This window comes from Pseudomonas marginalis (assembly GCF_008692035.1).
Classification (GTDB): Bacteria; Pseudomonadota; Gammaproteobacteria; order Pseudomonadales; family Pseudomonadaceae; genus Aquipseudomonas; species Aquipseudomonas marginalis.
In genome coordinates, this window is sequence record NZ_VTFG01000001.1 from 2620298 (window position 1) to 2731473 (window position 111176).

General features: G+C 60.6%; 111 protein-coding genes, 4 tRNA genes, 3 pseudogenes and 1 riboswitch (1 of these 119 cut by a window edge). Of the genes and pseudogenes, 52 read left to right on the forward strand and 66 right to left on the reverse strand.

Annotation, left to right across the window (positions count from 1 at the left end; translation table 11 throughout):
- The 5 genes from flgD to FX984_RS12235 all read right to left on the reverse strand — a co-directional run.
- A protein-coding gene (gene flgD, locus FX984_RS12215; protein ID WP_065939080.1) for a flagellar hook assembly protein FlgD crosses the window boundary here: on the reverse strand, positions 1-694 show its 5' portion. The gene continues 32 nt to the left of window position 1, outside the view; the window shows 694 of its 726 coding nt (coding positions 1-694); the start codon lies at positions 692-694; its stop codon lies off the left edge, out of view.
- A gap of 16 nt (positions 695-710) precedes the next feature.
- Complete coding sequence (gene flgC, locus FX984_RS12220; RefSeq protein ID WP_024076985.1) at positions 711-1154, reverse strand: flagellar basal body rod protein FlgC; 444 nt, start codon at positions 1152-1154, stop codon at positions 711-713.
- Positions 1155-1157: 3 nt separating this feature from the next.
- Positions 1158-1565, reverse strand: coding sequence for a flagellar basal body rod protein FlgB (gene flgB / locus FX984_RS12225; RefSeq protein ID WP_017529461.1), 408 nt, complete (start codon positions 1563-1565; stop codon positions 1158-1160).
- A 306-nt stretch (positions 1566-1871) separates the two neighbouring features.
- Positions 1872-2699 carry a protein-glutamate O-methyltransferase CheR gene (gene cheR / locus FX984_RS12230; RefSeq protein WP_027607785.1) on the reverse strand — a complete coding sequence of 276 codons (828 nt, stop codon included), beginning with the start codon at positions 2697-2699 and terminating at the stop codon, positions 1872-1874.
- 41 nt (positions 2700-2740) lie between these two features.
- Positions 2741-3673, reverse strand: a complete 933-nt coding sequence (locus FX984_RS12235) for a chemotaxis protein CheV (RefSeq protein ID WP_027607784.1) — start codon at positions 3671-3673, stop codon at positions 2741-2743.
- A gap of 92 nt (positions 3674-3765) precedes the next feature.
- Here FX984_RS12235 and flgA point away from each other — a divergent pair, with 92 nt between their 5' ends.
- The 4 genes from flgA (at position 3766) to FX984_RS12255 (ending at position 6360) form a co-directional block, all read left to right on the forward strand.
- Positions 3766-4530 (forward strand): flagellar basal body P-ring formation chaperone FlgA, encoded by a 765-nt coding sequence (flgA, locus tag FX984_RS12240; protein ID WP_092359504.1) that lies wholly within the window; start codon positions 3766-3768, stop codon positions 4528-4530.
- Positions 4531-4671: 141 nt separating this feature from the next.
- The gene (gene flgM, locus FX984_RS12245) at positions 4672-4995 is read left to right on the forward strand and encodes a flagellar biosynthesis anti-sigma factor FlgM (protein WP_065939081.1); all 324 of its coding nucleotides are present in this window, start codon (positions 4672-4674) and stop codon (positions 4993-4995) included.
- Between the two features lie 48 nt (positions 4996-5043).
- Complete coding sequence (locus tag FX984_RS12250) at positions 5044-5514, forward strand: flagella synthesis protein FlgN (protein ID WP_027607781.1); 471 nt, start codon at positions 5044-5046, stop codon at positions 5512-5514.
- Positions 5515-5610: 96 nt separating this feature from the next.
- Positions 5611-6360 carry a flagellar brake protein gene (locus FX984_RS12255; protein WP_027607780.1) on the forward strand — a complete coding sequence of 250 codons (750 nt, stop codon included), beginning with the start codon at positions 5611-5613 and terminating at the stop codon, positions 6358-6360.
- Between the two features lie 59 nt (positions 6361-6419).
- Here FX984_RS12255 and FX984_RS12260 read toward each other — a convergent pair whose 3' ends face one another.
- Together FX984_RS12260 and FX984_RS12265 are read right to left on the reverse strand one after the other, a co-directional pair.
- A complete protein-coding gene (locus FX984_RS12260) occupies positions 6420-7802 on the reverse strand; it encodes an MFS transporter (RefSeq protein ID WP_092359506.1) in 1383 nt (460 codons plus the stop codon).
- Between the two features lie 288 nt (positions 7803-8090).
- Positions 8091-8167 (reverse strand) — tRNA-Arg (locus FX984_RS12265).
- A gap of 326 nt (positions 8168-8493) precedes the next feature.
- On the opposite strand from FX984_RS12265, the gene FX984_RS12270 reads away from it, so the two are divergent.
- The 3 genes from FX984_RS12270 (at position 8494) to FX984_RS12285 (ending at position 9640) form a co-directional block, all read left to right on the forward strand.
- Positions 8494-8724 (forward strand): hypothetical protein, encoded by a 231-nt coding sequence (locus FX984_RS12270; RefSeq protein ID WP_027607778.1) that lies wholly within the window; start codon positions 8494-8496, stop codon positions 8722-8724.
- An 11-nt stretch (positions 8725-8735) separates the two neighbouring features.
- Positions 8736-8915 carry a PA3371 family protein gene (locus FX984_RS12275; protein WP_027607777.1) on the forward strand — a complete coding sequence of 60 codons (180 nt, stop codon included), beginning with the start codon at positions 8736-8738 and terminating at the stop codon, positions 8913-8915.
- Between the two features lie 398 nt (positions 8916-9313).
- A complete protein-coding gene (locus FX984_RS12285) occupies positions 9314-9640 on the forward strand; it encodes an Arc family DNA-binding protein (protein WP_003175643.1) in 327 nt (108 codons plus the stop codon).
- A 106-nt stretch (positions 9641-9746) separates the two neighbouring features.
- Here the strand turns inward: FX984_RS12285 and mgtE are convergent, their stop codons facing one another.
- From mgtE to ltaE, 8 genes are all read right to left on the reverse strand, one after another.
- Positions 9747-11189, reverse strand: a complete 1443-nt coding sequence (gene mgtE, locus FX984_RS12290) for a magnesium transporter (RefSeq protein WP_065926188.1) — start codon at positions 11187-11189, stop codon at positions 9747-9749.
- Positions 11190-11529: 340 nt separating this feature from the next.
- Positions 11530-11606, reverse strand: a tRNA-Arg gene (locus tag FX984_RS12295).
- Positions 11607-11678: 72 nt separating this feature from the next.
- Positions 11679-11755, reverse strand: a tRNA-Arg gene (locus tag FX984_RS12300).
- A gap of 108 nt (positions 11756-11863) precedes the next feature.
- Positions 11864-11954, reverse strand: a tRNA-Ser gene (locus FX984_RS12305).
- Positions 11955-12031: 77 nt separating this feature from the next.
- On the reverse strand, positions 12032-12265 hold the full coding sequence (gene csrA, locus FX984_RS12310) for a carbon storage regulator CsrA (RefSeq protein ID WP_051429402.1): 234 nt from the start codon (positions 12263-12265) through the stop codon (positions 12032-12034).
- Positions 12266-12440: 175 nt separating this feature from the next.
- Positions 12441-13682: an aspartate kinase gene (locus FX984_RS12315; protein WP_027607775.1), complete on the reverse strand. Its 1242-nt coding sequence runs from the start codon at positions 13680-13682 to the stop codon at positions 12441-12443.
- 94 nt (positions 13683-13776) lie between these two features.
- Complete coding sequence (gene alaS, locus FX984_RS12320) at positions 13777-16395, reverse strand: alanine--tRNA ligase (RefSeq protein ID WP_146477376.1); 2619 nt, start codon at positions 16393-16395, stop codon at positions 13777-13779.
- Between the two features lie 145 nt (positions 16396-16540).
- Positions 16541-17545 (reverse strand): low-specificity L-threonine aldolase, encoded by a 1005-nt coding sequence (gene ltaE, locus FX984_RS12325; RefSeq protein WP_146477374.1) that lies wholly within the window; start codon positions 17543-17545, stop codon positions 16541-16543.
- A 191-nt stretch (positions 17546-17736) separates the two neighbouring features.
- Positions 17737-17906, forward strand: a riboswitch (FMN riboswitch).
- A 113-nt stretch (positions 17907-18019) separates the two neighbouring features.
- Here ltaE and FX984_RS12330 point away from each other — a divergent pair.
- Positions 18020-18529, forward strand: coding sequence for a 6,7-dimethyl-8-ribityllumazine synthase (locus FX984_RS12330; protein WP_027607772.1), 510 nt, complete (start codon positions 18020-18022; stop codon positions 18527-18529).
- Between the two features lie 133 nt (positions 18530-18662).
- Here FX984_RS12330 and astE read toward each other — a convergent pair whose 3' ends face one another.
- The 14 genes from astE to acs all read right to left on the reverse strand — a co-directional run bounded on the left by astE (position 18663) and on the right by acs (position 34645).
- Positions 18663-19667: a succinylglutamate desuccinylase gene (gene astE, locus FX984_RS12335; RefSeq protein ID WP_092359547.1), complete on the reverse strand. Its 1005-nt coding sequence runs from the start codon at positions 19665-19667 to the stop codon at positions 18663-18665.
- 11 nt (positions 19668-19678) lie between these two features.
- Positions 19679-19969, reverse strand: coding sequence for a hypothetical protein (locus tag FX984_RS12340; protein ID WP_027607770.1), 291 nt, complete (start codon positions 19967-19969; stop codon positions 19679-19681).
- A gap of 38 nt (positions 19970-20007) precedes the next feature.
- Entirely contained in the window at positions 20008-21354 is a 1347-nt protein-coding gene (gene astB / locus FX984_RS12345; protein WP_092359549.1) for an N-succinylarginine dihydrolase, read from the reverse strand.
- A gap of 94 nt (positions 21355-21448) precedes the next feature.
- On the reverse strand, positions 21449-22918 hold the full coding sequence (gene astD / locus FX984_RS12350) for a succinylglutamate-semialdehyde dehydrogenase (protein ID WP_166655335.1): 1470 nt from the start codon (positions 22916-22918) through the stop codon (positions 21449-21451).
- Complete coding sequence (astA, locus tag FX984_RS12355) at positions 22915-23940, reverse strand: arginine N-succinyltransferase (RefSeq protein WP_027607767.1); 1026 nt, start codon at positions 23938-23940, stop codon at positions 22915-22917. The genes astD and astA overlap by 4 nt, the downstream gene beginning before the upstream one ends.
- 49 nt (positions 23941-23989) lie before the next feature.
- Positions 23990-25009, reverse strand: coding sequence for an arginine/ornithine succinyltransferase subunit alpha (gene aruF, locus FX984_RS12360; protein ID WP_027607766.1), 1020 nt, complete (start codon positions 25007-25009; stop codon positions 23990-23992).
- A gap of 207 nt (positions 25010-25216) precedes the next feature.
- Complete coding sequence (locus FX984_RS12365) at positions 25217-26437, reverse strand: aspartate aminotransferase family protein (RefSeq protein ID WP_146477372.1); 1221 nt, start codon at positions 26435-26437, stop codon at positions 25217-25219.
- A gap of 252 nt (positions 26438-26689) precedes the next feature.
- Positions 26690-27670, reverse strand: coding sequence for a transcriptional regulator ArgR (gene argR, locus FX984_RS12370; protein WP_027607764.1), 981 nt, complete (start codon positions 27668-27670; stop codon positions 26690-26692).
- 217 nt (positions 27671-27887) lie between these two features.
- A complete protein-coding gene (locus tag FX984_RS12380) occupies positions 27888-28652 on the reverse strand; it encodes an ABC transporter ATP-binding protein (protein WP_003214336.1) in 765 nt (254 codons plus the stop codon).
- Positions 28653-28679: 27 nt separating this feature from the next.
- The gene (locus tag FX984_RS12385; RefSeq protein ID WP_146477369.1) at positions 28680-29792 is read right to left on the reverse strand and encodes a succinylglutamate desuccinylase/aspartoacylase family protein; all 1113 of its coding nucleotides are present in this window, start codon (positions 29790-29792) and stop codon (positions 28680-28682) included.
- A gap of 1 nt (position 29793) precedes the next feature.
- On the reverse strand, positions 29794-30492 hold the full coding sequence (locus tag FX984_RS12390; protein WP_053140043.1) for an ABC transporter permease: 699 nt from the start codon (positions 30490-30492) through the stop codon (positions 29794-29796).
- The gene (locus tag FX984_RS12395; protein WP_010208305.1) at positions 30489-31178 is read right to left on the reverse strand and encodes an ABC transporter permease; all 690 of its coding nucleotides are present in this window, start codon (positions 31176-31178) and stop codon (positions 30489-30491) included. The genes FX984_RS12390 and FX984_RS12395 overlap by 4 nt, the downstream gene beginning before the upstream one ends.
- Before the next feature lie 91 nt (positions 31179-31269).
- Positions 31270-32055, reverse strand: coding sequence for an ABC transporter substrate-binding protein (locus FX984_RS12400; protein ID WP_027607761.1), 786 nt, complete (start codon positions 32053-32055; stop codon positions 31270-31272).
- A 634-nt stretch (positions 32056-32689) separates the two neighbouring features.
- On the reverse strand, positions 32690-34645 hold the full coding sequence (gene acs / locus FX984_RS12405) for an acetate--CoA ligase (protein WP_027607760.1): 1956 nt from the start codon (positions 34643-34645) through the stop codon (positions 32690-32692).
- Between the two features lie 411 nt (positions 34646-35056).
- On the opposite strand from acs, the gene FX984_RS12410 reads away from it, so the two are divergent.
- From FX984_RS12410 to FX984_RS12440, 7 genes and pseudogenes are all read left to right on the forward strand, one after another.
- Positions 35057-35326: a DUF2790 domain-containing protein gene (locus tag FX984_RS12410; RefSeq protein WP_027607759.1), complete on the forward strand. Its 270-nt coding sequence runs from the start codon at positions 35057-35059 to the stop codon at positions 35324-35326.
- A 579-nt stretch (positions 35327-35905) separates the two neighbouring features.
- Positions 35906-37156 (forward strand): ribonucleotide-diphosphate reductase subunit beta, encoded by a 1251-nt coding sequence (locus FX984_RS12415; protein WP_024077017.1) that lies wholly within the window; start codon positions 35906-35908, stop codon positions 37154-37156.
- 196 nt (positions 37157-37352) lie between these two features.
- Complete coding sequence (locus tag FX984_RS12420) at positions 37353-38066, forward strand: HNH endonuclease (RefSeq protein WP_146477367.1); 714 nt, start codon at positions 37353-37355, stop codon at positions 38064-38066.
- A gap of 73 nt (positions 38067-38139) precedes the next feature.
- Complete coding sequence (locus FX984_RS12425; RefSeq protein ID WP_043293519.1) at positions 38140-38787, forward strand: HAD-IB family hydrolase; 648 nt, start codon at positions 38140-38142, stop codon at positions 38785-38787.
- A gap of 5 nt (positions 38788-38792) precedes the next feature.
- Positions 38793-38960: pseudogene (locus FX984_RS32720) on the forward strand (MFS transporter); the annotation flags it as partial.
- A 54-nt stretch (positions 38961-39014) separates the two neighbouring features.
- Entirely contained in the window at positions 39015-39962 is a 948-nt protein-coding gene (locus tag FX984_RS12435; RefSeq protein ID WP_146477365.1) for a hypothetical protein, read from the forward strand.
- Positions 39963-40056: 94 nt separating this feature from the next.
- Positions 40057-40437: a helix-turn-helix domain-containing protein gene (locus FX984_RS12440; protein WP_081744427.1), complete on the forward strand. Its 381-nt coding sequence runs from the start codon at positions 40057-40059 to the stop codon at positions 40435-40437.
- Here the strand turns inward: FX984_RS12440 and FX984_RS12445 are convergent.
- From FX984_RS12445 to FX984_RS12455, 3 genes are all read right to left on the reverse strand, one after another.
- Positions 40367-40924, reverse strand: a complete 558-nt coding sequence (locus tag FX984_RS12445; RefSeq protein ID WP_146477363.1) for an AAA family ATPase — start codon at positions 40922-40924, stop codon at positions 40367-40369. The genes FX984_RS12440 and FX984_RS12445 overlap by 71 nt on opposite strands.
- A complete protein-coding gene (locus FX984_RS12450; RefSeq protein ID WP_043293518.1) occupies positions 40914-41432 on the reverse strand; it encodes a hypothetical protein in 519 nt (172 codons plus the stop codon). Before FX984_RS12450 ends, FX984_RS12445 begins: the two co-directional genes overlap by 11 nt.
- A gap of 339 nt (positions 41433-41771) precedes the next feature.
- The gene (locus FX984_RS12455) at positions 41772-42830 is read right to left on the reverse strand and encodes an MBL fold metallo-hydrolase (protein WP_027605642.1); all 1059 of its coding nucleotides are present in this window, start codon (positions 42828-42830) and stop codon (positions 41772-41774) included.
- A gap of 123 nt (positions 42831-42953) precedes the next feature.
- Between FX984_RS12455 and FX984_RS12460 the strand changes: the two genes are divergently transcribed.
- The 5 genes and pseudogenes from FX984_RS12460 to FX984_RS12475 all read left to right on the forward strand — a co-directional run bounded on the left by FX984_RS12460 (position 42954) and on the right by FX984_RS12475 (position 47020).
- On the forward strand, positions 42954-43580 hold the full coding sequence (locus FX984_RS12460; RefSeq protein WP_027605641.1) for a TetR/AcrR family transcriptional regulator: 627 nt from the start codon (positions 42954-42956) through the stop codon (positions 43578-43580).
- 191 nt (positions 43581-43771) lie between these two features.
- On the forward strand, positions 43772-44830 hold the full coding sequence (locus FX984_RS12465) for a diguanylate cyclase (protein WP_065939111.1): 1059 nt from the start codon (positions 43772-43774) through the stop codon (positions 44828-44830).
- A 264-nt stretch (positions 44831-45094) separates the two neighbouring features.
- Positions 45095-45865, forward strand: a pseudogene (locus tag FX984_RS33170) (PAS domain-containing protein); the annotation flags it as partial.
- Between the two features lie 111 nt (positions 45866-45976).
- Positions 45977-46414, forward strand: a pseudogene (locus FX984_RS33175) (methyl-accepting chemotaxis protein); the annotation flags it as partial.
- Between the two features lie 84 nt (positions 46415-46498).
- Entirely contained in the window at positions 46499-47020 is a 522-nt protein-coding gene (locus tag FX984_RS12475) for a DUF1003 domain-containing protein (protein ID WP_065925253.1), read from the forward strand.
- 31 nt (positions 47021-47051) lie between these two features.
- Here the strand turns inward: FX984_RS12475 and FX984_RS12480 are convergent, their stop codons facing one another.
- A complete protein-coding gene (locus FX984_RS12480) occupies positions 47052-47933 on the reverse strand; it encodes a LysR family transcriptional regulator (RefSeq protein WP_146477357.1) in 882 nt (293 codons plus the stop codon).
- A gap of 80 nt (positions 47934-48013) precedes the next feature.
- Here FX984_RS12480 and FX984_RS12485 point away from each other — a divergent pair, with 80 nt between their 5' ends.
- A complete protein-coding gene (locus FX984_RS12485) occupies positions 48014-48721 on the forward strand; it encodes a CTP synthase C-terminal region-related (seleno)protein (protein ID WP_146477355.1) in 708 nt (235 codons plus the stop codon).
- On the forward strand, positions 48718-49041 hold the full coding sequence (locus FX984_RS12490; protein WP_027605635.1) for an antibiotic biosynthesis monooxygenase family protein: 324 nt from the start codon (positions 48718-48720) through the stop codon (positions 49039-49041). The genes FX984_RS12485 and FX984_RS12490 overlap by 4 nt, the downstream gene beginning before the upstream one ends.
- 253 nt (positions 49042-49294) lie before the next feature.
- On the opposite strand, the gene FX984_RS12495 is transcribed toward FX984_RS12490, so the two are convergent.
- Entirely contained in the window at positions 49295-49618 is a 324-nt protein-coding gene (locus tag FX984_RS12495; RefSeq protein ID WP_027605634.1) for a DUF2025 family protein, read from the reverse strand.
- Positions 49619-49850: 232 nt separating this feature from the next.
- Between FX984_RS12495 and FX984_RS12500 the strand changes: the two genes are divergently transcribed.
- The 4 genes from FX984_RS12500 to FX984_RS12515 all read left to right on the forward strand — a co-directional run bounded on the left by FX984_RS12500 (position 49851) and on the right by FX984_RS12515 (position 54558).
- On the forward strand, positions 49851-50978 hold the full coding sequence (locus FX984_RS12500) for a glycerophosphodiester phosphodiesterase family protein (RefSeq protein WP_092358444.1): 1128 nt from the start codon (positions 49851-49853) through the stop codon (positions 50976-50978).
- A gap of 100 nt (positions 50979-51078) precedes the next feature.
- Complete coding sequence (locus FX984_RS12505; RefSeq protein ID WP_146477353.1) at positions 51079-51384, forward strand: PepSY domain-containing protein; 306 nt, start codon at positions 51079-51081, stop codon at positions 51382-51384.
- A gap of 148 nt (positions 51385-51532) precedes the next feature.
- A complete protein-coding gene (locus tag FX984_RS12510) occupies positions 51533-52552 on the forward strand; it encodes a transporter (RefSeq protein ID WP_027605631.1) in 1020 nt (339 codons plus the stop codon).
- A 389-nt stretch (positions 52553-52941) separates the two neighbouring features.
- Entirely contained in the window at positions 52942-54558 is a 1617-nt protein-coding gene (locus FX984_RS12515) for an inorganic phosphate transporter (protein ID WP_027605630.1), read from the forward strand.
- A gap of 62 nt (positions 54559-54620) precedes the next feature.
- Here FX984_RS12515 and FX984_RS12520 read toward each other — a convergent pair whose 3' ends face one another.
- From FX984_RS12520 to FX984_RS12530, 3 genes are read right to left on the reverse strand one after another with little or no spacing between them, the layout of a single operon-like run.
- On the reverse strand, positions 54621-55595 hold the full coding sequence (locus FX984_RS12520) for a 5-oxoprolinase subunit C family protein (protein ID WP_146477351.1): 975 nt from the start codon (positions 55593-55595) through the stop codon (positions 54621-54623).
- Positions 55592-56470 (reverse strand): 5-oxoprolinase subunit B family protein, encoded by an 879-nt coding sequence (locus tag FX984_RS12525; RefSeq protein WP_074847505.1) that lies wholly within the window; start codon positions 56468-56470, stop codon positions 55592-55594. The genes FX984_RS12520 and FX984_RS12525 overlap by 4 nt, the downstream gene beginning before the upstream one ends.
- Before the next feature lie 59 nt (positions 56471-56529).
- Positions 56530-57285 carry a 5-oxoprolinase subunit PxpA gene (locus FX984_RS12530; protein ID WP_027605627.1) on the reverse strand — a complete coding sequence of 252 codons (756 nt, stop codon included), beginning with the start codon at positions 57283-57285 and terminating at the stop codon, positions 56530-56532.
- Positions 57286-57389: 104 nt separating this feature from the next.
- Here FX984_RS12530 and FX984_RS12535 point away from each other — a divergent pair, with 104 nt between their 5' ends.
- Positions 57390-58307: a LysR family transcriptional regulator gene (locus FX984_RS12535; protein ID WP_146477349.1), complete on the forward strand. Its 918-nt coding sequence runs from the start codon at positions 57390-57392 to the stop codon at positions 58305-58307.
- Here the strand turns inward: FX984_RS12535 and FX984_RS12540 are convergent.
- Positions 58304-59200: a LysR family transcriptional regulator gene (locus FX984_RS12540; protein WP_027605625.1), complete on the reverse strand. Its 897-nt coding sequence runs from the start codon at positions 59198-59200 to the stop codon at positions 58304-58306. The genes FX984_RS12535 and FX984_RS12540 overlap by 4 nt on opposite strands.
- 105 nt (positions 59201-59305) lie before the next feature.
- Here FX984_RS12540 and FX984_RS12545 point away from each other — a divergent pair, with 105 nt between their 5' ends.
- Positions 59306-60064 (forward strand): SDR family NAD(P)-dependent oxidoreductase, encoded by a 759-nt coding sequence (locus tag FX984_RS12545; RefSeq protein WP_027605624.1) that lies wholly within the window; start codon positions 59306-59308, stop codon positions 60062-60064.
- Here FX984_RS12545 and FX984_RS12550 read toward each other — a convergent pair.
- Complete coding sequence (locus tag FX984_RS12550; RefSeq protein WP_043293516.1) at positions 59963-60475, reverse strand: multidrug/biocide efflux PACE transporter; 513 nt, start codon at positions 60473-60475, stop codon at positions 59963-59965. The two genes, FX984_RS12545 and FX984_RS12550, sit on opposite strands and share 102 nt — an antisense overlap.
- A gap of 88 nt (positions 60476-60563) precedes the next feature.
- Between FX984_RS12550 and FX984_RS12555 the strand changes: the two genes are divergently transcribed.
- Positions 60564-61418, forward strand: coding sequence for a LysR family transcriptional regulator (locus FX984_RS12555; RefSeq protein ID WP_027605623.1), 855 nt, complete (start codon positions 60564-60566; stop codon positions 61416-61418).
- Positions 61419-61480: 62 nt separating this feature from the next.
- On the opposite strand, the gene FX984_RS12560 is transcribed toward FX984_RS12555, so the two are convergent.
- Genes FX984_RS12560 through FX984_RS12575 form a run of 4 tightly spaced genes read right to left on the reverse strand, consistent with a single transcriptional unit; the run spans position 61481 to position 64021 of the window.
- Positions 61481-62704: an RNA polymerase sigma factor gene (locus tag FX984_RS12560; RefSeq protein ID WP_146477347.1), complete on the reverse strand. Its 1224-nt coding sequence runs from the start codon at positions 62702-62704 to the stop codon at positions 61481-61483.
- Entirely contained in the window at positions 62701-63180 is a 480-nt protein-coding gene (locus FX984_RS12565) for an SRPBCC family protein (RefSeq protein ID WP_065925267.1), read from the reverse strand. The genes FX984_RS12560 and FX984_RS12565 overlap by 4 nt, the downstream gene beginning before the upstream one ends.
- Positions 63181-63214: 34 nt before the next feature.
- Positions 63215-63559, reverse strand: coding sequence for a YciI family protein (locus FX984_RS12570; RefSeq protein WP_027605620.1), 345 nt, complete (start codon positions 63557-63559; stop codon positions 63215-63217).
- A 42-nt stretch (positions 63560-63601) separates the two neighbouring features.
- A complete protein-coding gene (locus FX984_RS12575) occupies positions 63602-64021 on the reverse strand; it encodes a YybH family protein (RefSeq protein ID WP_098478866.1) in 420 nt (139 codons plus the stop codon).
- 145 nt (positions 64022-64166) lie between these two features.
- Between FX984_RS12575 and FX984_RS12580 the strand changes: the two genes are divergently transcribed.
- Together FX984_RS12580 and FX984_RS12585 are read left to right on the forward strand one after the other, a co-directional pair.
- On the forward strand, positions 64167-64658 hold the full coding sequence (locus tag FX984_RS12580) for a GNAT family N-acetyltransferase (RefSeq protein WP_146477345.1): 492 nt from the start codon (positions 64167-64169) through the stop codon (positions 64656-64658).
- Between the two features lie 160 nt (positions 64659-64818).
- Complete coding sequence (locus FX984_RS12585) at positions 64819-66003, forward strand: NHL repeat-containing protein (RefSeq protein ID WP_146477343.1); 1185 nt, start codon at positions 64819-64821, stop codon at positions 66001-66003.
- Between the two features lie 41 nt (positions 66004-66044).
- Here FX984_RS12585 and FX984_RS12590 read toward each other — a convergent pair whose 3' ends face one another.
- Positions 66045-66527 (reverse strand): GyrI-like domain-containing protein, encoded by a 483-nt coding sequence (locus FX984_RS12590; protein WP_027605616.1) that lies wholly within the window; start codon positions 66525-66527, stop codon positions 66045-66047.
- 196 nt (positions 66528-66723) lie between these two features.
- Here FX984_RS12590 and alaC point away from each other — a divergent pair, with 196 nt between their 5' ends.
- Positions 66724-67935, forward strand: coding sequence for an alanine transaminase (gene alaC, locus FX984_RS12595; RefSeq protein ID WP_027605615.1), 1212 nt, complete (start codon positions 66724-66726; stop codon positions 67933-67935).
- 95 nt (positions 67936-68030) lie between these two features.
- On the opposite strand, the gene FX984_RS12600 is transcribed toward alaC, so the two are convergent.
- Together FX984_RS12600 and FX984_RS12605 are read right to left on the reverse strand one after the other, a co-directional pair.
- Entirely contained in the window at positions 68031-69383 is a 1353-nt protein-coding gene (locus tag FX984_RS12600) for a GntP family permease (RefSeq protein ID WP_027605614.1), read from the reverse strand.
- Positions 69384-69467: 84 nt separating this feature from the next.
- Positions 69468-70001 carry a gluconokinase gene (locus tag FX984_RS12605; RefSeq protein WP_146477341.1) on the reverse strand — a complete coding sequence of 178 codons (534 nt, stop codon included), beginning with the start codon at positions 69999-70001 and terminating at the stop codon, positions 69468-69470.
- Positions 70002-70213: 212 nt separating this feature from the next.
- On the opposite strand from FX984_RS12605, the gene gntR reads away from it, so the two are divergent.
- The 7 genes from gntR to FX984_RS12640 all read left to right on the forward strand — a co-directional run bounded on the left by gntR (position 70214) and on the right by FX984_RS12640 (position 76391).
- Positions 70214-71245 carry an HTH-type transcriptional regulator GntR gene (gntR, locus tag FX984_RS12610; protein WP_027605612.1) on the forward strand — a complete coding sequence of 344 codons (1032 nt, stop codon included), beginning with the start codon at positions 70214-70216 and terminating at the stop codon, positions 71243-71245.
- A gap of 93 nt (positions 71246-71338) precedes the next feature.
- Positions 71339-71971, forward strand: coding sequence for a glutathione S-transferase family protein (locus tag FX984_RS12615; RefSeq protein ID WP_065925277.1), 633 nt, complete (start codon positions 71339-71341; stop codon positions 71969-71971).
- 10 nt (positions 71972-71981) lie between these two features.
- Positions 71982-72719: an NAD-dependent epimerase/dehydratase family protein gene (locus tag FX984_RS12620; protein WP_027605610.1), complete on the forward strand. Its 738-nt coding sequence runs from the start codon at positions 71982-71984 to the stop codon at positions 72717-72719.
- 12 nt (positions 72720-72731) lie between these two features.
- Positions 72732-74141 carry an MFS transporter gene (locus FX984_RS12625; protein WP_027605609.1) on the forward strand — a complete coding sequence of 470 codons (1410 nt, stop codon included), beginning with the start codon at positions 72732-72734 and terminating at the stop codon, positions 74139-74141.
- 133 nt (positions 74142-74274) lie between these two features.
- Entirely contained in the window at positions 74275-74787 is a 513-nt protein-coding gene (locus FX984_RS12630) for a hypothetical protein (RefSeq protein ID WP_146477339.1), read from the forward strand.
- 287 nt (positions 74788-75074) lie between these two features.
- A complete protein-coding gene (locus FX984_RS12635; RefSeq protein ID WP_027605607.1) occupies positions 75075-75512 on the forward strand; it encodes a GNAT family N-acetyltransferase in 438 nt (145 codons plus the stop codon).
- 60 nt (positions 75513-75572) lie between these two features.
- Positions 75573-76391 (forward strand): class I SAM-dependent methyltransferase, encoded by an 819-nt coding sequence (locus FX984_RS12640; RefSeq protein WP_146477336.1) that lies wholly within the window; start codon positions 75573-75575, stop codon positions 76389-76391.
- Positions 76392-76430: 39 nt separating this feature from the next.
- Here the strand turns inward: FX984_RS12640 and def are convergent, their stop codons facing one another.
- The 3 genes from def to FX984_RS12655 form a co-directional block, all read right to left on the reverse strand.
- A complete protein-coding gene (def, locus tag FX984_RS12645) occupies positions 76431-76970 on the reverse strand; it encodes a peptide deformylase (protein WP_027605605.1) in 540 nt (179 codons plus the stop codon).
- Between the two features lie 3 nt (positions 76971-76973).
- The gene (locus FX984_RS12650) at positions 76974-77924 is read right to left on the reverse strand and encodes a YihY/virulence factor BrkB family protein (RefSeq protein WP_027605604.1); all 951 of its coding nucleotides are present in this window, start codon (positions 77922-77924) and stop codon (positions 76974-76976) included.
- A gap of 167 nt (positions 77925-78091) precedes the next feature.
- A complete protein-coding gene (locus tag FX984_RS12655; RefSeq protein ID WP_016973106.1) occupies positions 78092-78277 on the reverse strand; it encodes a CsbD family protein in 186 nt (61 codons plus the stop codon).
- Positions 78278-78478: 201 nt separating this feature from the next.
- Here FX984_RS12655 and FX984_RS12660 point away from each other — a divergent pair, with 201 nt between their 5' ends.
- On the forward strand, positions 78479-78856 hold the full coding sequence (locus FX984_RS12660; RefSeq protein ID WP_027605603.1) for a hypothetical protein: 378 nt from the start codon (positions 78479-78481) through the stop codon (positions 78854-78856).
- 55 nt (positions 78857-78911) lie between these two features.
- Here FX984_RS12660 and fadD1 read toward each other — a convergent pair whose 3' ends face one another.
- Positions 78912-80603, reverse strand: a complete 1692-nt coding sequence (gene fadD1, locus FX984_RS12665) for a long-chain-fatty-acid--CoA ligase FadD1 (RefSeq protein WP_027605602.1) — start codon at positions 80601-80603, stop codon at positions 78912-78914.
- A gap of 336 nt (positions 80604-80939) precedes the next feature.
- A complete protein-coding gene (gene fadD2 / locus FX984_RS12670) occupies positions 80940-82628 on the reverse strand; it encodes a long-chain-fatty-acid--CoA ligase FadD2 (protein WP_027605601.1) in 1689 nt (562 codons plus the stop codon).
- A 223-nt stretch (positions 82629-82851) separates the two neighbouring features.
- Between fadD2 and FX984_RS12675 the strand changes: the two genes are divergently transcribed.
- Both FX984_RS12675 and FX984_RS12680 read left to right on the forward strand, forming a co-directional pair.
- Positions 82852-83796 carry an alpha/beta hydrolase gene (locus FX984_RS12675; protein WP_146477334.1) on the forward strand — a complete coding sequence of 315 codons (945 nt, stop codon included), beginning with the start codon at positions 82852-82854 and terminating at the stop codon, positions 83794-83796.
- 57 nt (positions 83797-83853) lie between these two features.
- The gene (locus tag FX984_RS12680) at positions 83854-84324 is read left to right on the forward strand and encodes a MaoC family dehydratase (protein WP_024077080.1); all 471 of its coding nucleotides are present in this window, start codon (positions 83854-83856) and stop codon (positions 84322-84324) included.
- Positions 84325-84461: 137 nt separating this feature from the next.
- Here the strand turns inward: FX984_RS12680 and FX984_RS12685 are convergent, their stop codons facing one another.
- Entirely contained in the window at positions 84462-84929 is a 468-nt protein-coding gene (locus FX984_RS12685; protein ID WP_010208206.1) for a ferritin-like domain-containing protein, read from the reverse strand.
- 207 nt (positions 84930-85136) lie between these two features.
- Here FX984_RS12685 and FX984_RS12690 point away from each other — a divergent pair, with 207 nt between their 5' ends.
- Positions 85137-85373 carry a DUF3820 family protein gene (locus FX984_RS12690; protein WP_017139191.1) on the forward strand — a complete coding sequence of 79 codons (237 nt, stop codon included), beginning with the start codon at positions 85137-85139 and terminating at the stop codon, positions 85371-85373.
- Positions 85374-85383: 10 nt separating this feature from the next.
- Positions 85384-86559, forward strand: coding sequence for an aminotransferase class V-fold PLP-dependent enzyme (locus tag FX984_RS12695; protein ID WP_146477332.1), 1176 nt, complete (start codon positions 85384-85386; stop codon positions 86557-86559).
- Between the two features lie 101 nt (positions 86560-86660).
- On the opposite strand, the gene FX984_RS12700 is transcribed toward FX984_RS12695, so the two are convergent.
- Genes FX984_RS12700 through zwf form a run of 3 tightly spaced genes read right to left on the reverse strand, consistent with a single transcriptional unit; the run spans position 86661 to position 89510 of the window.
- Positions 86661-87326, reverse strand: coding sequence for a bifunctional 4-hydroxy-2-oxoglutarate aldolase/2-dehydro-3-deoxy-phosphogluconate aldolase (locus tag FX984_RS12700; protein ID WP_026067364.1), 666 nt, complete (start codon positions 87324-87326; stop codon positions 86661-86663).
- A gap of 17 nt (positions 87327-87343) precedes the next feature.
- The gene (gene pgl / locus FX984_RS12705; protein ID WP_146477330.1) at positions 87344-88057 is read right to left on the reverse strand and encodes a 6-phosphogluconolactonase; all 714 of its coding nucleotides are present in this window, start codon (positions 88055-88057) and stop codon (positions 87344-87346) included.
- Complete coding sequence (gene zwf, locus FX984_RS12710) at positions 88044-89510, reverse strand: glucose-6-phosphate dehydrogenase (protein ID WP_027605596.1); 1467 nt, start codon at positions 89508-89510, stop codon at positions 88044-88046. The genes pgl and zwf overlap by 14 nt, the downstream gene beginning before the upstream one ends.
- A gap of 220 nt (positions 89511-89730) precedes the next feature.
- Between zwf and FX984_RS12715 the strand changes: the two genes are divergently transcribed.
- The gene (locus FX984_RS12715; RefSeq protein WP_169898656.1) at positions 89731-90591 is read left to right on the forward strand and encodes a MurR/RpiR family transcriptional regulator; all 861 of its coding nucleotides are present in this window, start codon (positions 89731-89733) and stop codon (positions 90589-90591) included.
- A gap of 77 nt (positions 90592-90668) precedes the next feature.
- Here FX984_RS12715 and FX984_RS12720 read toward each other — a convergent pair whose 3' ends face one another.
- The 10 genes from FX984_RS12720 to FX984_RS12765 form a co-directional block, all read right to left on the reverse strand.
- Positions 90669-91514, reverse strand: a complete 846-nt coding sequence (locus FX984_RS12720; protein WP_065939135.1) for a D-hexose-6-phosphate mutarotase — start codon at positions 91512-91514, stop codon at positions 90669-90671.
- A gap of 100 nt (positions 91515-91614) precedes the next feature.
- Positions 91615-92961: a carbohydrate porin gene (locus tag FX984_RS12725; protein WP_027605594.1), complete on the reverse strand. Its 1347-nt coding sequence runs from the start codon at positions 92959-92961 to the stop codon at positions 91615-91617.
- A gap of 85 nt (positions 92962-93046) precedes the next feature.
- Positions 93047-94207: an ABC transporter ATP-binding protein gene (locus FX984_RS12730; RefSeq protein WP_027605593.1), complete on the reverse strand. Its 1161-nt coding sequence runs from the start codon at positions 94205-94207 to the stop codon at positions 93047-93049.
- Between the two features lie 2 nt (positions 94208-94209).
- Entirely contained in the window at positions 94210-95055 is an 846-nt protein-coding gene (locus tag FX984_RS12735; protein WP_027605592.1) for a carbohydrate ABC transporter permease, read from the reverse strand.
- On the reverse strand, positions 95048-95956 hold the full coding sequence (locus tag FX984_RS12740) for a carbohydrate ABC transporter permease (protein WP_003175732.1): 909 nt from the start codon (positions 95954-95956) through the stop codon (positions 95048-95050). The genes FX984_RS12735 and FX984_RS12740 overlap by 8 nt, the downstream gene beginning before the upstream one ends.
- Positions 95957-96036: 80 nt before the next feature.
- The gene (locus FX984_RS12745; protein WP_146477328.1) at positions 96037-97323 is read right to left on the reverse strand and encodes an ABC transporter substrate-binding protein; all 1287 of its coding nucleotides are present in this window, start codon (positions 97321-97323) and stop codon (positions 96037-96039) included.
- Positions 97324-97427: 104 nt separating this feature from the next.
- On the reverse strand, positions 97428-98687 hold the full coding sequence (locus tag FX984_RS12750) for a D-mannose isomerase (RefSeq protein ID WP_146477326.1): 1260 nt from the start codon (positions 98685-98687) through the stop codon (positions 97428-97430).
- Positions 98688-98838: 151 nt separating this feature from the next.
- The gene (locus FX984_RS12755) at positions 98839-99684 is read right to left on the reverse strand and encodes an ATPase (protein WP_146477324.1); all 846 of its coding nucleotides are present in this window, start codon (positions 99682-99684) and stop codon (positions 98839-98841) included.
- Positions 99685-99811: 127 nt separating this feature from the next.
- Entirely contained in the window at positions 99812-100810 is a 999-nt protein-coding gene (locus FX984_RS12760) for an NAD-dependent epimerase/dehydratase family protein (protein WP_027605588.1), read from the reverse strand.
- Positions 100811-100862: 52 nt separating this feature from the next.
- The gene (locus tag FX984_RS12765; RefSeq protein ID WP_027605587.1) at positions 100863-101756 is read right to left on the reverse strand and encodes a LysR family transcriptional regulator ArgP; all 894 of its coding nucleotides are present in this window, start codon (positions 101754-101756) and stop codon (positions 100863-100865) included.
- A gap of 99 nt (positions 101757-101855) precedes the next feature.
- On the opposite strand from FX984_RS12765, the gene FX984_RS12770 reads away from it, so the two are divergent.
- The 6 genes from FX984_RS12770 to FX984_RS12795 all read left to right on the forward strand — a co-directional run bounded on the left by FX984_RS12770 (position 101856) and on the right by FX984_RS12795 (position 109320).
- The gene (locus FX984_RS12770; protein WP_027605586.1) at positions 101856-102257 is read left to right on the forward strand and encodes an ACT domain-containing protein; all 402 of its coding nucleotides are present in this window, start codon (positions 101856-101858) and stop codon (positions 102255-102257) included.
- A gap of 5 nt (positions 102258-102262) precedes the next feature.
- On the forward strand, positions 102263-102862 hold the full coding sequence (locus FX984_RS12775; RefSeq protein ID WP_027605585.1) for a LysE/ArgO family amino acid transporter: 600 nt from the start codon (positions 102263-102265) through the stop codon (positions 102860-102862).
- A 178-nt stretch (positions 102863-103040) separates the two neighbouring features.
- The gene (locus FX984_RS12780) at positions 103041-103637 is read left to right on the forward strand and encodes a superoxide dismutase (protein WP_003212997.1); all 597 of its coding nucleotides are present in this window, start codon (positions 103041-103043) and stop codon (positions 103635-103637) included.
- Between the two features lie 537 nt (positions 103638-104174).
- Positions 104175-106226: a putative bifunctional diguanylate cyclase/phosphodiesterase gene (locus tag FX984_RS12785; RefSeq protein ID WP_027605584.1), complete on the forward strand. Its 2052-nt coding sequence runs from the start codon at positions 104175-104177 to the stop codon at positions 106224-106226.
- 126 nt (positions 106227-106352) lie between these two features.
- Positions 106353-107696: an imelysin family protein gene (locus FX984_RS12790; RefSeq protein ID WP_146477322.1), complete on the forward strand. Its 1344-nt coding sequence runs from the start codon at positions 106353-106355 to the stop codon at positions 107694-107696.
- A 169-nt stretch (positions 107697-107865) separates the two neighbouring features.
- Positions 107866-109320, forward strand: a complete 1455-nt coding sequence (locus tag FX984_RS12795) for a TrkH family potassium uptake protein (RefSeq protein ID WP_027605582.1) — start codon at positions 107866-107868, stop codon at positions 109318-109320.
- Here the strand turns inward: FX984_RS12795 and FX984_RS12800 are convergent.
- Entirely contained in the window at positions 109277-110335 is a 1059-nt protein-coding gene (locus tag FX984_RS12800; protein WP_146477319.1) for an AraC family transcriptional regulator, read from the reverse strand. The genes FX984_RS12795 and FX984_RS12800 overlap by 44 nt on opposite strands.
- A 162-nt stretch (positions 110336-110497) precedes the next feature.
- Here FX984_RS12800 and FX984_RS12805 point away from each other — a divergent pair, with 162 nt between their 5' ends.
- Positions 110498-110809 carry an Mpo1-like protein gene (locus tag FX984_RS12805; protein ID WP_146477317.1) on the forward strand — a complete coding sequence of 104 codons (312 nt, stop codon included), beginning with the start codon at positions 110498-110500 and terminating at the stop codon, positions 110807-110809.
- The last annotated feature ends 367 nt before the right edge of the window (positions 110810-111176 follow it).

Consider the following 111176-nt stretch of genomic DNA (forward strand, 5'->3'; position numbering starts at 1 on the left):
TGACGCTGCCCATGCCACCTGCAAGGTTCAGCAGCATTTCGCCGCCGGTCTTGCTCAACGTCACACTGGTCACCGTTGCCGGCAACGAAGTCGCCATGGCCACCGATTCACCCTTGTCGTTCTTGGTCGTCGCCGCAAAGGTGTAGGTGCCGGCTGGGGCGACCTCGCCCTTGTCGTTCTTGCCATCCCAGATGAAGTCGGACGAACCCGCGCTTTGGGCACCCATATCGATAGTGCGCACCACGTTGCCGTCTTTATCGGAGATCTTGATCGAGACGTTGCCTGTCGCCGCAGTCACCGCCACCGAACCGGTCATGCTCTTGCTCGTGTCCACCAAGGCCTTGTTGGTCTGGGTGATAATCGAGCGCCCCACCAGCGATGAAGCCTGCAGCGCCTGCGACGAGCTGAAGTTGCTGGAGATCGCATTGACCGAGTCGTTCAGGGTGTTGATGCCTTCCAGGCTGCTGAATTGCGCCAGCTGGGCCACAAACGCACCGTTGTCCTGAGGCGACAGCGGGTTCTGGTTTTTCAGTTGGGTCACCAGCAGTTGCAGGAACGCATCCTTGCCCAGGGACTGGCTGCCGGTCGCCGTCTTGGTAGCATCGGCGACGGTGGTGTTGTCGGTGGCGGTCTTGACCTTGGAGTTGAAAAGGTCCTGGACTGCCGTGTTGGTCGTGGTATCAACGATGGCCATTATTTGGCGCCCCTTATCACTGACCCAGGGTCAGGACCTTCTGCATCATGGTTTTGGCGGTGTTCATCATTTCCGCGTTGGTCTGGAACGAGCGGCTGGCGGAGATCATGTCTGCCATTTCCTCGACCACGTTGACGTTGGGGTAATAGACATAACCCTTTTCGTTCGCGGCAGGATGGTTCGGCTCGTAACGGGCCTCGAGGTTGCTCTGGTCTTCGACCACACCGAGGACCTGCACGCCCTGGCCGGCAGCATCCTGGTTCTGGAACAGCGAATCGCTGCCACCGCTCTGGCCACCCTGGAACATGGTGGCGAACACCGGGTGACGGGCGCGGTAGGTCTGGTCGATGCTCGAAGACACGGTCTCGGCGTTGGCGATGTTACTGGCGACGGTGTTCAAGCGCGTGGTCTGCGCGCTCATGCCACTGCCGGCAATATTGAAAACACTGGACAGGGACATGGCTTACTCTCCACGCAGGGCTGACATCAGCCCTTTGAATTTACTGTTGAGCAGGGTAAAGCTGGCCTGAAAGTTCACCGAGTTCTCGGCATAGGCCGATTGCTCCAGCTGGGCGTCGACGGTGTTCTGGTCGATCGACGGCTGCATCGGCGTGCGATACAGCAGCGACTCGTCACCACTGCTCAGGCCTTGTGCTTCGATATGACGGTTGTTGGTCATGTTCAAGGCGAAGGTGCCGTTCTTGGTCTTGTCCTGCTGTGCGGCGAGCACGGCGGAGAAATCCAGGTCCCGAGCCTTGTAGTTCGGGGTGTCGGCGTTGGCAATGTTGTTGGCCAGGACTTCGGCACGCTGGGCGCGAAAGCCCAGGGCTTGTTCGTGGATACCGAGCGCTTTATCGAAGCTGATGCTCATGGCGGAAACCTTTAGGCTGACCTGCTGTTAACAGGGTTATAGCAAGGCGCATGCCAATATCTGATACCCCCGTAAATCAAGGGGTTGCGAGGAGCTTGCCGGCGGCAATGCCAGAAAAGCGGCAACGGGTTTCCGCGTGGCGCCAGTAAAGCGGCAATGGGGAGTTGCCGCTTTCTTCAACTTTTTTGCCGCAGAAACAAATGTGGGAGGAGGCTTGCCCCCGATAGCGGCTGATCAGTTGATGTCTCTATCACTGATACACCGCTATCGGGAGCCAGCCCGCTCCCACATTATTATCTGGCCTGATTATTTGGCCTGGTAGATGATCCCAGGGCTGCATTGCACCATCTGGAAGTGATCCGGCAAACCATTGAGCGCCTCGGATGCACCGAGAAACAGGTAGCCGCCACGCTTGAGGGTGCCGTGGATGCGCAACAGGATGTCTTTCTTCACCTCGGCCGAGAAGTAGATCAGCACGTTGCGGCAGAACACCATGTCGAACTTGCCCAGGCTGGCGTAGCTGTCGAGCAGGTTGAACGAGCGAAACTCCACACGGTTCTTGATCGGCGCCTTGACCGCCCAACGCCCTGCCCCTTTCGGGTCGAAGTAACGTTGCAGGCGTTCCTGGGACAAGCCACGGCCCAGGGCCAGGCTGTCATACTCGCCGGTCTTGCAATTGGTGAGCATGGTGCCGGACAGGTCGGTGGCGACGATCTGCGCCCCGGCTTTAAGCTGGCCCATGTTGGTCCGCTCGAACTCATCGATGGACATCGAAATCGAGTACGGCTCCTGACCCGAAGAGCAGGCGGCCGACCAGATACGCAGGCGCTGGCCCGGGCTGGCCTTGATGGCCTCCGGCAGCACTTTGCTCTTGAGCACTTCAAAGGGGTAGGTATCGCGAAACCACAGGGTTTCGTTGGTGGTCATGGCATCGACCACCATCTCCTTGAGGCCACTGCGCGGCTGGCCCTGGATCCGCTGAACCAACTCGCCCAGGGACTTGATGCCCTGCTGCTCCATCAGTTTGTTAAGACGGCTGGATACCAGGTATTGCTTGTTTTCACCGAGCAATATGCCACAGGCTTTTTCCAGGAAGACCCGGAACTGTTCAAAATCCAAATTACCCGTAGACACTGATACCGCCTCTAAAATCGTATGACCGCCAGGGGAAAACCCTAGCCGTGATCTGCTGCCTTGATCCGGTCGACTACCCGGGATGCCAGGTCATCAGGGCGGAATTTGGCAAGGAAGTCATCGGCACCGACTTTCTTGACCATCGCCTGATTGAATACGCCCGACAACGAAGTATGCAGGATGATATGCAGTTTTTGCATGCGTGGATCGCTGCGTATCTCAGCAGTGAGGGTATAGCCGTCCATTTCCGGCATCTCGATGTCAGAGATCATCATCAAGAATTCTTCTTCCGGCTTCTTGCCTTCATCCACCAGCTTGCGCAGGTAATCCAACGCCTGGCGCCCGTCATTGAGGGCGACAACGTCCACGCCGACGGTTTGCAGGCAACGAGTCACCTGTTTACGCGCCACCGAGGAGTCATCCACCGTCAGCACACGCAGCGAGACCGCCTTGTGGGCCGTTTCGGCGTCGACCACTCCCACGGAAATCGATTCCGAGGTGGGCGCCACTTCGGCGAGGATCTTCTCCACGTCGATGATCTCCACCAACTGGTTATCGACCCGCGTCACCGCCGTGAGGTAGTGATCGCGACCGGTGCCCTTGGGCGGCGGATGGATCTCTTCCCAGTTCATGTTGACGATGCGCTCCACCGAGCGCACCAGGAAACCCTGGGTCTTGGTGTTGTACTCGGTAATGATCACGAACGGGTTCTCGCGATCCTGCAGGCCGGCCGAACCGGTGGCCAGGGCCAGGTCAAGAATCGGGATAGTCGCACCACGAATATTCGCCACACCGCACACCACCGGACTGGACTTGGGCATGATCGTCAGCTTGGGACATTGCAGCACTTCCCGCACCTTGAATACGTTGATGCCATACAACTGCTTGCCATCCAGGCGAAACAGCAGCAACTCCAGGCGATTCTGCCCTACCAGCTGTGTGCGCTGGTTTACTGAATCCATTACTCCTGCCATGCCATGACTCCTACGCTAAAACCTTTGGCTATACCTACAAGGGCGGCGCGCCCCAACACTAAAACGGCACGAGCTTTGCTATTTGTTCAATTATGGACATTACAACGACAGTTTCCCGACGCCTTCACCTGACACGGTTTTGCAGATTGCTCTGCGCACCGCTCGCGCTGCTTGCCTTCAGCCTGGGCACCACGGCCCGTGCAGAGAACGTCACCTTGCCTGATCTACTTATCGGCGTCACCCAAGGCTTTCTTGAGTTCACTGTAGAAGATTATCTGGCAACCACACAGACGCCGGGGCGTTATGAAATCCAGGTCAACCAGTTGGACCCGCGTCTGCGCATGCCGATGTGCGACAAGGAATTGACAGCGACCCTGGAAAGTCCCGCCCAACCCATCGGGCGCGTAACGGTCAAGGTACGCTGCGAAGGCGCCTCGCCCTGGACCGTGTTCGTACCGGCCCAGGTCAAATTGTTCCGTGATGTCGTGGTGGTTGCCCGCCCACTGAAGCGCACGGGCATCATCGATTTCGAGGACGTCGTACTGCGTGAGCGCGACATCAGCCAGATTAGCCAGGGCTACCTGACATCCCTGGACCAGGCCATCGGGCAGAGATTGACCCGACCAGTGGTCACCGATCAGGTGATTACCCTGGTGCACCTGGAACAGGCCGAGGTCATCCGCAAGGGCGACCAGGTGGTGATTTCCGCGAGCAGCGGCGGCTTGAATGTGAAAATGCCGGGCGAAGCGCTGTCCAACGGCGGCATGAGCGAACAGATTCGCGTCAAGAACCTCAACTCCAACCGCGTGATCAAGGCGCGGGTAACAGCCCCAGGGCAAGTCGAGGTCGCTTTATAGATTACTGGTACAGGACGCTGGGTTTTCCTACACTGTGCACGAGAAGCCCCGTGCGGAGATTTATTGTCATTCGCGCCTAAAGTTTGTCCGGGTATGGCCGAAAACATGGCAAGCGTCCAAATACCCAGAGGTTTTTTTATCATGGTCATCGATTTCAGCCGTTTGAATAACACCCCGACGACGTCAGGCACTACGCGCACCACCAGTCCCAAGGACAACGTAGAAGCCAAGGCCCCGGCGCTGCCCGCCAAGGCAGAACAGGCCAGCGCCAGCCAGAGCGGGGAATCCGTACACCTGAGCAATGAGGCTCAACAGTTGCAGAAGGTCACTGACTCGCTGCGCGACCAACCGGTAGTCAATAAAGCCCGCGTGGCCGAATTGAAACAGGCGATCGCCGATGGCAGCTATAAAGTCGACAGCAACCGTGTAGCCAGCAAGCTGCTTAACTTCGAAGCCGAGCGCTAGGCAAAGGCCTGCGCAGGGCTTTTGGACGCTTAAAACCCAAGGCCAGCCATGCATCACGACGAACATTTGCTTCAACTGATCATTGATGATCTAGCGCCGACGCAACAATTGCTCGAGCTGCTCAAAGAAGAATCACTGGCCCTCTATGGCCGGGACATGCCGCTGCTGGAAGAAATTCTGGCACGCAAGCAGTCGTTGATCGTCCTGCTGGAACAGCACGGCAAAAAACGCAGCCAGATCCTCATCAGCCTCGGCCTGCCGGCAGACCACGACGGCCTGGCGCAGTTGGCCAGCCACTCCTCGGTCGGCGATCAATTGCTGGCCCAGAGCAAAGAACTCAACCAATTGCTCGCCCAGTGCCAGGAAGCCAACCTGCTTAACGGTCAGTCGATCCAGCTTCAGCAAGCCACGACCGCCAACCAGTTGCGTATACTCCACGGCGGAGAGCCTCCGGCACTCTATAACGCCCAGGGCTCCACCTCGCGCCTGGTCAAGCCAAGCACCCGCAGCCAAGCCTGACACCGGTTTACAGCGCGCCCTATCCAAGGCGCGCCACATGCTGGCAAAATGCCGGTTCTTGCGTGTAGTCGTATTTTGTCTGGAGATGGAAGAACCGTGTTCAACGCCCTTAATGCGGAAGATGCCCCGCAGCCACCCAAGGTCCTCACCACGCCTCTGGAAATCGCCGGCACCTTGCGGATGCTGCAAGACAGCCATGATCCGCTGATCATCACTTTCCATGAACGCAGCCAGCGCTTCCAGAGCTACCTGGTGGACGTCAACCGCGACAGCAACACGCTGGCGCTGGACGAAATGATCCCCCGTGACGGCGAGCGCCACCTCGAAAACGGCGAACCCTTTCGCATCGAAGGTTTCCATGATGGCGTACGCGTCGCCTGGGAAAGCAAAGGCACCCTGACCATCAGCGAAAAAGGCGGCCACCGTATCTATACCGGCAGCCTGCCGGACGAGGTGGTCTATCATCAGCGCCGCAATGCCTTCCGCGCCGCGTTGAAGCTGGCGCAACTGGTGAATATCGAGCTGGGCGGCGAGAAGCTTCAGCTGCCGGTCAACGGCAAACTGCTGGATATTTCCGCCACCGGCTGCAAATTGCGTTTTGAAGGCGATATTTCCGAGCGCCTGCAACTGGGCCAGGTCTACGACCGTTTTATCGCAGCCCTGCCGTTTGGCAGCATGACCACCGCCGTCGAACTGCGATACCTGCACTTCGAAGAAAGGATCAACACGACCTTTGCCGGCGTGCGCTTCCACAACATGAGTGGTTTGGTGCAACGCCAGGTCGAGCGCTTTGTGTACCAACTGCAGCGTGAAGCACGACGGTTCGACAAAGACGACGATTTTTGATCCTTAACCATCGCAGCAAAAAAACGGGCAGACCCTTTGGGATCTGCCCGTTTTTGCTTTCAGGGGCGTGCCCTGCTCAATTCGTGAGGATGCTCGTCCGGCCCCAGGGGCTCAGGTGGGCCTTCGAAGGCGGGCTCATCCACCGGCGGCTCCGGATCGGCCTGCGGCTCGGGGTCGGGTACAGTCTGCATCTGCTCCTGCACCACCTGCTCGTCGACCCGCGGGTCCAGCGCCGCCACCAGCGGTGAACTCGACATACTGTCGGGCATTGCCACGTGATGCAGGGGGGCATCTTCCACCTGGTGCAGATTGGTCACCGCCTTAGGCCGGATCCGCCACACCAGGATCAGCGCGCACAGACTGAAAAACGCATACAGCATCTGGCTGCCGAACAGCTTCATCACCACACCCGCCAGCAACGGCCCGACGCTGGCGCCGATACCGTAGGTCACCAGCAGCATGGCCGTCAGCGATACCCGGCGATCCCCCTCCACATGGTCGTTGGAAAACGCCACCGCCAATGGATACAGGCAAAACTGCACGAGAGAACACAGGAAGCCCGCCACGAACAGCACCTCCAGCGGCACCTGGGTCATGATTGCCAACGGCAGTGCCGCCACCGCCAGGCACAAGGCGAAGCAGCGGATCAGCAGCGCGCGATCATAACGATCCGACAACCAGCCCAGGGGCCATTGCACCAGCAACCCGGCAAAAATGCAGCTACCCATGAACAGGCCCACCTGTTCGGTGCTCAACCCTTGCTGGGAGGCATACAGCGGCGCCAGGCCGTAGAACGAACCGACGATCAACCCCGCCCCCAACACCGTACTCAGCGACTGCGGCACACGCTTGATAAAGAAGCGCGGCTCCATCGGCGCAGGATGCAAGGCCGCCGGGTGAATGCGCCGGGTCATGGCCACCGGCACCAGGCACAGGGCGAAACACAGCGCCACCAGCATCAGCAGCTCAAGGCCAAGCTGGGGATGCATCACCAGTATCAACTGGCCCAATACCAGACCCAGGTAGGAGGCGATCATATAACCGCTGAACACTACGCCACGCTGCTTGGCATCGGCCTGCTCATTGAGCCAGCTCTCGATGACCATGTACTGGCACATCATCCCCAGGCCCACGATTATCCGCAGCACAATCCAGGCCGGCAGCCAATCGACCAGGCCATGGCCCAGCACCGCCGCACCGACAATCCCGGCACAGGTGGCATAGGCACGGATATGCCCGACCCGGGCAATCAGGCGATGCCCGATCTTGCCGCCCAGCACCAGGCCAAAGTAGTTGGCCGCCATCAGCGCGCCCACCCATAGGCTGTCGACGTGGTCGGCCGCCAGGCGCAAGGCCAGGTAGGTACTGAGCAGGCCGGAGCCAATCAGCATCATCAAGGAGGCGAAATAAAGGGCTCGAAAAGATTTCCAGATCTGGCGCATCGGCGTTCCGAGCGGCTCCTTGCGGTGAGAGACAGGGCTATCGGCATGATAGTCCGGGGTGACCGGGTCCGGACAGGCAACATGCGCTGTTTCCGGGGATTATTTTGCTTAACAGCTCAGACGCTGTCGGATGGCGCGCAAGGTACATGGTTGCGACAAATACATCACGGCACCTGCTGTGAACCTTGATCGGCGGCAAGGTTCGACCTGCGTGCAAAAAGATCGAGCACGCACAAAAAAGCCCCGCCAGGAAGTTCTGTACGGGGCTTTCTCTATGGGCTACGAATCTGGTGTCCCAGGGCCGGTTCGAACGGCCAACCTTCCCCTTAGGAGGGGGATGCTCTATCCAATTGAGCTACTGGGACAAATGACAGCCATCAGGCCAAGGGCACTGCGACGGACGGCGTGCATGTTAACGGCCGAGGTGGGTTTTGTCATGTCGTCCGTGGGCTTTTTAAGTGTAGGCCGAGCCTTGCCCGAGCAATTGCGGTTTCGCCCCGCGAATACGGGCACCTGGCCTGATCGTGCAAAATGCAATTACCCAAAATGCCAGCATTGCAAATTGCAATCCTTCACCTCCTCAAAGTAAACTCAAGCCATTGATTTTATTGAATTAATACATTGGCACGACACCTGCAACAGTTCTCCTGCAAACCCCATCCAGCCAAGGCATTAAACGGAGAACATGACCATGAACAGTGCCATTCTGTTAGCTCTCAACACCGTCGCCCTGGCTGCACTGGTGATGTTCCACTTTCAATCGACTGGCAGCAACGACCCCGCCCAGATCAGCCAGCAGGCAGTCCCCCACCACTTGCAACAACGTCCGCAACTGGCCGTGATGACACCGAATGCACAAGCGCCAGTACGCCTGACTCAAGGCACCCACGCCGCGCCGGCATCTGAACACTGGGTTTTTTAAGGACGCTGATCATGAGCAAATTTGCCTGGCTGTTCCTGAGCCTGACCATCGCCACTGGCCTTATGGGCCTGAGTGCAAGCTCCCAGGATGGGCAAACCAGCGCATTCGTCGCCGCCGGCGTTTTCGCAGGTCTGCTTCTGTTGACCCTCGTCGTGGGTCGCCGAATCAAATTTGACCCGGTTTTACGCTGACCCCTCCCTTCCCTGCGCTGCCCTCCCCCTACCTTATGTCGCCTCGTCCTAGTAAATCGGCAAATTGCCACTAGTCTTAAAACTAAGGGCAAAAGGCCACTTTGCTATAGGATGTGCGACCTCAAACCCTGTGGTGGCCTGGACTTACGGGAAGTTCCCTCGTGGAATCACTCATGGAAAAGTTTTCCAACCAGTCCGCAAAAATGCAAATGAGTGCTGGCATAAAGCCTCTAGGCAGTTCAATATTTGTCACAGAATTGACGCCAAGGAACTGGCAAATCTGAGGCATGATGCGGCCTCTTTGCAATTCGGGTTGAACTTTGGTCGTGAGTCTTGTCTTAACACTCATCTTGCGGCCAATTCCAATAACCGCTCCCCTGAACTAACCGGTTAAATATATGCGCCCATTGAAACAGGCAATTTATTCCAGCCGTACGGCTGACAAGTTCGTCGTACGTCTGCCAGACGGAATGCGGGAACGCATTGCCGAGGTGGCTCGCAATCATCACCGCAGCATGAACTCCGAAATCATCGCGCGCCTGGAGCAGAGCCTTATTCAGGAAGGTGCGCTGGGTGACGAACTGAGCATGCGCCTGGACAGCCCCGAGCTGTCGCTGCACGAACGCGAACTGCTGCAGCGTTTTCGTCAGCTCTCCCACCGCCAGCAAAATGCCCTCGTCTCGCTTATCGCGCACGACGTAGAGGCGGCCGCAGAAGCCAATTGATCCGCCACTGAAAGCCGAAGCCAGCCCTGTGCTGGCTTTTTTTTGCCTGGGATTCACAGGGCTCGGCATTCTTATCACGTAGCAGAGGGCGCCCGCCCGAGACAGATCAGAGCAGGAAGATCGTCGCCAAACCGAGGAAGATGAAGAAGCCACCACTGTCGGTCATGGCCGTGATCATCACGCTGGCGCCCATGGCCGGGTCGCGCCCAAGGCGTGCCAAGGTCATGGGGATCAGCACCCCCATCAGGGCCGCCAGCAGCAGGTTGAGGGTCATGGCAGCGGTCATCACCACCCCCAGGGACCAACTGCCGTACAGCAAGTAGGCCACCACGCCAATCACCCCACCCCACACCAGGCCATTGATCAGGCCCACGGCCAACTCCTTGCGCAGCAGGCGCGAAGAGTTGGCGGTACTGACCTGGTCCAGCGCCATGGCGCGTACGATCATGGTGATGGTCTGGTTGCCCGAGTTACCACCAATGCCTGCCACAATCGGCATCAACGCTGCCAAGGCCACCAGCTTCTCGATGGAACCTTCGAACAGCCCGATCACACGGGAGGCGATAAACGCGGTAATCAGGTTAACGGCCAGCCAGGCCCAGCGGTTATGCAGGGAACGCCAGACTGACGCAAAAATATCTTCCTCTTCACGCAAACCCGCCATGTTGAGGACTTCGGTTTCACTCTCTTCACGAATCAAGTCGACGATTTCGTCGATGGTCAGACGGCCGATCAGCTTGCCGTTCTTGTCGACCACCGGGGCAGAGATCAAGTCGTAACGCTCAAAGGCCTGCGCTGCGTCGTAGGCATCCTCATCGGGGTGAAAGCTCACGGTATCGCTGGCCATCAGGTCAGCAACCTTTTTCTCCGGATCGTTGACCAACAGGCGCTTGATCGGCAGCACGCCCTTGAGAATGCCTTCATAGTCGACCACGAACAGTTTGTCGGTATGACTCGGCAGTTCTTTCAGCCGGCGCAGGTAACGCAAGACCACTTCCAGGCTGACGTCTTCGCGGATGGTGACCATCTCGAAGTCCATCAGTGCGCCGACCTGATCCTCGTCATAGGATAACGCGGAGCGCACGCGCTCACGCTGCTGGCCGTCAAGGGCCTCCATCAACTCATGGACAACATCACGCGGCAACTCTGGAGCCAGGTCGGCCAGTTCGTCAGCGTCCATCTCCCTGGCGGCCGCCAGGAGCTCGTGATCGTCCATGTCGGCGATCAGGGTTTCACGGACCGAGTCGGATACTTCGAGCAGGATATCGCCGTCGCGGTCGGCCTTGACCAACTGCCAGAGGGTCAGTCGATCATCCAGGGGCAAGGCTTCGAGAATGTAGGCAACGTCGGCGGAGTGCAGGTCATCGAGCTTGCGTTGCAACTCGACGAGGTTCTGGCGGTGGACCAGGTTTTCGACGAGGTCGTTATTCGGACCATCCTGGCGGTGCGTGAAATCTTCGACCACGCGCTGGCGCTGCAGCAGCTCGATGACTTGAGCCAGGCGATCCTGCAGGCTTTCCTGTGTTTTCTTTACTTCTACTTCGGTCATAGGCGAACTCCACTCCCAGCAGCGGGGCACGCCGGAAGGATCAATCAGTCAATTCATGATTGGTAAAACGGGGTACTGAGTAACTACTGGGTAAGTCCATGGAGGTATTCCATAAGCCCCGGCGGGGCTGACGGGCGCAATGATACACCGTGCGTCCGGTTTTAACGTCAAAAAACTGGAAAGAACAAGCGCTTGCGAGCCAAAGTTGAGTATTGGCCACACCTATTCAACTGCGACGCCATCACCGGAATGGAAAACACATAAGGAAGGAGAAAAAGATAAGGATCCACACAAACCCCAGACGGCAAAAAGCCCGCACTAGGCGGGCTTTTTGTTTGTATGGTGCACTCGACAGGATTCGAACCTGTGACCGCTCGGTTCGTAGCCGAGTACTCTATCCAGCTGAGCTACGAGTGCATATTGTGTTTTTAGACCAGATCACAACTGGTTGAAGCCGAGCTACCTGCATTGCTGCAACTAACTCTTAAATGGTGCACTCGACAGGATTCGAACCTGTGACCGCTCGGTTCGTAGCCGAGTACTCTATCCAGCTGAGCTACGAGTGCATTTGTTGCCGCGCATTATAGGCCGTTCAATCTCTATGTAAAGCTATTTTTTCGTTTAATTTCAACAACTTAACGAAAAAACCAGATTGCAACGTACTAAGCAAATAATGGCGGAGAACGGGGGATTCGAACCCCCGACACCCTTTTGAGGTGTACTCCCTTAGCAGGGGAGCGCCTTCGGCCACTCGGCCAGCTCTCCGCAACACGGGGCGTATATTAACCACGTTCATCCCCGTTTGCAAACATAAAAAACGATAAAAATTAAAGGCTTGGTTCTCAGTCCTTTTCCTCGTCCTTCTGTTCGTCGTTTTGCGCGTCCTGATCTTTACCCTTCTCTCTGTCCTTCTCTTTACTGATCCGCAAGAAGATTTCCTCGCGATGGACCGCCACCTCTTTCGGAGCGTTAACCCCGATACGCACTTGATTGCCTTTGACGCCGAGCACGGTCACGGTGATTTCGCCATCACCGATAATCAGGCTTTCTGCGCACCGACGAGTCAGAATCAGCATACCTTTCTCCTCACGCATTTCATTTCAGGAACAACAGTCTGCAAAAAAAAGGCGTTCGACCTACGACTCGAGAGCCATAGCCCTAACGGCCTAAGTATTGTCGAGCGCACGCAAAAGACCATGCGCCCTACAAAAAAATGAAAGGCGCGGTAAACCGCGCCTTCCTGGCATTGCATCACTCGCCCTGTCGGGCCGGAGCATCCAGCTCAAAAGCGGTATGCAGCGCGCGTACAGCCAGTTCCAGGTACTTCTCTTCAATCACCACCGAGACTTTGATTTCCGAGGTAGAGATCATCTGGATATTGATGCTTTCCTTGGCCAAAGCCCCGAACATGCGGCTGGCAACGCCGGCATGGGAACGCATGCCCACACCTACGATCGACACCTTGGCAATCTTGGTATCGCCGACCACTTCACGGGCGCCAATTTCGCTCGCGGTGTTCTCCAGGATTTTCAACGCCGCATCGTACTCGTTGCGGTGCACGGTGAAGGTGAAATCGGTGGTGTTATCGTGCGAGACGTTCTGCACGATCATGTCGACTTCAACATTCGCATCGCTGATAGGGCCCAGAATCTTGAAGGCCACGCCCGGGGTGTCTGGCACGCCACGGATCGTCAGCTTGGCTTCATCGCGGTTGAAAGCGATGCCGGAAATGATCGGCTGTTCCATGGATTCCTCTTCATCAATAGTAATGAGGGTGCCCGGACCCTCCTTGAAGCTGTGCAATACGCGCAGCGGAACGTTGTACTTGCCGGCGAACTCCACCGCGCGGATCTGCAACACCTTGGAACCGAGGCTGGCCATTTCCAGCATCTCTTCAAAGGTGATCTTGTCCAGGCGCTGGGCCACGGACACCACACGCGGGTCAGTGGTGTAGACGCCATCCACATCGGTGTAGATCTGGCACTCGTCAGCCTTGAGGGCCGCCGCCAGGGCCACACCGGTGGTGTCAGAACCGCCACGCCCGAGGGTGGTGATGTTGCCGTGCTCGTCCACACCCTGGAAGCCCGCTACAACTACCACGCGGCCTGCTTTCAGATCAGTGCGAATTTTCTGGTCGTCAATCTGCAGGATCCGCGCCTTGGTGTGCGCGCTGTCGGTGAGGATGCGCACCTGGCTGCCAGTGTAGGACACGGCAGGCACGCCACGCTTGTTCAGGGCCATGGCCAGCAAGGCGATGGTCACCTGCTCGCCGGTGGACACGATCACATCCAGCTCACGCGGCAGCGGCTGTTGCTCGCCACTGATGGCCTTGGCCAGTTCGATCAGGCGATTGGTCTCGCCGCTCATGGCCGACAGCACCACGACCAGGTCATCCCCGGCATCGCGGAATTTCTTAACCTTGTCGGCCACCTGCTCGATTCTTTCGACAGAGCCGACCGAGGTGCCTCCAAATTTCTGTACGATCAAAGCCATTTCCAAGCCGCCTCAGCCCGTAAAGGGGCGCCTAATATCCAATCAACCAGCACAGAACAGCCCGTGACTAGACCACGGGCGGGTTAACAGTGCCTTAAATACCTGCTTCGACAAAAGGCACGGTCAGGGCCAGGGCCGCGTCCAGGGCACTGACGTCTACACCACCGCCTTGCGCCATGTCCGGACGACCGCCGCCCTTCCCGCCCACTGCCGCAGCGGCTTGCTTCATCAAATCACCGGCCTTGAGTTGGCCAGTCAGGTCCTTGGTTACACCGGCAACCAGCACGACCTTCTCCTCATGGACACTGCCGAGCAGGATCACTGCGCGGCCGAGCTTGTTCTTCAACTGATCGACCAGGGCCAACAGCGCCTTGCCGTCCTGGCCGTCCAGGCGTGCAGCCAGGACTTTCACGTCCTTGACGTCAACGGCCGAAGCCGACAGATCGTCGCCCGCAGCGCTGGCCGCCTTGGCTTGCAACTGCTCCAGCTGTTTCTCCAGCGCACGGTTGCGCTCCAGAACGGCGGACAACTTGTCGATCAGGTTGTCGCGGCTGCCCTTGACCAGGCTGGCCGCTTCCTTGAGTTGTTCTTCAGCCGCATTCAGGTAGGCCAGGGCCGCAGCGCCGGTCACCGCCTCAATACGACGCACACCCGACGCCACGCCGCCTTCGCTGATGATCTTCAGCAGGGCGATGTCGCCGGTACGGTTGGCGTGGATACCGCCACACAGTTCCACCGAGAAGTCGCCGCCCATGCTCAGCACGCGCACGCTGTCGCCGTATTTCTCGCCGAACAGCGCCATGGCACCCTTGGCCTTGGCCGTCTCGATGTCGGTTTCTTCAGTTTCTACCGGGGAGTTCTTGCGAATCTCAGCGTTGACGATGTCTTCCAGGGCCTTGATCTGCTCAGGCTTGATCGCTTCGAAGTGACTGAAGTCGAAACGCAGGCGCTGGCTGTCGACCAACGACCCCTTCTGCTGGACGTGCTCGCCCAGCACCTGGCGCAGCGCGGCGTGCAGCAAGTGCGTGGCCGAGTGGTTCAGCGCGGTGGCATGGCGTACGTCGGCATCGACCTGGGTGTCCACTGGCGCACCGACCGTCAGGTTGCCCAGCACCAGCACGCCGTGATGCAGGAACGCACCGCCGGTCTTGGTGGTGTCGCGCACCTCGAAACGACCGGAGGTCGAACTCAGGAAACCACAGTCACCGACCTGGCCACCGGACTCGGCGTAGAACGGCGTCTGGTCCAGGACCACAACCGCTTCTTCGCCTTCGCTCAACACGTCGACCGACTTGCCGTCTTTATAAATGGCAACGATCCTGGCCGCGCCGACGGTCGCCTTGTAACCGGTGAACTCGGTAGGCACGTCAACCTTGACCAGGGTGTTGTAGTCCAGGCCAAAGGAACTGGCGGAACGGGCGCGCACGCGCTGGGCTTCCATCTCACGCTCAAAGCCGGCTTCGTCGATGGTCAGCTCGCGCTCACGGGCAATGTCGGCGGTCAGGTCCATCGGGAAGCCATAGGTGTCGTACAGCTTGAACACGACATCGCCCGGCACCACGGTGCCTTTGAGCTCGGCCAAGTCCTGTTCCAGAATCTTCAGGCCGTGCTCCAGGGTCTTGGAGAACTGCTCCTCCTCCGCCTTGAGCACGCGCTCGATGTTGCTTTGCTGTTGCTTGAGTTCCGGGAAGGCATCGCCCATCTCGGCAACCAGCGCGGCCACGATCTTGTAGAAGAAGCTGCCAGTGGCGCCCAGCTTGTTACCGTGGCGGCAGGCGCGACGGATGATGCGACGCAGCACGTAGCCACGGCCTTCGTTGGACGGCAGTACACCGTCGGCGATCAGGAAACCGCAGGAACGGATGTGGTCCGACACCACCTTGAGGGACGACTGGCTTTCATTGGCACAACCAATGGCCGCGGCCGACGCGCTCAGCAGGTTGGTGAACAGGTCGATCTCATAGTTGGAGTGAACGTGCTGCATCACCGCACTGATCCGCTCCAGGCCCATGCCGGTGTCCACCGACGGCGCTGGCAGCGGATGCAGCACGCCATCGGCGGTGCGGTTGAACTGCATGAACACGTTGTTCCAGATCTCGATGTAACGGTCGCCGTCTTCTTCCGGCGAGCCCGGTGGGCCACCCCAGATGTCGGCGCCGTGATCGTAGAAAATCTCGGTGCAGGGGCCGCATGGGCCGGTATCGCCCATGGTCCAGAAGTTGTCGGAAGCGTAAGGCGCGCCCTTGTTGTCGCCGATGCGAATCATGCGCTCGACGGGCACCCCGATTTCCTTGGTCCAGATGTCATACGCTTCGTCGTCCGTCGCGTAGACAGTCACCCAGAGTTTTTCCTTGGGCAGCTTCAACACGCCGGTCAGGAAGGTCCAGGCGAAGGTAATCGCGTCTTTCTTGAAATAGTCACCAAAGCTGAAGTTACCCAGCATTTCGAAGAACGTGTGGTGGCGGGCGGTGTAGCCGACGTTTTCCAGGTCACTGTTCTTGCCGCCGGCACGCACGCACTTCTGGCTGCTGGTGGCGCGGGTGTAGGCGCGTTTTTCCTGGCCCAGGAAGCAGTCCTTGAACTGGTTCATCCCCGCGTTAGTGAACAGCAGGGTGGGGTCATTGCCTGGGATCAAGGAGCTGGAGGAGACACGGGTGTGACCTTGCTCTTCGAAGAAGCGAAGGAAGGCTTCACGGATTTCTGCGCTTTTCATAGGTTCTTCCACGGAGGCTGCGGCCAAAGGCCAGTGCGCAACATCATCAGACGGAGCGACGGCAAAAGGCCGCATTATATCGGCCCTTTGCCGGTGGTACAGCGTGTTTATGCGATAGAGAGGTTCAATTAGACGGTCTGCACACTCATTTGCGCGAAAATTCGACGAATGCCTCGAGCACTTGCTCGATCTGCGCCCGGCTCACATCCAGGTGCGTCACCATGCGCAGGCGCGGCGCAGCACTCAACTTGATCCCACGCTCGGCGGCAAACGTCTTCAAGGCCTGGGCCTGGTCGCCGATCTGCACGTAGACCATGTTGGTCTGCACCGGCTCCACCGCGTAACCGGCGTTGCGCAGCTCATCGCCCAGCCATTGCGCATTGGCGTGGTCGTCGGCCAGGCGCTGCACCTGGTGATCCAGGGCGTACAGCCCCGCCGCCGCCAGGGAACCGGCCTGGCGCATGCCACCGCCGACCATCTTGCGCAAACGGCGTGCCTTGGCGATCAACGCCGTGGAGCCGCACAGCACCGAGCCGATCGGCGCACCGAGGCCCTTGGACAGGCACACCGACACCGAGTCGAAATGCTGGGCGATCTCCCGTGCATCGACCCCCAGCTTGACCGCCGCGTTGTAGAGTCGCGCGCCATCCAGGTGCAGGGCCAGGCCATGTTCGCGGGTCAACGCCCGCGCCTTCGCCAGGTAGTCCAGCGGCAGCACCTTGCCCTGCATGGTGTTTTCCAGGGCCAGCAGGCGGGTGCGGGCGAAGTGGAAGTCGTCGGGTTTGATAGCCTCGAGCACCTGATTCAGGTCGAGGGAGCCATCCGCCTGCACGTCCAGCGGCTGCGGCTGGATCGAACCCAGCACGGCCGCACCGCCGCCCTCGTATTTGTAGGTGTGGGCCTGCTGGCCGACGATGTACTCCTCGCCACGCTCACAGTGGGCCATCAGCGCCAGCAGGTTGCTCATGGTGCCGGTGGGCACGAACAGCGCGGCTGCAAAGCCCAGGCGTTTGGCCAGCTCGGCTTCCAGATGGTTGACGCTGGGGTCTTCGCCGTAGACGTCATCGCCGCTGGCGGCATTGGCCATGGCGTCGAGCATGCCGGCGGTGGGTTGGGTCACGGTGTCGCTGCGCAGGTCGATCACAGACATGAAACAAGCCTCGAAGGGGTTCATTAAGCTTCTTATGAGGATGATTACTGCGGGCAAAGCCGCGGAATATCAAGCCCCACGCGTTCTCAATCGAATACCAACCAAACAAACCGATATAGCTTATCGATACGACGCTCGTGCAGTTTATGAAAAACCATGTTAAAAACTCTCCGCCAACAGGGTTCTGGTGGCAACGTTCTCAGGGCGGGGTGCAATTCCCCACCGGCGGTAATTGCACGCAATGTGCATAGCCCGCGAGCGCTTGGCGCCTCGAACTGCTCACGCAGGACGGCGACAAGGTCAGCAGACCCGGTGTGATCCCGGGGCCGACGGTCATAGTCCGGATGAAGAGAGAACGGGATTGGCACCTAAGGGCCGCACGCTGAGCGCATGCCTGCATGACTCGGCGGTTCGTACCCTTAAATCCCATTCGATTCATAACGCCCTGTTTTTTTCTTAAACAGGAGTCAGAACATGCAACCCACCGCAATCGACAGCAAAAGCAAAAACCATCACGGCGAGCGCGTCGCGTTTATCCAGGCTTGCTGGCACAAGGATATTGTCGACCAATCGCGCAAAGGCTTCCTCGCCGAAATGATCGCCCAGGGCTACCAGGAATCGGACATCGATTTCTTCGAAGTCGGCGGCGCCTTTGAAATGCCCCTGCACGCCAAGCTGCTGGCCAAGACCGGCCGTTACGCCGGTATCGTGGCCGCCGCGCTGGTGGTGGACGGCGGGATCTACCGTCACGAATTCGTCGCCCAATCGGTGGTCAGCGGCCTGATGCAGGTTCAGCTGGAAACCGAAGTGCCGGTGTTCTCGGTGTCCCTGACGCCGCATCACTTCCACGCCGGCAGCGAACATACCGCGTTCTTCCATGAGCACTTCGTGCACAAGGGCCAGGAAGCTGCACGTACATGCGCCGACACCCTGCACAAGGTGCGGGCGATCCGTCGCAGCGAGCCACGGGCGCTAGCGGTCTAAGCAACACTGCAAAACAAAATGTGGGAGGGGGCTTGCCCCCGATAGCAGTGTGTCAGTCAGCTGATCTGGAGCTGAGACACCGCCATCGGGGGCAAGCCCCCTCCCACATTTGGATCCGGATACGCCTTGAGACCTATGCCAGGCCCACGTCCGTGGTCGGCACAATCAATATCCCCGCCCGCAAGCCATTCTTTACCTTCGGGTTGGGGAAGATGATGCGCGCACCCTCCTCCTCGATCACCCAACGGGTCTTGGCCACGTCTTCGGCCAGCAGATAACCCTTTTCCAATTCCGAAAAGTTTTCCACGTCCGCCGGCAAGTGCAGCAGGAATGCATCGCTGTGCTTGATGACTTCCCGCGACACGGCGAACAGTTTCAACCCGTCCAGACTGTCAGTCTCAGGCTCGGTGCCTTCGATGATCTGCTTGAGGCGCAGCTCCAGGCGGGAGACATTCACGCCCTGGTTGTGCCCGAACGGTCGCGCCTTGCCCAGTTCGAGGGTGAAGGCCTCGGCCTCCAGCTGCTCGTAGGTAAACGCGGTGAAGGTGATCGAGCTCTTGTTCTGCAGCAGCACCGCTTCCATGCCAGCGGCGTTCAGGCGCGCCAGTTCGTGGCGTGAATGCTGGCGCCCCTCCTTCCAGGGGTACAGCGCAAACTGCTCGATCTTCGAGCCGCGGATGGCGGTGTGCAGGTCGTAATGCAGGCGCGAACGGCCAGGCTGGCTGAAGAAGCTGCGGGCCAGCTGTTCAAGTTCGGCGGCGCGCATGGCTTCGGGGCCGATGTTTTTTTCATGCCGGCCGTTGAACAGCCGGTTGACGTCCAGTTCAAGGTAACGCTCGCCGCGGCGCATGGCCTCGGGGTTGCCGAACAGGAACAGAATACGGGTGCGGGGCTTGATCTCCCCACGGGCGATGCCATGCAACAGGCGGTCGAGCAATTCGATCGGCGCGGTTTCGTTGCCATGGATGCCGGATGACAGCAACAGGTCGCGGCCATTGTCCGTTGCCTGCGGCGGGCGCACTTCGAGTGCGCCCTCGCTGAGCCAGCGCATCTGCACGCCGTCGACAGTCAGTTGAATTTTTTGCGCCGGTTCGCGACCGGCGAGGGTCAGTTCAAGCAGTTTGCCAAGGGCGAGCATACGCAGCTTCCTTAGTGGTTGCAGCCTGGGCCGTGGACGTGATCGTCATCATCACCTTCAACGTCGGCCGGTTCCATTTCCAGTTGCAGGCTCATCAGGTTGGTGGCCAGTGGGCGCATCAACAGGTTGGCGTATTCGGCGTCGCCTTCTTCCACGTCCACGCCGATCAGCAGTTGGCCACGGCCGTCGTGCTGGATCCAGATTTCCTTGCCCTGCCAGACCACGGCGACGCGGGTGCAGGAGGTTTCCAGCTGGGTGCCGTCGGTGTCTTCAAGGATCAGTTGCAGGGTGTCGGTGCTCATAAATAATTCTCAGCCATAGGGTGTAAAAAGAGGTGGCGTTAATTGATCTGGAAAGGATAAACCGAGCCCAGTTTAAGGATTTGCGTCAGTTCATCCAGTGCCGTCCGGCACTCAAGCAGTAATTGCGGGTCAGCCAGGTCGGTTTCGCGCAGGCTGTCGCGGTAGTGCTTGTCGACCCATTGGGTCAGTGTGTCGTACAACGGCGCGGTCATGATAACCCCTGGGTTCACCGCTGCCAGCTCGGTTTCATTGAGGGCCACGCGCAGGCGCAGGCACGCCGGGCCGCCGCCGTTCTGCATGCTTTGCTTGAGGTCGAAGACTTTGACTTCGCGGATCAGCCCCGCGGACGCCGTCAGGCCTTGCAGGTACTGCCAGACGCGCTCGTTGGCGCGGCATTCTTCCGGCACGATCAGCAGCATCGAACCGTCGGCGCAGGTCAGCAACTGGCTGTTGAACAGGTAGGAGCGCACCGCGTCCTCGACGCTGACCTGGGCACGCGGCACACACACCGCCTGGAAGTTGCCGCCCAGCTTGCCCAACTTGCCCTGCAACTCGGCCAGCATCTGTTCGGTATGGAGGAACGCGTCCTCGTGATAGAACAGCACCTCGCCGTTGCCCACCGCGATCACGTCGTTGTGGAACACGCCGGCATCGATCACCGCCGGGTTCTGCTGGGCGTAGACCACGCCTTCATCCTTCAGGCCATGCAGGCGGGCGACGGCCTGGGAGGCTTCGAGGGTCTGGCGCGCCGGGTACTTCTGCGGGGCCGGGTAACGGGGGTCGAACGCGCTGCGCCCGAACACGAAAAATTCCACCCCCGCGTCGCCATACTCACGGCAGAAACGCGTGTGGTTGGCCGCACCTTCGTCGCCGAACTGCGCCACCGCCGGTAACGCGGCGTGGTGGGCAAAGTGTTTCTGGTCGGCAAACATCGCCCCCAGCACGCGGCTGGTGGTGGGGTGTTCGATGCTGCGGTGGTATTTGCAGTTGAGGTTGGCGGCGGTGAAATGCACGCGGCCATCTGCCGTGTCGGCGCTCGGGCTGACGGTGGCGGCGTTGGCCACCCACATGCTCGATGCCGAGCAGCTGGCGACCAACAACGGCATGGCCTGCTTGGCCGCCTGCTGGATGACCTGGGCGTCGGTGCCGCTGAAACCGAGGTTGCGCAACGCCGCTACATCCGGACGCTCCTGGGGCGCAAGCACACCTTGCACAAAGCCCATGTCCATCAGCGCTTTCATTTTCTGCAGGCCCTGCAACGCCGCTTCCCTGGGGTTGGAATGCTGCTGGCTGTTGCTCTGGGAGGCGACGTTGCCGAAGGACAAACCGCCGTAGTTATGGGTCGGCCCCACTAGACCGTCAAAATTGACTTCATAGGATTTCATCGGCGAGGCTCCACGAACATCTGTTTTTATAGGCTTCAAATTACTTGAATACACCACTGACCCCCTGTGGGAGGGGGCAAGCCCCCTCCCACATTTAGATCAGCGTAATGCCGGGGGTTAGCGTGGCCGGTACCACCAGGCTTGGCGTTTCAAGCGACGCCACCGGGTACGCACAATAATCCGCCGCGTAATACGCACTGGCGCGATGGTTGCCCGAGGCCCCTACCCCACCAAATGGCGCGGTGCTGGCGGCGCCGGTCAGCTGTTTGTTCCAGTTGACGATGCCGGCACGGCTTTCCAGCCAGAATTGCTGGTAACGCGCTTCGGAATCGGACAACAGGCCAGCGGCCAGGCCGTACCGGGTGTTGTTGGCTTCGGCAATCGCCGCCGCGAAATCGGCGTAGCGGATCACCTGCAACAGCGGCCCGAACAGTTCTTCGTCTTCGCGCTCGGTCACGCCGGTCACGTCGATGATGCCTGGGGTCAGCAAGGCAGCTTGATCCTGGGGCTGGGTCATCTCCAACAGCGCCACGGCGCCATTGGCCAACATCAGCTCCTGGGCGTCCATCAGGGCTTTTGCCGCCGCCAGGGAAATCACCGAGCCCATGAACGGCGGTGGTTGCTGGTCGAACGCGCCGACTTCAATCGTCGCGCTCACCGCCACCAGCCGCGCCAGCAGCGCATCGCCCCAGGCGCCTTCCGGCACCAGCAGGCGACGGGCACAGGTGCAACGCTGGCCGGCGGAGATAAACGCCGACTGGATGATGGTGTAGACCGCCGCATCCACGTCGGCTACTTCATCTACCACCAGCGGGTTGTTGCCGCCCATTTCCAGGGCCAGGATCTTGTCCGGGCGCCCGGAGAACTGCTGGTGCAGATGATTGCCGGTACGGCTGGAACCGGTGAAGAACAACCCATCGATACCGGGGTTGGCGGCCAACGCAATGCCGGTCTCGCGCGCGCCTTGCAGCAGGTTCAACACGCCCGCCGGCAAACCGGCGTCGATCCAGCACTGCACGGTCAGCTCGGCAACTTTCGGGGTCAGCTCGCTGGGCTTGAACAGCACGGTATTACCCGCCAGCAACGCCGGGACGATATGCCCGTTGGGCAGGTGACCGGGGAAGTTGTAAGGACCGAACACCGCCACCACGCCGTGGGGCTTGTGGCGCAATACGGCGGTGGCGTCGCCCAGGGGGCCGCTCTTCTCGCCGGTACGCTCGCGGTAGCTTTGCACCGAGATTGCGATCTTGTTGGCCATGCTGGTGACTTCGGTGGCCGACTCCCACAGCGGCTTGCCGGTCTCCTCGCCGATGCAGCGCGCTATTTCATCGGCGCGACTTTTCAGGCTCGCGGCGAAGGCTTCCAGCACGCTGATGCGCTCTTCCAGCGGGCGCCGGGCCCAGGCCGGGAACGCCTGGCGCGCGGCCTGCACGGCCGACTCGACCTGCTCGACAGTGGCGCCATTACCGGCCCACAGCACCTGCTGGGTCACCGGATTGCGGGATTCAAACAGTTCACCCTGGCCAGCCAGCCAGCTACCTGCGATATACAGCGAATTCATTATTTCGACTCCCGGGCAGCAGACAACGGTACGGCACGCACTTGATCACCCACCACCAGTTGCAGGCGCTTGGCGGTTTGCGGATCGACCACCAGCGTGCCGGCCGCCAGGCGTGCCGGTGCGGCGGTGATGCGGCAATCTTCGCGTTTGCGGTTATGGATCAGGAACGGCGTGGCGTCGTCCCCCGGTGTGCCGATGGCCAACACCAATGATTGGCTGTCGCGCACCGCACGGATCTTGGCGGTCTCGCACTCCACCGCCGGGCCGGCGTCGAAAATATCGACGTAGCCCTGGTAGCTGAAGCCTTCGCTCTTGAGCATGCTCAGCGCCGGCTCGGTGTCCGGATGGACCTTGCCGATCACGTTGCGCGCGTCTTCGGAAAGGAAGCAGCTGTACAACGGAAACTTGGGCATCAGCTCAGCAATAAACGCCTTGTTGCCCACGCCGGTGAGGTAATCGGCCTGGCTGAATTCCATCTTGAAGAAGTGCCGGCCCAGGCTTTCCCAGAACGGCGAACGCCCGGCGTCGTTGGACACGCCGCGCATCTCGGCGATGATCTTGTTGCCGAACAGCTGTGGGAACTCGGCGATAAACAGCAGGCGCGCCTTGGCCAGCATGCGGCCGTTGAGGCCGTTGCGGTAATCGGCATGCAGGAACAACGAGCACAGCTCGGAATTGCCGGTGAGGTCGTTGGCCAGGAACAGCGTCGGAATCTCACGGTAGATATTCAGTTCCTGGGAGGCGCTGACCGTCAGGCCGACCCGGAAGTTGTACCACGGCTCGCGCAGGCCGACGGCACCGGCGATGGCGGAAATCCCCACCACGCGGCCTTCGTCGTTTTCCAGCACGAACAGGTAGTCGGCATCACCGCGCCCGGCGTCGCCGCGAAAGGTTTTTTCCGCCCAGCCTACCCGGTGGGTCAGGCGCTCTTCGTTGGCCGGCAAGGTGGTGAGGCCGGTGCCGGTGCTGCGCGCCAGATCAATCAGGGCCGGTAAATCGCTGCTGCGTACGGGACGAACGATCATGCTATCTCCTCAGACGGGCCGCTGCTGCCAGCCACCCGCGACACTCTGTTTATACCGCTACCAGGCGCACACTCGCGCCTTCACCAACGCCCAGGGCTTCGGCGGCTGCCAGGTCCAGGGTCACCGGTTTGCCCGGCGCGTAGTCCAGCTCCAGCATCACCGCGCGGTAATCCTGCAACTGCGCGTTGCTCACCAGGTACTGGCGGCCGACACCCTTGGCCATCTCGCCGATCTTCACCGGCACCACGCGGCTCTGGGCAATCGAGCGAATGCCCGAGACCCGTGCGTGCAGCGTCGGGCCGCCGTCGAAGATGTCGATGTAGTGGTCAGTCTCGAAGCCTTCGCGCATCAGGATGTCGAAGGTGATCTGGGCACGCGGGTGCACCTGGCCCATGGCTTCCTGGGCTTCGTCCGGCAGCAGCGGCACGTAGATCGGGTAATGCGGCATCAGCTCGGCGAGGAACGTACGGCTTTTCAGCCCGCACAGGCGCTCGGCGGCGGCGTAGTTGAGGTCGAAGAAGTTGCGGCCGATGGCATCCCAGAACGGCGAATCACCGTTCTCGTCGCTGTAGCCGACAATCTCGGTCACCACCGAGTCGGCAAAGCGCTCGGGGTGGCTGGCGACGAACAACAGGCGGCCGCGGGAATTGAGTTCCGACCACGGCGAACCGACCAGCTCCGGCACCACGTAGAAACTGGTGAGCAGGCTGTTGCCGGTGAGGTCGTGGCACTGGGAAAGCACGTGGATCTTGTTGTGGATCTTCAGCTCGCGGGAGGCGTGCACGAAGGTCTCGTTACGAAAACTGTAGAACGGCTCCGAGTAACCGGCCGAGGCGACGATGGCCGAGCAGCCGGCGAGCTTGCCGGTCTCGGTGTCTTCGAGCACGAAGAAATAGCTTTCTTCACCGTTGAAACTCACCTCGGCCGCGAAGGACGCTTCGCTGGCGGCGATCTTGTCGCTCAGGCGTTCCACATCATCCGGCAAGGAGGTGACACCAATCGGGCTATCCGCAGCCAGACGCTGTACCTCGCCCAGATCAGCCATTTGCGCGGGGCGCATCACCAGCATGGTGTCACTCCTTAACTCTAGAACTCACAGGAAAAAAATACCGAACAGGTCGGGAACACCCCATATCTTCATGTGGGGCATATTCCAGTGTGGGAGGGGGCTTGCCCCCGATAGCGGTGTATCAGTCACCAGATGCATCAACTGACAGATTGCTATCGGGGGCAAGCCCCCTCCCACATTTGATCCGGTCCGACAGACAGATATGTATCAGGCTTGGGTCAGCTTTTTTACCGCACGCTCGAAGCGATCCAGGCCTTCGTTGATGTCCGCGTCTTCCACCACCAGGCTCGGCGCAAAACGCACCACGTCAGGGCCGGCTTGCAGGATCATCAGGTTTTCTTTCTCGGCCGCGTTGAACACGTCCTTGGCCTTGCCTTTGAACGCATCGCTCAGTACGCAACCGATCAGCAGGCCCATGCCACGTACTTCGGTGAAGATGCCGTACTGCTTGCCGATCTGCTCCAGGCGCGCCTTGAACAGGTCGTGCTTGGCGTTGACGCCGGCCAGCACCTCAGGGGTGTTGATCACGTCGATGACCGCTTCGGCCACTGCGCACGCCAGCGGGTTGCCGCCGTAGGTGGTGCCGTGGGTACCGACCACCAGGTGCTTGGCCAGGTCTTCACGGGTGAGCATCGCCGCAATCGGGAAACCGCCGCCCAGGCTCTTGGCGCTGGTGAGGATGTCGGGCACCACGCCGTAGTGCTGGTAGGCAAACAGATGGCCGCTGCGGCCCATGCCGGTCTGCACTTCGTCGAACACCAGCAGCGCATTGTTGGCGTCGCACAGTTCGCGGGCACCTTGCAGGTAAGCCAGCTCGGCCGGCAGTACGCCGCCTTCGCCCTGGATCGGCTCCAGCACCACGGCGCAGGTCTTGTCCGACACGGCGGCTTTCAGCGCTTCCAGGTCGTTATAAGGGACGTGGGTGATGCCGGTAATTTTAGGCCCGAAACCGTCGGAGTACTTCGACTGGCCACCGACATTGACGGTGAACAGGGTACGGCCGTGGAAGCTGTTCAGCGCGGCAATGATCTCGTACTTCTCGCTGCCGAAACGGTCGAACGCCACGCGACGGGCCAGCTTGAATGCGGCCTCGTTGGCTTCGGCACCGGAGTTGCAGAAGAACACGCGCTCGGCAAACGTGGCGTCGATCAGCTTATGGGCCAGGCGCAGGGCCGGCTCGTTGGTGAAGACGTTGGAGACGTGCCACAGCTTGTTGGCCTGTTCGGTCAGTGCACCGACCAGCGCCGGGTGGGCGTGGCCCAACACGTTGACCGCGATGCCGCCGGCAAAGTCGATCAGCTCGCGACCCGCCTGGTCCCACACACGGGAACCTGCGCCACGCACGGGGATGAATGCGGCAGGTGCGTAGTTGGGAACCATGACCTGGTCGAAATCGGCACGTTGCACCGGGGCTTGCTCAACGGACATCGGAGTCTCCTGAAGAGGAACGCCTGCCTGGAACTGGCGGGCGATGCAGGGATTGTAAGGACAGTTTTCAGCGCGGCCTTGCCGCCAAGCGACAACTTCTTATAGCGCCAACCCCCGTTTTACGCGGGTTTACGCCAATGCGACAAATAGCGTCGCAATGGCGCAGTTTAAACGGATGCAGGGGTTTTCGGCAGTATGCAGGGAAGTTGCGCGATGGACGCGACACACCGCGCCAATCGTATTCACCCCACGTCAACCACGCTCGGACGGCACCGACGAGAGTTCGAACGGGCTGCTGCTGCGGCGCTGGTTGCGGTCTTCGCGAGGGGTGGCGCCAAAGAAGTTGCGGTAGGCGCTAGAGAAGTGCGGCCCCGAGGAGAAGCCGCAGGACAGGCCGATCTGGATGATCGACTTGCTGGTTTGCATGAGCATCTGGCGGGCCTTGTTCAGGCGCAGTTCCAGGTAGTACTGGCTGGGGACGCGATTGAGGTATTGCTTGAAGATCCGCTCCAGTTGTCGTCGCGACACGCACACATGCTGGGCGATTTCGTCGGTGGTCAGCGGCTCTTCGATATTGGCTTCCATCAGCAACACTGCCTGGGTCAGCTTCGGATGGCTGGAGCCCAGGCGGTTCTGCAGCGGGATGCGCTGGCGCTCGCCGCCTTCGCGGATGCGCTCCACCACCAGCTCTTCCGACACCGCACCGGCCAGTTCGGCACCGTGGTCACGGGCCAGCACCGCCAGCAACAGGTCGAGTACCGACATGCCGCCGCAGGCGGTCAAGCGATCACGGTCCCAGTCGAACAGATGGCTGGTGGCGATGACCTTGGGGAAACGCTCGGCAAAATCATCCTGCCAACGCCAGTGCACGGCGGCGCGGTAGCCGTCGAGCAGGCCGAGCTGGGCCAGCGGGTACACACCGGCCGACAAGCCGCCGATCACACAACCGGCGCGCACCAGCTGCTTGAGGGCGGTGCTCAGTTGCGAGGCGATCACGGCAGGCGGCTCGTCCGCCAGCAGGAACAGTTTCTGGAAGCCTTCCAGCTTGCCCGCCCACGGCTCGCCCGGCAGTTGCCAGGCGCCTTCGGTGGCCGGCTCTGCGAGCAAAAACGACAGCTCGTAGACCACCTCCGGATGCACCCGCTGAGCAACGCGCAAGGCCTCCTCAGCCAGCGCAAGCGTGAGTGCTTTTGTGCTGGGCCAAATCAGGAAACCAATTTTGTGGGCGGTCATGGAGTGCTATCCGAAGCGAGTAACAGTAATGAAGACAGAGGCCAATGCTAGCCCGTAAACCAACACAAAGCTTAAAAACGATAAAGACCTGCTTTCCTGTAGGAGCGAGCTTGCTCGCGAAAAACCTGAGAACACCACGGGGCATCAGGCTTCCCGCGTTATCGTTGACGATCTTCGCGAGCGAGCTCGCTCCTACAGGGGGGAGCAGCGGCCTTGATTATTTCAAGCTGCCGGACAGGAACTGCTGCAACCGCTCGGACTGCGGGTTGACCAGCACTTCCCGAGGGTTGCCACGCTCTTCGACGATGCCTTTGTGCAAGAACACCAGCTGGTTCGACACTTCACGGGCAAAGCCCATTTCGTGGGTCACCACCACCATGGTGCGGCCTTCCTGGGCCAGGTCCTGCATGACCTTGAGCACTTCGCCCACCAACTCGGGGTCGAGGGCCGAGGTGGGTTCGTCGAACAGCATCACCTCCGGCTCCATCGCCAGGGCTCGGGCAATCGCCACGCGCTGCTGCTCGCCACCGGACATATGGCCGGGGAACGCATCCTTGCGATGGCCCACACCGACCTTGGCCAGGTAGTGCTCGGCCTTTTCACGGGCGTCTTTTTTCGACATGCCCAGCACGTGCACCGGCGCTTCCATCACGTTTTCCAGCGCGGTCATGTGCGACCACAGGTTGAAATGCTGGAACACCATCGACAGGCGCGAGCGCATGCGTTGCAGTTGCTTAGGGTCGGCGGCCTTCATGGCGCCGTCCTTGTTGGCCACCAGTTTCAGCTCTTCGTTATTGAGCAGGATCTTGCCCGCGTGGGGTTGCTCCAGCAGGTTGATGCAACGCAAAAAGGTACTTTTGCCCGAGCCACTGGAACCGATGATGCTGATCACATCACCGGCCGCGGCGGCCAGGGACACGCCTTTGAGCACTTCATGACTGCCATAGCGTTTATGCAGGTCTTGGACTTCAAGTTTGTACATGCGGTCGGTTCTCACAAAAACAGGTGGTCAGTCGTTGAGCAAGCGCCCGTGACGCAGCGCTTCGCGCCCCGCCACCTTGGCCAGCCAGAAACCCGCTTGGGCATAACGTAGCCGTTCAACGGCAAACAACACCCCCGAGGTGCCCGCGCAGATAACGCTCACGCGGTCTTCCAGGGGATCAATCACTTCAAAAATCGGCTCGCCCTTCTCGATCCAGTCCCCGGCTTTACGCAGGTAACTGATCACCCCGGCGTGGGGCGCGAACAGCAATTCGGTGCCTTCGAAGGGCACGCCTTCGCACGGTTCGTGTTGCGGTGCCGGCCATTCGCCCTTGATCAGGCCTTGTTCGGCGAGAAACGCGAGGATGCCTTCGGCGTGGAAGATCGCTTCGTCACGGCCGGTGTCCGCCTGACCGCCCAATTCCAGGGTTGTCGCCAGGCAGGCCAGCGGGATCTGTGCGTCGGGGAAGGCGCGGGACAACCGCAGCCACGGCAACGAACAGGCCTCATCGAACGAGCTGCCACCGGAATCTTCCGCGAGCAGACCGACTTTCACATTCAAGTGCGCCGACAGCGAACGCCACTGCGGCCAGTGCTGGGGCAGCGCGTACATGTGCAATGCGGCTTCGGCGTCACAGTGCAGGTCGAGGACGATATCGGCGCTGCACGCATGGCTCAGCAGGATGCGCTGCATGCCTTGCAACTGGCTGCTCGGCTCGGGCAATGCGTTGAGCGCATCGGCCATCGCCTGGCGAATCATGCGCACGTTGGCGTGAGCATCATCCCCCAGCTTGCCTGTGAGCAACTCGGCCACCGGCTCGCTCAACTCAACGAAATCGCGGTTGAAATTCTTGCCGCTGCCCACTTCGAAACGGCCCTGGTGGCTGCCTTGCAGCAACTGGCCCAGGCCCATCGGGTTGGCCACCGGCACCAGCTCGATCACGCCGTTGAGGGCACCTTGCGCTTCAAGTTCGGCGAGGCGTTTTTTCAGCTCCCACGCGGCGCGCATGCCGGGCAGTTCATCGGCGTGCAGGCTGGCCTGGATATAGGCCTTGCGCTCGCCGCTGCCGAAACGGAACACGCTCAGTTGGCGCTCGCAGCCCAGGTGGCCCCAGGGCAACAGGTGATCGATACGTTCCATATCAGTGCTTCCGTGGAGCCAGGTAGCTCAGCCAGCGGCGCTCGGCCAACTTGAACAGGCGCACCAGGATAAAGGTCAGGCACAGGTAGAACACGCCGGCGGTGATGTAGGCTTCGAACGGCAGGTAGAACTGCGCGTTCACCGTGCGCGCGGCACCGGTGATGTCGATCAGGGTGACGATGGACGCGAGACTGGTGGTCTGCAGCATCATGATCACTTCGTTGCTGTACTGCGGCAGCGCGCGACGCAGGGCCGACGGCAGCAGGATGCGACGGTACAGCTTGTAGCGCGACATGCCCATGGCCTTGGCCGCTTCGATCTCGCCATTGGGGGTGGCCTTGAGGCTACCGGCAATGATCTCCGCGGTGTAGGCGCTGGTGTTGATCGCAAAGGCCAGGCACGCGCAGAAGGTCGCACTGGACAGCAGTGGCCACAGGAAGCTCTCGCGCACCGCTTCGAACTGCGCCAGGCCGTAGTAGATCAAAAACAGCTGCACCAGCATCGGCGTGCCGCGGATCACGTAGGTGTAGAGCCAGGCCACGCCGTTGACGACCGGTTGCTTGGACACACGCATCAAGCCCAGGGGCAAGGCGGCGAGCAGGCCGAAGAACAGCGAGATGGCGAGCAGTTTCAGGGTGGTCAGCAGGCCGCCAAGGTACAGCGGCATGGCCTCCCAGATGACGTTGTAGTCGAAGATCATAGATCAGCCGCCCTTACGCCTACCGAGTAGCGCTTCTCAAGATGACGCAGGGCCAGCAACGACACACTGGTGATCACCAGGTACATCGCCGCCACTGCGAGGAAGAAGGTAAAAGGCTCGCGGGTGGCATCAGCCGCCTGCTTGGCCTTGAACATCATGTCTTGCAGGCCCACCACCGAGATCAGCGCGGTGGCCTTGGTGAGTACCAGCCAGTTGTTGGTAAACCCAGGGATCGCCAGCCGGATCATCTGCGGCACCATCACCCGGAAAAACACCTGGAAGCTGCTCATGCCATACGCCAGGCCGGCTTCAGCCTGGCCCTTGGGGATGGCCATGAAGGCGCCACGGAAGGTTTCCGACAGGTAGGCGCCAAAGATGAAACCCAGGGTGCCGATACCGGCGGCCAAGGGGTTCAAGTCGATATAGTCGTCATAGCCGAGCATCGGCGCGACGCGGTTAAGCAGGTCCTGACCACCGTAGAAAATCAGCAGGATCAGCACCAGGTCGGGGATCCCGCGGATCACCGTGGAGTACAAGTCACCCAGCCAGGCCAACCAGCGCACCGGCGACAGGCGTAACGCGACCCCGATCAGACCCAGAACAATGGCCAAGGCCATGGACGACAAGGCGAGCTGAAGCGTCAACCATGCGCCATCGAGGATGACGGCCCCGTAGCCTTTCAACATGATTCAGGTCCTCGAAAAGGGGGATGAAAAAATGGCGCAAACCGCAGGAATTCTGTTGCTTGCGCCATTTCGGACAGACAGCTGCGAATACTTACTTGGCTTCAGGGCCGTAAATATCGAAGTTGAAGTACTTTTTCTCGATTTCTTTGTATTTACCGTTGGCACGGATCGCGGCGATGGCAGCGTTGATGCGGTCCAGGTTTTCCTTGTCGCCCTTGCGTACGGCGATGCCTACGCCGTCGCCGAAGTACTTGACGTCGGTGAAGGCCGGGCCGGTGAACGCATAGCCTTTACCGGCTGGCGTATCGAGGAAACCTTCCTGCAACAGGGTGGCGTCGGCCACGGTGCCGTCGAGGCGACCGGCTTCCACGTCGAGGTAGATTTCGTTCTGCGAGCTGTAAGGCACAACGGTGGCGCCTTTAGGTGCCAGGACTTCCTTGGCGAAACGGTCGTGGATCGAACCGCGCTGTACGCCGATCTTCTTGCCTTTGAGTTCATCCAGGCTGTCGCTGACGGCGGTGCCTTCCTTCAATACCAGGCGCGCAGGGGTCAGGTAGTAGCGATTGGTGAAGTCCACGGACTTCTTGCGGTCTTCGGTGATGGACATGGACGACAGGATCGCGTCGATCTTGCGCACCTTGAGCGCCGGGATCAGGCCGTCGAACTCTTGCTCGACCCAGGTGCACTTGACCTTCATCTCTTCGCACAGGGCGTTGCCGATGTCGTAGTCAAAACCGACGATGCTGCCATCCGGCGCCTTCGAGGCAAACGGAGGGTAAGCCGCTTCGATACCAATTTTCAGAGGCTTGCCTTCAGCGAAAGCCTGCATGGACAGCACGGACAGCGCCAGGGCGCCCAACAGCACGAGTTTCTTCATCTTGGGACTCCATCGGTATAGGGCAAAACAGCAGTATGAGCCATGGCCCACGATGCGACTGAGTGAAACCGAATAGCGGTGCTGCGTCCTACACCAATTCAACAGTGGAGACGACGAGCGAGTGATCGGCATTCTAACGACAGGCCGGAAGCCGATATTTCCTCAATGCGACAACAATTTACAGAAGCACTGAGAAAGCGGTTCCAGCACATTGACAGCCTCTGAATTTTATGCAGAGACAAAAGATATTAAACCTGTTGATGCTGCAAATTGCGGGCCTATTATTCGCAAACCCTTCTAGCACGGCAAGTGTGGCGTTTAATCTTATGGCTCGGGGTGTCTAAAGCGCGGTTTTTCGGGGCATAAGCGTAGCCCTTTGCCTCAGGTTTGGGCGGGCGGTTACACATTTGCGCGACTCGGTAACATTCAGAAACCTCCTACGCGAAAAACCGATATTTATTTGACTGGTGGTCATGGGGGTCTGTCAGTTCCTCCTCCATACCCACCTTGGAATGCAATCCAAATGTGGGAGGGGGCTTGCCCCCTCCCACATTGGATCTCCTCCGATTTCAAGCACTCACAAAAAAGCCCCACCCGGCTCACACCGAATGGGGCTTTGTCTGACCAGCCCGCCTTACGCGACGTTCATGGTCTTGTGGGTCTCAATCAAATGCGCCACTACACCCGGGTCCGCCAGGGTGGAAATATCGCCCAGCCCGTCGTACTCGGCCGTGGCAATCTTGCGCAGGATGCGGCGCATGATTTTCCCCGAGCGCGTCTTCGGCAAGCCCGGTGCCCACTGGATCACGTCCGGCGAGGCAATCGGCCCGATTTCCTTGCGCACCCAGTTCTTCAGCTCCAGGCGCAGGGCTTCGCTGGGTTCTTCGCCATTCTTCAGGGTCACATACACATAGATGCCCTGGCCCTTGATGTCGTGCGGCACACCCACCACCGCCGCTTCGGCGACTTTAGGGTGGGCAACCATGGCGCTTTCGATCTCGGCGGTGCCCATGCGGTGGCCGGATACGTTCAACACGTCATCCACACGGCCGGTGATCCACCAGTAGCCATCTTCATCGCGACGGGCGCCGTCACCGGTGAAGTACATGCCACGGAAGGTCTTGAAGTACGTGTCGACAAAACGGTCATGGTCGCCGTACAGGGTACGGGCCTGGCCTGGCCACGAGTCGAGAATCACCAGGTTGCCTTCGGCGGCGCCTTCGATGATGTTGCCCAGGTTGTCCACCAGCGCCGGCACCACACCGAAGAACGGCCGTGCGGCAGAACCCGGCTTGAGTGCATGGGCGCCCGGCAGCGGGCTCATCAGGGTGGCGCCGGTTTCGGTCTGCCACCAGGTGTCGACGATCGGGCAACGGGATTGGCCGACGTTCTTGTAGTACCAGTCCCACGCTTCCGGGTTGATCGGCTCACCCACCGAACCCAACAGGCGCAGACTGCTGCCATCGACGCCTTCGCAGGCAGCGGTGCCGGACGCCATCATTGCGCGGATCGCGGTCGGGGCGGTGTAGAGGATATTGACCTTGTGCTTGTCGACGATCTTGCCCACCCGGGTAATGTCCGGGTAGTTCGGCACGCCTTCGAACAGCAAGGTGGTCGCGCCATTGGCCAGCGGGCCGTAGACAATATAGGTGTGGCCAGTGACCCAACCGACGTCGGCGGTGCACCAGTAGATTTCGCCCGGGCGGTAGTCGAATACGCGCTCGTGGGTCAGGGCCGCATACAACAGGTAGCCGCCGGTGGTGTGCTGCACGCCTTTAGGCTTGCCGGTGGAACCGGAGGTGTAGAGGATGAACAGCGCTTCTTCGGCGCCCATCTCTTTTGGCGCACACACGGTGCCCGCCACTTTCATCAGGTCTTCGTACCAGATGTCGCGATGCTGGTTCCACTTGATCTGGCCATTGGTGCGCTTGCACACGATGACCTTCTGGATGCTGCTGGTTTCCGGGTTGGTCAGCGCGTCGTCGACGTTGGCCTTCAGCGGAATCTTCTTACCGGCGCGAATGCCTTCATCGGCCGTGATCACCACCTTCGACTTACAGTCGATGATGCGACCGGCCAGGGCCTCCGGCGAGAAACCGCCGAACACCACCGAATGGATCGCACCGATGCGGGTACACGCCAGCATGGCGACCACGGCTTCGGGGATCATCGGCATATAGATGGTCACCACGTCGCCGCGGTGCACATCCTGGCCACGCAGGGCGTTAGCGAACTTGCAGACTTCTTCGTGCAACTCGCGGTAGGTGATGGTGCGGCTCTCGGCCGGGTCATCGCCCTCCCAGATGATCGCCGCCTGGTCGCCGCGCTCGGCGAGGTGACGGTCCAGGCAGTTGTAGGACACGTTCAGGGTGCCATCGGCGAACCACTTGATGTCGACATGGTGATCGTCGAAAGAGGTCTGCTTCACCGCGGTGAAAGGCTTGACCCAGTCAAGGCGCTTGGCTTGCTCGCGCCAGAAGCCATCGGGGTTGACCACCGACTGCTGGTACATGGCCTTGTAGGTTGCCTCGTCGGTCAGCGTGTTGGCTGCTACTTCGGGGCGAACGGGGTACAGGGAAGCCGCACTCATCTTTCTTACCTCGGTGACATAGTTGTTGTTGTATGACCCAGTTGTATCCGGGGTGGGCCTATAGAACCATTCGACGATGGTAGTAACAAGACCCTACAAAATGCCCTGCTATCCCCGTTTGTCGCTCTGGCCCGCAGCCTGTGGGGCTTTGCGGGCGGGTGAAAAAACCTTTACCACGGGATTGTTACAAAAACCGCCAATAGTCTTTATCAAAAGCACGGGTATATGAATATAACCCGCAGGCCTAGAATCACTTCCGCCAACCAAGGCATTGTGATTAACACAACAGTGATTAACAACGTAACAGCCCCCACGAAGGCACGTTAATCCGAACTAACCAATCCTAAGTTACACACGTGGCCTCACAAGGGCCCCGTGACCCCTTTCGCCCTGAAGAAGGTAAGTAAAGAAATGAAAGCTCTCGTAGTTATGGCCCTCAGCAGCTTGTGCGCCACCGCCGCCCTGGCCGACGAGGCCCCGACCGAGCTGGCCGGCCAGAACGCCCCGATTGTTGAAGATTACACCTACAGCACCAAGCTGGACGTGGCCAAAGTATTGTCCATGAGCACGATCCCGGAAGTCTGCGAAGTTGTACCGGTAAAGATGGAATATGAGGATTCCCAGGGTCAGCGCCATATCCTTAATTACCATGTCATGGGTAATGGTTGCTCTAACGGATAACAACTTCGTTAGTTGGAACAGACCCGGATCTTATTCGCCGCAAGAAATCGTTCTTGCGGCAAAGAACCGGCGCCTGGCACGGCACGCGGTACATGTGGGAATGGGGTTGCTCCCGATAGCGGTCGTCACTCAGCCCCGCCCCTCCCTTCCTCTCCTCAAAAAGTCCTACCCTACCCCCCACAATAAATAGCCCACCGCCCGTCAAAAATTTCCTACCCCATCAACCCCCCGCAAACCCTCACTCTGGCTCAAATCGCCGCCTTTTTGTCTCTGATCCGAGACCATCCGCCGCAACACAAAGCCGAATTTTTCCCTATAATGCGCGGGTAAATCGGGCCTGCAATATCCCTTTACACAGGGACGAAGAGCCAGACCTTGAGCCTGCGCTGGAGTATGCATCCACCGCTCCGCCCCTCAAGCCTCATGCAGTACCCGTTACCCAATTCCGTTTATTTGCCTGCGCGAGCTGTTGCAACAAACGATTCCTTAAGATCCACCGCGGCCCGAGGGCCGTGTGAACACCCAACCATCCGGTTTCACACGGGCACCTTTGAGCCCTCACGCAGGAGACGACACGTCATGCTGAGCTGGGACGAATTCGACAAAGAAGAAGACGGCGAAGTAGCCACCAAAGGCGCCAACGCCGGCCACGCCACCGAAGCCAACATGGACCGCCTCGACGGTGCCGGCGCCGCCGCCGCCATCGAAGCCCGCGCCGTCACCGCCAGTGACTCCGCCGCCATCGTGCGCGCCAAGGCTGCCCTGGACAAACTCGACGTCGCCGAAGGCCTCGCCGAACTCGAAGGCGCCTCCGCCCGCGTCGCCGTTGACGAAAAGCGCATGATCAACTGCCGCGCCGACCTCAACCAACTCGTGCCTTTCAAGTACGACTGGGCCTGGCAGAAATACCTCGACGGCTGCGCCAACCACTGGATGCCGCAGGAGGTCAACATGACCGCCGACATCGCCCTGTGGAAAAACCCCGAAGGCCTGACCGACGACGAACGCCGCATCGTCATGCGCAACCTCGGCTTCTTCTCCACTGCGGATTCGTTGGTCGCGAATAACCTGGTCCTGGCCGTGTACCGCCTGATCACCAACCCGGAGTGCCGCCAGTACATCCTGCGCCAGGCCTTCGAAGAAGCGATCCACACCCACGCCTACCAGTACTGCATCGAATCGTTGGCCATGGATGAAGGCGAGATCTTCAACATGTACCACGAGATTCCATCGGTGGCTAAGAAGGCAGCCTGGGGCCTGAAATACACCCGTTCGATCTCCGATCCGAAGTTCGAAACCGGTACCGTCGACACCGACAAGGAACTGCTGCGCAATCTGGTCGCCTACTACTGCGTGCTGGAAGGCATCTTCTTCTACTGCGGCTTCACCCAGATTTTGTCCATGGGCCGCCGCAATAAAATGACCGGCGTGGCGGAACAGTTCCAGTACATCCTGCGCGATGAGTCGATGCACTTGAACTTCGGTATCGATGTGATCAACCAGATCAAGATCGAAAACCCGCACTTGTGGGATGCCGAGATGAAGGAAGAAGCGACCCAGATGATCCTGCAGGGGACTCAGCTGGAGATTGAATATGCGCGGGATACCATGCCGCGCGGTGTGCTCGGTATGAACGCTGCGATGATGGAAGACTATCTGAAGTTCATCGCTAACCGCCGCCTGTCGCAGATTGGGTTGAAGGAAGAGTATCCGGGGACGACTAACCCGTTCCCGTGGATGAGTGAAATCATGGATTTGAAGAAAGAGAAGAATTTCTTTGAAACTCGGGTTATTGAGTATCAGACGGGTGGGGCGTTGAGCTGGGATTGATTCCTTAGCACAGCAACACCAAGAAGCCCTGACTTGTTCGGGGCTTTTTTATGCGAGCTCACTAAAGACTCTCCGTACAAGGCAGAGAATTTACCAAAGTAGCTGACCGCTAAATCCTTCTAGATCGTAGGAAATTTCGTAGACGCAATAATAGCTACTCAGTATCGTCCGAGGGTTTTCTACCCTCGGCGGCTGTATGGACATTACGAAAGACAAAACGGACTGGAGCGACGCGGAGCTGGCAGCTGCGGTCGGGGCGTACCTGAAGATGTTGGCCTGGGAAAAAAGCGGCCAACCTTTCAATAAAGCCCTCGAAAACCGCCTTCTACGCGAAGGCCCAGTGGCAGGCCGTGCAAAGGGTTCCATCGAATTCCGCATGCAAAATATCTCCACTGTGCTTGTGCGTATGGGCTGGGACCGCATCGAAGGCTATAAGCCTGCGAAGAACGTAGGCACAGGCGTCGAACAACGCATCCGCCAAGCGCTTGCCGCACAGGGTGTATTCGAATCCGAAGACGCTGCCCAAACAGCAGACGAGCAAACGCTTATCCGCCGCGCGTCCAAACTGCAGCAGCAACCTTTCACTCAGCTACCGGACGGCATTGCCCAGCCGCAGAAGGTCTCGACCGTCAGCACCACCTTTGTTCGTGACCCAAAGGTCCGCGCCTGGGTACTGAAAGAAGCCAACGGCATCTGCGAAGGCTGCGGCGCTAACGCGCCGTTTGAGGTCGACGGTTTGCCATTTCTTGAAGTACATCACGTCAAGCACCTGGCCCAGAAGGGTTCGGATCGCATCACCAATGCTGTAGCCTTGTGCCCCAATTGCCATCAGCGTTGTCACCGGTCGAGTGACCGGGAGGCTTTCACCGAGGGGCTTTACGCCAAGGTCGGAAGATTGGCACGGGAGTAGACTCCTGCTGTCACACCTGATGCACGCTCAAAAAAATACTAGATAGGACCGAGGCCAACCCGTGAACCCAGACATGCTCGAAGCCGGCCCCGTTGACGCCAAAGTACTCTCCGTTTTTGACTTCGACGGCACCCTGACCCACCACGACAGTTTCGTGCCCTTCCTCAAGTTTGCCTTTGGCACCGGCGAGTTTTATGGCCGGATGGTCAAGCTGGCCGTGCCCGGGCTGCGCTTTTTGGTGCGGCAGATCAGCCGGGATGAGTTGAAGGCGCAGTTGATCCGCACCTTTATGACTGGGGTGGAGAAGACGTGGGTGCAGCAGAAGGCCGAGGAGTATTGTCAGCGTAATTGGGCGCGGTTGATGCGCCCGGCGGGGGTACTGTCGGTGGAGCAGGAGTTGGGCTCGGGGGCGGTGGTGACGCTGTGTTCGGCGTCGCCGGCGTTGGTGCTGCAGCCGTTTGCCGATCGGCTTGGGATCAAGTTGATTGGCACGGAGCTTGAGGTGGTCGACGGGGTATTGACCGGCAAGCTCACCGGGAATAACTGCCGGTGTGAGAATAAGGTGCTGCGGCTTGAGGCGGTGTATGGGGACCTGGGGGAGTATCGGCTGCGGGCCTGGGGCGATACGCGTGGGGATCGGGAGTTGTTGGCGGCGGCGCAGGATGCGCATTTTCGGCATTTTCATGCGAAGAAGAAAAAGCGGGCTCGGTTGCAGCGGTGATGCGGGGGGCGCAGAACCTGGCGGCGTTCGGTGGGGCGATGAGCCCGGTGATATGCGGGTATCTGCTGATCAACGCGGCGCCGGCCAGCATGTTCTATGCCTTGGGTACACTCACAGCGATAGCTGGGACCTTGTGCTTCCTGAGCGGACGCCGGGTTGCAGGTTCTAGCTGATATTTGCGCGGGTTCCCGCTATTAATAGCGAAACCTCTCACGGACCCGAGCCCCATGAAATTCGACACGGCCTACAGCCTGAGTCTCGATGAAAAGCTGTCGATCTACGACGTACGAGACCTGAATTTCGACGAAACCACCACCTTCGACTCCGACAAGGACAGTTTCCTCTGTCCCAACGATGCCTGTCGCGCTGCCTTTGAAGCAGGCAATGTGCTGAGCACGTTTAACGCCAAGAACGTCAACTACCAACGCACCCCGCATTTCAAAAACACGCCGAGCACCCGGCATATCGACGGCTGCCGCTATGCCAGCCTCCACAAGGGTGCAGCAGGCGAAAACGACGATGAGCGTGAGGACAATTTCCCATCGGAATTTGTCCTCACCCGCCGTACGTACGAGCGTAAAACCGCAGTGGCCGGCACCGAGGGGCTGGTCCCACAAGATTCAGCGAAAACACCTTCACCCCGCAGCGGCGAATCTGTCAGTTCGAGCGACACCACCCCGGACAAGACCAGCGTGTTCGCCCACCCGGTGGAATGTTTTGTGTCGAACATCGACGACAAGGAAAAACTCAAACGCATGCCGCTGAAAATCGGCGAGCACACCGCGACTTACGTGGCGTTTTTCAAGAAGATCGAATACCTGCAAGACAACAAGGGCCTGATCTACTGGGGCAAGGTCAAAGCGATCAAGGACTACACGAGCAGCTTTCGCATCGACTTCGAAAAGAAGGTGTGGCTCGACAAAAAGCCCTACTCGGTCAACGTCTACCTGAGCAAAAAGCTCATCGAGAACTACCGCAAGCGCAAGGCGTTCCTGGAGCAGATCAGGGCGGCGGCGGACAGTGAGCGGGCGTTGTATTGTTTCTTCTACGGGGTGACACCGGAGCTGAAACAAGTGCCCAGCAAGAAGAACCCCGAGCAGACCTTCGGGGTATTCAGCGCGAATATCGAGAACCTCGATCACCTGATCATTCGTGAGGCGCCAGGGTTGGAATAGTGGGTCGATAAGCATCCAGTTGATGAGCGGTCAAAACAACTGTACAAAAACACAGTATAGTTTGCCCTCCCCCGTCGAACCCTGGAGAAACCCCATGTCCTCCCTGGCAATGAGCTCTTTCGTAGAACAGCAGATCGTCCTGCACCAATTCACCGCCAAACACAGCGTACAGGCCCGCGCGATGCTGGGCTGGAGCCGCGACGAGCTGGCCCGCCAGGCGGGTGTGACGGTGGATGCCATCCAACAGTTCGAAAGCCAGGGCGATGTGGGTGATGAAACCCGCCTGGCATTGGCGTTTCGGTTGGAGGCGCAAGGGCTGGTGTTTTTCCCGGGGTTTGCGCCGGGGTGGGGCATGAGTGTACGGCGGTTTGACACCGCCCCTGCCGAACCCGCAGCACAAAACATTATGTCGCGGCTGATGGGCTCAACAGCGGCATCAATTGATTCACCAACGCCCCAGCCGAATGGTGCGTAGAGTCCAAGCGGATCACCGGACAGGTCAGTGTCGCCAACCAGGTTTCATGCCGACGCAGGCTGCGTAGGCTGAGGTTGCCGTTGTCGTAACGAGCGGCCCAGGCCAGGAAGGCGACGCTGTTCTCGTGGCGACTGCCACCTTCCAGGATTTCATCACCGTAGCGTTGCACCTCCCTCATGCGCAGACGGTGCAGGCGCACGTGCGGGTCGAGGCGCAGGAACACCACATGGGTGAACTGCGCGATCATCGGGTCGCCCCAGCCACACAGTGAACCGGACAGCACCCAGCCTTCCAGGCCGACAGTCTGCTCCTGCAGCAGGCGGATGCGTTCATCCTTGGGCCGGGCAATGGTGAAGGGGGCGTCGGTTTGCTGCCAGTAGAAATAGTCGGTGTCGAAGTAAGCGACGTTCAGACTCTCCGCCAAGGCCCTGCCCAGGGTGGTAGTGCCCGCCCCTGCAGCACCGAGGATATGAATTCTATAGGCCATGGCTTCCCTCCCTGGCATTGCGATAACCCTGCGCCAGCGCGGCCAACGATTCCTTCGACCATCGCGCACCGTAGAACCACAACGTCCCGCCGTCATCGAGAGCCTCGGCGAACTTCGGGTAACCACTCCAGCAGGCAGCATGGAACGCAGCACTTTCACTGTCCGACACTAGGGCATCCAGCCGGTATTCATTCACGATTTCATCGATTTCATTATGGGTGTGCAGGTTGAACGTGAGGGTGCCGTCGACACGTTGCGCCGGCACGGGTATCAGTTGCGCCCCGGCCCGGCGCAGTACGTCCAGCGCACGCATGAAGGGCGCACGGTGTTGAATCGGTTCATGCCCATCGCCACGTCCATATCGGTCGGCATACCCCACGCGCCTGCCGGCCAACGCTTGCGTGGCCGCAAAGCGGCTGTTGTTCTGCACCAGGGGCACCTCCACCATCACCGGGCCCTCTGGGTCGATACCGCTCAGGGCAATCAGCGTCAACGAGGGATCAGGCATGGGTCTGATGGGAATTGCCGGTACGTTATACCCGGGGATCAGGACGCCACCCTTGGGGTGGGTTTGAGGGGGGGTATCGACATCAAACTCGATACTGCGGGGGGGCACTTGATCGGGGGAAGGACGGCGGCATGGAGATGCCGAATCGGTCATGCCCAAGAGCGCAGACAACGGCTGGCCAACCTGGCAAACCGCATCTGCTCGCAAAAACCATCTGCATATGCTGTCCATCGGTACGCCTCCCCTGAAAACACTTTCCAGGGATCATCGCATCCTTCGCCGGCGCCTGTCGCAGACCCGAAACAGCTTGAAAACTCCTTTTTCGGCGCCTCTGCGCCCTCAGCCCACAAGGTGCTCTTGTGCACCTTGGGTTTCCACTTCCAGCCACCATGCATATCCACGCTCCGGCTGGTTCAAGCTGAACGCCTGGCCCATCGGCGGTGTGGTAATCGACACATTGCGCTCCCACGCCAGCGCCATGATGCGGTCGAAAGGTTCGTGCCAGGCATGGAACGCCAGGTCGAAAGTACCGTTGTGGATCGGCAGCAGCCAGCGGCCCCTGAGGTCGATATGCGCTTGCAGGGTTTGCTCCGGCTGCATGTGTACATGGGGCCAGTCGACGTTGTAAGCACCGGTTTCCATCAACGTCAGATCGAACGGGCCGTACTGTTCGCCGATGCGTTTAAAGCCGTCGAAGTAGCCGGTGTCGCCGCTGAAAAAGATACGACGCGTGCCGTCGATCATCACCCAGGAACACCAGAGGGTCTGGTTGGCATCAAACAGGCCGCGCCCGGAAAAGTGCTGCGCCGGCGTGGCGACAAAGCGAATGCCATCCACCTCGGTGCCTTGCCACCAATCCAGCTGCCGCACTTTGCTGGCGTCGACACCCCACTTGACCAGGATGTCGCCCACGCCCAGCGGCGCGAGAAAGTAACGGGTCTTGTCGGCCAGTTGGACCACAGCCTTATGGTCAAGATGATCGTAGTGGTTGTGGGAAAGAATCACCGCCTCCAGGGGCGGCAGCTCTTCAAGACGGATAGGCGGCTGGTGGAAACGCTTGGGGCCAGCCCAACTGAATGGCGAGGCACGCTCGGCGAACACCGGGTCGGTCAGCCAGAACTTGCCGCGCATTTTCAGCAACACGGTGGAATGCCCCAGGCGGAACACGCTGTGATCAGGCGCCGCCAACAATTGCTCGCGGGTCAGCGGTTGCACCGGGATCTGCCCCACCGGCCGCGTACTGCGTGGCTTGTTAAACAGCATGTTCCAGAAGATACGCAAGGTCTTGCCAAAGCCACCGTGCTGCACGGGGGCCTCGTTGCTGAAGCGCCCCAGGTCCAGATCGGCAGGCTTGGGCGCCGCAGGTGAAGACTTGAGGCGGGTTGAGATGGTGGCCATTACAGAGTGACTCCTACGGTCCGCGCATAAGTTACACTGAACAGTGTAGTTTCAAGATTGCAACAAAATCCGCAGCAAGTAAACTACCCAGTGTAATTTACCCTCAAGAGCCGAACGCCACCCATGACTGCCCCTCAACGCCTCACCGACCGCAAACGCCAAGCCATCGTGGCAGCGGCCATCGCTGAGTTTCGCGATAACGGCTTCGAGGTCACCAGCATGGACAAGGTCGCCGCCACCGCTGGGGTGTCCAAGCGCACGGTGTATAACCATTTTCCCAGCAAGGAAGAACTGTTCGCCGAAATCCTTCACCAACTCTGGGCCAGCAGCGTCGCCCAACTCGACGTCAGCTACACCAGCGAGCGCCCCCTGCGCGAACAATTGCGTGGTTTGCTGGAAGCCAAGATGAAGATGATGTCGGACACCAATTTCCTCGATCTGGCCCGGGTAGCCATCGCCGCCACCATCCACTCACCGGAACGCGCGCAAGACATGGTCACCCGCCTGAGCCAGCGCGAAGAAGGCTTTACCCAGTGGGTACGCGCCGCCCAGGAAGACGGCCGCCTCTCCTGCACCGACCCGGCGTTTGCCGCCCACCAGATCCAAAGCCTGCTCAAGGCTTTCGCGTTCTGGCCGCAGATCACGTTGGGCCAGCCGACCCTGGATGCCGCTCACCAGGCGCGCGTCATTGAGTCGGCCATTGACCTGTTCCTGGCCGGCTATGAAGTCAGCGCCCCCCGCCCCGAGTAAAAAACCATTGCAGGAGCGACATTCCTGGTCGCTTTTGACGCATTCGCCCTCTGTTTTGCGCAAATGGCCTGGAAGGCCACTGATTATTCCCATGGGAATAACTGACAATATTCACAGGCCTTATGCGATCAACGGTCGATCCGGTGACCGCGCGCCGCGGTAAATGTGGAAAACAGCTGAACCAGGAATTTATGGAAAACAGACGAGGCAAAGGGCTCTCATTTGCCCGGCGTATCTACCAGCCAAGGATCATCGGCCTGGGTGTCGGCAGCATCAGCGTCACCGGCGCCCTGTACCCGCTCGCCATGCCGGGCTGGGTCTGGGCATTACTGCTGTTCAATGGGTTTGCCTGGGCGCACCTGGCGTACCAGTTGTCGACCCGCTCGCCGTTCCCTTACCAGGCTGAACAGCGCAACTTCCTGTATGACTCGGTACTCGGCGGGTTCTGGGCGGCGGCCACGCAGTTCACGCCGCTGACAGCCGTGACCATCCTGTCGATGATGACCATGAACAACGTCGCCGCCGGCGGCCGGCGCCTGTTCCTGCGTGGACTGCTCGCCCAGGGGCTGGGGATCGGCGTGGCGTGGGCGCTGTTCGGCATCCAGTTCAACCCCGACGTCAGCCTGCTGCAGGTCTACTCCTGCCTGCCGATGCTGACCCTCTACCCCATGGCCATCGGCATGGTCTGTTATCAACTGGCGATCAAGCTCTCGGAACATAAACGCGCCCTTAGTGCCCTGAGCCGCACCGACAGCCTCACCGGCCTGCTCAACCACGGCTCGTGGAAAGACCTGCTGCACCTCAAGTTCCACAAGTGCCAGCAGCAGCAAAGCCACGCCACCATCGCATTGATCGATATTGACCACTTCAAGCAGATCAACGATACCCACGGCCATATCGTCGGCGACACGGTGCTGCGGCAACTGAGCCTGGAACTGCGGCGCAACCTGCGGGAAAACGACCTGGCCGGACGTTACGGTGGCGATGAGTTCTGTGTGATTCTTCCGCAAATGCCTCTGGAGCAAGCGGCGCAGATCATGGAGCAGATGCGCGAAACATTCGGCAACTACCGCACCCCGCACATACCGGAATTGCGCGTCAGCCTGAGCATCGGCCTGGCGGACTTCCAGCCGCGCTTCACCGACGCAGCCATGTGGCTGAACGCGGCGGACCGGGCACTTTATGCCGCCAAGGACACCGGGCGTAATCGAGTCAGTGTCAACGACGACCGGATAGCCTGTTCCGCCTGACGTTGTCCTACGACACAGGTCTGGATCCTCCGTGCAGCCCCGCACGAGATAGCACAATGCCTCCATTGGTCGCCTACCCAAAAATGGTCCTGCCCATGGGGCGAACTTCTTGTCAGGCTGATGACTCTTAACCCGTTGTTCCACCCACCGCTGTCAGCACAAGGGAGCTGACAATGAGCAGGTCAACCGTAGGGCAAATGCCTTACGGAGGCAGGCGCCTATACATGGATCCTCCCAGACGCGTGCTTGCCCGAGCCCCCGAACATGCTATTCAACGCCCACAAGAAAACCATCGATACCCTGCAACACACCGTGGCTCATCAGGCCAGCCTGCTGGACGCCATCGAACGCTCCATGGCGGTGATCGAATTCGATCCGCAAGGCCTCGTGCTGCGGGCCAATGACAACTTCCTCAATACCCTGGGCTACCGCGCCGAGCAGATCGAAGGCCAATCCCACCGGATGTTCTGCACGCCCGCCTTCGCCCGCAGCGCCGAGTACCAACAACTCTGGGCCAACCTGCAAAAGGGTCAGTTCCAATCAGGTACCTTTGAACGGGTGGGCGGCAATGGTCAGTCGGTGTGGCTGGAAGCCAGCTACACCCCGGTACCTGATAACGCGGGCCGTGTGATCAAAGTGGTGAAGTACGCCCTGGACGTTACCCCGCGCCTGCAGGCCGAAAGCGAGGCCAACGCCAAGTTGGAAGCCATCGGCCGGGCCATGGCCGTCATCGAGTTCAACCTCGACGGCACGATCATCACCGCCAACGCCAACTTCCTGCAGCGCATGGGCTACAGCCTGGCGCAGATCCAGGGCCAGCATCATCGTCTGTTCTGTACCCCAGAGACCGCCGCGAGCTCAGCCTACAGCGAGTTCTGGCGACGCCTGAACCAAGGTGAATTGTTCAGCGGCCAGTTCGAGCGCGTGGATAAAAACGGCCGGCCTGTTTGGCTCGAAGCCAGCTACAACCCGGTGTACGACGCCAGCGGACGCCTGCGCAAAGTGGTGAAGTTCGCCTCGGACATCACCGCGCGCGTGCAACAACATGCCGCTGACGCGCAGAGCGCCGCCCAGGCCTATCACCTGTCCCTGCACACCCAGGACATGGCGGAAAAAGGCGCCGACGTGATCCAGAAAACAGCCAGCGGCATGCGTGAAATTTCCTCGGACATCGACAACTCCTCGCAACTGATCGCCAAGCTGGGCGAGCGCTCGCAGCAGATCACCACCATCGTCAACACCATTCGCGGCATTGCCGAACAAACCAACCTGCTGGCACTCAATGCCGCTATCGAAGCGGCGCGCGCGGGTGAACAAGGCCGTGGTTTTGCCGTAGTGGCCGATGAAGTGCGGCAGTTGGCGGCGCGCACCAGCGGTTCCACCACGGAGATTTCCAGCATGATCGCGGTGATCCAGGCTGAAACCCGCCAAGCCATCGACAGCATGGACGCGACCCGCGACCGCGCTGCCCAGGGCGTGGAACTGGCCGACCAGGCCGGTACGGTGATCCTGCAGATTCGCGAAGGCACCAGCGAGGCGGTGCACGCGGTGAGTGCGTTTGCCAATGAGCGGAGTGCCCACTAAGTAGGCCACGGGTTATTCATGTGTAAGACAGGTCGCCAGGACTATAGTGATTCACTGTCTTAACGTTGATGACCCGAGCCGACCATGACCCCCGACAAGCCCGAAACCGCCCCCGTCGATCACCTGCGTTTTCACCGCCGCCACGCCCACCTGGCCCCGACCTTCGGCAACGATACCTTTGCCCTCAAGGCCGAGGCTTTTGCGCGCTTCTTTGGTACACCGACCTTCCTCGGTGCGCAAACCGCGATCGTGATCTTGTGGGTGGTGCTGAACGTAACCGGCATCACCCACTTCGACGTGTACCCGTTCATCCTCCTCAACCTGGCCTTCAGCCTGCAATCCGCCTATGCCGCGCCGCTGATCCTGCTGGCCCAGACGCGCCAGGCGGCCCGCGACAAAGCCCAGTCCGACGCCGATGCGCAACACCGTGAAGCCCTGGCCATCGCCAATACCGAACGCCAGGCCCAGGCCGCGCAAACCACCAGACAGTTGCTCGAATTGCTGGAGCAAAACACCCGGCTGACGGAAATGACCAAGCAACTGACCGAACACATCGAAACCCTGACGTGCGAAATGCACGAGCACTATGTGCGAAAACCTCAATAACAACGCGAACTCCACGTGGGAGGGAGGTGTGTCAGGGTTTCATCTGCACATGCCGGCCCAACTCATCAAACAGCGTCACCACCGAGCGCAACGCGCGGCAATCGGGGCGCGTCAGCAGCCATAACGCGGTGTCGTGCCCGGCCAACGCGGGGCCCAGGGGTTGCAGGCCATCATCCAGCAGAAAGTCCGGCAGCGCCGCCACCCCCAACCCGGCCCGCACCAGTTCGGTCACCGACAACATGCTGTTGCAGCGATAGCTGGGGCGTACACCGGGCAGGTGTTCGCGGCGCCAGGTCACCGTGGGGTGGTCGGGCAGGAAATCGTCCGGCGCGATCCAGGCCAGGTCCGCCAGTGAGCGTGCGGCGTGTTGATGCGCATACGTGGGGCTGGCACACACCTGATACGCCACGGCCCCCAGGCAACGGCCGACCAGATGCGCTGGCGGAGTCCTGGTCAGGCGCAGGGCGATGTCGGCATCGCGGCGGCTGAGGTTGGCGAAATCATTCGACGTGCTCAGCTCCAGGGTCAGCGCCGGGTAGTCCGGCATGAACTGCGCCAGCGCCGGCAGCAGCAGCCCTTGCAACACCGAGTCGGTACAGGTCAGGCGCACCGTGCCGCTGATCACCTCGCCACCCTGCTCCACGCCGATGCGCGCCGCCTCAAGCGCTTGTTCGGCACGTTCGGCCTGCTGCGCCAGGCTATTGGCGAGGCTGGTGGGCAGGTAGCCGGCGCGGCTTTTTTCAAACAGCGTCTGGCCCAATGCGGCCTCCAGCCGTCGCACCGCGCGGAACACCGTGGACACATCCACCCGCAACAATGCCGCCGCCCGCGCCAGGGTGCCGCCACGCACCAGGGCGAGGATCAGCGACAGGTCGGGGTAATCGAGCTGATAGTGCGTGGCTGCATTGAGCATGTGGGCAAACGCCAATATTGATTGCGTGCACGCCAATCTATAGTGCGCATAAGGACACCACAAGCCATGGGACGCACACGATGAACGCCACCACCCTGCACCTCGCCCTGATCGGCGATTACAACCCCGATGTCATCGCGCACCAGGCCATTCCCGTCGCGCTGCAACGGGCCGGCGAAACCCTCGGTTTGCAGGTTCATCTGCAATGGCTCGACACCGACACCCTCACGCCCACCACAGCACTGCACGGCTTCGACGGTTTCTGGTGCGTGCCCGCCAGCCCCTACCGCGACACCGACGGCGCGTTGCGGGCGATCCGTTTTGCCCGCGAACAGCGGCGACCTTTCCTCGGCACTTGCGGTGGTTTTCAACATGCGGTGCTGGAATACGCCCGCAACGTGCTGGGCTGGGCCGATGCCGAACATGGCGAGCTGGCGCCGGGCGCCGAACGCGCAGTGATCACCCCCCTGAGCTGCGCACTGGTTGACGCCACCGACAGCCTGCGCCTGACACCCTACACACGCATCGCCGAGGCCTACGGCCGTCTTGACATCGAGGAAGGTTACCGCTGCCGCTACGGCATCAACCCCGAATTCGCCGATGCGCTGCTCGAGCGCGAGATGATTCCCAGCGGGCATGACGCAGCCGGCGATCTGCGCGCGGTGGAGTTGCTCGACCATCCATTTTTCGTTGCCACCCTGTTCCAGCCTGAACGTACCGCCCTCAAGGGCGTCACGCCGCCTTTGGCGATTGCCTTGCTCAAGGCGTGCCAGGAGCAATACGCATGATCGCCAAGACCCCCGCCCCACCCTACTACGCAGTGATTTTCAGCTCATTGCGCACCGACGGCGATCAAGGCTACGGCCAGGCCGCCGCCCGCATGCTGGAGTTGGCTCGCGATCAACCGGGGTTTCTCGGGGTGGAATCGGCGAGGGAGGATGGCCTGGGGATTACCGTGTCCTACTGGAGCAGCGAGGCGGCGATCCTGGCCTGGAAGCAGCAGGCCGAGCACCGGGCGGTGCGCGAACAAGGACGCGCCACCTGGTACTCGGCGTTTCAAACACGGGTGTGCAAGGTGGAGCGGGCCTACACATTCCAAGGCCAGTAACCGTCGTATCGCCTGGCCCTCTGTGGCTAGCAGGCCTGTTGTGGTGAGCGGGTCTGTTGTGGTGAGCGGGCTTGCCCCGCGCTGGGGCGCGAAGCGGCCCCTGAACCAGACGCTGCGGTTAGTCAGGAGAACCGCGTCAACTGAATTGGGGCTGCTTCGCAGCCCAGCGCGGGGCAAGCCCGCTCACCACAACAGACCCGCTCATCACAACAAGCCGGCCTGCCACAGAACCCTCACTCACCGCCTATGCCTCCTAGCTCACCAGGCTGCGCAGCGCACTGATCTGTGGAATTTCCACCCGTTTCATGTACACGCGCAGCGGCTCGCTGATGTTGATGCGGTCGTCGATATTCTGGTCGAGCAGCAACTGGATACGCTCGCGGGACAGGGTCATGGTCTGCTCGGGGGCCGGCAGCCAGACAAATTCAGCGGTGGGGATAATGCCGTCGTCGGCCACGTCCATGCCGAAGGAATCTTCGCTGAAACGCACGATGTACTGGCCGGTCTTGCGGTTGAGGCCAACAAAACCGTGGAGTTGGTCGGCGGCCTGGCAGATAAGCTCGGAGGTGATGCGCATGGTAAACCTCACTGAAAAGTCCCACAGGGACTGGAAAGATGGTTTACACGCGTGGCAGAAAATACCGTCCTCTGGCGGGGCGGCTGCGAGCAAGAGTACTGCAATGCCGCGCAAAAAAACCGAGAAAATTGGCACGTGCGCACGTTAATGTCGGTTTGGTGATAGCGCCTTTCGCAATCAATTGTTAAAAAGGAGGCCTTCTCAAAGCTACCTCCACGAAAGGACTTCGCATATGCCTGTCACGTTTTCCAAGAGCGCCCTGCTGCTCGCACTGGCGCTTGGCCTCGGCCAGGCACAGGCTGCCGAACCGATCAGCCCGGCTGAACTGGCGACAAACGAAGGCATTCCCTACCCCGCCGTGATCGCTCACCGTGGCGCGTCCTACGACGCGCCGGAATCCACCGCCGCCGCCTACAAAGTCGCGCGCGACCTGGGTGCCGACTACCTGGAACTGGACCTGCAGCGCAGCAAGGACGGCGTGCTGTTCGCCCTGCACGACAACAACCTGCAGCGCACCACCGACGTGGCCACCAAGTTCCCTGAGCGCAAGGACGCCCCGGCCAACGAGTTCACCTGGAAAGAACTGCAAACCCTCGACGCCGGCAGTTGGTTCAACGCCGCCTACCCGGACCGTGCGCGTCCAGGCTTCGTTGGCCTGAAGATCCAGAGCCTGGACGACATCATCAAGATCGCCGAAGGCAACCCGCAGCACAAACCCGGCCTGTACATCGAAACCAAGGAGCCCAAGCAATTCCCGGGTATCGAAGCCGACCTGAAAAACAAGCTGCTGGATAAAGGCTGGTTGAGCTCCGCCGGCTCCAAGCTGGGCAAGAGCAACACCGGTGTCGGCCAGGGCAAGGGCCGTGTGGTGCTGCAGACGTTTGAAAAAGACAGCTTGAAAGAGCTGCAGAAAGAAATGCCGAACACCCCGAAAATCCTGCTGTTGTGGGTTGGCCCGGGCAGCATCGAGCCGAAATCCACGCAGACCTTTGCCGAATCCGGCGAACCGACCAAGGCCGCCTATTACGCCAAGCAAGAGCCGAAAGACGCCGCCGAGTTCGAAAAGTGGGTCGACGAAGCCAAGAGCCTCGGCGCCATCGGCACCGGCCCATCGGCTGAGCTGACCGCCCATGGCGACCAGAGCTACACCGACCTGGTGAAACCTGAAATGAACAAGCTGACCCACGACAAGGGCCTGCTGGTACACGTCTACACCGTGGATGAGCCGGTCGATTTCGACAAAGTGATGAAAGCCGGCGTCGACGGTATCTTCACCAACCGCGCCGCCGAACTGCTGAAGTTCTACAAGCGCTGGCCGTCGTCCAGCGTTCAGGACCTGCTGAACGACTATAAGTACTGAGTGAGTCGGGCATTGGTGTCAGTGCGCCATTAAGGATGAGTTAAGTTGCGCCGGTTAATCTGGCGCCACTTAAACAGCTCACCAGAGAAGGACACACACCATGAAAACCCTGACCGCCCTGTTCGCCGCCACCGCCCTGACCCTGACCGCCGGCCTGGCCCAGGCCGATGTTCGCCCGGACCAGATTGAAGGCCTGCTCAAGTCCGGCGCCGTGATGCCGTTCGAGAAACTCAACACCGCCGCCGTGGCCACCCACGCCGGTAGCAGCATCACCGACACCGAGCTGGACCACAAAAACGGGGTACTGGTCTACGAAGTCGACCTGACCGACACCGCCGGCAAGCGCTTTGAAGTGAAGCTCGACGCCAAGACCGGCGCGGTGCTGGAAAACAAGCAAGACACTTGAGTTGAACCTCGAAAAAACGCGCCACCTCCGGGTGGCGCGTTTTTTTATGCGCAGCGCTAAAACGTCATATAACTGTCATACCTCCTTGCAATGATTCGCCCACGCGAACCTGTGAAACGTCCTACAGGCGCTTTCTCTGCGAGTCTCCATGAACCACAGCCTCGACCACAGCCACCAGGACTCTGACCTGTTTGGCTTGCTTTACGGTTTTCGTTTTCGTCCCGGTGAAAAGGGCGAACAGATTGATTCGGCCGCGGCCCTCGCGGCCTTGCAGCAACCCGCCGACCCGGAAGAGTTCCTGTGGCTGCACTTGAACCTGGCCCACGCCGCCTGCGAACGCTGGATGCAGGCCAACCTGGATTTACCCGAAGAATTCTTCGAGGCCCTGCACGAAGGCTCGCGCTCCACCCGTATCGAACACGTCGACTCAGCCTTGCTGGCGGTGGTCAACGACGTGGTGTTCAACTTCAGCAGCATGGTTTCGTCGGATATTTCCACGCTGTGGGTCTGCGCCCGCAGCCGGCTGTTGATCAGCGCACGCCTGCAACCCTTGCACTCGGTGGACAAGTTGCGCTCGTCGGTGAAGGCCGGCGAACGCTTTCGTTCGCCGCTGGAGTTGCTGGTGCACCTGCTGCGCGACCAGGGGGAAGTGCTGACCCAGATCGTGCGCAAGACCAGCATCAGCGTCGACCATATCGAGGACCAGTTGCTGTCCTCGCGCCTGTCCACCAACCGCGCGGAACTGGGGGCGGCGCGCCGGGTGCTGGTGCGCCTGCAACGCCTGCTCGCGTTGGAACCGGGTTCACTGCTGCGCCTGCTCAACCGCCCGCCGCAATGGCTGCAAAAGGAAGACGTGAAGGAGTTGCGCAAATCCACCGAGGAGTTTGCGCTGATCATCAACGACCTGACGGCGCTGGGCGAACGGATCAAGCTGCTGCAGGAAGAGATCGCCGCCAACCTCAACGAGCAAAGCAGCCGCACGCTGTTCACCCTTACCGTGGTGACGGTGCTGGCGTTGCCGATCAATATCATCGCCGGTTTTTTCGGCATGAACGTGGGCGGTGTGCCACTTTCACAGGACCCCGAGGGGTTCTGGATCCTGGTGGCGTTGGTCGCGACCTTCACGCTGATCGCCGGGCGCTGGGCGTTTCGCAAGTTTTCAAATTGAAATGCGATCAATTGTCGGAGGGGCTTGGTCCCGATGACCGTGGGTATCCACACAACGCTAGCTGAACGCTGAACGTCCGGCAAATAGGGCTGTTGTGGTGAGCGGGCTTGTCCCGCGTTGGGCTGCGAAGCAGCCCCAAAACCAGCCTCTACAGAGTGTCTGATACACCGCGTTCTTCTTTACTGGGGCTGCTGCGCAGCCCAACGCGGGACAAGCCCGCTCGCCACAGGGAGATTTTTCAAGGTCTGAAAAGTTGTTTAGACACGTGGCTCTCCAGCGGTTTATAGACCAGTGGCAGATCCAATTACCTAAACAATGATTTGCGGCAGCATCGCTGTAACATTCTGCAATGAATATGAGCGGCATCCTCCCCACACGGATGCCCCGGCATGGCCACCCCTTCCCTGACTGCCTCCACGCACTCATCCTCCGTCGACTCAAAACCGCGCCTGGACAAGAAACCCGGCCTGGTGACGGTGATCGTTTTCTTCGCCGTGCTTGCCATGGGCCTGTTGTTTACCGCCTACAGCCTCATGCACGACATGCACGAAATGGGCGCCCAGCTCACCACGTGGACGCCGTTCCTGCTGCTGGGTGTGGCGCTGTTGATTGCCCTGGGTTTCGAGTTCGTCAACGGTTTCCACGATACTGCCAACGCGGTGGCGACGGTGATCTACACCAACTCGCTGCCGCCGCAGTTTGCGGTGGTGTGGTCGGGTTTCTTCAATTTCCTCGGTGTGCTGCTGTCCAGCGGTGCGGTGGCGTTCGGCATCATTGCCTTGCTGCCGGTGGAGCTGATTCTGCAGGTGGGTTCATCGGCCGGCTTCGCGATGATCTTCGCTTTGCTGATCGCCGCGATCCTGTGGAACCTCGGCACCTGGTGGCTGGGTTTGCCGGCCTCGTCGTCCCACACCCTGATCGGTTCGATCATCGGCGTCGGCGTGGCCAATGCCTTGATGCACGGGCGTGACGGCACCAGCGGTGTGGATTGGAGCCAGGCGATCAAGATCGGTTATGCGCTGCTGCTCTCGCCACTGATCGGCTTCGCCTTCGCCGCCTTGCTGTTGCTGGCCCTGCGCGCCTTTGTGAAAAACCGTGCGTTGTACAAGGCCCCCAAGGGCGACACCCCGCCGCCCTGGTGGATTCGCGGCATGCTGATCGCCACCTGCACCGGCGTGTCCTTTGCCCACGGTTCCAACGATGGGCAAAAAGGCATGGGCCTGATCATGCTGATCCTGGTGGGTACCCTGCCGATGGCCTATGCGCTGAACCGCGCCATGCCGGCCGAACAGTCGTTGCAGTTCGCCGCAGTCGCCGAAGTGACCCAGGTGGCGCTGATGAAAACAGCGCCGCGGGCGTTGGCGGGTGACCCTCGGCCGGTGCTTTCGACCTACATGCGCACCAAGGAAGCCACGCCCGAGTTGATTCCCGCCCTCGCCGCCCTCGCCGGCCAGATCGGTGACCAGGTCAAAGGCTACGGTTCCCTGGCCAAAGTCCCCGCCGAAGCCGTGGGCAACGTGCGTAACGATATGTACCTGAGCAGCGAAACCATTCGCCTGATGGACAAAGGCAAGGTCGGCAATTTCGACGCTGACACCCAAGGCAAGCTGCAACTGTTCAAGCAACAGATCGACGATGCCACGCGCTTTATTCCGCTGTGGGTGAAGATTGTCGTGGCCATCGCCCTGGGGCTTGGCACCATGGTCGGTTGGAAGCGCATCGTGGTCACCGTGGGCGAGAAGATCGGCAAGACCCACCTGACTTACGCCCAGGGCGCCTCGGCCGAGACCGTGGCGATGCTGACCATTGGCGCAGCGGATATGTTCGGGCTGCCGGTGTCGACCACCCATGTGTTGTCGTCGGGTGTGGCGGGGACCATGGTGGCCAATGGGGGTGGGTTGCAGATGCGGACCATCCGCAATTTGCTGATGGCGTGGGTGCTCACCTTGCCGGCGGCGATTCTGCTGTCCGGCAGCCTCTACTGGCTGTTCACCCAACTCTTCTGACCAACCCAAGATTGAAAATGTGGGAGGGGCTTGCTCCCTCCCATATTTGGATGTGTGTCGTGTCAGTTGTTGAAGAGTCCCGCCATGGCCTTGAGCCGCTTCTTGTACACCCGCCGCGCCTCCAGTGCCTGCTCCAACGTCACCGCCACAAACCCCGCCCGCTGGTTCGGCTGCATCTGCCCGATCAAGTCCAGGTCGGCACTGATCACCGTGCCAATCATCGCGTAGCCACCGCCGGATACCGCATCGCGGTGCAGCACAATCGGCTCCAGCCCCGCCGGTACCTGTATCGAGCCAATCGGGTAGCAACTGTCGACGATATTCGATGGATCCGACCCCGCGCCGAACGGCTGCTCACGCGGTTGAAAGCTCAGCGCACTGCCGCCCTTGAAGCGGTAGCCGATGCGGTCCGCCTCGGAGCCGACCGTCCACGGTTCGGCAAAAAAACTGCGCTTGGCACCCGCGGTCAAGCGCTCGTAATACAGCCCCGGCACCACGCGCAACGTGACATCGCCGCCCACCGAGCGGCGCAATGCCATCGGCAAACTGTTGCCTGCCCGCCCGAGACCGCTGGCGTCACCGATGGGCAGCTCATCGCCTGCCTGCAAGCGTCGCCCGTGGAAACCACCAAGGGCGCCGAGGGTGTAGGTGGAACGGCTGCCAAGCACCAACGGCACGTCAATGCCACCGGCGACGGCGAGGTAAGTGCGGGCACCGGCCTTGGGAAATTCGAAACGCAGCACCTGCCCGGCACGTACCTGGAACGCGGTGTCCTGATGCACCACTTCACCGTCCAGGCGCGGCGACATCAACGCACCGCTGAGCGCGACCAGGGTATCGCGCTGAAACTCCAGTTCCGGCCCGATCAAGGTGCATTCCAGGCCGGCAGCGCCTACCGGGTTACCCACCAGATGATTGGCCGCACTCAGGGCGTATTGGTCCAAAGCACCCGATGGCGGAATGCCCAGATGGTAATAACCTTCGCGGCCCAGGTCCTGCACAGAGGTGGCGAGGCCGGGTTTGAGGACCTTGATCATGCCAGCGCCTCCTGCAGGGTTTTCGGATAGCCGATGGGGTCGGCGAGAAACGCATCGAGGGAAAATTCCACCGGGCGAATGCGCAGGTCGAAACGTCCTGCCTCCACCTCGGCAACCGCCAGGTCGTAGGCGTCCCGGTCGATGGGTTTGAATTGCACGATGTCACCCGGCCGGAAAAACACCATATGCGCCTTGAGGTAGGCCAGCTGCTGCGCCGGGTCGTAGATCGGTGCCGGGGTCACGCCAAACATCTGGTAGCCGCCGGCGCCGCGCACCGAGTAGATGCAGCCGAAGCAACCGCCATGGCCGAGGGTCAGCTTCGGCGTGTCGGTGCGCGGGCGCAGGTACTTGGGCACCTGCAACTGCCGCTCGCGCTCGACCATCTGGAACATGAACGGCAAGCCCGCGACAAAACCCACCATCGAGACAAACCACGGCGCACCACTGTGGGCGGCGATAAACGCTTCGACATCGGCCAGGCCATTGATGCGCGCGGCGTATTCCAGGTCGGTGGCGCCGGGGTCTTGATGGCGGTCGCGAAAGCGCATCAGGGTTTCATGGGTCCAGGGGTCGTTATAGAGCACCGGGATTTCGATGATGCGCGTGTGCAGGGTGCGCTCGGCCACGGCCTGGGCTTCGGCGCTCTGCACGGCGTCGAGCAGCACATGGGGGGCGATGCGGTCGGGGTCGAAGCGAATCTGGAACGAGGCATTGGCCAGGCACACATCCAGCACGCCCTCCAGCGCCAGGCGTTCCACGGCACGGGTCACGGCCATGCCCTTGAAAAAAGCCTCAAGGGACATGCTCTCGCTGACTTCGGCGAACAGGTGTTCATCACCGCCGAAGCTGTAGCGGATGGGGGACGTTTCAGCCATGTCTGTTCCTCTTGGAATCGTTATAGAAAGGCAGGCAAAAAAGTAAACGTACGATCTTATTAGGGGGTTTTGACTGTGATGCCGGCCTGGTCCAACGCTTCACGGGTGGCCTCCACCAACTCCAGCGCGCCGGGGGTATCGCTGTGCAGGCAGATGGAGTCGAATTCAATAAACAGGTCTTCGCCTTCTACGGTACGCACCAGCCCCGTCTGACACGCCCGTAGGACACGGGCCGCGACCGTGGCCGGATCCAGCGCACGTACGTTGCGGGTAAACACAATGGAGCCGGTTAGATCGTACTCACGGTCGGCATAGAATTCGCGCACCACCGGCTGCCCGAGTTCCTTGGCCACGCGCCAGATCACCGAGTTGGGCATGCAGTACAGCAACAGCGTCGGCTCGATGATTTGCAGGTTCTGTACCAGCAGGCGCGCGGCTTCTTCGTCGCGGGCCAGGTGCATGTAGAGCGCGCCATGAGGCTTGATGTGTTGCAGGGTCATGCCCTGGGCGCGGGCGATTTCGCGCAGGGCGCCCAGTTGGTAGAGCATGTCGTCCACCAGTTCCTGGGCCGGCGCATGGATATGTCGACGACCGAAACCCACCAGGTCGCGAAAGCCAGGATGCGCGCCGATGGCCACCCCCAATTGCTTGGCCCGCGCGACGGTGCGGCGCATGGTGCCGGGGTCGCCGGCATGGAAGCCGGTGGCGATATTGGCCGAGCTGATATAGGCCATCAGCTCCGCGTCGACGCCGTCGCCGATGGTCCAGGGACCGAAGCCTTCGCCCATGTCTGAATTGAAATCCACTGCCTGCATCGGGGACGCTCCGCCAAAAGGTGATGCTCGAAAGTAGGCTGCGGCTTGACCCCTTGGGAAGATCTATTATCAGATGGCTCATCTTCTGAAAATCAGATAAAGCCATGTCCCTGACCTTGCGCCAAATCCGCTACTTCGTGGCCACCGCCGAAATCGGCCAGATTTCCCAGGCGGCGATTTATCTGAACATCTCCCAGTCTGCCGTGACCACGGCGATCAAGGAGCTGGAAACCCTGCTCGGCGTGCAACTGTTTGTGCGCTCGGCCCAGGGCATGAACCTGACCGATGCCGGGCGGCACTTTCTCAACCGCGCCTACGTGATTGTGCGCAGTGTCGACGATGCGCTGAACAGCCCGTTGCCCGACTACCGCGCCAGCGGCGTGCTGCGGCTGGCGGCCAGCTACACGGTGCTGGGTTACTTCCTGCCGCACCACCTGCAGCGCATGGAGCACTGGCACCCGGATGTGACCCTGGAGGTGTTCGAGCAGGAGCGCCAGGCCATCGAACAGGGTCTGCTCGATGGCCAGTTCGACATGGCCGTGGTCCTCACCGCGAACCTCACCCACCCGGCGATCGTCTCGGAAATCCTGTTCAACTCGGAACGTCGTTTATGGCTGCCCAGCCATCACCCATTGTGCGAACGCGGTGCGGTGAGCCTGGCGGATGTGGCGCAGGAGCCGTACATCCTGCTCACCGTCGATGAGGCCGAACACAGCGCCATGCGGTACTGGGAACAGGCCGGGCAAACGCCCAAGGTGCGGCTGCGCACCAGTTCGGTGGAGGCGGTGCGCAGCATGGTTGCCAATGGCAGCGGCGTGGCGATCCTGTCGGACCTGGTGCACCGGCCCTGGTCGCTGGAAGGCAAGCGCATCGAAACCCTGACCGTCACCGACCCCGTCACGCCCATGAGCGTCGGCCTGGCCTGGCACCGCGAACGCGCCTTTACCCCGGCAATGCAGGCGTTTCGCGATTACTTCCACGACGCCTTCCTCGCGCCGCAACAGCTGTCGGCGCGGCGTTAAAGCTGCGAATGCAGAATGGCCGCCAACCAGTCCATGAACACCCGCACCCGCAGCGGCAAATGCCGCTGACCGGCGTAGAGCAGGGACACATCCAGCGGCGGGGCCGGATAGTCCGGCAGGACCGCCACCAGCTCCCCGCTGGCCAATTCGTCACCCATGCCCAGGGCCGGCACCTGAATAATCCCGAAACCGCCCAGGCAGGCAGACTTGTAGCCATCGGTGCTGTTGACCGTGACCCGCCCGCCCATGGGAATGCGCAGCACCTTGTTGCCCTGCACGTACTCAAACCCCGCCGAGCGTGAACCCAACGGCCGCACGTAATGCACCAGGTGATGGTCGGCGAGGTCGGCCAGTGTCCGGGGCACGCCGTAGCGTTGCAGGTAGGTGGCGCTCGCGCAGTTGATCATCGGCATGCTGCACAGCAGCCGCGCCACCACGCTCTGGTCCGGCTGCGCGCCCACGCGCAGCACGCAATCGAAGCCTTCGGCGAGCAGGTCGACCTGGCGGTCGGTGGTGCTGATCTCCAGTTCGATCAGCGGATGCGCGTCCATGAATTGCGGCAGACGCGGCAGGATCAAGTCCCGCGCCATCATGTTGGGCATGTCCACCCGAATCCGCCCGGCCAGTTGCGCTTCGTCCTGGCGAAACAGCCCTTCCAACTCCTCCATGTGCGCGAGCAAATCCTTGCTGCGCTCATACAGCACGCGGCCATCCTGGGTGGCCTGCACCTTGCGCGTGGTGCGCTGCAACAGGCGGGCGCCGAGCAGCTCTTCCAGCGCCTGCACATGTTCCGACACCGTGGAGCGCGGCAGGCCCAGGCTCTCGCCGGCACCGGTGAAACTCGACAGCTCAGTGACGCGCACAAAGGTGCGCAGCAGCTCCAGTTTGTTCATGGGATTGTTCGTCTTATTCGGCCAGTGATTCCGGTATAGCGCTGTTTATCACGTTATCCACGGACAAATACACTTATTCCCACGATCACATCAGAGGACTGCACCATGACCCGTAAAATCGCATTGATCACCGGAGCCAGCCGTGGCCTGGGCAAAAACACCGCCCTGCACCTGGCGGCACAAGGCGTCGACATCATTGGCACTTACCACAGCAAGGCCGATGAAGCGCAGGCATTGGTCGCACAGATCGAACAGCTGGGCGGCCGTGCCGCGATGCTGAAACTGGACGTGAGCCAGAGCGCGACATTTGCTGATTTCGTCGGTGAGATTGCTGGCGTACTCAAGGACGTTTTCGCACAGGACCGCTTCGATTTTCTGATCAACAACGCCGGTATCGGCATTCACGCCAGCTTCGCCGAGACCACCGAAGCGCAGTTCGATCAATTGGTGGCGATCCAATTCAAGGGTCCGTTTTTCCTGACCCAACAGCTGTTGCCGTTGATCCACGACGGCGGGCGCATCGTCAATATTTCCAGCGGTCTGGCGCGTTTCAGCCTGCCCGGCTACGCCGCTTACGCCGCCATGAAAGGCGCGATGGAAGTGCTGACCCGCTACCAGGCCAAAGAGCTGGGCGGCCGTGGCATCAGCGTTAACATCCTGGCCCCCGGCGCCATTGAAACCGACTTCGGCGGTGGTGCCGTGCGCGACAACGCCAACCTCAACGCCATGGTCGCCAGCAATACCGCCTTGGGCCGCGCCGGGTTACCGGACGATATCGGCGGCGCGATTGCCAGCCTGCTCGCCGACGGTAGTGCCTGGATCACCGGCCAGCGTATCGAGGCGTCGGGCGGCATGTTTCTGTAGGAGCTTGTCGCGCAGTACGTCATACCCCCAGTGATACACATAGGTGTACGGCAGGAAAAACAGCAGTACGCCTATGTCGAGGATAAACGCCTGCACCAGGCTGATGTTCAGCCAGGCGGCAATCAGCGGTACACACACCAGGATCAACCCACCTTCAAACATCAAGGCGTGCAGCACGCGGGTCCAACCGTTGCTGGCCAGTTGCAGGCGCGCCTTGAGGCGGTCGAACAGGCCGTTGAAAATCACGTTCCAGGCCAGCGCCAACAGGCTGATCGCCAGGGTGACCATGCCCATCTCCAGGGCAGGCTTGTCCATGATCCACGCCAGCAACGGGGTGCAGATCAACAATGCCAGGGCTTCGAAACCAATGGCCTGGCAAACACGTTCAGTAATCGACTTGGTAGGGTTCATGACCCGGCTCCGTGAGTGACGATGGTTGTCATCATTAGCCTTTGACTCGATACTTCATAACCAATAACCATCGATCAAGGCGATAGTCATGGCCTCTAACGAAGTGCTGCAGGCGTTTGTGCAGGCGGCCACCCAAGGCTCGTTCTCGGCGGCGGCGCGCAAGCTCGGCAAGAGCCAGTCCACCGTCAGCGCGGCCGTGGCGAGCCTGGAGATTGACCTGGATGTGGTGCTGTTCGATCGCAGCAGCCGCAAGCCGACGCTGACGCCGGCGGGCCATGTGTTGCTGCAACGCGCCGAGCAGGTGCTGGAGGCCAGCAGCCGGCTGGAATTGGCGGCGAGTCAGTTGGCCCAGGGGTTGGAGCCGAAGCTGAGTATCGCCATGTCCGATACCTACCAGTCCGACCGTTTCGAGGTCGCCCTCAGCGCCTTTGAACAGCGCTACCCGGACCTGGAGCTGGAATGCCTGATCGCCGAATGCGAAGACCTGATCGCCCTGGTCCAAAGCGGTCGCGCGCAGATTGCGTTTATTGAACACCAGGAAGAGTATCCGCCGGACCTGACCCGCGCGCCCGTGGACGAGCGCACGGAAATTGCCCTGTTCGTGTCACCCAGACATCCGCTGGCGGGCGTCGGTACCCTCACCGCGCACACCCTGCAACAGCACCGCGAATTGCGTCTGGCCAGCATCATCAACCCGAACGAAACCCGCGCCAATGGCCGTGTGTGGTCGGCCCCCAGTTACCTGATGCTGTTGGAGATGGCCCAGTTGGGGTTTGGCTGGGCACCGATTCCGCGCTGGCTGGTGGAGCGCTTTGGTGGCGGGCAGTTGATCGAACTCAAGGCACGGGGTTGGCCGCGTTCGGTGGCCGTGGATGCACTGTGGTCTCGGCACCATCCGCCGGGGCCGGCGGGGAGTTGGTTGTTGGGGAAGATGCTGGAGTGATTTTTTTCAGACAATTGAGATTAATGTGGGAGGGGACTTGCCCCCTCCCACATTTTTGATCTTCATTGCTTGGGGAGATTGAGTTCGGCCAGGCGGTGTTTGAGGAAGCGTTTTTCCGGGATTTGCCGGGTCAGCGACAGGGCTTTTTCGTAGGCTGCCCGGGCCTCTTCCACCCGCCCCAACTGCCGGCAAAACTCGCCCCGCGCCGAATGTGCCAAGTGGTAATCCAGCAACGCCCCGCGCGCCAGAATGCCTTCCACCAACTGCAGCCCCGCCAACGGCCCTTCGCCCATGGCCACCGCCACGGCGCGGTTCAACTCGATCACCGGCGACGGCACGGCCCTGAGCAACACATCGTAGAGCCCGATAATCTGCGGCCAATCCGTTTCCCCGGCCCTGGGCGCTTCGACATGCACCGCTGCAATCGCCGCTTGCAGGCAGTACGGGCCAAAGCCGCGACGGCTCAATGCCTGCTCCACCAGCCCACAACCTTCGGCCATCAGCGACGCGTCCCACCGCGAACGATCCTGTTCATCCAACAACACCAGCTCGCCGCTGGCCGAGGTGCGCGCCGCCCGGCGGGATTCGTGCAACAGCATCAGCGCCAGCAGGCCCATCACTTCCGGCTCCGGCAGCAATTCCAGGAGCAAGCGGCCGAGGCGAATGGCTTCGCGGGTCAGGTCCTCGCGCGTAAGGTCCTCGCCCATGGACGCCGAATAGCCTTCGTTGAACACCAGGTAAATCACCCGCAGCACGCTGTCCAGGCGCTCGGGCAGCTCGGCCAGCGACGGCACTTGATAAGGGATTTTGGCCTCGCGAATCTTGCCCTTGGCGCGCACGATGCGTTGGGCGATGGTGGTCGGGGTGGCCAGAAAGGCGCGGGCGATTTCTTCGGTGGTGAGATCGCAGATCTCACGCAAGGTCAGCGCCGCCTGGGCGTCGGCCGCCAGCGCCGGGTGACAGCAGGTGAAGATCAGGCGCAGGCGGTCGTCTTCCACGTCCTCAACGCTCCAGTCAGCGGCTTCCAGTGCATCGGCCTGCGCCTGCAATAACGGGGTAAAGCGGGCCTGGCGGCGTAAACGGTCGATGGCCTTGAAGCGTCCGGTCGACACCAGCCAGGCCCGTGGGTTGTCCGGCCCCCCCTCTTGCGGCCAGCGCTCGACCGCGACGAAGAACGCCTCGTGCAAGGCTTCTTCGGCGAGGTCGAAATCCCCCAGCAGGCGGATCAGGGTGGCGAGGACGCGCCGGGACTCACTGCGGTAGATCGCCTCGATGGGAGGCGTCAATCGCGCATACCCTGGGTCACCAGCGTCACCAGGCGGTCCAGGCTCTGGCCCCAGCCGTCGTGAAAGCCCATGGCTTCGTGGGCCTGCTTGTCTTCGGCGCTCCAGTGCATCGCGCGGGCGGTGTAGAGGGTCTTGCTACCCTCGACTTCCTGCAGCGTCACTTCGGCGGTCATGAACGGTTTGCCCGAAGGGATCCAGCCCGGCGTATAGGCGTCGGTAAACACCAGGCGCCGAGGGGCGACAATCTCCAGGAACACGCCCTGGGTCGGGTACTCGCTGCCATCCGGCGCGCGCATCAGGGTGCGAAACAGCCCGCCGACCCACAGGTTCATTTCGCACTCGGGGGTGGTCATGCCGTGGGGGCCCCACCATTGTTGCAACAACGCGGGTTCGGTCCAGGCGCGGAACACCCGGCTGCGCGGCGCATCGATCACGCGGCTGATGGACAGTTCAAATTCGGCAGGTTGCGTAGGCATGGCTAAACCTCCTCAAGCGTTATGGTTGTTGTGTTCAGAGATTCAATTGGCGCACCGGGCGCACTTCCACACTGCCGACCCGGGCGGCCGGGATACCGCCGGCCACCTGGATCGCTTCATTCAAGTCCCGCGCCTCGATCAGGTAGAACCCGGCGAGCTGCTCCTTGGTTTCGGCAAACGGCCCGTCGGTAATCGACAACTTGCCGTTGCGCATGCGCACCGTGGTAGCGGTGGTCACCGACTCCAACGGCTCGGCGGCGAGCATACGGCCACTTTTTTGGAGGGACTGCGCATAGGCAAGACACTCCGGGTCTGCGGGGCTGTCCGGCGAGGTGTGCAGCACCTGCTCGTTGCTGTAGATCAGGCAGAGGTATTTCATGTGCGTCTCCGTCTTCGGACTATTGACTATAGTTCGCGGCGCTCAAGGTTTCAGGTTGAACAATGCCGTGCCACTTGCCATGTCGAACGGCGCCGACCAATGCTCATGCACCACCTTCCATTCGCCGTCGAAACGTTGATAACCGGCGGTCACCCGCATCCAGCAGGCCTTCACTTCACCGTCCGGCCCGGCGCCGCCGCAGTGGGCGAGCCAGTGGGCGAATGCGCTGTCCTGGGACTCGACGATACGCAGTTCGTGGAACTCGAAAATGCCCGGGCCGGGGCAGTGCTCCATGCAGGCCTCCCAGTGCGCACGATAGGCCGCCTTACCTTTGAACTGCAGGGCGGTCACGGCGTCGAACGAGACGATATCGTCGGCGTAATAGCTGACAATCTTATGGATATTCCGGGAAAGCACGGCTTGCTTCCATTGCTCGATCAGGGTGTTGATGGCGGTACTCATGGCGATACTCCTTCGGGTTGGAAAATCACGGAAGACACCCTTAGTCGAACGGCCCTCGGGCAAATCGACAGCCCGTTGAAAAATAATGTCGTCCAGCACAAACCCGATAGACTGCGCCCTTCCTTGCCGCTGTTCGGACACGCCGATGCAAACCCGCCTTGTCGCCTACGAGACGCTGAATGCCGTGCAACAACAGCACGTCAGCGCCATCGAAGTTCACCCTGAACAGCTGCCGTTTTGCGGCGACATGTATTGCGCCCTCAATTCGCTCCTGGCCAAGCCCAGCCCCGGCGTCAAAGGCTTTGCCCTGCTGGCCGACGACACTCCGGTGGCCTTCCTCCTGCTTAAACGCCCACCCTGCCTGCCCCACTGGGCCGATGAACACAGCGCAACGCTGCATGCATTGCAGGTGGATCGGCTGCAGCAAGGGCGTGGATTCGGCAAGGCCTGTTTGCAAGCCTTGCCGGCGGCGGCATTGCAGGTGTGGCCGCAGATCAAGGCGCTGGAGTTGTCGGTGGACACGGACAATGTGGCGGCGATGGGGTTGTATCTGGGCGCAGGATGGGTAGACAGCGGGGAGGCGTATAAGGGCCGGATTGGGTATGAGCGGAGGTTGAGGTGGGTGTTTGCCGAGTGAAACTTGAAGCCTGACTGATACCCGGCCCTCGGTGTCTACTGTCAGATTTCACAGCTATACAAACATTGTTCATTGCCCTGTACTGGAATGCCAACGTTGTCGCTCATGGTTAGCAACGAGCAGGAGTGGAAACTCGCGACTTCCGGTATGGAGAACGACCATGAGTACCCCATCAACGAAAAAAAGGCGAAACACCGCAGGGCACCCAGACCTATCCTTTGGCAACTCAATGCCTAAAGACGGCACGGTTATCGCAGAGCCTTCGGGCGGACTGTCCCGTGTACTTAGCGACGGTTCGACGATTACGGTGGGCCTGACGGCTGTTGAAAAAACCAAAGTTATCGTTGTCAGCAAACACACGCTTGCCGGGGAACTGGATAAGAATTACGGGGTTTGGATGACCCCCGTTCCAAACACCTTTGTCCTCGTGGACCTGCTCATTCAGCGTGATAACAAGCCCCTCTTATTGAGCGCACAGGGAGACCTGTACACTGCATGTGTTACTCGATTCAATGCCGATCAGGGCACTGTGGACTTTTCGTTTGGCGATAAAGGTACAACTGAACTGGGCGATTCATTCAACCCGCATTTGTTGATAGCCGGCGCTATTGCAGTGCAGGCCACCGGGCATATCGTCGTTGTATTCAATGATGCTGAAACCAGCTTCATCTACCAACTCAACAGCAACGGTCAGGAAAGCAACTTCGGAAATCAGGGTCCGATTGAAGCACCCAACACCCGACTCGATAGGGTGTTGATTACCGACCGCGGTTTTGTCCTTGCCGGTTCCAGTGCAAGGAAGGCCCATATTCTAGGGCTTCTGCACGACGGCGAACTGGACCACAGTTTTGGCAGCCAAGGCGTTGTCGTATTGCCATTTACGACCAATGAAGACAGAAAAGTCGATGCGCTTGCCAAGGACCAGAATGGCCAAATCGTTGTCATAGGTGGCAGTTTCGGGATCCCGCGAGGGATGAACTTCGTAGCCGTTCTGCTTGCCAGCGGCCAACTTGATCCACAATTTAATGAAGGGAAACCTCTGGAAAGCGAAGCCAGCTACGGTAACTACACCAGTGGACTGGTCCAGCCCGATGGGAAAATTGTGGTATTGGCTCGCTACGGTAATGGCAGCATCGTCCGACTGCTGCGGTTCAATCCGAACAGTCAGCCGGACGCTACCTTCGGTATAGGAGGCATCGCGGAGGCGTGGCGAGACCCACAAGGAAGACCTGAGCACACCGAAATCAACCGGGTGGAGTGGGTGACGGTCAATAGCACATTGCAAAGCAGCGGTATCCTGCACACCTCGCGCGCATCCTTCATCGGGCGCCTGCTCAGCCAGTGACGCTAGCGGCTGAACTGCCAAGGCAGCTCAGCCGTGTTGCATCAAGCCTTGGGCTCCACCGGCAACCAGATCTCCACCGTGCCCGTGCCCTTGCGCCCATCAAAATCCGCGCTATAGCGCTCGAAATCCGCCCCCGCCACCTTGTAGCCCGAATGCGGCAACCACTCGAACATGATGCGCTCATAGGTCTGCTCCAGTGCCTGCACCGGGCCATAGTGCGGGAACACCGCGTAGTGGTGCGCAGGCAGTTCGACGGACTCGAAGTTGCTCGGCACATCGCCCTTGGACGGTACTTCCACCCCGGCCATGTAATCGAATTCACCGTGGCTGGGGTTATGGCAAACGCCGTAGGTCACCCCGCCGACGCGTTTCTTGATGTGTTTTACGCTTTCGTCGAACACACTCCACAACTTGGGGATATCGCCCACGGTGGCCTTCGAATAACGCCCTTGCACCCCGGCGATCACCAGGGCCTTGCCGTCTTCCATGCGCGGCTCTAACGGTTGTTTTGTCTGCTGATCCATCTGAACAGTCTCCTTCTTATGAGGGAACAAACCCGTATCGAGTATAGGGGCATATCCTTGCAGTACTCCATGCAGAAAATTTCCCGACACATCTGGACAACTGGCCATCATCGACCGTATTGTCTGCCCCGCAGGCCACCGCAGTGGCCGACGTCGCTCGGACGGTTCCGGGCGCTTACGTACTCTCGAGGCAACAATGGCAGACCTTGGTTCGCCGCGCCGCTTTGCGCGCATAGATCGACTCCCCCCTTACGTTTTCAATATCACTGCCGAGCTGAAGATGGCTGCGCGTCGGCGCGGCGAAGACATCATCGACTTGAGCATGGGTAACCCCGACGGCGCCACGCCTCCCCATATCGTGGAGAAGATGGTCACCGTCGCCCAACGGGAAGACACCCACGGCTACTCCACCTCCAAAGGCATTCCGCGTCTGCGCCGGGCGATTTCGCGCTGGTACAAGGATCGCTACGAAGTGGACATCGACCCCGAAACCGAAGCCATCGTGACCATCGGTTCCAAGGAAGGCCTGGCACATTTGATGCTGGCCACCCTGGACCAGGGCGACACGGTGCTGGTGCCCAACCCGAGCTACCCGATTCATATCTACGGTGCCGTGATTGCCGGCGCCCAGGTGCGTTCGGTGCCGCTGGTGCCTGGCGTGGACTTCTTCGCTGAGCTGGAACGGGCGATCCGCGGCTCGATCCCCAAGCCGAAGATGATGATCCTCGGCTTCCCGTCCAACCCCACCGCGCAGTGCGTGGAGCTGGATTTCTTCGAACGGGTGATCGCCCTGGCCAAGCAGTACGATGTGCTGGTGGTGCATGACCTGGCCTACGCCGACATCGTCTACGACGGCTGGAAAGCCCCGTCGATCATGCAGGTGCCGGGGGCCAAGGACATTGCGGTGGAGTTTTTCACCCTGTCCAAGAGCTACAACATGGCCGGCTGGCGCATCGGTTTCATGGTGGGCAACCCGGAACTGGTCAATGCCCTGGCGCGGATCAAGAGCTACCACGACTATGGCACCTTCACCCCGCTGCAAGTCGCCGCGATTGCCGCACTGGAAGGCGACCAACAGTGCGTGAAGGACATCGCCGAGCAGTACCGCCAGCGCCGCAACGTGCTGGTCAAGGGCCTGCATGAGCTGGGCTGGATGGTGGAGAATCCCAAGGCGTCAATGTACGTCTGGGCGAAGATTCCCGAGGCGTATGCCGCCATGGGTTCGCTGGAGTTTGCCAAGAAGCTGCTGCTGGAAGCGAAGGTCTGTGTGTCGCCGGGGATTGGGTTTGGCGAGTATGGGGATGATCATGTGCGCTTCGCGCTGATCGAGAACCAGGACCGGATTCGCCAGGCGGTGCGCGGGATTCGCGGGATGTTCCGGGCGGATGGGCTGGTCGCTAAAGCCTGACCCGTTCCACCTGAACAAATGTTGTCAAACTGTGGGAGGGGCTTGCCCCCTCCCACAGTTGATTGGGTTTTCACCCTTGCCTTGTAGTGTGTCGGTTAGACCACCAACGACAGCAACATGATAAAGATCAGTGCCACAACGGACAGGATGGTCTCCATTGCCGTCCAGGTCTTGAAGGTCTCGGCCACGGTCATGTTGAAGTACTGCTTCACCAGCCAGAACCCCGCATCGTTGACGTGAGACAGGATCAACGAACCCGCCCCCGTCGCCAACACCAGCAGCTCACGGTTAACCCCGGGAATCATCCCCACCACCGGCACTACGATGCCCGCGCCGGTAATGGTCGCCACGGTGGCCGAACCGGTCGCCACACGAATCACCGCCGCCACCAGCCACGCCAGCAGGATCGGGTTGATCTGTGCGTTCACCGCCATGTGGCCGATCACGTCACCCACGCCGCTGGTCACCAGCATCTGCTTGAAGCCACCACCGGCACCGATGATCAGGATGATCGCGGCGGTTGGCGCAAGGCTGGCGTCGAGCAGCTTGAGGATCTGCTTGGAATGGATGCCCTGGCGACTGCCAAAGGTGTACAGCGACAGCAGCAACGCCAGCAGCAAGGCGGTGATCGGGTGACCGATCATGTCCATCCAGTTGCGCACCACGTTGCCTTCGGCAAAGGCGATGTCGGCGAAGGTTTTGAGCAGCATCAGGAACACCGGCAGCAGCACGGTGACCAGGGTGATACTGAAGCTCGGCAGGTTTTTGTTCTCAGGCTCGCGGGCCAGTTGGTCGACCAGTTCCTGGGACGGGTTGCCCGGGATGTACTTGGCGATAAACGTACCGAAGATCGGGCCCGCGATGATGGCGGTCGGCAGCGCGACGATCAGGCCGTACAGGATGGTCTTGCCGATGTCGGCGCCAAACACCCCGATGGCCAGCAGCGGGCCCGGGTGCGGCGGTACCAGGCCGTGGACTGCCGAGAGGCCGGCGAGCAGCGGGATGCCGATCTTGATCAGCGACACGCCGGTGCGGCGCGCAACGATAAACACCAGCGGGATCAGCAGTACAAAGCCGATCTCGAAGAACAGCGGAATGCCCACCAGGAACGCGGCGAACATCATGGCCCACTGGACCTTGTCCTTGCCAAAGGCGCGGATCAGGGTCTGGGCGATCTGATCGGCACCGCCGGATTCGGCCATCATCTTGCCGAGCATGGTGCCCAGCGCGAGGATGATGCCGACAAAGCCAAGCACCCCGCCGAAACCGTCCTGGAACGCCTTGATGATCTTGTCCACCGGCATGCCCGAGGTCAGGCCAAGGAAGCCGGCCGCGATGATCAGCGCGATAAACGGGTGAACCTTGAAGCGGGTGATCAAGACGATCAGCCCGATGATGGTAACGACTGCATCTAACAGCAGGTACGACTCGTGGGACATGCCAAACATGGGGGGTCTCTCCTGTTTGTTGTTGTTATTAAAGCGGGTGTTGAATTTCCTGCCGGGGATAGCGCTATCTTTTCCGGCAAAAAATCAGTTGGATGGTTCAAAACCGTGTGTCAGCCACCAGGCGTTGGTCTGCCTGGCCAACTCCTCGACGCTGTCTTCGCTGGCGTTGAGGGCCAGGGTCAGCGGCTCGCCCTTGGGCGATTCAAGGGTGGCGAACTGGCTGTCGATGAGGCTGGCCGGCATGAAATGGCCGGGGCGATGGGACACGCGGTCGGCGGCGACTTCGCGGGTCAGCTCCAGGAATACAAAGCCCAGGCCCGGCGCGGCTTCGCGCAGGTGGTCGCGGTATTTCTTTTTCAGCGCGGAGCAGGTGAGTACCGGATGTTCACCGGCCTTGAGCGAACGGCGCAGTTCATCGCACAGGATGTCGAGCCAACCGGCGCGGTCGTCGTCGTTGAGGGGGTGGCCGGCGCTCATCTTTTCGATGTTCGCGGCGGGGTGAAAGCTGTCGCCTTCAATGGCGGTGGCACCGTTCAGGTGGCACAGGGCCTCGCTGACGCTGGTTTTGCCACAGCCGGCAACACCCATGATGACCAGGGCGGTAACAGGTTGACTCATGAAACACCTCAAGACGCAGATAGCGCTACCTTTGCACGCGGTGAGGCAAGTGCAAAAACAGGCTTTTCCCGCGCCGTCTTGTCATTTTTATGGAGTGACGCGTGCATCCGCTCCAATCATTTGAACCGGATCAGGCAACCCATAGTTCAATAATTTGCAGCCTTTTGGAGACAGCGCTACCTTAGTGCCTCGATTTTTGTTTGGCAAGCCGCCTGATGACCTCCAAGAACGATAAAAATACCCGCACCACCGGTCGCCCTACCCTTAACGAAGTTGCCCGCCTGGCCGGCGTCAGCCCGATTACCGCCTCCCGCGCGCTGCGCGGCATCAGCACCGTGGCCACCGAGTTGGTGGAAAAAGTCCAGCACGCCGCTGCCGAACTCAACTACGTGGTCAACCCCGCCGCCCGCGCCCTGGCTTCGGCCCAGAGCCATTCGGTGGTAGTCCTGGTGCCGTCGCTGTCCAACCTGCTGTTTATCGAAACCCTCGAAGCCATCCACCAAGTGCTGCGGCCCAAGGGCTTTGAAGTACTGATCGGCAACTCCCACTATTCGCGCGACGAAGAGGAAAACCTGCTGCGCAACTACATGGCCTATCAGCCTCGCGGACTGTTGTTGACCGGCTTCGATCGCACCGAAAGCGCCCGACGGATGGTCGAGGCCAGTAATGTGCCGTGTGTGTACATGATGGACCTGGACCCCAATGCCGGCGTGAACTGCGTGGGCTTCTCGCAGTTGGCGGCGGGTGAAACCGCGGCCGCACATTTGATCTCCCGTGGGCGCAAGCGCCTGGCGTATATCGGCGCGCAACTGGACCAACGCACCCTGCTGCGTGGTGAAGGCTTCCGCCGCGCGCTGCAACAGGCGGGCCTGTACGACCCGGCGCTGGAACTGCTGACACCACGCCCTTCCTCGGTGGGCCTGGGCGGCGAGCTGTTCCTGCAACTGCTGGCCACCCATCCGGATGTGGATGCGATCTTCTTCGGCAACGACGACCTGGCCCAGGGCGCGCTGCTGGAAGCCATGCGACACGGCATCAAAGTGCCAGAACGTGTCGCGGTGCTGGGCTTCAACGACTTGCCGGCGTCGTCCTTCATGGTGCCGCGCCTGAGCAGCATCAGTACCCCCAGGGAAGCGATCGGGCGGCGGGCGGCGGAGCATTTGTTGACGATCATGGCGGGCAACAGGATCGCCAAGCCGGTGGTGGACATGGGATTTGAGTTGCAGGTTCGCGAGAGCACGTAGTCCCTCCCACATTTTGACCCCGCCCGCTCGGAGGCATCGCCGTAGCTTCTCCCGCCTGCTAGATTGGCTGTTCTCCATCGCAAGGAAAGCACCATGGCACATTCACTGAAAATCCTGGGTCGCACGTCCTCCATCAACGTGCGCAAAGTGCTCTGGACCTGCCAGGAACTGGGCATCGACTACGTGCGCGAAGACTGGGGCATCGGCTTCCAGCCCACCCAGTCCGCCGAATTCCTCGCCCTGAACCCCAATGCCCAGATACCGGTGCTGATCGACGACCACGGCGTGCTGTGGGAGTCCAATACCATCTGTCGCTACCTGGTAGGGCTTTACCAGCGTCACGACCTGCTGCCCATCGAGCCCGCACCACGGGCCCGGGTCGAGCAGTGGATCGACTGGCAGGCCGTCGAGCTCAACCGTGCCTGGGGCGATGCTTTCACCGCCCTGGTACGCAATAACCCGGACGGCCTGGACGCGGCGCAGATTGAAGCCGCCGTGCAACGATGGAACGACAAGATGGGCATCCTCGAGCAACAACTGAGCAAAACCGGGGCCTTTGTTGCCGGCGATGAATTCACCCTCGCCGACATCCTCATCGGCCTCTCGGTGCACCGCTGGCAGATGACGCCCATGGCGCGCCCGGCCTACCCCGCCATTGCGGCCTACTACCAGCGCCTCGGCCAGCACCAGGGCTTCCAGCTCTTCGCCCTCGACGGGCATAACTAAGGACATGCCCGTGAAAGGACTCAACGTACTGCTCACCGGCGCCTGCGGCAGAATCGGCAAGACGTTTTTCGAAGCCTCGAAAGACCGCTACCGTTTCACCCTCACCGACCGCATCGCGCCTGATTTCGACCTGGGCGAACACCGCTTCGTGCACGCCGACCTCAGCGACAAAGCCAACCTCGCCAGCCTGCTCGAAGGCATCGATGTGATCGTGCACCTGTCGGGCATCCCCCACGCCAGCGCCACGTTCGACGAATTGCTGCCGAACAATATCCTCGCCACCACCTACCTGTTCGAAGCCGCCGTGGCGGCGGGTGTACAGCGCCTGGTGTTCGCCAGCAGCGCACAAACCATCGAAGGCTACCCGGTAGACCGGCAGATCACCCCAGGCATGCAGGTGATGCCGGCCAACCTGTATGGCGTGAGCAAATGCTACGGCGAAGCGCTGTGTGGCTACTACGCGGCGAAAACCCCGCTGTCGACGATTGCCCTGCGCATCGGCGCGTTCGAATTCGTTGAAACCCACGACCTGAACAACGCCCGCGACCTCAGCGCCTGGCTCAGCCCGCGGGATGCCGTGCAGCTGCTGCAGCGTGCAGTGGAGGCCGAGGGCGTGAAACACCTGATCGCCCATGGCATTTCCAATAACCGTTTCAAGCGCCTGGACCTGAGCGAAACCACGCGGGTGTTGGGTTACCATCCGCTGGACGATGCATTTCAGACCTTCGATATCCCCATCACTGACTGAGTTTTCCCCGCCATGCCTGCACTCCCTGCTACAGACGGCATCGACCCGATCCGCGCCGCCCATATCAGCGCGCGTATCGACCGCCTGCCCGCCGTCGCCACGGTCTGGCGCCTTGTAGCGCTGCTGTCGATCGGCGGCTTTTTCGAGCTGTATGACTTGTTCCAGACCGCCTACATCAGCCCCGGCCTGATCAGTGACGGGATTTTCCACACCGGCAGCGAGGGCGTGTTTGGTTTCTCCGACCAGGCGGCGTTCGCCTCGGCGACCTTCCTCGGCCTGTTCCTCGGCGCCAGCCTGCTCAGCCCCATCGCCGACCGCTTCGGGCGCCGGGCGATCTTCACCTTCGCGCTGATCTGGTACACCGTCGCCACGGTATTGATGGGCATTCAGACATCCGCGCTGGGCATTATCGGCATGCGTTTCCTGGTGGGTATCGGCCTGGGCATCGAGCTGGTGACCATCGACGCGTATCTGTCTGAACTGGTGCCCAAGCGCATGCGCAGTTCGGCGTTCGCCTTTGCGTTTTTCATCCAGTTCCTGTCGGTGCCGGCCGTGGCATTGATGTCATGGTGGCTGGTGCCCCAGGCGCCGTTCGGGGTGTCTGGCTGGCGCTGGGTGGTGCTGAGCAGTGCGGTGTTCGCGCTGTTTATCTGGCAACTGCGCAAGCGCCTGCCGGAATCACCGCGCTGGCTGGCGCAGAAAGGTCGCTTCGAAGAAGCCGGCAGGATCATGGACACCCTGGAGGCGCGCTGCCGGAAAGACCATGGCAAACCGCTGGATGAACCCGAACCCGAAGCCGTCAGCGTGCAAGGCAGTGGCCGTTTTGCCGACATCTGGCAACCGCCGTACCGCCGCCGCGCGTTGATGCTGATTGTGTTCCATGTGTTCCAGGCCATCGGCTTCTTTGGTTTCGGCAACTGGTTGCCGGCGCTGCTTTCGGGCCAGGGTGTCAGCGTGACCCACAGCTTGCTGTACGCCTTTATCATCACCCTCGCCTACCCGCTGGGGCCGTTGCTGTTTGTGAAGGTGGCCAATCGCTTTGAAAACAAATGGCAGATCGTCGGCTCCGCCATGGGTGCGGTGATCTTCGGCAGCCTGTTCGCGTTGCAGACCACGGCGGTGGGGCTGGTGATCTGCGGGGTGATGATCACCTTCTGCAACGCCTGGCTGAGCTTCAGTTACCACTCCTACCAGAGCGAGCTGTTCCCGACCAATATCCGCGCGCGGGCGGTGGGGTTCTGCTATTCGTTCAGCCGCTTGTCGACGGTGTTCAGCAGCCTGTTGATCGGTTTTATCCTCGAACACCTGGGCACACCCGGTGTGTTGGCGTTTATTGCCAGCAGCATGCTGATCGTGATGATCACCATCAGTTGGTTCGGCCCGCGTACGCGCAACCTGGCCTTGGAACATATCGCCCATTGACGGCAACGGTTGGCCGCCTGCGGGACAATGTTTGCCGCGGCGGCCAGGCCAAATCCAGTCAAACCGGGGTTATCGGACCCGGCATGTTATTTGCTCCCGCTATGGCACCGAACATTTTCCCAGGTGACCGATCATGCTGGTTAACAACAACCCCCAAGCCGTGTCGACCCTTCAAAAGATCACGCGTCCCGACATGGACCCGGCCAACGCCGCCGCCAGCACGCTGTACAGCGGTGCCCTGCAAGTGGCGCAGCAAAACGTGACCCTGCCGGCCGCGCAGAAGGATCTGGACAAGGCCGGCGATCGCATCGACGAAGCTTTCGCCAAGACCCGCGTGCAGTTGCAGGCCAGCACAGCGGCCACCACGGCGACGACGGATGTCCCCGCCACCGGCTCCACCACCAGCTCCGCCCGCGCAGACTTCACCGATTACATGAGCAAAACCCCGGCCGAGCGTATCCGTGAGCAATTGCTCAAGGAACAAGGGTTGACCGAGGCGGATGTGCAGAACATGTCGCAGGAAAAGCAGGACGCCATTTCCAAGCAAGTGGCCGAGCGTTTGAAGCAGCAGCAAGAGCAGCAGGTAGGGGCGAAGACCACTGAACCGCAAGCGCAGACAGTGAAAGAAACCCTGGCGGCGATCTAAGCCACAGGTGGGACGCCGAGCGTCCCTGGCGGCATTCCCACGCGGGTGCGTGGGAATGATCATTAACTCAGTGACCGAACAGGCCTGTCTCGGTTTTCTTGGCTTTCTTGTCGGCGCGTTTTTCGTCGGCGGTCTTTGCCGGTTTCTTCTTCGCGGCTTTCTTTGAATCCATACCTTTGGCCATGATGCATGCTCCACTTACAGGGGATGTAACACTGGGTATACCACCTATTGCCGCACAGAAGGCGCTTATAATCCCCGGCCCTTGATTATGTTGCCCAAACACCATGCCCGAACTGCACATCGCCCCCCTGGCTGAGCCGCTGTGGCCGCTGCTGAACAAGTTTTATCGCCGTCATGACTCCCCGATGAAGGCGCTCAAGGGCGGGCGTTTGTGGGTAGCGCGCGACAGCGAGATTGTCGCCGGCCTGTGCCTGACACCCGTGGTCGGCGGACAGTGGTTGACCGGCGTGTTTGTCGACCCGGCGTATCGCGGCCAGGGGTTGGCGGGGCGATTGATAGCCGCGGCGGCGGCCGAGGTGCAAGGCACGCTGTGGTTGTTGTGCCATCCGGACCTGGAAGGTTTGTATCAGCGCATGGGTTTCACCCAGGACACGCTATTGCCGCAATCCCTCAGCGAGCGGCTGGTGCGCTACAAGCGCAACAAACCGATGATCGCCATGGGCTTAGATCGTTTAGTGAGGTCGTCCTCGGATAATGTGTGATCGCCCCGTATGGGCCCCATGCTAGCCTCGGTGACACAGTGGCCCACTTTTCGGATGATCATGAAAGCGACCTTTGCAGCTCTGTCCCTTACCGCCCTCCTCGTTCCCACGTTCAGCCAGGCCGCCGACGCACCGATCAGCGCCCAGCAATACGCCAGCGTGTTGGCCGGCAATTGGCGCGACCCGGCCAACAGCGCCCGCGACGGCTATCGCCACCCGCAGCAGACCTTGGAATTCTTTGGCCTGGGCGCCAGGCAGACGGTGATCGAAATTACCCCAGGGGGCGGTTGGTACAGCGAACTGCTGGCGCCGTTGCTCAAGGATCACGGGCATTACATCGCCGCCGTGCAAGCGCCAAGCAGCAGCGCCTATGCGCGCACGTCCGAAGAGAACCTGAAAAACAAATTCGCCGCCGACCCGACGCGCTATGCCAAGGCAGACGTGGTCGAGTTCGACCCCAAGGCACCGGTGTTCGGCAAACCTGCTTCGGCGGATGCCGTGCTGACGTTCCGCAATGTGCATAACTGGGTGCTGGCCGATACCGCCGAGGCCACGTTCCGCGCGTTCTACACGGTGTTGAAACCGGGCGGCGTGCTGGGCGTGGAAGATCACCGGGCCAAGGACGGGGCCGCGCTGGAGGCGATCAAGGACAGCGGTTACCTGACCACCGCCCAGGTGGTGAAACTGGCCACCGATGCGGGGTTCAAGCTGGCAGGCCAGAGCGAGGTCAACGCCAACCCGAAGGACACCAAGGATTATCCCGCCGGCGTGTGGACGTTGCCGCCGACCTTGAAGCTGGGGGAGCAGGATAAGGCGAAGTATGTGGCGATTGGCGAGTCGGACCGGATGACGTTGCGGTTCGTCAAACCGGCCAAATAACCTGGTCCCTCCCAGATTTTGTTCTCAACGGGCCGGCGATTACTCGTCAGCGGTTGGGTCCATGTCGGGAAACATCACTTCAATAAAGCCGAACTTGCTGAAGTCGGTAATGCGCGAGGGGTACAGCCGGCCGATCAGGTGATCGCATTCATGCTGCACCACCCGCGCGTGGAAGCCATCGGCAAAACGGACGATCGGCTCGCCCTTCGGATCAAACCCCTCGTAGCGAATCTGCTGGTAACGGTCCACCGCACCACGCAGTCCGGGCACCGACAGGCAGCCTTCATAGCCTTCTTCCAGCACCGGGCTGAGCGGCGTGATCAACGGGTTGATCAGGATGGTCTGCGGCACCGGCGGCGCATCCGGGTAGCGCTCGCTGGCTTCGAACCCAAAGATCACCAGTTGCAGGTCGACGCCAATCTGCGGCGCGGCCAGGCCGACGCCGCCCACGTGCTCCATGGTCTGGAACATGTCGTCGATCAATTGCCACAGCTCGGGGCTGTCGAACATTTCCGGCGGTACCGGCGGGGCGATACGCAGCAGGCGTTCATCGCCCATTTTCAGGATTTCACGGATCATCGATCAGACTTCATCGGTAGTGGGTTTGGAGTGGTCGCGGCCGAGGCCGGAGACATGTTGTTTTTCGTGCGCGGGCGCGGGCTCATCGAAATCCTTTGCGCCTGGCTCCTTGCCTTCGGCCGACATGTGCTCGATCACGGCATTCATCTCCGCCCCCAGCAACAGCACGGCGGCGGAAATGTAGAAGTACAGGAGCAACACGATGATCGCACCGATGCTGCCATACATGGCGTTGTAGTCGGCGAAGGTTTTGACGTAGTAGCCAAAACCGAGGGAGGCGACGATCCACACCACCACCGCGAGTACCGAACCCGGGGTAATAAAGCGAAACTTCTGCTCGACGTCCGGCATCACGTAATACATGAGGGCCACGGCAAACATCAGCAGGATCACGATCAGCGGCCATCGCACGATGGTCCACAAGGTCACCACGAATTCCTGCATGCCGATCTGGCCGGCCAGCCATTCCATCACCTGCGGACCGAGCACCATCAACGCGGCAGCGGCCAGCAGCATGCCGGCGATGCCGATGGTGTAGAAAACCGACAGCGGAAAACGCTTCCAGATCGGCCGGCCTTCCACGACGTCGTACGCGGCGTTCATGGCGCTCATCATCAGGCGCACGCCAGCGGAGGCGGTCCACAGGGCAATCACGATACCCACCGAGAGCAGGCCGCCCTTGGATTGCTGCAACTGGTCGATCACCGGGTTGACCTGCTCCAGGGCCTGGGGCGGCAGCACCAGTTCCGATTGCAGGCGCAGCCAGGTGAAAAAGTCCGGCAGGTGCAGGAAACCGATCAGGGCGATAAGGAACAGCAGGAAGGGAAACAACGAGAACAGCATCTGGTAGGCCAGTGCCGAGGCGTAGGTGGACATCTCGTCATCGACGAATTCCTTGACGGTGCGCACCAGCACTGTGTGGAGCTTGAGACCATCGAGAACCGGAAAAATCATAGCGTCTCCTTTCGCCGCAAAAAGGGGGGTCATGGGCGACTCAGGGGCCGTTTTCTACATCAAGGTAGCCTATTTGGCGACCTTGAAACAATTTCGAAACTTTAATCACTGCATGTGACATAAAAACGGCCATCCGTGGATGGCCGTCCGGCTGCACGATGGCAGTCTTACTTGGTCGCTTTTTTCACCGCGTCCTTGGTGTCGCCCACGGCTTTTTCAACCTGGCCTTTCTTTTCCTGCACGACGCCTTCAGCGCGCAGTTTGTCGTTGCCGGTGACTTTGCCGACGCCTTGCTTGATGTTACCGACGGCTTCGTCTTTCAAACCTTTTGCCTTATCCGCTGTGCTGCCCATGGTATTTCTCCGAAAGAACAATCAAAGGGTTTTGGTCATTACGTAGAGATTGACCCGAGGCCGTTCGGCAGAGTTTCAATTATTTTTCGGTGAACATTTCATCGCCAACGACAGGTTTGGCTTTATGTTTTGCAGCCAACCCACGAGAATGCCCGGCACATTCAGGCTCCAACGCTGAATAACAGATCCCGTAGGAAGGTTATGAAACTCAATAAAGCACAGGCCATCGCCCGCAGAAACCAGGAACTGGGCGGTGCCGTACTCGGCGTCAACAACTGCCACTTCACCGACCTGGACCGCAAACGCAACATCTGGTGGTTCGATCTGCCGGTGGGGCGTATTGCCGTCGGCCAGTACGAGTGGATTCACCTGTTGATGCACAACGCCGAGACCGACCAGCTGCTGCACCTGAAGGTGCCGACCGTGTTCCTGCGTGAAAAGCTCGAGGGGCTGGTGGTGCGCAACGCGGGCAAGCGCAAGCCGGAGATTACCCTGGAGCTGAGCGCGGATAAGGATTCGTTCTTGAAGGATGTGCGGCCGGCGGGTGCGGGTGTGAGCTTCGCGCAGTTCGCCGTGTAAGAACGCGGTCAAAAAAATGTGGGAGGGGGCAAGCCCCTCCCATATTTGGATTGGATTACTTTTTAAGACCGAGTTTCTTCAGTTCTTCATCGCGCAACTCGCGGCGCAGGATCTTGCCCACGTTGGTGGTCGGCAACGCATCGCGGAACTCCACGGCCTTGGGCACCTTGTAGCCGGTGACGTTGGCGCGCATGTGCTCCATGACCTGCTCCTTGGTCAGGGTGGCGCCCGGCTTGACCACGATGAAGAGCTTGATGTGTTCCCCGGATTTTTCATCCGGCACACCGATGGCCGCGCACTGCAGTACGCCCGGCAGGCCCGCCAGCACGTCCTCCAGCTCGTTGGGGTACACGTTGAAACCGGAGACCAGGATCATGTCCTTCTTGCGATCGACGATGCGCATGTAGCCATCCGGCTGGATGATCGCGATGTCGCCGGTCTTCAGCCAGCCTTCGCTGTCGAGCATCTCGGCGGTGGCGTCTTCACGCTGCCAGTAGCCCTTCATCACCTGCGGGCCCTTGACGCACAGTTCGCCGACTTCACCCAGGGCCAGCTCGACACCGTCGTCGGTGATGACCTTGCACAGGGTCGACGGCACCGGAATGCCGATGGTACCGATCTGGATATGCTGGATCGGGTTCACCGTGGCCACCGGGCTGGTTTCGGTCATGCCGTAGCCTTCGCAGATGCCGCAACCGGTCACCGCTTTCCAACGCTCGGCCGCCGCCAGTTGCAGGGCCATGCCGCCCGACAGGGTGACCTTCAGCGCGGAGAAGTCCAGCTTGCGGAAGGCTTCGTTGTTGCACAGCGCCACGAACAGAGTGTTCAGGCCGACAAAGCCGCTGAACTTCCACTTCGACAGTTCCTTGACCATCGCCGGCAGGTCGCGCGGGTTGCTGATCAGGATGTTGTGGTTGCCGATCAGCATCATCGCCATGCAATGAAAGGTGAACGCATAGATGTGGTACAGCGGCAGCGGCGTGATCAGGATCTCGCAACCTTCATTGAGGTTGGAGCCCATCAGCGCCTTGCATTGCAACATGTTGGCGACCAGGTTGCGGTGGGTGAGCATCGCGCCCTTGGCCACGCCGGTGGTGCCACCGGTGTATTGCAATACGGCCACATCGCCGCTGGCCGGGCAGACTTCGTTGACCGCTTGCCCCTGGCCCTTGGCGAGTACGTCGTTGAACTTGATCGCCTTGGGCAAGTGATAGGCCGGGACCATTTTCTTCACGTACTTGATGACGCTGTTGATCAGCAGGCGCTTGAGCGGCGGCAGCAGGTCGGCGACTTCGGTGACGATCACATGCTTGACGGCGGTCTTGGGCACGACCTTTTCCGCCAGGTGGGCCATGTTGGCCAGGCAGACCAGCGCCTTGGCGCCGGAATCATTGAATTGGTGTTCCATTTCCCGCGCGGTGTACAGCGGGTTGGTGTTGACCACGATCAGGCCGGCACGGATGGCGCCGAACACGGCGACCGGGTATTGCAGGACGTTGGGCAACTGCACGGCAATGCGATCGCCGGGCTTCAAGTCGGTATGCTGTTGCAGGTACGCAGCGAAGGCGCCGGACAGTTCGTACAATTCACCGTAGGTGATCGTCTTGCCCAGGTTGCTGAAGGCCGGTTTGTTGGCGAAGCGCTGGCAGGACTGCTTCAATACCGCCTGAATATTCGGATACTCGTCTGGATTGATTTCTGCAGCAATCCCGGCGGGGTACTTATCCTTCCAAAAGTCTTCGTGCATGGAAGCCCACTCCTCAGCGACGCGAATTCATCATCGCATTTGATGCGATTATTATTGGTGTATGTTTTTTTTTGGTGAATCTGGCGCTTTCAAGCAGGCCTAGACGTCACAAAGCGCGCCGAGAGTAGCAGCTTTGCCAAGGGCCGACTAGAGCCTAAAGAGGGCCCCGCAGTCATAATCACGACTGTCCTACAATATTTGGTCACACTTTAAACAGAAGTGAAATACGTTGATGAAAGGCTCTGGAATAAGGCCTTCAGGACGACACACGATAAATGTGGGAGGGGGCAAGCCGAATCGTCGCACCGCGACTCCCACATTTTTACCGAATCCACATCAGGCGATGTCGCGTAGTTCCCTGCGCAGGATCTTCCCTACCGGCGTCATCGGTAACGAGTCGCGCAAGACAATGTGCTTGGGCACCTTGTAACCCGTGAAGTTGGTCTTGCAGTACGCCTTCAACTCCTCAAGGCTCACCCCTTCTGCGCGCGCCACCACGAACAGTTTCACCGCCTCCCCCGTGCGCTCGTCCGGCACGCCGATCACCGCGCAGTTGGCCACGGCCGGATGGGCCATCACCACGTCCTCGATTTCGTTGGGGTACACATTGAAACCCGAGACGATGATCAAATCCTTCTTGCGGTCGACAATGCGCACAAACCCATCTTCGTCGATCACCGCGATGTCACCGGTCTTCAGCCAGCCTTCGGCGTCCAGGGCCTCTGCGGTGGCGGCCGGTTGCTGCCAGTAGCCCTTCATCACCTGCGGGCCCTTGATACACAACTCACCGCGCTCGCCCAGGGGCAGCTCGGTGCCTTCGTCATCAATGACCTTCATCGCCGTGGCGGGCACCGGGATGCCCACGGTACCCAGGCGTGATTTGTTGCCGTAGGGGTTGGTGCTGGCCACCGGTGAGGTTTCCGTCAGGCCATAGCCCTCGCCGATCGAGCAACCGGTGATCTGCTCCCAGCGTTCGGCCGTGGCCTTGATCAGGGCCGTACCACCGGAGTTGGTGAGCTTGAGGTGGGAGAAATCCAGGTTCTTGAACTCCGGGTGGTCCATCAACGCCACAAACAGCGTGTTGAGCCCCAGAAGCCCGGTAAAGCGCCACTTTTTCAGCTCCTTGATAAACCCGCCGATGTCCCTGGGGTTGGTGATCAGTACGTTGTGGTTACCCGAGACCATCATGCACATGCAGTTCGCGGTGAAGGCATAGATATGGTACAGCGGCAGCGGCGCGATCATCACCTCCTGCCCTTCCTTGATCAGCGGGTGGCCGTCATCGCCGGTCTGGGACATGCAGGCGCGCACCTGTTGCATGTTCGCCACCAGGTTGCCATGGGTGAGCATCGCCCCCTTGGCCAGGCCGGTGGTGCCGCCGGTGTATTGCAGCACGGCAATATCGTCCAGGTTCACCGGATGGCGCGTCACGCCGAGGCCCGCGCCCATGCGCAGGGCGCGCTTGAACGACACCGCACGCGGCAGGTGGTAGGCCGGGACCATCTTCTTGACCTTGTCGACCACGGTGTTGACCAGCCAGCCTCTGGCGGCGGGCATGAAGTCGCCCATCCTGGCTTCGATCAGGTAGTCGATCTCGGTGTCGGTGCACACGTCCTGCACCCGCGAACCGAACAGGTTGAGGTAGACCAGGGCACGCACGCCGGCGTCCTTGAACTGGTGGCGCATCTCGCGCGGGGTGTAGAGCGGGTTGGTGTTGACCACGATCAGCCCGGCGCGCAGTGCGCCGAACACGGCAATCGGGTAGTGCAGCACGTTGGGCATCTGTACGGCGATGCGCTCGCCGGGCTTGAGGTCGGTGTGCTGCTGCAGGTAGCCGGCGAACGCCGCACTCTGGCGCTCAAGCTCGGCGTAGGTCAGGGTGACGCCCATGTTGCTGAATGCCGGACGGTCGGCAAAGGCCTTGCACGAGCGCTCGAAGACTTCGATTACCGACTTGTAGGCCGACAGGTCGATGTCATTGGGAACGCCCGCCGCGCGTTTGTCATTCCAGAAATCAGGTTGCATTATTCTTGTCCCCTTACCTGAAGGTGTCCGGCCGCTTTTATAGAAAGCGGAGCTTGGGGGACGTTAGCAGCTATGGCCAAACAGGCAAATACAGCAAATTGCGTCATTGATTGTATGAATCTTGTCCCTGATGCGCAGGCAGATACCCCGTCGCCTGACAGATGAGCTATACACTGCAACAACGTCGAGCAGACCTTGAGCAGACCTTGAGAAAGGGAACCCCATGAACCACAGCACCTTCTGGCTGACCGCGAATGACCGCAGCCGCCTGTACGTCAATCATTGGATGCCCGACGGCCCGGCCAAGGCGGTGGTCATGCTGTCCCACGGCATGGCGGAGCACAGCGGGCGCTATGCGCGGCTGGCCGAAGCCTTGTGCAGTGCAGGCTATGGCGTGTATGCGCCGGACCAGCGTGGCCACGGCCGCACCGCCGACGAAGGTACGCTGGGCCTGTATGCCGAAAAGGACGGCTGGAACAAAGTGGTGGGCGACCTGGCCAGCCTCAACCAGCACATCGGCCAGCAGCATCCGGGGCTGCCGATCATTTTGCTCGGCCACAGCATGGGCAGCTATATCGCCCAGGCCTACCTGCTGCACCACAGCGCCAGCCTGCATGGAGCGATTCTCAGCGGTTCGAATTTCCAGCCGGTGGCGCTGTACCGCGCCGCACGGCTGATCGCTCGCGCCGAACGCCTGCGCCAGGGTGTCCGTGGGCGCAGTGCGTTGATCGAGTTCCTGTCCTTCGGCTCGTTCAACAAGGCATTCAGGCCCAACCGCACCGCGTTCGACTGGCTCAGCCGTGACCCGAACGAAGTCGACAAATACATCAACGATCCACTCTGCGGTTTCCGCTGTACCAACCAACTATGGATCGATCTGCTCGGCGGCTTGCAGCAAATCAGCAAAGCGTCCAATCTCGCCCAGATCGATCCGGGCCTGCCGATCCTGGTGATGGGCGGCGAATGTGATCCGGTCAGTGAGGGCAAGCGTCTCAAAAGCCTGGCCCATGCCCTGCGTGAGGCCGGCAGCCAGCACCTGCAACTGAATATCTACCAGCAGGCACGTCACGAAGTGTTCAACGAAACCAATCGCGACGAAGTCACCGCCGATGTGCTGAGGTGGCTCGACCAGGCCCTGACCTTGCGCAGGCCGGCCCACTGCGAATAAATTTACGTTTAAAATCAGATAGTTAAATTACCGATTAGCCACAGGATGCACCTTTAGATGACCCAGGTAACCAACACCCCGTACGAAGCCCTTGAAGTCGGCCAGACCGCCAGCTACAGCAAGACCGTCGAAGAGCGTGATATCCAGCTGTTTGCCGCCATGTCCGGCGACCACAACCCGGTGCACCTGGATGCCGAATACGCCAAGGCGACCATGTTCAAGGAGCGTATCGCCCACGGAATGTTCAGCGGCGCCCTGATCAGCGCAGCCGTTGCGTGTGAGCTGCCCGGGCCGGGCACTATCTATATCGGCCAGCAGATGACCTTCCAGAAGCCGGTGAAAATCGGCGATACCCTGACCGTGCGCCTGGAAATCCTCGAGAAGCTGCCGAAGTTTCGCGTACGTATTGCCACCCGTGTGTTCAACCAGCGCGATGAGCTGGTCGTGGATGGCGAGGCGGAAATTCTTGCACCACGCAAGCAGCAGGTCGTGACCTTGACCGAGCTGCCGCCGATCAGCATTGGCTGAGTACGGTTTTCAAGGCCAACACCCTGCAAATGTGGGAGGGGGCTTGCCCCCGATGGCGGTGTGTCAGTCATTGAAATATCGACTGATCCACCGCTATCGGGCGCAAGCCCCCTCCCACATGTGTTACACAGCAGCGCTTAGGACTGAGCGCGAGCCTGGTTACGCAGGGCTTTTACTTGGTCGTGATTGCGTTGCACGCCGTGGTACTGACGCTCAACCAGGTCACGAATGCCCAGCAGGTTGTGCTTGTTGATCTTCTCGATGGCTTCTTTGTAAGCCTTCAGTGCGTGGTCTTCGCCGCGCTCGGCTTCGTTCAGCACAGCCTCTTCGTCCTTACCGGTCAGCATCGACTTCACGTCGACCCAGCCACGGTGCAGGGCGCCGGCTACGCTACCGGAGTCTTCCGGATCACCGCCCAGGGCACGCACGGCGGTCTTCAATTCGGCGGCAGCGGTAGCGCAGTCAGCGGAACGCTTGGCAAACAGCGCCTTGAGTTCCGGATGCTTGATGTCTTCTGCGCATTCCTTGAAGCCTTTCTGGCCGTCGATGCTGGTCTCGATCAGGTCGTTCAGTACGGAGATCGATTCTTTGTTGATGTCAGTCATTTTTCAATTCCTTAGGCAGGTGAAGAAGGGTTGTCTTAATGATTGCAGCGCTCGTGCCAGGTTTTGAAAAATTACTTTTATGTTTATTTTCAATAACTTAAAAATATTTGAACCATCTGTATGTACGTTATTTGCATGATCTGTCATTTGGCCTTCATGCAGAATGCCTGTATTTTCGAAGACCTCGCCTCACTTCACATGAAGCCCATGAATCCCGAAAAACTCGAACTGCTGATCACCCGCGAAATGCCCTTCGGCAAGTACAAGGGTCGGATCATCGCCGACCTGCCGGGTCCCTACCTGAACTGGTTCGCCCGCGAGGGCTTTCCCCACGGCGAACTGGGCGGGTTGCTGGCATTGATGCAGGAAATCGACCACAACGGCTTGTCCGAATTGTTGGAACCGCTGCGCGTTAAACACGGCAAACCCGCCCCCCGCCATTAAGAGACTCGCCATGCCAAGGAATGCCGACAACGAACCTCACTGGCAGGCCATCGCCCAGCGCTATGCGCTGGAGCCCGGCCCGATCAACCTGGAGAACGGCTACTTCGGGCGTATGAGCCGCGAGGTGCAGGCGCAGTACCTGGAGCATGTGGCGTTTATCAACCGCAGCAACTCGCTGTATGTGCGCCAGCGCTTCGAGCAAGGTGAAAATGTCGAGATCCGTCGCCAACTGGCGGGCCTGATCGACGTCGACCCCGAGGCAGTCGCCTTTACCCGCAACGCCACCGAAGCCTTGCAGTCGCTGATCCGCAACTACAACCGCCTGCAACCCGGCGATCAGGTGCTGATCAGCGACCTGGAATACGACACCGTCAAAGGTGCGATGCGCTGGTTGGCGGGTGTTCGCGGTGTAGAAGTGATCGAGTTGTCCCACACTCATCCGGCCAGTTTCGACAGCCTGGTGCAGACCTATCGCGATGCGTTCGCCCGGTACCCGCGCCTGAAGCTGATGGCACTCACCCATGTGACCCACCGCACCGGCCTGGTGATGCCCGTAGAGGCCATCGCCAAGGCCGCGCGTGAGCATGCCATCGACGTGATCCTCGACGGCGCCCATGCACTGGGCCAGATCGAGTTCAACCTCGCCGAACTGGGCATTGCGTTCGCCGGCTTCAACCTGCACAAATGGATCGGCGCGCCGCTGACCCTGGGGTTCCTCTATATCGCCCCCGAATGCCTGGCTGATATTGATCCGGACATGGGCGAGTTCCACTACCCCGCCACCGACGTGCGTGCGCGTACGTCGTACAGCACGCCGAATTTCCCCGCGTTAATGACGTTGCCGTTGGTGCTTGAAGAACATCGCGCCATGGGCGGCGCGGCGGCCAAGGGTGCGCGTGTCAGTTACCTGCGGGATGTATGGGTGAGCCAGGTGCGACCGTTGCCGGGGATCGAGGTGCTGACGCCGGATGATCCCCGGCTGTATTGCGGGATCACGGCATTCAAGTTCAGCGGGCGGGATCAGCAGGTGATGGTGGATCGCATGCTCAACGACTATGGGCTGTTCACTACTACGCGCACCGGTACGGCGTTTGGTACCTGTATCCGCGTGACACCGGGGTTGGTGACGTCGGCGGAGGACATCAATGTCCTGGTCAATGCCATTACCGAGCTAAGCAGAGATTAAAGGTGGGCCTCAGGTTTTTACCGGCAAAAAAAAGCGGTACACCGACCAAGTGCACCGCAAAAATGCCGTTAAGCACAGCAACAACGATTCGATGAATCAGATCAATCCAGCAGCGCCAGCGCCTGCGCGGTGACTTCCTGGATGCGGGCCCAATCGCCGTTCTTGACCCACTCCGGGTCAAGCATCCAGCTACCGCCCACGCACATCACGTTTTTCAACGCCATGTAGCTTTTGATATTGGCCGGGCCGACGCCGCCGGTCGGGCAGAATTTCACTTCGCCGAACGGGCCGCCCAGGGCCTTGATCGCGGCAACACCGCCGCTGACTTCAGCCGGGAACAGTTTGAAGCGACGGTAGCCCAGGCCGTAGCCTTCCATGATGCCGGAGGCGTTGCTGATGCCTGGCAGCAGCGGGATCGGGCTGTGCACCGAGGCTTCCAGCAGGTCACGGGTAATGCCGGGGGTGACGATAAATTGCGAACCGGCGACTTCAGCCGCTTCAAGCATGTGGCGGTCGAGTACGGTGCCGGCGCCGGTGCACAGTTCAGGCCGCTGCTCACGCAGCACCTGAATGGCCTTGAGGCCGAACTCGGAACGCAAGGTCACTTCCAATGCGGTCAAACCACCGGCTGCCAGGGCATCGGCCAGCGGCAGGATGTCCTGCTCGCGAGCGATGGTGATCACCGGCAGGATCCGCGCCTTGGCGCAGAGGCTGTCGATCAAGGCAACTTTATCCGCCATGGACACGGTCGGTTGAGGGCTTTTCATAGCGGCTGATCCTTGGCTCATGGGCACCAGTAAATCTCTAAAGTAGGTTGCAAAAACGCGCGAATCGGCATGGCAGCAACGTCGTCACTGGCCAGCGCGGCGCTCAAGGTGGTCAATTTCGAACTGCCGGAAATCGACAGCGCGGTGTGGTGGGCCGTGGCCAGCAATGCGCGACTCATGGTCAGGCGCTGGTGCGGCACGGTCGGCGCCAGCATCGGCCAGCAACGGCGGGTACCGTCGGCCTGCAGTGCAGCGGCGAGGTTCGGGCTGTTGGGAAACAGCGATGCGGTGTGGCCGTCATCGCCCATGCCCAGCACCAGCACATCAATGGCCGGCAGCTCGGCCAGCAGGCGATCGGCCTGCTCGGCAGCGTCTTCAAGGTTGGCGGCGGCGCTGTACAGGCTGAGGAACCTGGCCTTGGCCGCCGGGCCTTGCAACAGGTGCTGCTTCAACAGGCCGGCATTGCTGTCGGCGTGTTCCACCGGCACCCAGCGCTCATCGGCCAGGGTGATGGTGACCTTGGACCAGTCCAGGCCTTGCTTGGCCAGGTTCTGGAAAAACGCCACGGGGCTGCGGCCACCGGACACCACCAGGGTCGCCTCGCCACGGGCACTGATGGCCGCGCGCAGTTGTTCGGCCACGTCGTTGGCCAGGCCGTCCGCCAGCAGCACAGGCGTGCGGTACTCGTGGGCAGTCACGCCCCGAGGCAGTTTCAATTCAGATATCGCCATACCAAGACCTCCCATCCCGCGTGATCAGTGCAATCGAGCTCATCGGCCCCCAGGACCCCGCCGCATACGGCTTGGGCGCATCACCGGATTTTTTCCACCCGGCGATCAACTGGTCACACCACTTCCACGCGGCTTCGATTTCATCTTTGCGAACAAACAGGTTCTGATTGCCGCGCATCACTTCCAACAGCAAACGCTCGTAGGCATCGGGGATGCGCGCGCTGCGATAGGTATCGGAAAAATTCAGTTGCAATGGCCCGCTGCGCAGTTGCATGCCCTTGTCCAGGCCCTGCTCCTTGGTCATCACGCGCAAGGAAATGCCTTCGTCCGGCTGCAGGCGGATGATCAACTTGTTGCTGATCTGCAAGCGCTGCTCGGGGGCGAAGATGTAATGAGACGGTTCCTTGAAGTGAATGACGATCTGCGACAGCTTCTGCGGCATACGCTTGCCGGTACGCAGGTAGAACGGCACCCCGGCCCAACGCCAGTTACGGATATCGGCCCGCAGCGCGACGAAGGTTTCGGTGTCGCTCTGGGTGTTGGAATTCTCTTCTTCCAGGTAACCCGGCACCGGCTTGCCGGCGCTGTAGCCGGCGATGTACTGGCCACGCACCACTTGAGTGGTAAGGCCATCCGGGCTGATCGGCGCCAGGGCCTTGAGCACCTTGACCTTCTCGTCACGGATGCTGTCGGCGGACAGGTCGGCCGGCGGGTCCATGGCGATCAGGCAAAGCAGCTGCAGCAAGTGGTTCTGGATCATGTCGCGCAGCTGGCCAGCCTTGTCGAAATAGCCCCAACGGCCTTCGATACCGACCTGTTCGGCCACGGTGATTTCCACGTGGGAGATGTAGTTCTGGTTCCACTGGGTTTCGAACAGGCTATTGGCGAAACGCAGGGCGATCAGGTTCTGGACGGTCTCTTTGCCCAGGTAGTGGTCGATACGGTAGGTGCGGTTTTCCGGGAAGAACTGCGCCACGGCATCGTTGACCTTGCGCGAGGATTCCAGGTCCGAACCGATGGGTTTCTCCAGCACGACGCGGGTGTTTTCCGCCAGGCCGACCTTGGACAGGTTCTCGCAGATCGCACCGTACACCGCCGCAGGCGTGGCGAAGTAGGCAATCAGGCGTTGCTCGGTGCCGGCCTTTTCCGCCAGGGCCACGTAGTCATCGGCTTTCATGAAGTCGACGTGGACATAGGTCAGGCGCGCCAGGAAGCGCTGGGCGATGCTCTCGTCCAGTTCCTTGCCGACGTATTTACGCAATTCTTTTTCGATATGGGCCAGGTGTTGCTGCTCGGAACCGGCTTCCCGGGCCAGGGCCAGGATACGGGTATCGTCGTGCAGGAGCCCGGCGCCATCGAGTTGATAGAGGGCAGGAAATAACTTGCGCAGCGCCAGATCACCCAAGGCGCCAAACAGGGCAAAGGTGCAGGGTTCTACGGTTATCGAAGGCATGATGTTTGTTCTTTTATCAAGTTAAGCTACAAATACCTTTTTTCAAGGCATCACTCAAGGAAAAATGTAGTAATAACCACAACATTTTCCGGAAATACGCATTCCGAGTGGTGGTGTTCAGCTACCCTCAGTAGGATAGGCCACCGCAAAAGGCCACTCGTCGATTGGTTGCCACCCTTTTATTTGCATCGTCGCCCGAAGGAAAGACTGAATGGACCGCGTGCGAAATCTTCTGGAACAGATCCGGAACCGCCTCGAAGAATTGAACAAGGCTGAGAAAAAAGTGGCCGAGGTCATCCTGCTCAACCCGCAGCAGGCGACCCGCTTCTCCATCGCAGCCCTCGCCCAGGCCGCCTCGGTCAGTGAACCGACGGTCAACCGTTTCTGCCGTTCGTTCGGCGTCAGCGGTTACCCTGAACTTAAATTGCAGTTGGCGCAAAGCCTGGCCAGTGGCGCAGCGTATGTCAGCCGCGCCGTGGAGGCCGATGATAACCCCGAGGCCTACACCCAGAAGATCTTTGGCAGCGCCATCGCCTCGCTGGACGCCGCCTGCCAGGCCCTGGACCCGGCCCTGATCAGCAAGGCCGTGGACCTGTTGATCCAGGCGCGGCAGATCCACTTCTTCGGCCTGGGCGCTTCGGCGCCGGTGGCCATGGACGCGCTGCACAAGTTTTTCCGCTTCAACCTGGCGGTCACCGCCCACGCCGACGTGCTGATGCAACGCATGATCGCCTCGGTGGCCCACACGGGCGAGCTGTTCGTGATCATTTCCTACACCGGGCGCACCCGTGAGCTGGTGGAAGTGGCGCGTATCGCCCGGGAAAACGGTGCGTCGGTGCTGGGCGTAACCGCCGAGAACTCGCCGCTGGCCAAGGCCAGCACCGTAAGCCTGAACATTCCACTGCCCGAAGACACCGACATCTATATGCCGATGACCTCGCGGATCATTCAGTTGACGGTGCTGGATGTGCTGGCCACCGGCATGACCTTGCGCCGCGGGGTGGATTTCCAGCCGCATTTGCGCAAGATCAAAGAGAGCTTGAATGACAGCCGGTATCCGGTGGGGGATGAGTTCAACTAAGCCAGCCTGTGTGCTGGCTTAGTTGAACTCATCGGGGACGATTCAACTTGCCCCCGATGAGGCCATAAGCCACGACGCTAGACTCCCGCCCGTGCCTGCAGACTGAGATGCGCCCGCTCCCCCGGCGCCAGGCTCGCCCCGGCCATCGCCGACTCCACGCACACAAACCCCGACGCCTCGTTAAAACTAACACCCAATAGTGGCCGGCTGCCCGGATGCCATACGACGGTGTCGGCGCTGTCGCCGGTATCGATGCACAGTTCACGCTGCCAGGCGTGATCCTTGAGGTGCAGTTCGCCATCATGCTGGAACACCCGCTGGCACCCGCCATCCACTCGTAACTCGCCTTCCTGCTGGCACGCCTGGCGATTGAGCTGGTCGTAACCGTGCGCGCCGTCGAGCCCAGACAGCGCTATCTCATCAACGTGTCCAATACGCCAGTAAGCGTGCAAAGCATGGCTCAACTGGCACGGCAACTCGTCCTGATGCTCGGTGCTCAGGCGCAGTTCCAGGGTGTCGCCCAGGTGCGCGTGCAGGTCGACCTGCCAGTCGCACAGCTGCAATTGCCAGTGCAGGCGCACGCCGTCGTCGTCGCTGCTGCTGTCGAGCAGTTTCCAGTCGATCAACCGCGCCCAACCATGGGACGGCCAAGCGTTTTCGCTCGGATGGCGGCCATACCATGGCCAGCACACCGGTATGCCGCCACGGATGGCGCCGACTTGCGGCCACTTGGCTGCGCACCACAGCCAGGGTTTCTGGCCACGGGGCTGAAAGTGCAACAGTTGCGCGCCCTGGCGACTGAACACCGCCTGGCACAGCGGATGGTCGATTACCAACACGTCGCGCATCTGAAAGCGCTCCCAGGCGAACACCGGACGCTCGCGCAGGGATTTGAAAAAGCGTTGCAGCGGTTGCTCATGCATGTGCCACGGTCCCAAATATCACAGTGCCACCCAAAAAAAAGCGGATAGCCATGGCTACCCGCAAAATGCGCACAGAGAGAAGGAGCTTATCGCAACAGCGTTAGAACGTAGACTGAATTTTCAGGCCCGCCACCAGCGCGTTGTCGACTTTATCCACGCCGCCCGGTTGGACAACGTATTGCAGGTTGGGACGCACGGTCAGCCAGTTGGTGACGTGGAAACCGTAGTTGATTTCGAAGTTGTACTCGGTTTCGCGGATCGGCGAGAACAGCGGGTTGTCGTAGTCGGCCACGCCGTTGGCGGCATTCAGCAGTTCGGCGTTTTTCTTCACGTCATCGTTGACGTGCAGACGCGCGGCACCAATACCGACGTCATCTTTCGGACGCGCGTCGAATGGGCCTTTGTACACCAGCATCAACGACTGGTAGTTGTCGACCAGGTTGGTTTCCTTGTCGTGGAAGGTCGCGTTGGCGGCGATGTTCAAGCCACGGGAAGCGTCGCCGTTATGGGTGGTGAGTTGCTGCTGGGCAACGAACCAGTAGCCTTTTTTGCTGCTGCGGGTACGGTAGGCCGCACCGGTGGTAGCAGCATCGTTGCCATTGACGTCTTCACGAACGTCAGCAGCATCGGCGGCGCTCTTGTAGTAACCCACACGGTATTCGCCCGGCAGGTTATTCACCTTCGGCGACCAGACCAATTCCACCGGAATCACGGTGCCCTTGGTGCCGCTGCCGCTGAGCTTGAAGCCGTTGCCGTGCTCCAGCTGCGACGGGTTCTGGTTGTACGCACCGATTTGCGCATACAGCTCAGGCGTGATGTTGTACTTCACGCGGATCGCGGCCTGGCTGACCGGCCAGTTGTACCAGGTGTTTACATAGTTACCGACCTGGGAGCCACAGAACGACAGGTTCTGGAAGTCGCACGGGAAGGTGTTGAAGTCTTCGCCTTCACCGAAGTAGCCGAGCTTCACGTCCAGCTTGTTGTCGAACATCTGGTGCTGAATCCAGAACTGGGTCAGGCGCACCATGTGGCCACGACCGTAGACTTCCATGGACGAGCTCAGCGTGCCGGCACGCGGGTCGCCAATGCGGTCGTTGGAGATGTTCTGGCCATTACGGTTAGTCAGCTGGATCTTGGCCTGGGTGTTATCCCAGCCCCACAGCTTTTGCAGGTCCAGCGCCACGCCCAACCCAAACTGGTCGGAGTAACGGCCGGTCTTGTCGTCGTTGTAGCCGCCGCGCAGGTTGGCGCCCATTTCCCCTACGTAGTCAGCCTTGATGTCGATACCTTGCTCGATCAGCTTGGTACGCTCGCCGCCCCAATCACCGGTCATCCACTTGGAGTCGGCACTGAATGCATCGGCCGCCATCGCATTGGCGGACAGTACAAGGGCTGCTGCTGCTGACAGTTGGCAGATCAGCCGAGTGTTGTTGTGTTGCTTTTTCATCCCTACATCCTCGTCTTTATTGTTATTAAACTGTTTTTATCTAACGCGGGTTACTTTTTTCATCTAAAACAACAACTTATCTACTTCAGCGACCTTTGAATTGGGCCACGTTGTCCGCATGCCCCTGTGCGGGCAATGAAGAAGCAGTGCCGAGGCGCTCGCCCGTGTTGGCGTCGAACAGCAATACCTTGGATGGATCGAATTGCAGTGTCAGGGTCTCGCCCACCTGCGGCGCCACATCAGGCGCCAAACGGCAGCAGACCTTGGTGTCATTGAGCTGCACAAACACCAGTGTGTCCGGGCCGGTCGGCTCGGTGACCTGGACCTCGGCACGAATGCTCGACGAACCATTACCCTCACCCGACGCCAGCACGATCTGCTCCGGGCGCAGGCCCAGAATCACATCACGGTCTTCCAGGCCGGCGTCGTTCATACCCAGCGGCAATTCGCATCGCGCCTGGCCGCTGTCGAGCAGCGCCACCAACTTCCCGTCCTTGCGTTTTAGGCGCATAGGAACGAAGTTCATCGGTGGTGAACCGATAAAGCTTGCCACAAATAGGTTAGCAGGGTCGTTGTAAATTTCTTTCGGCGTGCCGAATTGTTGGATGATGCCGTCCTTCATCACCGCCACTTTATCGCCCAGGGTCATCGCTTCGATCTGGTCGTGGGTCACGTAGACCGTGGTGGTCTTGAGGCGCTGGTGCATCAGCTTCATTTCGGTACGCATCTCGACGCGCAGCTTGGCGTCGAGGTTCGACAGCGGTTCGTCGAACAGGTAGATCTTCGGCCGACGTGCCAGGGCCCGGCCCATGGCCACGCGCTGTTGCTGGCCGCCGGAGAGCTGGCCCGGCTTGCGGTTGAGCAGGTGTTCGATCTGCAGCAGCTTGGCCACCCGCGCCACTTCGGCGTCGATGTCGGCCTGGGGCATCTTGCGGATCTTGAGGCCGAACTCGATGTTCTCGCGCACGCTCATGGTCGGGTACAGCGCGTAGGACTGGAACACCATGGCGATGTCACGGTCCTTGGGGCTCATGCCGCTGACGTCCTGGTCGCCGATCATGATCGCGCCGCCGGTGATGGTCTCCAGGCCGGCGATGCAGTTCATCAGCGTGGACTTACCGCAACCCGAAGGACCGACCAGGATCAGGAACTCCCCTTCCTTGATCGACAGTTCGATGTTCTTCAAGGTGTCGGGCAGGCCGGCGCCATAGGTCTTGTTTACATTGCGAAGTTCAAGCGTAGCCATGATTACCCCTTGACCGCGCCGGCCGTCAGGCCGCGCACGAAATACTTGCCTGCGATCACATAGACCAGCAGGGTCGGCAGCCCGGCGATCATCGCCGCCGCCATATCCACGTTATATTCCTTGGCCCCGGTGCTGGTGTTGACCAGGTTGTTCAGCGCCACCGTGATGGGCTGGGAGTCGCCACTGGAGAACACCACACCGAACAGGAAGTCGTTCCAGATCTGAGTGAACTGCCAGATCAGGCAGACCATGATGATCGGCGTGGACATCGGCAGAATGATCTGACGGAAGATGGTGAAGAAACCGGCCCCGTCCAGGCGTGCCGCCTTGATCAGCGCATCCGGGATGCTCACGTAGTAGTTACGGAAGAACAGCGTGGTGAACGCCAGGCCGTACACCACGTGCACAAACACCAGGCCGGTGGTAGTGCTGGCCAGGCCCATCTTGCCGAGGGTGAACGACGCAGGCAGCAGCACGGTCTGGAACGGCAGGAAGCAGCCGAACAACAGCAAGCCGAAGAACAGCTGCGAACCACGGAAGCGCCAGAACGACAGCACATAACCGTTCAATGCACCGATGGCGGTGGAAATCAGCACGGCCGGCACGGTGATCTTGAGCGAGTTCCAGAAGTAGCCATCCACGGTGGCCCAGGCCTTGACCCAGCCGATGCCGCTGACCACGGTCGGCCAGCTCAACAGGTTGCCGGTGCTGATGTCTTCCGGGGTCTTGAAGCTGGTGAGCAACATCACCACCAGCGGTACCAGGTACAGCAATACAGCGAGGATCAACACCGCGTAGATCGCGATGCGGCTCAGGCTGATGGCAGGTTTGGCAGCGAGACTAGTCATTACGCTTGGTCCTCAGCTCGGAGTAGAGGTAAGGCACGATGATCGCGAGGATCGCACCGAGCATCAGGATTGCACTGGCCGAGCCCATGCCCATCTGGCCACGGCTGAAGGTGAACGAGTACATGAACATGGCGGGCAGGTCGGACGAATAGCCCGGGCCACCGGCCGTCATGGCCGCCACCAGGTCGAAGCTCTTGATCGCAATGTGCGCCAGGATCATCACCGCACTGAAGAACACCGGACGCAGGCTGGGCAGCACCACGCTCCAGTAGATGCGCGGCAGGCTCGCGCCGTCGATCTGGGCGGCACGGATGATCGACTGATCAACCCCACGCAGGCCGGCGAGGAACATCGCCATGATGAAACCGGAGGCTTGCCACACGGCGGCAATCACCAGGCAGTAGACCACCCGGTCCGGGTCGATCAGCCAGTCGAGACGGAAGCCTTCCCAGCCCCAGTCACGCAGGAGTTTGTCCAGGCCCATGCCCGGATTGAGCAGCCATTTCCAGGCGGTACCGGTGACGATCATCGAGAGCGCCATCGGGTACAGGTAAATGGTGCGGATAAAACCTTCGCGGCGGATTTTCTGGTCGAGGAAAATCGCCAGCGTCACGCCGATCACCAGGGTGATGCCGATGAACATCCCGCCGAACAGCGCCAGGTTCTTGCTCGCCACCCACCAACGGTCGTTGTCGAACAACCGCTCGTATTGCGCAAGACCCGCCCATTTGTAGCTTGGCAGGAACGTAGAGGTGGTGAACGAGAGCACAAACGTCCACAGGATGTAGCCGTAGAAACCCACCAACACGATGAACATGCTGGGCGCCAGCACCAGTTTGGGTAGCCAGCGCTGCAGTGCATCGAACGGCGAGGCTTTGCTGAACACAGCAACAGAACTCATGGGGAAATCCAATACAGGGAAAAAGGACTACAGAAGCACGCCTTGTGAGGGGTCAGGGATCCCCCTCACAAGGTCAACCGTTACTTGGCAGACTTGATCGCAGCGCCGAGTTTCTTGGCGGTGTCGGCCGGGTCGGCTTTCGGGTCGTTGATGTAGTTGGTCACGACATCGAAGAACGCACCTTGCACCGCCAGGGTGGTGGCCATGTTGTGCGCCATGCTTGGCTGCAGGCCGCCGGTCTTGGCGTCAGCCAGGAAGTCCTTGGCGGCGGTCTGGGCGCAGGAGTCGAAACCGTAGGAGTCCATTTTGTTCAGCATGTCGTTGCGAACAGGGATCGAGCCCTTGTTGATGCTGAACACCTTCTGGAAGTTTTCACCCAGCACGACTTTGGCGATGTCCTGCTGGCCAGCGGCAGTGCCTTTGTCTTTCTGCTTGAACACCGCCAGGGAGTCGATGTTGTAGGTGAAGGCTTTGTCGGTGCCCGGGAAGGCTACGCACTCGTAGTCTTTGCCGGCGACTTTCTTCGCGGCGGTCCATTCGGACTTGGCCCAGTCACCCATGATCTGCATACCGGCCTTGCCGTTGATGACCTTGCCTGCTTCGAGGTTCCAGTCCTGGCCTTTGCCGTCGACGTCCATATAGGTCGCGACTTTCTTCAGCTCGGTCAGGGACTTGACCATTTCCGGGCCGGTCAGCGCAGCGTTATCGAGGTCGACCAGGGCTTTCTTGTAGCCATCGGCGCCCATTACCGACAGGACCACCGCTTCGAACACGGTGCTGTCCTGCCAAGGCTGGCCACCGTGGGCAAGCGGGATGAAGCCCGCGGCCTTGAGCTTGTCGCCGGCGGCGTAGAATTCTTCGAGGGTGGTGGGGCTCTTGGTGATACCGGCTTTCTTGAAGACTTCCGGGTTGATCCACAGCCAGTTCACGCGGTGGATGTTGACCGGTACGGCAACGTAGTCGCCGTCGTACTTCACGGTGTCGGAGACTTTCTTGTCGAGCAGGGAATCCCATTTTTCGTCTTTGGCGACGGACTTCAGGACGTCGGTGTCGAGCAGGCCGGTAGACGCCCATTCCTGGATGTCGGGGCCCTTGATCTGGGCAACGCCTGGCGGGTTGCCGGCGACCGCGCGGCTTTTCAGCACGGTCATGGCCGTGGCACCGCCACCACCTGCAACGGCACCGTCTTTCCAGGTGAAGCCGTCTTTCTCGACTTGGGCCTTCAGGACATCTACAGCCGCTTTTTCGCCACCCGAGGTCCACCAATGCACAACTTCAACCGTCCCTTTGGAGTCGGCGGCAAATGCACTGAGGGGAAACAACGAGGCAACGGAAATAGCTACGGCGAGGCGATTAATCGCGTTCATCTGAATACCTTTTCTTGTTGTTATGCATGCAAGTCTGGAGCTTGCGCTGCACGGAGTTTAAACATGGTTTTTTCGAGCACAGGTAACAAAGGGATGCACAAATGTCACCACTTGGTGACATAACACCCAGCGCCTAAAGCGCTGGCCATGCTTGGGGCCAGGGGCAGTGCAGGCAGCACAACCGCTTGCCAGGCATGGTACAGGTCCGGTTTACCGCCCCAGATGGTGCTGCTGGGCTGGTTGTGCGGGCTGAGTTCGTGGTGCCAGCTGCCGTGGAGGCGGTCGATGAAATGGGTGTCGCAAAACTCCCAGAAACGCCGGTACCAGGTTTCGTAATGCAGCTCACCCGTGCGTTTGAGCAAGGCCTGGGCAGCGGCGCTGGCTTCGGCGTGGGTCCAGTGCAGACGCTCGCGCACGACCGGGCGGTGGTTCCAGTCGAGGGTGTAGACGATACCGGGGGCGCCATCCACGGCCCAGGCATAGCCGCAGGCGCTGGCGAACAGGCCCTTGGCGGCGCTCAGCAGCCAGTCCGGCGTGGCCAGCCCGGCCTGCAGGCGCGCGGCTTCCAGGTGCAGCACCAGCCGCGCCCACTCAAAGCCATGGCCAGGGGTGATGCCATACGGGCGGAAGCCATCGGCGGGGTTGTCTTCGTTGTAATCGAGCAGGGGTTGCCATTGCGCGTCGAAATGCTCGATCACCATGAACTGGTTGGCGGCGGCGTGGGTATGAATCACTCGTTCGACGATGCGCAGGGCGCGGTCCAGCCAACGAGTGTCGGCGGTGACATCGGCCAGGGCCAGGAAGGCTTCGGTGGCGTGCATGTTGCTGTTGGCGCCGCGATAGGCTTCGACGCCGTTCCAGTCCCGGGCGAAGGATTCGAGCATCACGCCCTCCTCTTCGCTCCAGAAGAACTGGTCGATGATATGAATGGCGTCGCTCAGCAGATTTTGCGCGCCAGGCGCGCCCGCCACCACGGCAGAGCTGGCGGCCAGGGCGACAAAGGCATGCAGGTAGGCCGCCTTGCCGGTGTTGCCGTCCAGGGCCTGGGGTGCGGCGAACCAGCCACCGTGTTCGCTGTCACGCAAAGGTCCGCCCAAGGCCGCAACACCGTGCGCCACCAATTCGGCATAACCCGGCAAGCCCATGGCATGGGCCATGGCGAAGCTGTGGGTCATGCGCGCGGTATTCATGGTTTCGGCGTGGGCATCGGCCGGCAACTGGCCTTTGTCGTCGAGGTTGCCAAACCCCTCAGGCAGACGGGAGGCCTTGGCGAATGCCAGCAGGCGCTGGCCTTCGGCGGCGAGCCAGGCGTGATGGGCAGGTGCATTCAGCCAACTGCTGGCAGGCAGTGGTTGCGAGGTCATGGGTGGCCCTTATTATTGTTTGTGGGATGACCGGAGTCTAAACAAGGGCGAGGTGGCGGCAAGTAACGAAGGGGATGGGAAATGTCACCAGATGGTGACATTCAAGCCGCTTAGTCGGCCTGTGGCGAGCGGGCTTGCCACAGGCCCGATATTACTGGCCGAGCGGCGTGACAGCCGCTGGCGCGTTGAGGCGCTGATTCAGGTTCTGCACCTGGCTCTGCAAGGTGGTGATATTGCGGGTGGTCTGGATGCGAAACACGTCGAACTCCTTGTTGGTCGGCGCATCGCTGTTGGCCGGCTGGCTGTCCTGGGCGCTTTTGAGTACCACGAGGTCCTGCTCAAGACGGGCGATGGCTGCGCTCGGGTTACCTTGCTTTTTCAAGGCGGCCACATCAGCAGCCAATTCCTTTATCTCGGTATCGCGCTTGCCGGCATCGCCCTGCGCTGCCTTCAGGGTGGCCACTGCATCGGTCAAGGCTTGCACCTGGCCCTGCAGCTTGGCATTGGCGCCCGACAGCTCAGTGGTGCTGGCAGTCATTTGCGCCAGGCGCTTGTCCAGCTCGGTGGCCTGGCCGACAACGCCGAGTTGCTGCTTGCCCTGCTCCAGCAGCTGGGTTTCCAGCTGTTTGATCTGCAGTTTCAGTGCTTCGCTGCCGTTGTTCACGTTGGCTTCACTGGCTACGACCTTGCCGGAAATGTCCTGCAGGCGCCCTGCCGCTTCTTCGCTGATGCGCGCAAAGCTTTCCTGGGTGGCAACCAACTGCTGGCCCATCAGGGAAATCTGCTGGAAGCTCCACCAGGCCAGGCCGGCGAAGGCGATCAGCAGCGCGCCGATCAATGCCCACAGCGGGCCGGTGCTGGCGCCCTTGACCTTGACCACGGGCGTGTTGCGCGAACGCACCGAGGTGGCCGGGGAAGGCTCGAAATCATCGTCATCCCCAAGATCGGCCCGCAGGCTGGGAATGTTGTCGAAATCGTCTTTGGCATCGTTACGCATGAATCAACCCTGAATCAGTGAGTTAGCCGGCTGGAAAGCCGAGCGACGGGAGTATAAACCCCAACCCCATCGCGTTGATCGACCCGGAACCTGGAATTCGGTTCCCGATGTGTTGCCTGTTGTGACCTTATTTGAACCCGGGATCCTGGGCCTTCCACCAACTGCAGAACTCGTCGAGGGCGGTCCACAGGCTGACCTTGGGCTCGTAATCCAGATAATGCCTGGCCCGGCTGATGTCGAGGGTGAAATCTTTGTTCATTACCTGCATGCCCAGGCGCGATAACGCCGGCTCCGGACGACCGGGCCACATTGCGCAAAAGGCTTCGTTAAGCGCCGCCACGCTGTAGGACAAGCCGTAGGAGCGATAACGGGTCACCTGGGGCAACTCCATTTGGCGCATCACGTAATTGACCACATCCCACACCGGCACCGGCGTGCCGTTGCTGATGTTGTAGGCCTTGCCCAGGGCCGAACCGGTGGCCAGCAAACTGCTGAGCAGCGCTTCGTTGAGGTTGTGCACACTGGTGAAGTCGACCTTGTTGAGACCGTCGCCGACGATAGCCAGGCGGTTCTTGCGCTGCATTTTCAGCAGGCGCGGAAAAATACTCATGTCACCGGCACCGGTGACGAACCGCGGGCGCAGGGCCAGCACCTCGAGGCCGAACTCCTGGGCGCCGAACACTTTCTGTTCGGCCAGGTACTTCGTGGCCGCATAGGGATGCTTGAAGCGCTTGGGGACTTGCTCTTCGGTCAACCCGAGGTGATCGCGCCCGTCGAAGTAGATCGACGGCGACGACAGGTGCACCAGACGGCCCACGCGCTGCTTGAGGCAGGCTTCCACGACGTTTTCAGTCACCAGCACGTTGCCTTGATGGAAGTCCTGGTACTTCCCCCACAAGCCCACGGCGCCTGCACAATGCACCACGGCTTCGACATCGCGGCACAGGTCGCGCACCAGGTCGGCATCACTCAAGTCACCCTGGATAAACTCGGCACCGCGTCGAACCAGGTGCTCCACCCCCTCGGCGCGCCGCCCGTTGACCCGCACGTCCAGGCCCTGCTCCAGGGCGAAACGCGCAAAGCGCCCGCCGATGAAGCCGCTTGCGCCGGTGACCAGAATCTTCATGTATTACCCCGTGTTCTTTCATTTTTCATCGCTGTTGCCTTGACGACCGCCATCAGTCCAACGGCACCAACCATTGTCCACAGGCTTGGGCCAGGTGGTCGGTCAACAGGCCCAACAGCTGCCCGCCGCTGCGCCAATGATGCCAGTACAACGGCACATCGATGGGCTTATCTGGCATCAACTCGACCAGCACGCCTTTTTCCAGCTGGTCGCGCACCTGCAGTTCAGGCACCAGCCCCCAGCCGAGCCCGGCTTCCGCCAGGCGGATAAAGCCTTCGGACGATGGGCATAAATGGTGTTCGAAACCACCGTCCACGCCCAGAGACGCCAAATAGCGATGCTGCAGGAAATCATCCGGGCCAAACACCAGCGCCGGTGTGCGCGCCAGTTGGTCGGCACGCACACCTTCGGGGAAATGCCGTGCAACAAATGCCGGGCTGGCCAACGCCCGATAACGCATGGCGCCGAGCAACAGGCTGCGGGCTCCGGCCACCGGGCGCTCGCTGGCGCAGATACAGGCGGCCACCTCGCCGGCGCGCATGCGCTTGAGCCCCACCGTCTGGTCTTCTACCACCAGATCCAGCAGCAAATGCTGCTCGGCACAGAAGTCGCTGACCGCCTCGGCCCACCAAGTGGCCAGGCTGTCGGCATTCAGGGCGATGCGCAGGCGCTCAGGCATGCCTTCTTCGTCCAGCGCCGGCACCTGGCTTTGCAGGTCGCGCTCCAGCAGCCGCACTTGCTGCACATGGTTAAGCAAACGCCGACCGATATCGGTGGGCGCCGGCGGCGTAACCCGCACCAGCACCGGCTGGCCGATGCGTGCTTCCAATAACTTGATGCGCTGGGAAATCGCCGATTGCGACAGCCCCAATACCTGGGCACCGCGCTCGAAGCCGGCCTGTTCCACCACCGCCGCCAGGGCGGAAAGCAATTTATAGTCGAACATCAGTTTCTCTAATGAGCGATCAGCAATATTGGTTTTTCTTATACAGCCTGGGCCATGAGAATAGCCAGCATCGCTTCTCTCTTCATAAGGACCTTCAGCATGGCTGGCGAAACCGCCCTGGCAACCCTGCTGCGCAGCATGAGCCCGCAGCTCAATGACGGTGACTACGTGTTCTGCACCCTGCCTGACCATCGGATTCCGGCCGGTTGCGAGGCCATCGGCAGCTTTCGCGAACAGGAAGGCCTGACCCTGATCCTGGAGCGCCGGCAGGCGGAACAGGCCGGCCTGGCGTTCGACTACATCGCGGCGTGGATCACCCTGAATGTGCATTCAGCGCTGCAAGCCGTGGGCCTGACGGCCGCCTTCGCCAGCGCACTCGGCAAGGCCGGGATCAGTTGCAACGTGATCGCCGGCTACTACCACGACCACCTGTTCGTCGGCCGCGCGGATGCCGAGCGAGCCATGGACGTATTGCGGCAACTGGCAGCGACTTCGGAGTAATGGTTATGTGGCAAAGCTATCTGAACGGATTATTGGTGGCCCTGGGGCTGATCATGGCCATCGGCACGCAAAACGCATTTGTATTGGCGCAAAGCCTGCGCCGTGAACATCACCTGCCAGTGGCAGCGTTGTGCGTGGTGTGCGACGCCTTGCTCGTGGCAGCCGGGGTATTCGGCCTGGCGACGGTACTGGCACAAAACCCGCTGCTGCTGGCAATTGCCCGCTGGGGCGGCGCCGCGTTCCTGCTGTGGTACGGCACCCTGGCGCTGCGCCGGGCGTTTTCGACACAGGGCCTGGAGCAAGGGGGCGACCTCAAGGTCCGCTCATTGCGCGCCGTATTGCTCAGTGCCCTGGCGGTCACGTTGCTCAATCCGCATGTGTATCTGGACACGGTGCTGCTGATCGGCTCGCTGGGCGCGCAACAAACCGAACCCGGCGCCTACGTGGCCGGGGCCGCGAGTGCATCGTTGCTGTGGTTCGCCACCCTGGCGCTCGGCGCGGCCTGGTTGGCGCCGTGGCTGGCACGCCCGGCGACATGGCGCCTGTTGGACCTGTTGGTAGCAGTGATGATGTTCAGCGTGGCCTATCAATTGATCAGCGCCTGATGAATATTCCAAAACGCTCTGGAACCTCTATCCCACACAGTTGTTGCGTGGTTTTGCCGCACCCCCGGTGCTATGATCCGGACCCTGCGCCGCAAAGAGTACAAACTCCCCGGCGCTTGTTTGGCCGCCCGTGATCGGCCTTGCGCTCACCGCAACTGACCTGATTAGGAGAATCATCATGGCTTTCGAATTGCCGCCGCTGCCCTACGCACACGATGCCCTGCAGCCGCACATCTCCAAGGAAACCTTGGAGTACCACCACGACAAGCACCACAACACCTATGTCGTGAACCTGAACAACCTGGTGCCAGGCACCGAGTTCGAAGGCAAGACCCTGGAAGAAATCGTCAAGTCTTCTTCGGGCGGCATCTTCAACAACGCCGCTCAGGTCTGGAACCACACCTTCTACTGGAACTGCCTGGCACCAAACGCCGGCGGCCAACCTACCGGCGCGCTGGCTGAAGCCATCAACGCCGCGTTCGGTTCGTTCGACAAGTTCAAGGAAGAATTCACCAAGACGTCCGTCGGCACCTTCGGTTCCGGTTGGGGCTGGCTGGTGAAAAAGGCTGACGGTTCCCTGGCCCTGGCCAGCACCATCGGCGCCGGCAACCCGCTGACCAGCGGCGACACCCCGCTGCTGACCTGCGACGTGTGGGAACACGCCTACTACATCGACTACCGCAACGTGCGTCCAAAGTATGTGGAAGCGTTCTGGAACCTGGTCAACTGGAAGTTCGTCGCTGAGCAGTTCGAAGGCAAGACCTTCACTGCCTAAGCAACCCTTGCAGTAGAAAGAGCCCGGCGAATGCCGGGCTTTTTTATGCGAGGCGGGAATGATGGAACTCAGCAATGGGAACTTGCCACCTATACGGCGAGAGGAATCCCCCTCTTATCCAATATCGGAGAGTTCTCATGCCAATAGCAGAAACCGCAGCAGTCGGATTAGCCGTCGGGGTCGCCACCCAAGCGGCTCAAACCGCGCTCCCCGTAGTCGCTGATGTAGCCGCTCCTGTACTGGACAGCGCCGCACCAGGCGCAGGGCAAGCGCTCAAAGGAACAATCAACTTTGCATCTTCCGCCGCAGAGGTACTGCCGAAGATAGGAGGATAAAGAGGGAATGGCGGATCTCAATCCGCCTACAGCCCCCTCGCGCCCCAGTTTTATTTCTCACCCCACGCGACGCTGAGCCACAACGCTCCTCGACATTTTTCCCAAACCATCCCCAGCCGCAATGTTCCTTTGACTGCCAACCTCAGATTGCCAATACTCATGGCATATTGAAGGCCACCCGCATGAGACAAGGAATGCCCCTTTGAAGCTGGAACTCAAAAACAGCTTGTCGGTGAAGTTGCTACGGGTCGTGCTGCTGTCGGCGTTGATCGTGGGCGTGACGCTGAGCGTGGCGCAGATCGTGTTCGATGCCTACAAGACGCGCCAGGCCGTGGCCGGTGATGCCCAGCGCATCCTCGACATGTTTCGCGACCCCTCGACCCAGGCCGTCTATAGCCTGGACCGCGAGATGGGCATGCAGGTGATAGAGGGGCTGTTCCAGGACGAGGCGGTGCGCATGGCCTCCATCGGCCATCCCAACGAAACCATGCTGGCAGAAAAAAGCCGCGCCTTGCAGCACTCCCCCAGCCGCTGGCTCACCGACCTGATTCTTGGCCGGGAACGCACCTTCACCACGGCCTTGGTCGGCAAAGGCCCCTACAGCGAATATTACGGCGACCTGAGCATTACCCTCGACACCGCCACGTACGGCCAGGGTTTTATTGTCAGTTCGGTGATCATCTTCATTTCCGGCGTGTTACGCGCCTTGGCCATGGGCCTGGTGTTGTACCTGGTTTACCACTGGCTGCTGACCAAGCCGCTGTCGCGGATTATCGAACACCTGACATCGATCAACCCGGACCGTCCCAGCGAGCACAAGATCCCGCAACTCAAGGGCCACGAGCGCAACGAGTTGGGGTTGTGGATCAACACCGCCAACCAGTTGCTCGAATCCATCGAGCGCAACACCCACCTGCGCCATGAGGCGGAATCCAGCCTGCTGCGCATGGCCCAGTACGATTTTCTCACCGGCCTGCCCAACCGCCAGAAACTGCAGGAGCAACTGGACAAGATCCTCATCGACGCCGGCCGCCGCCAGCGCCGCGTAGCGGTGCTGTGCGTGGGACTGGATGACTTCAAAAGCGTCAACGAGCAGTTCACCTACCAGGCCGGCGACAAATTGCTGCTGGCCCTGGCCGACCGTCTGCGCGCCCACAGCGGTCGCCTCGGCGCCCTCGCCCGCCTGGGGGGCGACCAGTTCGCGCTGGTACAGGCCGATATCGACCAGCCCTACGAAGCGGCCGAACTGGCGCAAAGCATCCTCGACGACCTGGAGGCGGAGTTCGCCCTCGACCACGAGGAAATTCGCCTGCGCGCCACCATCGGCATCACCTTGTTTCCCGAAGATGGCGACAGCACCGAGAAGCTGCTGCAAAAAGCCGAACAGACCATGACCCTGGCCAAGAGTCGCTCTCGCAACCGCTATCAGTTCTATATCGCCAGCGTCGACAGCGAAATGCGCCGCCGCCGCGAGCTGGAAAAAGACCTGCGCGATGCCCTCAGCCGCGACCAGTTCCACCTGGTCTACCAGCCGCAGATCAGCTACCGCGACCAGCGTGTGGTAGGCGTGGAAGCCCTGATCCGCTGGCAGCACCCGGAACACGGCCTGGTGCCGCCGGACCTGTTCATCCCGCTGGCAGAACAGAACGGCACCATTATTCCGATTGGCGAATGGGTACTGGACCAGGCCTGTCGACAATTGCGCGAATGGCATGACCTGGGCTTCACCGAACTGCGCATGGCGGTCAACCTGTCCACCGTGCAGTTGCACCACACCGAGTTGCCACGGGTGGTCAACAACCTGATGCAGATCTACCGCCTGCCGCCGCGCAGCCTGGAACTGGAAGTCACCGAGACCGGCCTGATGGAAGACATCAGCACCGCCGCCCAACACCTGTTGAGCCTGCGCCGCTCCGGGGCATTGATCGCGATTGATGATTTCGGCACCGGCTATTCCTCCTTGAGCTATTTGAAGAGCCTGCCCCTGGACAAGATCAAGATCGACAAAAGCTTCGTCCAGGACCTGCTGGACGACGATGACGACGCCACCATCGTTCGCGCCATTATCCAACTGGGCAAAAGCCTGGGCATGCAGGTCATCGCGGAAGGCGTGGAAACCGCGGAGCAGGAGGCCTACATCATCTCCGAGGGCTGCCATGAAGGTCAGGGTTACTACTACAGTAAACCCCTGCCGGCCCGGGAGTTGGCGGCTTTTTTGAAGCAGGCGGAGCGCAATGGCGCGGCTATTCTCTGAGCGGACAAAACGATACTGAAGATTTCCCGCGTATAACCCTTTACACAAAATGCAAATCTTTCGCATTATGTCGCAGTTTTGCGCGACCCCCGCGCGCCCATCAACAACCGAAGCAGGATGTTCGCCATGATTCGTATGCCCCTGGCCACCGCCAGTCTGCTGGCCATTGCCATTTCTCTCGCCGGTTGCGGCGAAGGTAAAGACAAGCCCGCAGCCAACCAGGCGCCGACCCCGGCTGCCAGCACCACCGCTCCAGCGGCTGCCACCCCTGCCGGCCAGGTCGACGAAGCGGCCGCCAAGGCCGTGGTTGCGCATTACGCCGACATGGTCTTCGCGGTGTACAGCGATGCCGAGTCCACGGCAAAAACCCTGCAAACCGCAATCGACGCCTTCCTCGCCAAACCGAACGACGAAACCCTGAAGGCCGCCCGCGCCGCCTGGGTTGCCGCGCGCGTTCCGTACCTGCAGAGCGAAGTGTTCCGCTTCGGCAACACCATCATCGATGACTGGGAAGGTCAGGTGAACGCCTGGCCCCTGGACGAAGGTCTGATCGACTACGTCGACAAATCCTACGAACACGCTCTGGGCAACCCGGGCGCTACCGCCAACATCATCGCCAACACCGAAGTCCAGGTCGGCGAAGACAAGGTCGACGTGAAGGACATCACCCCGGAAAAACTCGCCAGCCTCAATGAGCTGGGCGGTTCCGAAGCCAACGTCGCCACCGGCTACCACGCCATCGAATTCCTGCTCTGGGGCCAGGACCTGAACGGCACCGGCCCAGGCGCCGGCAACCGCCCTGCGTCGGATTACCTGACCGGCGACGGCGCAACCGGCGGCCACAACGAGCGCCGCCGCGCCTACCTGACCGCCGTGACCCAACTGCTGGTCAGCGACCTGCAGGAAATGGTCGGCAACTGGAAACCCAATGTCGAAGACAACTACCGCGCCACCCTGGAGGCAGAACCTGCCACCGACGGCCTGCGCAAAATGTTGTTCGGCATGGGCAGCCTGTCCCTGGGCGAACTGGCCGGTGAACGCATGAAGGTTTCCCTGGAAGCCAACTCGCCGGAAGACGAACAGGACTGCTTCAGCGACAACACCCATTACTCGCACTTCTACGACGCCAAGGGCATCCGCAACGTCTACCTGGGCGAGTACACCCGCGTCGACGGCACCAAACTGACCGGCGCCAGCCTGTCGTCCCTGGTGGCCAAGGCCGACCCGGCGGCCGATACCGCGCTGAAAGCGGACCTGGCGGCGACCGAAGCGAAAATCCAGGTCATGGTTGATCACGCTCAGAAAGGTGAACACTACGACCAGTTGATCGCGGCCGGTAACGACGCAGGCAACCAGATCGTGCGTGACGCCATCGCCGCCCTGGTCAAGCAGACCGGTTCGATCGAGGCCGCGGCAGGCAAGCTGGGCATCAGCGACCTGAACCCGGATAACGCTGATCACGAGTTCTGATCAGTACGGTGTTGAATGAGGCGGCCTTCGGGTCGCCTTTTTTTTACCTGCCTTTCACAGTAGGACCGCCACCCCCTCCCACATTTGATTTGCGTCGCTTTCAAGGCCCGGTTTACATGCCCGGCACCCCAGGTAGAATGGCGCCTCTGCCCTATTTCGAGCTCACTTCATGGCGTTGCCGACCCTACGCATCATCGGTTTCATCATCGGCATCTTCCTGATCACCCTTGCGATCGCCATGGTCGTGCCCATGGCCACCCTGGTGATTTTCGAACGGACCAGCGACCTGCCCTCGTTCCTCTGGGCCAGCCTGATCACCTTTGTCGCCGGGCTTGCCCTGGTGATTCCCGGTCGTCCCGAACACGTGCACCTGCGTCCGCGAGACATGTACCTGCTCACGGTCAGCAGTTGGGTGGTGGTATGCGTGTTCGCCGCGCTGCCGTTCCTGCTGACCCAGCACATCAGCTACACCGACTCGTTTTTCGAAAGCATGTCAGGTATCACCGCCACCGGTTCCACGGTGCTGAGCGGCCTGGACACCCTGTCCCCCGGCATTCTGATGTGGCGCTCGCTGCTGCACTGGCTCGGCGGCATCGGCTTTATCGGCATGGCGGTGGCGATCCTGCCGCTGCTGCGTATCGGTGGCATGCGCCTGTTCCAGACCGAATCCTCGGACCGCTCGGAGAAGGTCATGCCCCGCTCGCACATGGTGGCGCGGCTGATCGTGGCGGCCTACGTCGGCATCACCATCCTCGGCAGCCTGGCGTTCTGGTGGGCCGGCATGGGCCTGTTCGATGCGATCAACCATGCGATGTCGGCGATTTCCACCGGTGGGTTCTCCACCTCGGACGAGTCCCTGGCGCACTGGAAACAACCGGCGGTGCACTGGGTGGCGGTGGTGGTGATGATCCTCGGCAGCTTGCCGTTCACCCTGTACGTGGCCACCTTGCGGGGTAATCGCAAGGCATTGATCAAGGATCAGCAAGTACAGGGCTTGCTCGGTTTGTTGCTGGTGACCTGGCTGGTGCTCGGCACCTGGTACTGGTGGACCACCAACCTGCATTGGCTGGATGCCCTGCGCCATGTGGCGTTGAACGTCACGTCGGTAGTGACCACCACCGGTTTTGCACTGGGGGACTACAGCCTGTGGGGCAATTTCTCACTGATGCTGTTTTTCTACCTGGGCTTCATCGGTGGCTGTTCCGGCTCCACGGCGGGCGGGATCAAGATTTTCCGCTTCCAGGTCGCCTATATCCTGCTCAAGGCCAACTTGAACCAACTGATTCACCCGCGTGCGGTGATCAAGCAGAAGTACAACGGCCACCGCCTCGACGAAGAGATCGTGCGTTCGATCCTGACCTTTTCGTTTTTCTTCGCCATCACCATCTGCGCCATCGCCCTGGCCTTGTCGCTGCTGGGCCTGGACTGGATGACCGCACTCACCGGCGCCGCCAGCACCGTGTCCGGCGTCGGCCCGGGCCTGGGGGAAACCATTGGCCCGGCCGGCAACTTTGCCAGCCTGCCGGATGCGGCCAAGTGGATCCTGTCCCTGGGCATGCTGCTGGGCCGGCTGGAAATCATCACAGTCTTTGTTCTGTGCATCCCTGCATTCTGGCGTCACTGACCGTCGACGCGTCCTGCAGTCGCGCCCGGTATTCGCCGGGCGTGGCATCGAACCAGCGGCGAAACGCGCGAAAGAAGTTGCTCGGGTCGGCAAAGCCCAGCAGGTAGGCGATCTCCAACAGGGTCATGCTCGGCTGCGCCAGGTATTGCTCGGCCAGTTCGCGGCGGGTGTCGTCGAGCAGGGTCTGGAAACTCGTGCCCTCTTCCTGCAAACGCCGCTGCAAGGTGCGCTGGGACAGGTGCAGGGTCTGGGCCACCACTTCGCGCTTGGGCTCGCCCTGGGGCAGCAGTCGGCACAGCACCTGCCGCGCCTTGTGGGTCACACGGCTTTCGGAGAACCGCGCCAGGTACTCACCGGCAAATCGATCGTGCAACAGCGCCATGGCCTCGTTGGCCGTGGGCAGCGGCGCGTCCATGTCGGCGCGCTCAAAGATCAGCGCGTCATACGGCGCATCGAACTCCAGCGGGGCATGGAACGCTTGTTTATAGGGGGCCAGGTCCCCCGGTTGATCGCCCTGCAACAGCACTTTGCGGGGTTGCAGGGTCCGCCCGGTGAGCCAGCCGCACAGCGCCAACGCACAGGCCAGGGAGGCTTCGGCGCTTTGCCGCGTCGGCGGAAGATGATCGCCATGCACCGTCAGAATCAGCGCATAGCCTTCAGGTAATAGTCGAAAACTCAAGTCGGCGCTTTCGGCGATGATCCGCTGGTAACGCACCAGGCGCATAAAGCCCTCGGCCAGGGTGTTGCTGGACATCAAGGCGTAACCGGCCACATGAAACGACGCCGGGCGCACCACCTTGCCCATGTTCAGGCCAATCGCCGGGTTGCCCGACAGCTCGACCGCGCGCTGCCACAGGCGAGTCATGGAGTCTTGCGGGAACCGTGCATCGGGGTCACTCAGGGCGGCGTAGTCCAGGCCCAGTTGCTTGAACAAGGCGCGGCAATCCAGGCCGTCCATTTCCAGTGCCTTGACTATCCCCATCGCCCAGCTTGCAGAAGTTGTTCGTTCGCTCATGGCGTCTTCTTAATAAAGCAGGCTCAAAATGGCAGCCAGGAAAGCCAAGGATACTAAAGTGGCATCTATTGTCACTGGCTGTTACCACTGATCACTCTAGACTCAAATAAGCTCCCCGCCGAACATCTGTTCGGCGGCACAACAATCAAAGGGCCGGCTGCAGTGGAAAACCTCAAGCGATTCAACAGCTTTGCCGAGTTTTACCCCTATTACCTGACCGAGCACGGCAACAGCACCTGCCGGCGCCTGCACTTTATCGGCACTACCCTGGTGATCGGCATCCTGGCCTATGCCATCGGCAGGGGTTCGCTGGTCCTGTTGTTGGCCGTGCCGATTGCCGGCTACAGTTTTGCCTGGATCGGGCACTTCTTCTTCGAAAAGAACCGTCCGGCGACCTTCCAGCACCCGTTCTACAGCTTGCTCGGGGATTTTGTGATGTACCGCGACATGATCCTCGGCAAGGTGCCGTTCTGAGCGATGTGACCTCTTGTCACTTGCGTAAAAACGATAAAAGGTTCGTACAGCCGGCGATATAAAAGTCTTTTTGTCATTTACAGTGCTGTATCCTGCCAAGGCTTTTTGAGAGCGCGGAATCACCTGCGATTGAAAAAACAGACTTTGCGAGGAGCGACGACGATGCACGAGATACCTAATCTCCCCTTCCCAAGCCTGCACGAAACTGAGCAGCCAACACCGCAGCAGGCCAGCGCGAAGCAGCCTGAGGCCAAAGAAGCAAAACCAGTCGACAGCAAGAGCCAGGACTGACGCCGTACCAGACCGTGTGGAAAGCGTACCTTTGAACGCTTTCCACACTGCCTGAATCACCCCCGAGGTACCCGCC

What these genes read in the sequence shown, in the direction of transcription:
- aruF (WP_027607766.1), bottom strand. Translation starts at nt 25,009, where the DNA reads ATGCTGGTGATGCGCCCCGCGCAAATGGCTGATCTGGGCGAGGTACAG.
- FX984_RS12605 (WP_146477341.1), bottom strand. Translation starts at nt 70,001, where the DNA reads ATGAGTCAACCTGTTACCGCCCTGGTCATCATGGGTGTTGCCGGCTGT.
- FX984_RS12445 (WP_146477363.1), bottom strand. Translation starts at nt 40,924, where the DNA reads ATGGCCTATAGAATTCATATCCTCGGTGCTGCAGGGGCGGGCACTACC.
- FX984_RS12780 (WP_003212997.1), top strand. Translation starts at nt 103,041, where the DNA reads ATGGCTTTCGAATTGCCGCCGCTGCCCTACGCACACGATGCCCTGCAG.
- FX984_RS12625 (WP_027605609.1), top strand. Translation starts at nt 72,732, where the DNA reads ATGCCTGCACTCCCTGCTACAGACGGCATCGACCCGATCCGCGCCGCC.
- FX984_RS12550 (WP_043293516.1), bottom strand. Translation starts at nt 60,475, where the DNA reads ATGAACCCTACCAAGTCGATTACTGAACGTGTTTGCCAGGCCATTGGT.
- flgC (WP_024076985.1), bottom strand. Translation starts at nt 1,154, where the DNA reads ATGTCCCTGTCCAGTGTTTTCAATATTGCCGGCAGTGGCATGAGCGCG.
- FX984_RS12425 (WP_043293519.1), top strand. Translation starts at nt 38,140, where the DNA reads ATGCTCGAAGCCGGCCCCGTTGACGCCAAAGTACTCTCCGTTTTTGAC.
- FX984_RS12585 (WP_146477343.1), top strand. Translation starts at nt 64,819, where the DNA reads ATGAGTACCCCATCAACGAAAAAAAGGCGAAACACCGCAGGGCACCCA.
- FX984_RS12520 (WP_146477351.1), bottom strand. Translation starts at nt 55,595, where the DNA reads ATGATCAAGGTCCTCAAACCCGGCCTCGCCACCTCTGTGCAGGACCTG.
- argR (WP_027607764.1), bottom strand. Translation starts at nt 27,670, where the DNA reads ATGACCGCCCACAAAATTGGTTTCCTGATTTGGCCCAGCACAAAAGCA.
- FX984_RS12515 (WP_027605630.1), top strand. Translation starts at nt 52,942, where the DNA reads ATGGCCACCCCTTCCCTGACTGCCTCCACGCACTCATCCTCCGTCGAC.
- FX984_RS12770 (WP_027605586.1), top strand. Translation starts at nt 101,856, where the DNA reads ATGGCTGGCGAAACCGCCCTGGCAACCCTGCTGCGCAGCATGAGCCCG.
- def (WP_027605605.1), bottom strand. Translation starts at nt 76,970, where the DNA reads ATGATCCGTGAAATCCTGAAAATGGGCGATGAACGCCTGCTGCGTATC.
- FX984_RS12570 (WP_027605620.1), bottom strand. Translation starts at nt 63,559, where the DNA reads ATGAAATACCTCTGCCTGATCTACAGCAACGAGCAGGTGCTGCACACC.
- FX984_RS12410 (WP_027607759.1), top strand. Translation starts at nt 35,057, where the DNA reads ATGAAAGCTCTCGTAGTTATGGCCCTCAGCAGCTTGTGCGCCACCGCC.
- FX984_RS12745 (WP_146477328.1), bottom strand. Translation starts at nt 97,323, where the DNA reads ATGAACGCGATTAATCGCCTCGCCGTAGCTATTTCCGTTGCCTCGTTG.
- FX984_RS12660 (WP_027605603.1), top strand. Translation starts at nt 78,479, where the DNA reads ATGAAACTCAATAAAGCACAGGCCATCGCCCGCAGAAACCAGGAACTG.
- FX984_RS12635 (WP_027605607.1), top strand. Translation starts at nt 75,075, where the DNA reads ATGCCCGAACTGCACATCGCCCCCCTGGCTGAGCCGCTGTGGCCGCTG.
- FX984_RS12650 (WP_027605604.1), bottom strand. Translation starts at nt 77,924, where the DNA reads ATGATTTTTCCGGTTCTCGATGGTCTCAAGCTCCACACAGTGCTGGTG.
- FX984_RS12600 (WP_027605614.1), bottom strand. Translation starts at nt 69,383, where the DNA reads ATGTTTGGCATGTCCCACGAGTCGTACCTGCTGTTAGATGCAGTCGTT.
- FX984_RS12250 (WP_027607781.1), top strand. Translation starts at nt 5,044, where the DNA reads ATGCATCACGACGAACATTTGCTTCAACTGATCATTGATGATCTAGCG.
- FX984_RS12480 (WP_146477357.1), bottom strand. Translation starts at nt 47,933, where the DNA reads ATGCTCAATGCAGCCACGCACTATCAGCTCGATTACCCCGACCTGTCG.
- FX984_RS12465 (WP_065939111.1), top strand. Translation starts at nt 43,772, where the DNA reads ATGGAAAACAGACGAGGCAAAGGGCTCTCATTTGCCCGGCGTATCTAC.
- fadD1 (WP_027605602.1), bottom strand. Translation starts at nt 80,603, where the DNA reads ATGCACGAAGACTTTTGGAAGGATAAGTACCCCGCCGGGATTGCTGCA.
- FX984_RS12450 (WP_043293518.1), bottom strand. Translation starts at nt 41,432, where the DNA reads ATGCCTGATCCCTCGTTGACGCTGATTGCCCTGAGCGGTATCGACCCA.
- astE (WP_092359547.1), bottom strand. Translation starts at nt 19,667, where the DNA reads ATGCTCGCCCTTGGCAAACTGCTTGAACTGACCCTCGCCGGTCGCGAA.
- FX984_RS12455 (WP_027605642.1), bottom strand. Translation starts at nt 42,830, where the DNA reads ATGGCCACCATCTCAACCCGCCTCAAGTCTTCACCTGCGGCGCCCAAG.
- FX984_RS12640 (WP_146477336.1), top strand. Translation starts at nt 75,573, where the DNA reads ATGAAAGCGACCTTTGCAGCTCTGTCCCTTACCGCCCTCCTCGTTCCC.
- FX984_RS12235 (WP_027607784.1), bottom strand. Translation starts at nt 3,673, where the DNA reads ATGGCAGGAGTAATGGATTCAGTAAACCAGCGCACACAGCTGGTAGGG.
- FX984_RS12420 (WP_146477367.1), top strand. Translation starts at nt 37,353, where the DNA reads ATGGACATTACGAAAGACAAAACGGACTGGAGCGACGCGGAGCTGGCA.
- astB (WP_092359549.1), bottom strand. Translation starts at nt 21,354, where the DNA reads ATGAAATCCTATGAAGTCAATTTTGACGGTCTAGTGGGGCCGACCCAT.
- FX984_RS12415 (WP_024077017.1), top strand. Translation starts at nt 35,906, where the DNA reads ATGCTGAGCTGGGACGAATTCGACAAAGAAGAAGACGGCGAAGTAGCC.
- alaC (WP_027605615.1), top strand. Translation starts at nt 66,724, where the DNA reads ATGGCAGACCTTGGTTCGCCGCGCCGCTTTGCGCGCATAGATCGACTC.
- FX984_RS12525 (WP_074847505.1), bottom strand. Translation starts at nt 56,470, where the DNA reads ATGGCTGAAACGTCCCCCATCCGCTACAGCTTCGGCGGTGATGAACAC.
- FX984_RS12500 (WP_092358444.1), top strand. Translation starts at nt 49,851, where the DNA reads ATGCCTGTCACGTTTTCCAAGAGCGCCCTGCTGCTCGCACTGGCGCTT.
- FX984_RS12505 (WP_146477353.1), top strand. Translation starts at nt 51,079, where the DNA reads ATGAAAACCCTGACCGCCCTGTTCGCCGCCACCGCCCTGACCCTGACC.
- FX984_RS12680 (WP_024077080.1), top strand. Translation starts at nt 83,854, where the DNA reads ATGACCCAGGTAACCAACACCCCGTACGAAGCCCTTGAAGTCGGCCAG.
- FX984_RS12580 (WP_146477345.1), top strand. Translation starts at nt 64,167, where the DNA reads ATGCAAACCCGCCTTGTCGCCTACGAGACGCTGAATGCCGTGCAACAA.
- FX984_RS12540 (WP_027605625.1), bottom strand. Translation starts at nt 59,200, where the DNA reads ATGAACAAACTGGAGCTGCTGCGCACCTTTGTGCGCGTCACTGAGCTG.
- FX984_RS12440 (WP_081744427.1), top strand. Translation starts at nt 40,057, where the DNA reads ATGTCCTCCCTGGCAATGAGCTCTTTCGTAGAACAGCAGATCGTCCTG.
- FX984_RS12330 (WP_027607772.1), top strand. Translation starts at nt 18,020, where the DNA reads ATGCAACCCACCGCAATCGACAGCAAAAGCAAAAACCATCACGGCGAG.
- FX984_RS12725 (WP_027605594.1), bottom strand. Translation starts at nt 92,961, where the DNA reads ATGAAAAAGCAACACAACAACACTCGGCTGATCTGCCAACTGTCAGCA.
- zwf (WP_027605596.1), bottom strand. Translation starts at nt 89,510, where the DNA reads ATGCCTTCGATAACCGTAGAACCCTGCACCTTTGCCCTGTTTGGCGCC.
- FX984_RS12760 (WP_027605588.1), bottom strand. Translation starts at nt 100,810, where the DNA reads ATGAAGATTCTGGTCACCGGCGCAAGCGGCTTCATCGGCGGGCGCTTT.
- mgtE (WP_065926188.1), bottom strand. Translation starts at nt 11,189, where the DNA reads ATGACCGAAGTAGAAGTAAAGAAAACACAGGAAAGCCTGCAGGATCGC.
- FX984_RS12495 (WP_027605634.1), bottom strand. Translation starts at nt 49,618, where the DNA reads ATGCGCATCACCTCCGAGCTTATCTGCCAGGCCGCCGACCAACTCCAC.
- fadD2 (WP_027605601.1), bottom strand. Translation starts at nt 82,628, where the DNA reads ATGCAACCTGATTTCTGGAATGACAAACGCGCGGCGGGCGTTCCCAAT.
- FX984_RS12395 (WP_010208305.1), bottom strand. Translation starts at nt 31,178, where the DNA reads ATGTTGAAAGGCTACGGGGCCGTCATCCTCGATGGCGCATGGTTGACG.
- FX984_RS12730 (WP_027605593.1), bottom strand. Translation starts at nt 94,207, where the DNA reads ATGGCTACGCTTGAACTTCGCAATGTAAACAAGACCTATGGCGCCGGC.
- astA (WP_027607767.1), bottom strand. Translation starts at nt 23,940, where the DNA reads ATGATCGTTCGTCCCGTACGCAGCAGCGATTTACCGGCCCTGATTGAT.
- FX984_RS12800 (WP_146477319.1), bottom strand. Translation starts at nt 110,335, where the DNA reads ATGAGCGAACGAACAACTTCTGCAAGCTGGGCGATGGGGATAGTCAAG.
- FX984_RS12545 (WP_027605624.1), top strand. Translation starts at nt 59,306, where the DNA reads ATGACCCGTAAAATCGCATTGATCACCGGAGCCAGCCGTGGCCTGGGC.
- FX984_RS12565 (WP_065925267.1), bottom strand. Translation starts at nt 63,180, where the DNA reads ATGCCTACGCAACCTGCCGAATTTGAACTGTCCATCAGCCGCGTGATC.
- FX984_RS12690 (WP_017139191.1), top strand. Translation starts at nt 85,137, where the DNA reads ATGAATCCCGAAAAACTCGAACTGCTGATCACCCGCGAAATGCCCTTC.
- FX984_RS12435 (WP_146477365.1), top strand. Translation starts at nt 39,015, where the DNA reads ATGAAATTCGACACGGCCTACAGCCTGAGTCTCGATGAAAAGCTGTCG.
- FX984_RS12380 (WP_003214336.1), bottom strand. Translation starts at nt 28,652, where the DNA reads ATGTACAAACTTGAAGTCCAAGACCTGCATAAACGCTATGGCAGTCAT.
- FX984_RS12510 (WP_027605631.1), top strand. Translation starts at nt 51,533, where the DNA reads ATGAACCACAGCCTCGACCACAGCCACCAGGACTCTGACCTGTTTGGC.
- flgB (WP_017529461.1), bottom strand. Translation starts at nt 1,565, where the DNA reads ATGAGCATCAGCTTCGATAAAGCGCTCGGTATCCACGAACAAGCCCTG.
- FX984_RS12765 (WP_027605587.1), bottom strand. Translation starts at nt 101,756, where the DNA reads ATGTTCGACTATAAATTGCTTTCCGCCCTGGCGGCGGTGGTGGAACAG.
- FX984_RS12400 (WP_027607761.1), bottom strand. Translation starts at nt 32,055, where the DNA reads ATGAAGAAACTCGTGCTGTTGGGCGCCCTGGCGCTGTCCGTGCTGTCC.
- FX984_RS12490 (WP_027605635.1), top strand. Translation starts at nt 48,718, where the DNA reads ATGATCGCCAAGACCCCCGCCCCACCCTACTACGCAGTGATTTTCAGC.
- FX984_RS12695 (WP_146477332.1), top strand. Translation starts at nt 85,384, where the DNA reads ATGCCAAGGAATGCCGACAACGAACCTCACTGGCAGGCCATCGCCCAG.
- FX984_RS12720 (WP_065939135.1), bottom strand. Translation starts at nt 91,514, where the DNA reads ATGCATGAGCAACCGCTGCAACGCTTTTTCAAATCCCTGCGCGAGCGT.
- pgl (WP_146477330.1), bottom strand. Translation starts at nt 88,057, where the DNA reads ATGGCGATATCTGAATTGAAACTGCCTCGGGGCGTGACTGCCCACGAG.
- FX984_RS12535 (WP_146477349.1), top strand. Translation starts at nt 57,390, where the DNA reads ATGTCCCTGACCTTGCGCCAAATCCGCTACTTCGTGGCCACCGCCGAA.
- FX984_RS12275 (WP_027607777.1), top strand. Translation starts at nt 8,736, where the DNA reads ATGAGCAAATTTGCCTGGCTGTTCCTGAGCCTGACCATCGCCACTGGC.
- FX984_RS12655 (WP_016973106.1), bottom strand. Translation starts at nt 78,277, where the DNA reads ATGGGCAGCACAGCGGATAAGGCAAAAGGTTTGAAAGACGAAGCCGTC.
- FX984_RS12755 (WP_146477324.1), bottom strand. Translation starts at nt 99,684, where the DNA reads ATGCGTAACGATGCCAAAGACGATTTCGACAACATTCCCAGCCTGCGG.
- FX984_RS12385 (WP_146477369.1), bottom strand. Translation starts at nt 29,792, where the DNA reads ATGGAACGTATCGATCACCTGTTGCCCTGGGGCCACCTGGGCTGCGAG.
- FX984_RS12740 (WP_003175732.1), bottom strand. Translation starts at nt 95,956, where the DNA reads ATGAGTTCTGTTGCTGTGTTCAGCAAAGCCTCGCCGTTCGATGCACTG.
- FX984_RS12390 (WP_053140043.1), bottom strand. Translation starts at nt 30,492, where the DNA reads ATGATCTTCGACTACAACGTCATCTGGGAGGCCATGCCGCTGTACCTT.
- FX984_RS12575 (WP_098478866.1), bottom strand. Translation starts at nt 64,021, where the DNA reads ATGAGTACCGCCATCAACACCCTGATCGAGCAATGGAAGCAAGCCGTG.
- FX984_RS12260 (WP_092359506.1), bottom strand. Translation starts at nt 7,802, where the DNA reads ATGCGCCAGATCTGGAAATCTTTTCGAGCCCTTTATTTCGCCTCCTTG.
- FX984_RS12790 (WP_146477322.1), top strand. Translation starts at nt 106,353, where the DNA reads ATGATTCGTATGCCCCTGGCCACCGCCAGTCTGCTGGCCATTGCCATT.
- FX984_RS12460 (WP_027605641.1), top strand. Translation starts at nt 42,954, where the DNA reads ATGACTGCCCCTCAACGCCTCACCGACCGCAAACGCCAAGCCATCGTG.
- FX984_RS12675 (WP_146477334.1), top strand. Translation starts at nt 82,852, where the DNA reads ATGAACCACAGCACCTTCTGGCTGACCGCGAATGACCGCAGCCGCCTG.
- FX984_RS12775 (WP_027605585.1), top strand. Translation starts at nt 102,263, where the DNA reads ATGTGGCAAAGCTATCTGAACGGATTATTGGTGGCCCTGGGGCTGATC.
- ltaE (WP_146477374.1), bottom strand. Translation starts at nt 17,545, where the DNA reads ATGTCTGTGATCGACCTGCGCAGCGACACCGTGACCCAACCCACCGCC.
- FX984_RS12485 (WP_146477355.1), top strand. Translation starts at nt 48,014, where the DNA reads ATGAACGCCACCACCCTGCACCTCGCCCTGATCGGCGATTACAACCCC.
- FX984_RS12555 (WP_027605623.1), top strand. Translation starts at nt 60,564, where the DNA reads ATGGCCTCTAACGAAGTGCTGCAGGCGTTTGTGCAGGCGGCCACCCAA.
- acs (WP_027607760.1), bottom strand. Translation starts at nt 34,645, where the DNA reads ATGAGTGCGGCTTCCCTGTACCCCGTTCGCCCCGAAGTAGCAGCCAAC.
- FX984_RS12795 (WP_027605582.1), top strand. Translation starts at nt 107,866, where the DNA reads ATGGCGTTGCCGACCCTACGCATCATCGGTTTCATCATCGGCATCTTC.
- alaS (WP_146477376.1), bottom strand. Translation starts at nt 16,395, where the DNA reads ATGAAAAGCGCAGAAATCCGTGAAGCCTTCCTTCGCTTCTTCGAAGAG.
- FX984_RS12285 (WP_003175643.1), top strand. Translation starts at nt 9,314, where the DNA reads ATGCGCCCATTGAAACAGGCAATTTATTCCAGCCGTACGGCTGACAAG.
- FX984_RS12750 (WP_146477326.1), bottom strand. Translation starts at nt 98,687, where the DNA reads ATGACCTCGCAACCACTGCCTGCCAGCAGTTGGCTGAATGCACCTGCC.
- FX984_RS12270 (WP_027607778.1), top strand. Translation starts at nt 8,494, where the DNA reads ATGAACAGTGCCATTCTGTTAGCTCTCAACACCGTCGCCCTGGCTGCA.
- FX984_RS12630 (WP_146477339.1), top strand. Translation starts at nt 74,275, where the DNA reads ATGCTGGTTAACAACAACCCCCAAGCCGTGTCGACCCTTCAAAAGATC.
- FX984_RS12530 (WP_027605627.1), bottom strand. Translation starts at nt 57,285, where the DNA reads ATGCAGGCAGTGGATTTCAATTCAGACATGGGCGAAGGCTTCGGTCCC.
- FX984_RS12365 (WP_146477372.1), bottom strand. Translation starts at nt 26,437, where the DNA reads ATGTCCGTTGAGCAAGCCCCGGTGCAACGTGCCGATTTCGACCAGGTC.
- FX984_RS12475 (WP_065925253.1), top strand. Translation starts at nt 46,499, where the DNA reads ATGACCCCCGACAAGCCCGAAACCGCCCCCGTCGATCACCTGCGTTTT.
- csrA (WP_051429402.1), bottom strand. Translation starts at nt 12,265, where the DNA reads ATGCTGATTCTGACTCGTCGGTGCGCAGAAAGCCTGATTATCGGTGAT.
- FX984_RS12590 (WP_027605616.1), bottom strand. Translation starts at nt 66,527, where the DNA reads ATGGATCAGCAGACAAAACAACCGTTAGAGCCGCGCATGGAAGACGGC.
- FX984_RS12700 (WP_026067364.1), bottom strand. Translation starts at nt 87,326, where the DNA reads ATGAAAAGCCCTCAACCGACCGTGTCCATGGCGGATAAAGTTGCCTTG.
- FX984_RS12685 (WP_010208206.1), bottom strand. Translation starts at nt 84,929, where the DNA reads ATGACTGACATCAACAAAGAATCGATCTCCGTACTGAACGACCTGATC.
- flgM (WP_065939081.1), top strand. Translation starts at nt 4,672, where the DNA reads ATGGTCATCGATTTCAGCCGTTTGAATAACACCCCGACGACGTCAGGC.
- FX984_RS12615 (WP_065925277.1), top strand. Translation starts at nt 71,339, where the DNA reads ATGGCACATTCACTGAAAATCCTGGGTCGCACGTCCTCCATCAACGTG.
- FX984_RS12340 (WP_027607770.1), bottom strand. Translation starts at nt 19,969, where the DNA reads ATGAGCACCGACACCCTGCAACTGATCCTTGAAGACACCGACGGCACC.
- FX984_RS12315 (WP_027607775.1), bottom strand. Translation starts at nt 13,682, where the DNA reads ATGGCTTTGATCGTACAGAAATTTGGAGGCACCTCGGTCGGCTCTGTC.
- flgA (WP_092359504.1), top strand. Translation starts at nt 3,766, where the DNA reads ATGGACATTACAACGACAGTTTCCCGACGCCTTCACCTGACACGGTTT.
- FX984_RS12735 (WP_027605592.1), bottom strand. Translation starts at nt 95,055, where the DNA reads ATGACTAGTCTCGCTGCCAAACCTGCCATCAGCCTGAGCCGCATCGCG.